Genomic DNA, 92,043 nt, shown 5'->3' with positions numbered 1-92,043 from the left:
AGAGCTACGGGCGGGCCCCGACGTTCCTGGCGATGACCGGCTACGAGCAGGTCCGCAGCATCGCCGCCGCCCTGGCCGGTGATCATGATGCCGCCGCCCGCGTCGAGCTGACCCTGCCCGAGACGGGAGTGTGCGGCGGCGCCGGAGTGTTCGACGACCCCGCCGCCGACACCGCCACCGAGGCCGCGGCCGGTGGGTGCTGCGGTGCGCCCGAGCCGGAGTTGGTCACTCTCTCCGCCCGCACCGGCGGATAACGCCGGTGACCGACACGTCGACCCGCCCGCAGCCCGGCGCTCTCACCGGCGCCGGGCTGCGGCGGGTGCTGGCGGTGCTGTGCCTGACCGAGATCACCAGCTGGGGCATCCTGTACTACGCGTTCCCGGTCCTGTCGGTCTCGATATCCGCCGATACCGGCTGGTCGCCCACGTCGATCACCGCGGCGTTCTCGCTCGGGCAGCTCGCCACCGCGGCCACCGGTATCCCGGTCGGGCGCATCCTCGACCGGGTCGGACCGCGCACGATCATGACCGCCGGCTCGGTCCTCGCGGTCCCCGCGCTGGTCCTGATCGCGCTCGCCCCCACGCTGCCGGTGTTCTACGCCGGGTGGCTGCTGGCCGGCACCGCGATGGGCGCGGTGCTCTACCCACCGGCGTTCGCAGCGCTGACCCGCTGGTACGGCGACCGCTCCGTCCACGCCCTGATGATCCTGACCCTCGCCGCGGGACTGGCCAGCACCGTCTTCGCCCCCTTGACCTCCGCAGTGGACCAGCAGTCGGACTGGCGCACCACCTACCTGATCCTCGCGGCGATCCTCGCCGCGATCACCATCCCCGGACACTGGTGGGGACTGCGCGGATCCTGGCCCGCCGCGACCCCACCGGCGAACGGCGCAGCCCTGGGTCACCGGGAGATCGCCCGCAGCCCCGCGTTCCTCGCACTGGTGGCCGCCTTGGCGTTGGGCGCGTTCACCGCCTTCGCCGGGGTGTTCAACCTGGTGCCGTTGCTGCTCGAACAGGGCTTCTCCCCGTCGGTGGCGGCGTGGACGCTCGGGCTCGGCGGCGCCGGACAGGTGCTCGGCCGCCTCGGCTACCTGCCCCTGGTCGCCCGCACCAGCGTCCGCAGCCGCATCGTGGTGATCCTGGCCGGGACTGCGGCGACCACCGCGATCCTCGGCGTCGTGACCACGGCCGCTGCGTTGATCGGCGCGGCGATCGGCGCGGGACTGGTGCGCGGATTGTTCACCTTGATCCAGGCCACCGCCATCACCGACCGGTGGGGCTCGACCCACTACGGCCGGCTCGGGGGGCTGATGTCCGCCCCGATCGTGGTGGTGATGGCGTTGGCGCCGTGGGCGGGAACCGCCCTGGCGTCGGCGACCGGCAGCTACGCCACCGCTTACCTCGTCCTCGCAGTCGTTGCCGTGATCGCCGCGCTCCTCGCGGTCGCGTCCGTGCCGCGCCTGACCACCACCGACACCCTCGAAGGAAAACCATGACCGACTATGACGCTCTCGTCGTCGGCGGTGGCCAGTCCGGCCTCGCCGCCGCCCACGCCCTGTCTGCTCGAGGCCTGCGCACCGGACTGCTCGAAGCCGGCGACGAGCCGGTCGGGGCGTGGCCGCACTACTACGACAGCCTGACCCTGTTCTCCCCGGCGAAATACAGCGCCCTACCGGGCGTGGCGTTTCCCGGCGATCCGGACCGCTATCCGCGGCGCGACGAGGTGATCGACTATCTGCGCCGCTACGCCGCCGGACTCGACGTCGACATCGTGACCGGTTCCCGCGTCGAGACCGTCACCTGCGAGCGGGGCGTCTACACCGCCCACACCGCCGCTGGCGATAGTGTCACCGCGCCGATCCTGATCGCGGCCACCGGCTACTTCGGGTCCCCGAATATCCCACCACTGCCGGGTCTGGACACCTTCGGCGGCACGGTGCTGCACACCAGCGACTACCGCGAGCCTGCTGCGCTGGCCGGTCAGAACATCATCGTGGTCGGTGCCGGTAACTCCGCTGTGCAGATCGCCACCGAACTCACCGAGGTCGCCTCCGTCACCCTCGCCAGCCGCCGACCTCCGAAGTTCATGCCGCAGCGACCTTTCGGACGTGATGTGCATTATTGGTTGACGGTCACCGGGTTCGATCGCGCTCCTCTCGGGCCACTGCTGCGCACCCCGCCGACCCAGCAGGTTCTCGACACCGGCCGTTACCGCCGCGCCCTGGCGAGCGGCAATCCGCAGCCGCGACCGTTGTTCACCGGTCTCGACGGCGACCGTGTCACCTGGCCCGACGGCACCACCACCGCTGACACGGTGCTGTTGGCCACCGGTTACCGCCCGCACCTGCCGTATCTGACCGGCCTCGACGGCACTGACCGGCCTCTCCACCGGCAGGGCATCTCGACCACCCACGCCGGTCTCGGGTATGTCGGCCTCGAATGGCAACGCAGCCTGTCGTCGGCGTCGCTGCGGGGTGTCGGCCGCGACGCCGGCCGGGTCGCCGATCGTGTGGTCGCCGCCGCCCGATCCCGCCGCACCCTGCCCACCGGCCTCTGACCGGCGCTGCGTCCATACGTGGCCGGGCAATGTCGACACCATGGAAGGCGCACCGCCCGTCCCCTCCGGGGGCGGGTTTACCTTTTCTCGTGCGATCCGTCGCCGATTCGAGACCGTGGGCGGCGTGTCTGCCGCCGCATGCCCGCATCCGCGTTTACCATCTGCCTCAATGAGAACCCGCGTCGTCGAACGGGTTCCGGCCGACACGACCGCGGGAGCGGCGCTGATGGACATGGACGAACAGTTGCACCAGCTGGCGTGGCAACTCCAGCACAACGGACACGACTGGAGTGAAGTCGCCGCCGAGCTCGGCTGCGACGAAACCGTCGCCCGGGCCATGGCCGACCGATACCTCGCCGACACCGAGAGTCGAGCACAGAAGGACCAATTCTCGCTGTTCGATCTCTGAGCGGCGCACGTCATCCCGCGCTGCTGCCGCTGCTACGCGGTCACGACACCGCGATCCGCACCACTGCGGCAGGTACGTCCGACGTGGCATCCGAGGGTCGACGGGGGCGCTATATCGATTCGCGACATGAGACTGAATTCGGCCGGCAGTTGTGGAGGCCGCCCGGAGGGGGAAGTCTGGTATCGACGGCCATCGAGTGCCGTGGCTCCCTGGACAGGTGGTGGATCATGGGCCGCGCCGAAGGGGTGGATAGAGCCGCCATCGCCGGCGAGCTCGAACGCACCCGTGTGCAACTGCACCGGCTCCTCGCCGATGCTTCCGACACCTCGTTGCGGAGTCGGTCGGCGGGGACGCGGTGGACCAACGAGCAACTGTTGTTCCACATGGTCTTCGGGTACATGGTGGTGGCGGCGCTGCTGCCCTTGGTGCGGATGGTCAGCCGGCTGCCCGCCGGAGTGGAGCGTCGATTCGCCCAGGTCCTCGATGCCGGTACGCGGCCTTTTGACGTGGTGAACTACTACGGTTCATGCGCTGCAGCCCTGGTGTTTGACCGGAACCGGATGGGCACGAAAGCCGACCGGGTCATCGGTGCGCTGAGCCGCCGACTGCAACGCGAATCGGAGCAGGCGTTGGGGCGGGGAATGTTCTTCCCGGTGCGCTGGGACCCGTTCTTCACCGATTACATGACCATTGGTGAGCTGTACCGGTATCCCATCAGGCACTTCGATTTCCACGAACGACAGCTCACTCTCGATTGTCCGCACTGAATCAGAACCCTCAGCCCTCGCGGCAGCACTTTCGGTGTGACGCCAATGCTCGCCGACAGGTCGACCTCGGTTCACGGTGAGCTCAGCCTGATGCACGGTGCAACTCTCTGACGGATAGCCCCGGCCCCGAACCCGTCGAACGAGGACATTCACGTGCATGCACAGCAAGCCCAAGTGCAGCAAGGTCATTCAGTGTGGCGCCGCCTCGATATCACACGCGCGGGTATGTAGGCAACCGCGGATATGCCTCGATGGTGTCCGGAGCGTGAGTCACCCGACCGGAGTCGAGTCCGCTGTCCATGTCACGCACAGTTCGCCGTCCGCGTCCGATCGCTCACGACGTTCGACGTGGTCAGCGCCGCGGCCCGCATCTTCGGTGCGATACAGGTCGTAGCACCCGACCGCGGTATGCGCCTCGCTCACCTCGAGCGCGTTGACTTGCGTGACAGATCGGCCGTGCAGCGGCAGATGATCAGGTTCGCGGAACTCGGTGAACAGCGCATCGACCGCGGTGGCCGGCACCCATCGACCACCGAGTCGAGCAGGAGGGTCGGCGGGATCACCCAATGCCCCCAGTAATCCGTGGCGCCATCTGGTCACGATCCGCTCCGCGGCCACGTGCTGGGGCGCTTCGACATCGACAACGTGGATCGTGTACCCGGCCTGCTGCAAATGGGTGAGCAGCCGCTCGGCGTGACCCTTCCACGCGAGGGTGCCATCGATGATGAGGTTCTCGCCGTCGGCCACGGCATCGCGCTGCGCGGCCGCGAACAGAAAGTCGGTCGACTCACGATGGACCAGCGCCGACAACTCGAAAGGATAGAACCTGCTGCCCTCCCCCGGCGCTGCGCGCAACTCCGGCGGCACCAACTCCTCGAATGTGCCGTCAGCGAGGGCTGCTTCGAGGAGGTAGCGCTTGAACACGTCAGCATCGAGTTCGCGCCATCGGCGCGGATCACGGCCACGGAAGAGATGCTCGTGGGTCGAGGACTTGCCGGCACCGGGTGGTCCTGCCATCACAATGGCCGAACGTTCACGGGCAACGTGCGGGTTCGCTGCGCGCCACTGTTCGAGGATCTGCTCGTGCAACCGTCGGCGCGCGCTGGTGGGCACCGGGGCGCCGTCGATGCGCCGGAACCAGCGGCGATTGTTCACCGTGGCATGGGGCGCATCGGGCTGGAGTGGACCGTCTCCGGTCGACAGGGACGCCAGGTAGATACGGCGGTCTTCGATCTCGTCGGGAGTGAGCACAGGTCAGTGATCTGCCAGCGCCTCGAGCAGAGCGTCGTAGTCCTCGTCGGTGAGGAACCCGTCGCGCAAGGCACGTCCGACCTGCATGGTGAAACTTCCTTCTGTGGCAGGGTTTCCGTCGTCGGCCCATTCGAACGGATTTGCTTCCGCGGGGCGTTCGTACTCCCAGTCGGTCAGTTCGCGCATCATCGCGGCGCGTGTGATCTCGCCGGCAGCGTAGCGTGCGGCGATCTCGTATGCGGTTCCCCCATGCGTGCCCCGCCGCAGATCGGGAGCATCGATACGGGCGCGGCGCAGCATGTCGCTGATCGTCGGCTGACTCACGCCGACGATCTTGGCCAGGCGCATTTGGGTGAAACCCCGCTCATGGAGCTGGCGCAGATGCCGCAGGTAGGCGATGTGCGCAGCGGTTTCGCGGGCCTTCTCCCGGCCCAGATCGGCGACGAGTTGCTCATCAGGGTTCATCATCGTCGTCATGCCGCACCTCCTGCTGGCGTCACACTGTCTACTATCCCACCCACCAGTGTATAGGAAAACTTATAACCGCTGTTCACGTAGTGCGTCGCCCCTCGATCGTGGACGTGCATAGGACAACGTCCGCCGGGGAGGTGATGTGTACACAGGGTCAGCGGCAGTCGACATGCACCGAGACCTGCACCCGGCCGCTGTGCTCGGCGTTCCACCCGTCCGGGCCTTCGACAGCCGCGGCGATATCGAGCTGATCAGGCTCGGACCAATCCACCGGCACGGGAGCAGCGACCACCGGGTCGGTGGTGTCGATCTCGGCGGCCGCGAGCTGCTGATCGGTGTTGCTCACCGTCAGCACCGGCGAGCCGTACACAGCGCGGATAGTCCAGCCGTGTGGAGCAGTGATCTCGACGGTCAGGTCATCGCCCCGGCCGGTGCACCGCGCGGCAACAGCCTCGGGCTGCGGGGTGGTGATCTCGCTGTCGGAGTGCGCATCTCCCCAACCGATGACGATGCTGCCCAGATCGGTGCTGGTACCGGTGACCACCTGGCCGCTGAACGAGGTGGACACTGCCGCGGCATCACGCGGCTGGTCGCCGCATGCGGTCAGCGCGGCGAGCCCGCACGCGAGAGCCGGCACGGCGAGCGCCGCGCGGCGCAGCGGTGAGGTGGCAGACATGTCCCGGTGGTCCTTTCGGTGGAGCGCAGAGTGTTCGGGGGCGCGGGGAGGTGCGGTTACTTGAAGACGTCGACGTACCAGCGGCCGTCGATCTTCGCGGTGGTCACGGTCTGTGTGCCGCGCTCGACCGGGACATCGGGGCGCATGACCGACAGATCGACCAGAAACACCCCGTCGGACAGCTCGACGGTGCGCAGGCAGTAGTTCGTGCCCTGCGGGAGCGTGTCGATGAACGTCTGCAACTCCGGAGCGGACGTGACCGTCGACGTCGGGGTGGCCAACGCCCGCGCAGCCTCTGCGTCACGGCGGTTGTAGTACGCGTAGTTGAACGCGGCGATCACACCCGGCCCGCTGCGCTGGTCACCGCGATCGGCGCGGCATTCGCCGGCCGCCTCCGGATCGGCGGTGGCGGCTGCCGGTTCGGGTTCGGTGTCGTCCGACAGATTCAGTACCGGCAGTCCGTTGTCGTCGACCGGGCCGGATGCCGTGTCCGCGGTGTCCGCCGACGGGGCCGGCTCGGCGGCACTGCCGTGGTCGGCAGTGAGCTGTCCGACGGCGACGGTCCCGGCCACCACCACGACCACGGCCGCTGCGGCAACGGCGGTGGTGCGGCCGGGTCGCCACCGGCCGCGGCCGCCGCGCGGCGACGCCGCCGGCCCCGATGCCGCCGGGGCGGTCAGGGTCGACGGCATCGCCGCAGGTGCGGTGGGTGCGCCACCGAGAAGGTCGACCACCGCGGGATGGCGAGGGGTCCGCCGCTTGAGGTTCGGCTTCTTCATGACGCTGCCCACTTTCTTTCTGGCTCAGATACCGAACTGGGCGATTCCGTCGCCGATGGCGTTGGTGATGAGGTTTCCGGCCAGTCCCGGGGTGGCGTCGGTGAAGAACGACTCGAGGCCCTGGTCGACCTGCTCGATGAGCTGCTCACCGCCCGGCTGGACCGCCACGAAATCGCGAACCTGCGTGTCGATCGTCGGGGCGGTGTCGGTGGTGAACGTCTGCACCGCCTCGACGACGGTGGCACCAACCGGGTCCTGCGACCACTGGGCCAGTGTGGTGTCGACCTGCTCGGTGATCTGCTCGGACTCGACCTCGGGCACCTCGACCTCGATCGGGGTGGCATCTTCCCCCGCACCGTAGGCGGTACCGAGGCCGTACCCGGCCAGGCCACCACCGAGCGCGCCGAGACCACCGCCGACGGCGCATCCCACACCGAAACCGACAGCCGCCCCGAGGCCGGTGCCCGCCACCCCGGAGGTGACCGGCGCAACCCCGGGGACCGGCAGCGGAACCATCGTGCCCAGCCCGGCACCGCCGATACCACCGACCGTGGCCAACGCCAGAGCGGTGGGCACGCCCGCCGCGGTGCATCCGGTCACGAAACCGACGCCCGTGCCGACCGCTGTTCCGGCGACCTGCGCGGAGGCGAGCTTCTCGGCCTCGTCGGAGTCCATGGTGCCGGTCGACTTGTGGAGGTCGGTCACCATCGCCTCGATGACCGCGGTGGTGCGGTTGGTGCGTTCGGCGTCGATGTCGGAGACCCAGGCCGGCTGATCGAAGATCACGCGGCCGAAACGCATCTTGTCGGCCGGAGCTTCGATGGGCAGGGTCGGCCCGGCGACCACAGCCGGGGCCGGGGCCTGCGGAGTCGGCTCCGCGTTCCAGGTGCCACCGCCGGAGTAGTCGGTCGAGTAGCCGCCGGTGTAGTCGGTGTAGTCGGTGTAGTCCGTGGAGTAGTCCACGACGGTGACACCGCCACCGGTCTGCGGATCATAGGCACGCGTGCCCTGGTTGTACTGCGCCGGCGGCGCCACCCAGAAACTGCTCTCGGCTTTCGGCTCCGAGACGGTCGGTGCCGGGGTCGTAGTGGTGGTGCCGCCGGTCTGCGCCCCGCTGGTCACACCCTCCTGGGTGGTACCTCCGGTCACGCCGCCCTGGATCGGCTCGGCCGCCGCCGGGCCCGCCACCATCGTGGACATCCCGAACGCGGCGGTGGCCACCGCCAGCGCCGTCGCGGTGGTCTTCGCCGACCGGCGGCGACGGCGACCCTGTGCGCGGCGCGCGGCGCGGTTTCCGGAATAGGTTTCGATGCTCATCTGTACCCCTCGGTGAAAGTCGGTGAAGAAATGAAGACGGGGCCCACCGCGCAGCGGGGGCAACAACTCAGCCAGCAGCACCACGACCGATCCGGGTGACGGTCGCCGCGAGCACCGTCAACGCGTCGCGGGTCTCACGACGCAACTGCGAGAGCACGATCCGCTCCCCCGAGGCGAAGACCGGCTCGAACGGCATCCGGCACACCGACACCCCGAGCGCGGTGAACGCCTCCACGGCCTCGGTCTCGACCATCGGCGCATCCCCGGGACCGTCCGTGATGACCACGACGGTGCGAGCGAGCACATCGGGGCGGACCGCGGAGATCGCGGAGAGGGTGCGCTGGGCGACCACGGCGGCGTCGCGGCGCAGCGGGACCGGAACAACGACCGTGTGCGCGGCGGTGATCGCCCACTGCCAACTACCGGCGTGGCTGGCGTTGCCGGTGTCGGCGAGCAGCAGATCGTAGTGGCGTTCGAGGATCGCCCCGAGCGTGGCAGCGTCCTGAAAGCTCAGCGGCGCCGCGGACTCCGCCTTTCCGGCGATGACGTACGAGCCGCTGGGCTGGCGGGTCAGGTAGCGGCTGAGGGTGGACGGGCGCACCTGCTGCGGCGCCGCGCCGAGGTCAGCGAGCAGCGCCGCCGCGTCCTGACCGCCGGCCGGGGGGACCGCGACGCGGTCGGCGAAGCTGCCGCCGATCTCTCCGAGGTCGATGCACGCGGTCGTGGCGGGGCCACGGTATTCGGCGATCGTTTCGGCCAGGGCGATCGACATCGGGGTTTTGCCGACGCCGCCTTTGAGGTTGACGAAGGTGATCACCGCGCTCTCCGGCAGCGGCCCGGCGATCGTGGCCTGCGCATCGCGCAGCCGCATCTCGAGCGAGTCCGCTTTCGGGGCGAGGGTCAGGCCGAGCATCGCGTTGAGGCGGCCCCGCATCCCGATCCGGGCCGGTTTCCCCGCAGCGGGGTTCACACCCGGCGCGGACAACACCGGCAGCGGACCACGGAGCGGCCCTGTGGCCGCGTCTGCGGACCGAACCGGCGCCGCGGTGGGTGTGGGGGACGGTGCGGGCCGTGCGGCTGTCCGGACGGGCTGGGCGGGCACCTCGTAGGTGATCGGTTCGGCGGGCACCATCACCGGCCCGGCCGGCGCCGCGGAGACAGGCTCCGCGGCCACCGGGACGGGCTCGGTCGCCACGACCGGAATGGGCACGCTCGGGGCGCTCTCGGTGAGCTTGCCGTCGGTGCCGACCGTGAGGAACCGGGTGTCTTTACCCGTCCGGTAGACGACCTCGACAGCGGACTGCTGCTCGACCGCGATACTGCGCACGAACTCGTGCACGACAGCAGCCAGTGCCTTGTCCTCGGTCGCGGTCAGTTCCATCGGCGGCACGTCCGCACCGGCGAGCGTCGCGCGCGCGGTCGTCGCGGAGGTCGCCTCGATGTCCACGGTCGGCGCCATCGTCAGTTCCCGCCGAAGGCACCGGCGCCGGCCAGTGCGGTGTCCATGTCCTCGACGACGGCCTCGGTCTGCTCCAGCTCGGCCAGGGCCTTCTCGCGGGCCTTACCGTCGGGCAGTGCTTCGATGACCGCGCGGCGCTTGGCCCCGGCCTCGCGGATCTCGGCGAGGCGTTCGCGGGTGAGTTCCTGCTTCTCGTCGAGCTTGGGCAACCATGTCGGCACCGACGCCTTGAAGTACTCGCGTAGCGCGGCGATGACCGGATCGTTGGCGCCCTTGGCGACGAACGGGCCACGCAGCGCGGCGACGTCCTCGGTGGTGGGGGTGATCGACTGGGAGATACGGCGGGTCATGGATTTTCCTTTCGGTGGTGACTACGTGTGCGGATCAGGGGCGAGGGAACATCGGATCGACAACCCTCGGAACGGGCTGCCAGGCACGGATTCGGGCGGCGACGATCGCGCGCACGCGTTCGGGCACGGCCGTGGACCGGAACTGTGCGTCGGCCACATCACCCGCGGCGGTCGCAACCGCAGCAGGCGCGCCGTCGCGGTGGTCCGAGGTCGTCATGCGCAGGCTCCTACGAGATCGGGATCGGGCAGGGCAACGACGCCGGTCGCGTCGAAGACGATGCGGGTTTTCACCCGGCCGGTGCCCACGATCAGGACCGTTTCGATCACCTCGCCCTTGCGGCCGCGGCGGACCTCGACGTCGTCGACGGTGACCGGCACCAGCTCGCCGTCCTCGTCGTCGATCAGCACGGTCTGTCCCGCGGTCACACTCGACGCCGGAATGGCATCGGCGAAGTCGTCGTCGAGCTCCGGTTCCGGCTCGGGTTCGGGGACGCGCTTGGCCATCGACACCGCGGCCTCGTCGCCGCGGCCCGCCCCGATGACGATCGGTTCGGGCACGCTGCCGTGGCTGCGAGCCCGCTTCGCCAGCGCGCGTTCGGATTCGATGAACTCGGCCAGCTCCGGCGAGTAGCACGTGAACTGCGGCGCCTCGACCGGAAGCAGGCCCTCGATGATCGCCTTCTCGCTGCCGGACAGCTGGTTCCACTTGTTCGGATGCTTGTCGACGTTCGGGGTCCACCACATCTGCGCATCGACCGGATTGCCGTCGTCACCGAGCGCGATCCCGCGGCCCTTGACCGACGTGTCGACCTCACGCCCGACAGTGGAATCGCCCCACATCATCAGCGCGCCGTCCTGCGAGAGGTTGCCGAGCGAAATACGGGTGCCGAAGTTGTCACGCGCGTTACCCGAGGCGCCGCCGAACAGGGACGCATCCGGACGCTGCACCCCGAGCAACAAGCGGATACCGGCCGACCGTGCGAGCACCGCCAGATCCGCCCACGCACCGAGCGGATCGAGCTCTTTGAGCAACGCCTTCGTCTCGTCGTCGCCGGTCTTGGCCAGGCGCTGCCACTTGCCCGAGAGGATGAAGAATTCGTCGAGCACCGCGATCATCAGCGGCAGCTGCGAGCCTTCGATCTTCATCTGGTGGATGTAGGCGTTGCGGGCCATCATCTCGGTGTGCAGGGCGCGCACGAACATCGCTGCGCGCAGCGCGTCGTAGATGATCGCCCCGCACCCCGGATACCCTTCGAGTCCGTCGAGTTCGATCATCTTCGGATCGACCCCCACGAACGGGATACCGCGGCGTGCGGCTTCGGTGAGCAGTGTGCGGATCACCGAGGTCTTACCGCCGCCGGTGGGGCCGACGATCAGGCAGTGCGGCTTGTTGGAACTGGTGGACACATCCCAGAACATGATCCGGTCGGCGCTGCCGGTCGCATAGGGCAGGTGCCGCAGGTTCTCGTCGACCAGTTCCAGCGGATGGTCCACCCGGGTGGGCATGGCGGTGACCAGACGCATCACCAGGTAGCCCCGTTCCGGGTACCAGTCGGTGGTCCAGTTCCGGCCGGACTCGTGCGGGCCGGCCAACGACGCGAGCGCTTCGTCGACTTTCATCTGGAAACCCGGGGATCCGGCGTTCATCGACTTCTCGAACCCGACCCGGTACCCGGTCTCGATACCGCTGTCGTCGATGCTGTCGACGGTGACCTTCGGGCCGGAGAAGATCGACGCGCCGTCGAGCGCCGCTTGCAGAGATTTCTGTCGTTCGCTGCGGGTGTCGGGGGCTATCGGGGTGCGGGTGATGACCAGGCGGTCGCGGCGCGCGTCGTGGCGCACCGTCATCGCCCACGACTCGCTGCCACCGAACGCGGATTCGACCGAGCGGGAGAACTCCTCGAGCTGCTTGGGCCGGATCACCGCGCCGCGCGGCATCGTGATCCTCGCGCGGCGCATCGTGCGACCGCCGGCCGTCGGCGTAGCGGTGATTTTCGTGGGCAGGTGGCCGGTGCTCTGCCGGACCATCGAGTCGAGCATCTGCCTCCAGCGGCGAGCGCGGTAGCGGGAGATGTCGGCGGCGATCAGTGGGACGGTCACCACTGCCAGCGGCCACCGGTAGTCGTGCAACTGAGTCAGCGCGTCGAGCGCCGTGGCGTTGCCGGTAGCGGAGGCAACGAGGTTCGGGCTGTAGAACGCTACTGCGGCAGGCACGGCCGTCAGCGGTGAGGCGGGTACGAAGCGTCGGACACCAGTAGGCCGGTCGTCGCGGACCTGACCGCCGCGAGGGCCGGTGGTGTCGCCGAACATATCGCGCCACGCCGCGACTGCCCAGTCTTTGAGTGGGTCTGGAGTTCCGCTCACTGCCTGCGCCTTTCGCTCGTGTCGGTCTCGTTCGGGGCGAGGTTCTGTTCGTGCCCGCGAGAAGAGTTGCAGAGGGTCCCCGTTTTCACCAAGCAGGTGAACACCTTCTGCGCGCTCGGGCGGGACGATTCTGGGTGCGGGTCGTGCCCGGCCGATTGTTGTGCCGTCCAACATGTTCGAAGCGTGTCGGGAGCGAGGCGTGTTCGGCGCTCGATTTCACCGTCGCTCGAGCGCTGACCGCAGCGGTGTGCACAGTGCTCACGCATCGCTGCGGTGAGCGCTCGGCGCAGCGGTCGAGAACGCACTCACATCACGCTGCGATGAGCGCTCATTCGAGCGGTGCACACAGCAGTCGCACACCACTGAGTCGAGCGCTCATTCGAGCGGTCCACACAGCGTTCGCGTACCACTGCGGTGAGCGCTCGACCGAGCGCGTGCACTCGCTCTCGCGAGCGGTGTCTCGAACGCTCATCACGGCGCTGACGCACACGATCATCGAGCGTGTGCTCAACCGGTGAATCGAGCGCTCCGGAGAGCGTCCGACGTGGGCGGTTGCGAATAGCGTTGGCTCCCGGCGGAATTCTGAGTTACACTCCCCCCCAAGGAACGCCGGGGGGGAGTGACCCCGGAGGGGTGGCCCCCGCGAACGCTTTTTCGAGCGGTCGAATCCACCGCTGAAATCCGCCCCCGAATCCATCGCTGTTTTCGAGCGCTCATTCGAGCGCCCTTCCCTGAGCTCATTCGACGCGCTCCGCGCTGTCCTTCTCCCCGGTCCGATCACCGCTCGTCGAACCCCGCTCTCGCACTGTGTGCGCACGGCGCCGGTATATGCGTACTGAGCACCCCTATGTGGGCATAGAGCTTCTACCACCCCATAGGCATCCGAAATGCACCGACGAACGCAACACTTCGTGTGCGCTGAGATCGCGCGTGTGAACACCGCTGCGGCGCACCGTCAGCCGCGTCATATCTGCACCGGTTTCCGGTTTCGTGTGTCGATGCGTGTTTTTCGCGTTCGATCTGCCCGTCGACCTCGGCGGATGCGGACGGTGGGCGTGTTCACCTGGTTGGGGGAATTCGCGTTGCCGTTTTACGGTCTCGGCCATCCCATCTCGGGTGTACCGACCGAACCACCACTGGAGTGTTCATGTCTCTCGCATCGAGCTTTGCCGAACTGGTGACCGCGAACGTCCCGCGCGGCGACGCGCTCGCCCAGACCACTGAGGTCAGCACCACCGGTGTCCGGGCGTGGATCGAAGACAACATCGTCTTCACGATTCTCGTGCTGATCGCATGTGTGGTGTTGATGGGTGGTCTGCGCGGCAACTTCTCGAAGGTGGTCACCGTCGGCGGTCTCTCGCTCATCGGCATGGCGTACATGGGCATCGCCACCAATCCGGACGCGGCGACCGGAATCGGCAACTGGGTGCTCGGTCTGATCGGCATCCAGGTCGCGTGAGCACCATGCGCGAGCACCGACCGACCAGCGAAGGGCACCGACCGTGATCGACAACGACGACATGCTGCACCGCGTGGATCGGCACTATCTCGGCCCGACCGGTTTCACGCTGCCGTTCCGGCTGCGCTACGCCGCGGTCGGACTCGGCGCGGTCATCTTGGTGACCGTCTTCGTCATTGCTCGCGCACTCGTGCAGGTGCCGCTGAGCTACACCTCGCTCGTGGTGATCGTCGGGGTCAGCGCGGTGCTGACCTCGAAGGTGACGAAGTACGTCAATGCCGACCGCCCGGTCCGGTCGGTGGTCAAGGCCGCGTGGAACGACCTGACCGCACCGCGCCCACCCAAACAGGGTCAGACCGTCACGGTCCGCATCCCCGCCGCTTTCCGTACCTCGCGTAGCGCACAGGACCACGACAGCGGGTTGCACTCCGGCGACCTCGTCACCCGCGACACCGACACCTCGTCGAACGAAGGGAACCTCTCCCGATGACCATGCAGTCCGACAACGACATCGCCGCGCTGTTCGATCCGAACTTCGACGAGCCCGAACCCGCGGTCGTTCCCCCGGGCGCGCTCCCCCCGTCATGGGCGGCCGCAATGGCGGCAGGACGCGGCCCCACACCCGCTGCGTCCGCTCCGATGCCGGCGCCGGAACTGGCGTGGTCCCGGATGCCCGACAGCAGCATGGCGCCGCCCGCTCCGGCGGCCCCGCTCGACGCCGAACCACCGACCGGCACACGCTCGCGCAGGCGCACAAAGCGTGGCAAAAACACCGACGCAGACAAAGACTTCATCCGGCAGGCCACAGCGGCGCGCACGCGCGCCGACCGCGACCGCAAAGCGGTGCGCCTCGGGCTGGTCGGGGTCGAAGGCAACGTCACCCGCACCCGCACGCAGTCCACCGCGTGGTTCGTCCAGCCGCCCGGCCCGTGGAACATGCGCCCGGTGGGCCGGCAGCGCCGCTACATCCAGAACGAAGCACTCGTGCTGGCGAACCTCGCCGAAGCCGGCGTGACCGGTCTGCATCGCCGTCTGGTGCGCACCCCCTGGCCGGTGCGCCAATGGGCACAGGCGCACGACACATGGGCCGAACCGATCCCCGACGTCCCCGGAGCACTGTCGTGGGCGGACTACCTGCGCGGCCAGCAGCACGCACTGCTGTGGGGCAACCCGACACAGAAAGGCCGCTACTGGGGCGTGGAGCTGCCGCCACGCTCAGCGCTGGCGATCGGGCTCGACACCGTCTCCGCGTGGTTGCTTCCCGTCGTCGACGCCCCGTTGGTGGGGCGTGTAGCGAAGATGGTGCGCAGCTGGGCGCGCACGGCGTTCCTGGGCGAGCAGAAGGCCATTGCCGATCACCTCGCGACGGTCGAGCGCGTCCTGTCGGGCCAAGGTGCGGCTGCTCGGCCTGCCACCGCCGCGCAGATGGACTATCTGTTGCTGCGCTCGGCCTCGCTCGGATTGCCGCTCGATGCCGAGGGTGTGATCTCCGGCGGCGGGGATTGGGAGCAGTCCGATGTGGCTGCGCTCGAAGACCTCACCGACCTCGCACTGACCCCCGGCGACGGCTACACCACCGTCCGCGGTCAGGTCGGGGGCCGCGACTACACCGGCTACGCGATCGTGCTCACGGTCGGGCGCATGGCGCCGCTGCCGATCCCGGAGCGGATGCTGCCGTGGCAGGTCATCGGCGACCAGTCCGGTGAACCGCTCGAATGGTCCGAACGCATCCGCCTGAAGACCAAGAGCCAGACCGTCAACAAGTTGCGCCGGTTGACCTCGAGCATCGAGGCCCAATTCGACCACTACACCGTCGAACACGATCAGGTGCCGCCGCAGGAACTCGCCGAGCAGCACGCGCTCGCGCAGCGGGTGATCTCCGACATCGAAGAAGACCACTCGGGTCTGTCGGTGCGCACCGAAGGCTGGTATCGGGTCGTCGTGGTGGGTTCGACACCGGCTGAGGCCAAGGAGAAGGTCTCGATGCTCCAGGAGATGTACGCCCCGCACATCCGCCTCGAACAGGAACACGGCCAATACCAACTGTTGCGCGAATTCATGCCCGGCGAACCACTGGCGAACATCGCGCACTGCCGACGCATGAACGTCGAATCGCTCTCCGCCGGCATGGCCGCGGTCGGCGACCGCATCGGGGACCGCACCGGCGTGGTAATCGGGGAAACCGCGTCGATCGCACCGCGGCCCGCGGTGTGGGATCTGTTCGCAGCACACGAGACCAAGGACAAGTCCGGTCTGACACCGATCGTCGCGGTCCCCGGCTCGGGCAAGACGTTCCTCGCGGGCGTGCTGCTCTACCAAGCCGTGCGGGCCGGCGCCTACGGTGTGGTGCTCGACCCGTCCGGACCACTCAAGAAACTCGCGCAGCTACCCGAGTTCCGCGGCATCGCCGAAGTCCAGGCACTGACCGGCCGCACCTCGCGCCCGGGTTCGCTCAACCCGTATCGGGTGATCGTCGATCCGCGCCGCGACGACCCCGACTACAACCCCGCGAACCCGGATTACGCCGACGATCTCGACCGAGCGGCGGCAGCGCAGTCGCAGTACGAAGCCGATGTGCGGGCCGCGGCCGCAGAGCGGATCTCCGTGGCGGTATCGGTCCTGAAGATGATGCTTACCCCTGCGCGGCTCGATCACGAGTGGACCGAGACGGTGCTTCAGACGGCGGCGAACACGGTCGGCGGCGAGCGGCACCACAATTTGCGTGAAGTCCTCGAGGCCATCGCCACACTCGCCGGCGAGGACGAGAACGTCGACCTGCGGACCTGCGCGAAGAGCGTGTACCAGGACTTGACGATGATGTCCGATCTCGCCGAGGCCCGAGTGCTCTTCCCCGAGCGCGGGACCACCGCAGACGCGGACGACGTCGCAGGCGATCGCATTCGTCTCACGGTGTTGACGATGCCCGGTCTGCAACTGCCGCCCGAGGGCACCGACCCGTCGCAGTGGACACCGCAGCAGCGGATGGCCGGCCCGTTGATGCACATGGCCGCATGGCTCGCCAACCGGCTCGTCTACGAGCTACCGCGCTACGAGCGCAAAGTACTGTTCCTCGACGAGAACAAGTACCTCGAACAGACCGGCGCCGGCCGCACCCTGAACCTGCGCATCGCGCGTGATTCGCGCAAGTACAAGGTCCGCGCACTGGTCTGCTCACAGCTACCGGACGACTACCTCGGTGTCGACGGCACCGACGACAAGTCCGCGCTGACGTACGAGGTGATCATCGGCGATCTCGGCGGCAACGCCCACGCCATCGCGGGCGCCCTGAAGCTGCTGAACCTGCCGGCCGGTGAAGGCTACGAAGCGCTGTTGGCCGATCTCGGTGGCGGCGGCGAGGACACCTTCGATCCGGACACCAATACCGATCGTGTGGATCAGGCACGGCGGTTCATCGTGAAGATGGCCGACGACATCGAGTTGATCCGCTCGGACTGGACGCACTTCGTGCACCTGGCGCATGTATTCGAGGCGTTGGATTCGCGGGCGACCCGCGCCGCGATGGGTAGCGCGTCATGAGCCGGCAGCAGGCGCAAGCAGCCCTGGACAGGCCTTGCCCTGCCCCGCGCCGTTCCGGGCGGCGTACGGGACTGGTGGCGCGTGTTCTGACCGTGCTGATGCTCGCAGCGATCCCACTGATCGGCGGAGGCGCCGGGGTCGCGGCCGCGAGCGGATTCGACTGCAAGGAAGTCCCCACGCCGGAGTTCCCCAACGAGGTCATCGAAACAACCTTCGACTCGTCCAGCGCCAGCCGGTCACCCCGTGACGGTGGTGGTGGCACCGGGTATGAGAGTTACGGGTGGGCGGGCCTGAAATGGCACACCTACGACCTCGGCTGCGGTGAGGATCTGGTCAAGGCACCCGGCGCGGTCGGTGACACCACCCTGGGCAACACCTTCTTGACGATCGGCAAATCGCTCGCGGCCGCGGCGTTCTGGCTCGACGATCAGACCAAGACCGGACAGGACGCCGCCGAAGCCGGTGTCACGCCCGCGTTGTCCCAAGCCGGTGTCACGCCCGCGTTGTCCCAGTTCGACCGCATCGTCTATTCGATCTCCGAGGGCATGAGCGGGGTCTACACGCAGTGGCTGGGAATCGCCCTGATCATCGTCGCCTCGATCGTGCTGTGGAAAGCATTGAAGGCCGACGCCGCCGGCGTCACGAGAACCTCCGCGATCGCAGCGGCCGGCCTCATGCTCGGAGCACTGTTCGTCGGCGCACCGCAGAAGGCGGTGCAGGTCGCCGACGAGACGTTCGGCTCGCTGATCACCGAGACCCAGGACCAGATTTTCTCGGTGCAGTTCGGGGACGGGCCGGGCGGCGGCACACTCACCGGTGGGCCCACCGACCCGAAGAACGTGCTGATCGACCGGATCTTCCTGCCGGACTGGCGCACAGGCTGGTTCGGCACCAACTATGACGCAGCGGACTCCGCCCGGCTCGGTCCGAAGCTGCGCGATGCGCTGGCCTTCTCGTACGAGGAGCAGGAGCGAGTCAAGAACGATCCGCAGGCCCAGGCCGAGCTGGCCGAGCAGAAGGCCGACAAGTTCCGCGAGATCGTCGATGCCCTCGAATCCGACTACCAGTTGTCCTATTACCAGTTCCAGGGCAAGGACTCCGGTCGCACCTCCACCGGGTTCCTCGGCATGCTCAAGCTGGCCCTGCCGTCGATGTTGTGGATCGGTGCCTCGCTGCTCAAGATCACTGCGCTGCTCGCGATCCGGTTCGCGATCCTGTTCGCGCCGTTGTGGGTGCCGCTCGCGATGGTCGCCGGTGGTTGGCTGGCTCGTATCCTGCGCATGCTCGCCACCGCCTACATGTGGGGTGTGGCCGGCGCGGTCATCGTCGCGCTCTACCTGATGGCGCTCGTGCAGCTGTATGTCCACGACGACGCGCAGGTCGACGGGACATGGCGGCTGTGGTTCATGATCCTGCTGACCGTCGTGTGCTGGGCGATCATGCGCCCGTTCAAACGCATGAGCCAGACCTTCACCCAGAACAGCGCGAGCATGGTCAACCGCAAGGCCCGCGGTATGAAGCAGTCCCTCAAGACCAAGGCGTTCGCCGCCGCAGGGGCAGCACTCGGCGGCCCCGGCGGGGCGATCGCAGCCAGGGCCGGTGAACGCTTCGCGAGTAGGGGCCGCGGCGCCGACGACGCCAGCGATACCCAGGTCGAGGGCAAAGCCACCACTGTGAGCAGGCCCGAAGGGCGCGGCCTGAGCAACCGCCGGCAGCAGGCACTGACGCAGGCACGAGCAGACGCGCGCAAGGGCAGCACCGAACGACTCGGCCAGACAGCAGATCCGGTTGCCGAACGGGACGCGCGCATCGCCGGGATCGCCGCCCTCGCCAGCCGCGACCTCGCCCGTGGCGCCACCCCAGTCGAGGGCACGGCCGCAGAACGGGCCGCCGCGACCGGTGTCTCCGCGTGGCGGCGGCTGGACAAGGACGAGGCCGAGAGTCGCCGTCAGGAACGACAGGCGCGCAAGGAGCTGCTGACCGCGAGTGTCGGGCAGCGGTGGGACGGTGGGGATCGCTCGGCGATCGCGCCGATGAAGGTCTACACCCCGGCCCGCCGCCGCGAGTCCGCACGCACCACCACCAGCGGCAGCACCAGCTCTCGGCCGCCGCGCCAGGCCGCCCTGAGCGGTGAGCGTTCGGCCGCGGCCCCCCGGTCGCGAGTCTGGAACGCGCCCGCCCCGTCCGAGCCCACCCCGAGAGACAGGTACCTCTGATGACTCGGTCCGGACCCAATCCCGTGCTCGCGCCGATCCGCCGGTGGGTGCTTTATTCGCGCATCAACCTGGTTATCTCGGTGGTCGGTGCGATCACGGTGTTGTCGCTTGTCGGCATGGTGTTCGGCGAAGACCCACAACCACCGACCGTGGGGAACACTGCTGCGGACTCGACCGCAGCAACCGCCGACACAGCCGGGGCTGCGGCATCCGGGGACGTGATCAGCCACGACCTCGACGAGGTCAGCGAGTCCGCGGTGGTCACCAAGACCGCGTCCTGGACCGCAGCCAGTGCACCGGCCACCGCGATGGCCTACGCCCACGCCTTCGTCGACACCACACTCTCGGACACCGAGTGGACCCGCGCACTGGGCCGCTACACCGCGGACACCCCCGCCGACACCACGGTGGCGGCAAGGCCGCAGACCCCGGTGGTCATCACCGGCCCCACGCTGAGCACGGCGGTCACCGGCGCCGCAGGAGCACCGAGCGCACGGGTGAGGGTCCCGACGCAAGCCGGGGATCTGTCGGTCTCCGTCGTGGTCGACGAGCGGCCGGACGGCTCCCAGCGGTGGGTGGTCGACACTCCCCTGCCGACACTGGATCTGTCCGAGGTCGAGAAGCTCGCAGTGGCCCCGGCGCCCACGCAGGTCACGACCGCACCCCGGCCGACGTCGACGCCAACCTCGACCTCGGCACCGGCACCGACGACCTCGCCGTCTTCGTCCGAACCCGACACGCCCGAGTCCGAGCCGAGTCGCACGGTCGACCCCGCCCCGGTGCCGGTACCGGGCCCGATCCCCATTCCGGAACTCGACACCCCGATCCCAGGACAGCTGTGAACCTCGGCCGCGCCGGCAAGGCGCTCCTACTCAGCGGTGCCGCTTCGGTCGTCATCGGCACGGCCGCATGCTCGACCGGCGCCCCGGTGATTCCGCGCGATCCGTGCAGGACCATCCCGACCGACACCGAGACCGGCAGCTCCGCGGCGGCCTCACCAGACACAGCATTGTCGGTCTCCGGACCGATCCAGCTACCTGTACGCCCGGGAACGGCCACCCACACATCCGGATTCGGTGCCCGCTGGGGCACGCAACATCAGGGCGACGACCTCGCCGGGCCGGTCGGCACACCGATCCTGGCCGCGCTCGACGGAATCGTGGTCGCCGCAGGATCCTCGGGCGAAGGGCCCGGGGTCGGGTTCGAGAATTGGGTGATCATCGACTCGAACGTCGACGGCTCTCCGGTGAGCACGGTCTACGGGCACATGTTCGCCGACGGCATCCATGTCACCGCCGGACAGCAGGTCACCGCCGGCGAGCACATCGCCGACATCGGCAACGCCGGCGCCAGCACCGGACCGCACCTGCACTTCGAGTACTGGCAGGGCGGCCGGTTGCAGGGTGGCACCCCGCTCGACCCGGTGACCGTCCTGCCCGAGATCGCGCAGCAGAACGGCGGGGCATCGGTGTCTGTCGATGACCACCACGACAGCGCTGGCGATCAGGACGCCGCCATCAGGCTCGTCTCCGCGTCCCGTTCGACCGCCGACTGTTCCGGATTCGGTATGGCCGGCGGGGGCGAGCTGGCCTTCGGGACCGTGCCGGCCGAGTTCGAGCCGTGGCTGCGCCGCGCGGGCGGGGTCTGCCCGGAGGTCGACTCGCCGCTGCTGGCCGCGCAGCTCCAGCAGGAGAACAACTTCCGCTACGGCCCGAACGCACCCGTCTCCCCTTCCGGTGCGATGGGACCGGCCCAGTTCATGCCCGGCACCTGGGCCACCTGGGGCAAAGACCATGACGGCGACGGCACCATCGATCCGAACTCCATCGGGGATGCCGTGATGTCGCAGGCGCACTTCATGTGCGCGCTCCACCAGGACGTCTCCGAAGTCTCGGGTGATCCGATCGAATTGGTGCTGGCGGCCTACAACGCCGGCCCCGGCGCGGTGCTGATGCACCGCGGCATCCCGCCGTATGCCGAAACACAGAACTACGTCGCCAAGATCACCGCAGCCCGCGCGGCGTTCACCAACCCGAACTCGCGGGGCCGATTCCTACCGAATACCTCTGGTGACAACGGTCAGGTCGTCGCCGCTGCGCGCGAGTACCTCGGCACCCCGTACGTCTGGGGCGGTGGGGGCACCGGCGGCCCCAGCGGTGGAGGGTTCGATTGTTCGGGTCTGACCTCGTTCGCCGTCCACGCGGCCAGTGCCGGGACGGTCTCGCTCCCCCGCACCTCCGAGCAGCAGTGGACGGTCGGGGCCGAGATCCCGATCGAGCAGGTACAACCGGGTGATCTCGTCTTCGGTAGCTGGGGTCCGAACGGGCCCGGCCATGTGGGGATCTACTCCGGCAACGGTCAGATGGTCCACGCGCCGACAACGGGTGATGTGGTCAAAGAAGCTCCCCTGCAAGCAGGGATGAAAGCCCGCCGGGTGATGTGAGGGGACATGTCGTTATTCCAGGTCACAGCGATTTTCCGACGGATGGCGAACTCATGACCACCACCGAGGTCGAAATGCCATTTCCGAAGCAGCGGCATCTCCGTTGTTCGCATCGCTCGGGAGGTGCGAACCTCCCCGGGACTACCGGCGGGAATACGGGGGTCATGGGCGACGGGTCCACCTGTTCGGCGCTGAGGGACATGTCGTTTACGCTGGTCAACTTCTGTGTGATACGAATCGGAGGGACTTGTGAGGGCGAAGAAGCTTGCCGTGGGGGTGCTGACTGTCGTGGTCGTCGGCCTCGTCGCCTATTCGTGCGTGTCCCGCCAGGATGAGGTCGAGGGATCGGCGACAGCCGGCTCGACGACGACCAGCTCGACGACGACCGCACCCACCACGACGGCCGGCTCCCCTCCTTCGGCTGCGGAGATCACGACACCGTCGCCGGCAGCACAAGCAGCCGAGGACATCGCGAGGCAAGCACTGACCGTGGCCTTCACCTGGTACCCCGCCACCGATGCCACCCAGAACGACGCCTACGGACGCGCCCGCGGTTGGCTGACCGAGCCACTCGCCGAACGGATGGTCATCGACGCCCGCACCGAACGCGGGCCCGGTGTGCAGTGGGCGCAGTGGGCCGAGCAGCAGGCGAAGGTCATCGCCGACGTCAGTATCGAGTGCTCCGGCTGTCCCGAGGACACCGACACCGTCGTCCGGCGTGTGGCCACCATCAAGCAGACCGTGGTGTCCGGCAGCGGCACCGATACCGTCGAGCCCGACACCACGGTGTGGGTCACGATCGTGCGCGAAGGCGACCGCTGGCTCATCGACGAGATCCGCTACTGACCGGAGGACCTGTGAAGCCGAAGAACCTTGCCGTCGCCCTGATCATCGCAGCGTGCGCTGTTGGTCTCGTGTCGTGCGGTAGCGACGAGCCCGCCGGCCCTGCAACGACTGCGGCCCCGACCACGACGGCAGCGCCGGCGGAAGTATCAGTCTTCGGTGAGGACAGCACCGACATCGGATTCAAAATCAACAAGCAGAATGCGACCGCCATCGTCGAGGCCGTGGAAGAGCGTGGGGGCACACCGGAGCAGGCGGTCGCGGCCCTTCTCGCCGGCCAGGCCGAGACGGGCTGGACCTCCGGGTTGTCTCTACCGGCGCCAGCGAAGGACATTTCAGACATTTACGGGTGGCGGTTCGCGTACAACATCGGTGCCGATTCCACCGATGCTGTGCGCGCCGCGACGTACACGTTCATGGACAACGCCGCAGCCGTGAACGTCGACCCGTCCGATCCGGTGGCGTATGCGTTGGCGGTGCAGCACGCTGACGAGCGCGAGTATGTCGAGGACGAGCGCTACTACAAGAACGGCGAGACCGCCGCCTCGGAGTACGCCAAGGCCCAGCCCATCGCCGAGGCCGCGTACGCGGAACTGCGCGACGCGCAGTAATTCCAGCTAGGGGACATGCCATTATCACTGGTTGAAGAAATTTCAGGCCGGTGATGTAGGCGGCAGCAGCGGGGCTGCCTCCCAATGCACTCCCCCCATCACCAAATGCATAAAGGGCATCGCTTCCTAATTGGCTTGGAGTCGACAGCTATCCACGCCCCCGAAATTGCCTGCGCACACATTATTGGAGGCGCACATATTGGCTATATGCCCCCATATATCCCATATATCAACGTTACCGTGATTTGCGACACATGCTTTGGTGCCGCATATCCACCCTGGGTAAGTTTCATTCTGCTCGGGGGAGTGTCTCCTTCGCGCGCGCGCCAGTCGGTTGAGTGATTCCCGGCTGGAAGCAGAAGGCCCCACGAAAATCGTGAGGTCTGCTTCCAGCTACCCGGAATCGGAGGACGACATGCACAGCGCGAGGAACCCCAACGAGGGACACACCACACCTGGCCAGGTAGAGAAACTACGAAGGCTCGCCGAGCGGCCTATTCCGCGCGCGTTCATGTGCCGCCCGCAGTTCACTCTCCGGAATCCCCAGCGCAGCAGACAGCTTCTCGGCAGCGTTGTCGGAGAGCGAGATCACTCCGCGCTCCACACTGCTCACAATCTGAGTGGTGATGCCGGCCTTGGCGCCGAGTTGAGGCTGCGTGAGCCCGAGCAGCACCCTCCAGTCACCCGGGTAGCGCTCATCCACGGGCACCTGCACCACATCGGCGATCGTCACGCCCAGCACTTCGACGACACGCGCAAGCAGGTCCACCTGCGGAGACGAGTCGTCCTGCTCCCAACGGCGGATCGTTCCCGTACCCACCTTTGCGACCCGCGCGACCTCGGTCTGCGAGTACCCAGCATTGAGACGCGCCTGGCGCAACGCATCGGGGTTGAACCCACGCATGATTCGTCGGCTCACCGCACGAATCCTCCTCGTGAAGTCGTCATCGCTAGACACTGTGCCGTCCTCTCGATACGATGCGCGCATATGGATTTGAATACAACGAGCTGTATAGATGGATGATAGGGGAGCATGAAGACAACCACAGAAAGCGAACGGTCCCCCAGCTGTTAGCGCAGCTGAGGGACCGTCAGACAAGCGAGCCGACTGTTAGCGCAGTCGAACAAGCCAGAGGCACGCGGGTTCGCCGCCCACGACCTCGATTTGCAGAATGGAGACCTGCAATGAACACGTTAGTTGGTACTGGGCGTACACGCCTAGTTCCGGACAGTCCCGCCCCTCTCGTAAGAGAGATTCGCGACACACCTTCTGCCAGCAAAGATCCTCGACACACTCTTGCTGAGCATCTGCCGAAGCTGGACGGCACCGCATGCTCGACCTGCGGGTTCGCCTATTCCAAAGACCGGCCATTGTGCCCGCCCGTCGCCCGGGCCCTGCGCACGATGGCCACGCGCACACAAACCAGATCCTTCAGCTCCTACTCGACCGACCAGCTCCGCGCGATGGAACGAGAGCACTGCGGCACCGGCCGGTGCCGCCGGTGCGGATTCACCTATACCCCCAGCGCGCGCCTCTGCCCCACCTCCCGCCGTATCGCTCTCGAACTCGAGTCCCGCTTCAAAGCACCGATGAGCGAGCCCCGAGTGGGTCAGGGCATGTGCGCCGGTAAAGGACTTGCCTGGACTGTCACCGGGAACGAGTCCTCGGCGTGGCGACAGGCCGCGGCGGCGTGCACCCAGTGCCCACTGCTCGCCCAGTGCACCGCGGATCTGGAGCGTCGGCTGGCCGGCGGGGAGAAGATCACCAATCAGATCCTGGCCGGGCGGCTGTTTTCCACCCAGGGTGTCGAGGTCAAGGTCGAGAAGATAGAGCAGTACGCAGACCGATGTGGAATGAAGACCCGGGACCGGAACCACCGTGCACCAGCTCGGCGGTCGACCCGGTGCACGGTGATGGCCCGGACCGCACCAGAACCGGAAAAGACGCTCACAACAGACACAGGCGACCAGCTGGCTCTCTTCGAGTCGGTGGCCGCATGAGCCACGCAATCGCATCGGACCGTGAGGGTCGCAGCTGGGCTGTGATCTCCGTGGGCGCCACCCTCAAGGCCCGTCTCGTCAGCGGCACTGCCACTCCTGCGGTCATGGACCTCGCCGAGCTGATCGACGCGTACGGACCGCTGATCATGGCCCCTGCCCGTTCCGCTGTCACTGGCGGGTTCGCGGCGATCGCCGACACTGTCGGACTCGTTGCATCCGATCCGGAAACTGCCTCGATCGAGCAGATCGAGCAGATTGCCGCCTTCGCAATGTCGATCGTCCGGCCACAAGGTCGACAGGGCATATCCAACCCCGCACCCCCGCATTTGTGCATGCGAGCCTCCGCAATCGAAGGGCCTGCGCATGGTGAGATGTGGGGTGCTGAAGTGGGCCAAAAAGACAGGAGGTGCATCGATGACCGAGTGACCCACCCCGAACAATCCAGCAACTAAACAGTGCAGTGATATAGCCCAAAAAAGAGAAAACCCCCAGGTGGGGGTGGGTTTTCAAGAGAAGATCCACGGAAGGATTTGGAAGATCCTTCCCCTCTGAGGGAGATCGTCTGGCCGGACGATCACACTCTGGGTGAGTCTCCGAAGTTGTCGCTTCGAAAGACTCAGTTACTGCTTCCCCGAAGGGACTTACCTTGCCAGGTACGTCTCAGGGTAGCGCACACCCTGAAAACAGCTCAACCGTTCAGATTTCTACAACCCCCGGCGTGTCGTCCGAGGTCAGCGTTATTGACCCTGCTCTGCCCCAGCCTTTCGCGGTCGGCGAGTGGGAAGCGATCGTCGCGGCTGCCGTGGCGAACGTCGCCGAGATCGAGGCCGCGCAAGCACAGGACGACCCCGCTGAGGCCGCGGTATATGACCTGCTCGAGGCCCAGCCCGCTGGCGCACGCGCCGCACTGTCGCTGCCCGTCCCCGCCGGCGCCTGTGCCCGAGTCCCGACCTGGCACAGCCGCCGGCATTGGCTAACGCTCTGTGAGTGGATCGTCACCCACACCGACCGTGGCTGTGCCGCTCTCAAGCGCCATGGCATCGCCGCGGCCACGTTCCTTCAGGTCTGTGCCGCTCACGCCGAGTACGCCGAGTCCACGACCGGCCGCCGGGTGTCGGCAAGCCTGGACACCCTCGCCAGCCAGTGGGGGCTCTCGATCGACAAACTCAAGCGTGGTCGACGGGTACTCAAGGCACTCGAGCTCGGCGTCGAGCTGGCCCGCGGTAAAAAGCTCAACGCCATCGAGCGTGAGGCCGCAGCCCGACTCTACGCGCAGGCCCACGACCAGCAGGCCCCCGCGCGGCTCCAGATCGGCGCTGCGAGCGTATGGGCGCTGTCCGCACCGCTCTGGGCAGTCGAGGCCATGCCCGCTCCGGAGAAGCCACAGCGTCGGTCACGACGTCGCCGCGCACGCTCCCACCGGGGGACGGCCGCCCACCCTGGTTCGCGAGCAAAGCGCAGTTCGGGCCGTTCCGCACCCCAATCCCCTGGTGGTTCATTTTCAGTGAATCTTTCCGCTAGGAAAGATCACCAAGCGCGCGAGCGCGCAGGCAAAGAGAACTCAAATTCGACAATGATTCGACCGTTGACGCTTCAGCGAGCAGCCGCTGAGCTGGTCGACCGCATCCCGGCACTGCGCACTGCCGTCGGCATCGACGATTCCACCGGACACCGTCGGGGCCACATCGGATCGGTCTGTGACCTGCTGATCGACGCCGGTATCGACACCGATCGCTGGACAGGATCCGACATCGCGCAGGCCCTGAACCACGACGGTGCCACTCGCGGGTGGACGTGGCCGACCACTGAGGCGATGACCTCCCCGCTGCGTCTGGTGGCATTCAGGCTGTCCCAGCTCGACTGGACAGGCCCCTCGCTGACCGAGCGCAAGGTCCGCGGCCGTGATTTGCCCGGGGAGGCCCCCGCTGCGACGGCACATCGGCTGGTCAAGGCCCGTCGCAGCGTTCTCGCCGATGAGTCGGCCACGCAGGCGCCCCGGGCATCTGCCGAGCATCGCCGGGCGCTTCGTGCGCAGCTGGCAGCGGACCTAGCGGCAAAGAAAGAGGCCGCTGCGTGAACCGCATACTCGAAGAAGGGACGTGTCGTCGATGCAGGTAAGAGCAACTTTCCTGCTCGGCCAACCACACCGGCGACACGCCAAATGCACTGCCCGAAGACAACGAGTGCATAGGCTACGAAACGAGTCGCACGAGCCCGGAACGCGCAGAGGACGGAAGTGACCATGAGCAACAGGAAGACACACCGCTCGCATCCGCGCGTCCTGGTCAGCCGGTCTGTCGAGGAGCGGAAGAAGGTCTCCCACAACGCAGACTCGGTCAGGGAACGGCTCCGGAACGGAACGCGGTTGGTTGTCGTCGACAGTGGCGACCAGGTCATCGAACTGTCCGACAAGGAACTGGCTCCGGCCACACACGACTGGACACTGCGGATTGTCGGTGCGTCGAGGGTCCGTATCCACCTCGCCACTCCCCTGCCGGCCACCGCACAGATCGTCGCGACCGGCCGGTCGTTCGTAGAGGCCACCGGCCACGCGACCGTCCACGCCTACACCCATGCCACCGTGCACGCGTTCGACCAGTGCACCGTCCATGCGCGGAACTTCGCGTCCGTCAGTGCCTGTGATTCGGCCGCGGTCGTCGCTGTGGATGACGCAGAGGTCTCCGCCTACGACGACGCACGTGTGTATGCGAGCGATCGCACTCGAGTCACGGCGGTCGACTCCTCATCGGTGCATCTTTCTGGTGACGCCCACGCCTCCGTGGTGCGTGGCGTGCGAGTCACCGGACCGGCACGCTCGAACTTTCACGTGTCCCTCCCCTCGCGCTCTGCGTGAGTACCACCTAGTAGCCCCTATATCCCATATGGGGACTGCTTGGTGGTACTCACTGGGCGCTGGCGTTTGCGGCAGCATTGTGCCGTCTGCATCCCGAAATCCCTCGGTATCTGAGGTAGCCCGAGGAGGATGAAAGCGCAGCTCATTGCATGTAAATGCAGCATAGATCAGCTTCTGTATCGCTAGTGCATATCTGGGTATAACAGCTGACGGTAGCTATCCCAATATGTGCTCAGTAGAGATACCCTTATCGAAGATATGGTGTACTGAACATATATAAGCTAATATAAGTACCCATATGGGAACGAGAGGAGGGGTTATGACGATCACCGCGATCGCCAACCTCAAAGGCGGGGTCGGCAAAACCACCGTCGCCAACGGGTTGATCCATGCTGCGGCAGCCAGCGGTAAATCCTGCTTGCTTGTCGATGCCGACATGCAGGGCAACTCCACCAAACATCTGACCGGGTATTCGTCGAAGGAGCCCGCACCGAACTCGCTCGCTGATGTCCTCGACCGCAGCATCGACCTGCCTGCCCGTGAGGCGATCATTGCTGCACGTCGTGAAGCGATCCACGTGATCCCCAGCGGCTTCGGTGAGTTGCAGGCCGTCAGCGACCAGCTCGGATCCAAGCCCGGGGGAGAGATGGCGTTCGCGAGGGCGCTCAAGCCGATTTCCGGCGACTACGAGCACATCCTGATCGATTGCCGTCCCGCGATCGATCTCGTCTCACGCAGTGCTCTGTACGCCGCCGACAATGTCCTGATCGTGGTGCAGCCTGAGCAGGACGCCCTGGACGGACTCGACGCGATCCGTGATGCCATCGAAGACATCGCCGAGTACATGGACAAGGTGCTCCCGATCGCCGGTGTTGTCGTCAACCGTGTCGACGGCCGCCGCAGCGACCACGCCAAGACTCTCGGCTATCTCAGGGAGTACGCAGCCGAGGACGGAATCGACCTACTCGGCGATCCCATTCCTCAGCTCACCGACATCTCCAAACTCACAACTGTCGGCATGGGATTCGACCAGCACCCCAACTCCCCGGCCTGGGCGCGCAACCTCCATAAGACATTCACCGAGATCCTGGAGAAGGTGGCTCACTGATGAGTGGGATTCCCGAACCCGTACGACCGGCACCGCGCCGTTCCCGCAATACCTTCGCGCAAGCCGCGGAGTCCATGAAGGGCGAAGACGCAACCTCCGCAACACCTGCACCCGTTGCGCAACAGTCCGCCGCAACATCAACGCCCGTTGCGCAACAGTCCGCCGCAACGCCTGCCCCCGTTGCGCAACAGCCTGCACCGGCCCCGAAGAAGCGCAAGGTCGCAACAACCGACATCTTGCTCTCAGTCTCCGAAGAGCTGAAGGAGCGCATGGTGGCCACACTCGAGCACACCCGTCCGCGCACCGGCATCACCAGCCAGCAGCAGTTCATTCGCATTGCAATCGACCAGCTGTGCAAGCGTCTGGAAGCCGATTTCAACGACGGGGAGGCATTCCCTCAGCCTGCGCAGCGCATCGATCTGTAATCCATATGGGCTATAGGGGGTATGAGTGTGGATATGGGTATTGCGTTTGATTGCAACGTCCCTACCAGCGCGATTGCGCGATTGCGCAACATCACACCCTCCGACGGCCAAGATGCAATGAGACCCCGCCGGCTGGTATCCGGCAGGGCCTCTACGACCGGGACCACCCTGGAAGGAAACCCCGATCAATGACTGACCTTAATCTCCGCGCCGCACGCATTCAGCTCTACGGACTGATCGCCGCGCTCGTGTTCGCGATCCTCATCGCTGCCGGCATCACCGCCGGTGCCTTCGTGCTCTCGTTCCACGTGCTGCGCGACCTGGGACTCCAGGGCATGCTGCCGGAACCGCTCACCTGGATCTTTCCCGCCATCGTCGACGGAGCCATCCTGGCGGCAACGATCTCCTCGGTCGTCCTCAACAAGGTCACCGGCCCGAGCCCGGGCCGTACCTTCTTCCTGTGCCTGCTGGTCTCCGTCGTAGTAGCCAGCGTCGCAGGAAACGGGTACCACGCCTGGCGCGCGGCGGAGGAAGCGCGGGCACTGATCACGGCGGGTGCCGACCTCGGTTTCACTCCGTTGCATCCGATCGGTGCCGCGCTCATCACGGTCATCCCGCCGCTTCTGGTGCTGGCGTTCACCCACGGCATCGGCATCCTCATCAAGGCGATCGGCACTGCCTACAGTGAGTACAACGAGCTGGTGAACACTACTGACGCAACATACGACGCAACGTCGACGGCTGTTGCGCAGCAGCCCGCAATCGTTGCAGAGGACACCGCACCGACTGTTGCAACCTCGCGCTTCGCGACCACCGAACCCATCGCAACAACTGCGACCGCAGTGACTCGGACCCTCACAGAACCCGCCATCGACGCCGCCGCTGCGCCGGCCGAGCCGATGCTCACTTCTGACGACTCGGCGCCTGTTGCGCCCGTTGCGCCGCCTGTTGCGCCTGTTGCGCGCACCGTTGCGCATGATGTTGCGCAGTCCGACAGCATTGCGTCCGGCGTTGCGCTGCGCCATGCAACGCCGGAACCCGCACGCACCGCGCCGGATGCAACGATCGCGCCGGAGCAGACCACCGCTGCGCTCCTGGAGTTCATCGACACCGTTCCGGGACTTTCGGACAGCGTCCGTACGACCGCTCGCCTGAAGGTCACTGACCCGACAATGTCGTTTGCGGCCATCGCCGAGGAGACAGGCGGTGTCGCAGCCAGTACCGCGATGCGGCGCTACAAGAAGGCCGAGGAGGCTGCCCTCATTGCCGGGTTCGAGATGCCCCCGCTGCCCGATCTCGGAGAGAACACCCTCACCACAGACCTCGATCGTGAACTGGGCGAGTTCCACGAGCTGGTGACCTCCTGATGGCGCGGGACGACAACGGCGCAGAGCAGTTCTCACTCTTCGACGTCGGCGCCGACAACGAGTCAGATCCGACGCCTGAACCTGACCAGCCTCAACCGCCCACACCTGACACCGACACTTCCGTCGATGCGGACATAACCGGGCCGGACTCCACTGAGATCGCTGAGTCTGACGGCGAGGACGTGGGGGAGGCACCCCCACAGGCACTGCGACCGTGGGAATCACTGCCCATCACCGGGGACGCCGACGGCCACGCACTCATCGTCACCGCCGACGCCACATACACCCCCTCGGGGACACGGCTGACCGGACCGGTCGACTCGATCGAGAAGCTGGACAAACTCCTCCACTGGGCCGCGCTGACCCCCCACGGCCTCACCGCACAGGTGTGGTTCGTCGGCATCGACTCCTGCGCGAGGCTCGGCTGGACGATCGACCCGGGCAGCGAAGACGACACCGACGACCTCGAACAACTGCGCCAACACGCAGCCTCCGAATTGACCGAAGCGATCACGACGACACTTCCCACGCTGATCTCCGCCGGGTGGGAACTGCGCGGTAACCCCGGGTTCGTTGTGCACCTGACCCGCAAGGTCGGCAAAGCCACCCAGATGGTCGACCTGATCCTTGAGCCTTACGTGTGGACCTACTGGAACAAAGACTTCGGGTGGGGCAACCGTGTCGGGGACATGGGCATCCTCGGTAACCCGACCGCAGGCACCTACCTGCCCGACGACGACCTGCCTGCCGCCCGCGAACTCGGCCGCCGCCTGGCCTGGTCAGTCGCCCACCTCGGCACCCTGCCCGGCCCCACACCGGCCCGCACCGGGGCGGCGATCCTGGACAAGATCCGCCGCGAACGCCTCCGCACCAGCAAAGGCATCGTCGTCACCACCGCCGGCCCGATGCCCCCCATCGACGGCGCGCCCCGCGGCGACTTCGAGCCGGCCGCCGGCTGGTCGCGGGTACCCGACACCGACGACCTCGACGACGCCACCGCTCTGGTCACCATCGACCAGCGCGCGGCTTATCTCGCCTCGGCGGGGATGCTCTCGTTCGGCTACGGCCGGGTCCGCAACCTGGTCGGCGCCGACGCGGCATCCGCAGCATTCGCCGACAAGCCTGCCTTCGGGATCTGGCGGGTTACCCTTCCTGCCGCAGCGCAATACGCGTTGCCGGAGAAACTTCCGCTTCCTCACCCGGCGATGCTCGATGATCAGCCGGTGCGGACCTGGGTCACCACCGTCAGTCTGGAAGGGCTGTGCGCCCCGATTGCCGACGGCGGGATGGGCGTGGATGTCGACGACCTCGACGTCACCGAAGCATGGGTCTACGAGGAACAGGGGCGTGCGCTGGACAAGTGGGCCAAGGTGCTGCGCGAGGCTCGCGCGGTGGCCGTCGAGAGCGATGACGTGGCGATGAAGCGGTTCCTCGGCGCCTGCTACAAGGGCTACGTGGGCCGGATGGTCAACCCGGACCTGTGGACCGCAACTCGCATGCAGCACCACCACCAGCCGCTGTGGCGCGCGGCGATCATGGCGCACTGCCGGTGGCGAGGCCGTCGCGTGGCGATGCGCATCGCCCGAGAGACCGGCCGGTGGCCGATCCGCACGATGACCGACTCGTGGGTGTACCTGGTGGGGGAGGGGCAGCACATCGCCGACGACAGCGACGCACTGGGCAAGATGACGCTGGAGAAGCAGGTGGAGCTGACCGACGAGATGATCCTGTCGTTCGCGGCCGCCGAGACCACCCACGAGGTCCGCCTCGCGATCGCTGCGGCCTACGGCTCGCAGGACGAGGAGGATTAGATGGCGCTGCATCTGCCCAAGCCCCGCTCGAAGTCCGTGGTGCAGAAAGCTGTCGGTCTCGACGGCATGAAGGTCAAAGTCGCCGCGGCCGCCGCGGCGGGAATCGCCAAGGCCCAGGAATCCAGCAGTGGTCTAGCTGGCCTGACCGCGAAGGTGTCGGTCAAAGAGCTGCGTCAGGAGATCGGTAATGACGGTCTCCGCCAGGCAGCCATTGATGCCGGCGCCAAGCCTCCTTCGGACCGGACGCTGCGTCGCTGGGCACAGCAGGACCGCATCCCCCACGCGGTGCTCTCCGAACTCGCTCAGCGCCGCGCGGCAATCGAGCGGCTCGGCGGTGTGAACGAGGTCGCGAAGAAGATCGGCCGCAGCCCGTCGTCGGTGCGCAAGTACGTCTCCGGCAAGACCAACGAGTTGCGCAACGACGCAAAATCCAAGCTCAAAGCTGCGAAGGCACAGGTCACCATGCACAAGGCCGGTGTCCTCAAGCCGGACGGAACACCGAAGGTAGCCACCATCCGCGTCACCGGCCGTGTGCACGTGCGCAACGGCGACGAGGCCGGCTACGACTTCCGCACCCGCACGCTGGACTTCGGTAATTCCGATGTTCCCTTCAGCGCGGAGGAATCACAGGCGATCGCTGCGGCGCTGGCCAACGACGACCAGGCCCGTGTCGTGGCGATCCTCGAACGGCACGCCACGCTCGACTATCCGGAGAGCAAGGGCTTCGACGTCTACGGTGACCAGTTCGGATTCCACTTCGATGCCATCGACAAGCTCGACGTCACCTGGCACTGAGACAGCACCGTCGAGGGCCGCTTCCACTACGCGCGGAGGCGGCCCTCGACGTAGGTCGTGCGTGCATCTGAATAATGTTTGTTTGCGCAGATCAGAGTAGGAAAACCTGGGCAAAAAGGTGGTTCACCGTGTTGGGGAAAACCGAGGGTTCGGGTGAACGTATGCGGGCACATTCCCTTCCGGTCATGAGGTGCCCATGCCTGTCAGACGTTCGAGGTCCCGCCGCACAGTCGCGTTGATCGCTACCGCGACCGTCGCGAGCGGCGGCGCACTGCTCACTGCTCCGGCGCTCGCTCATGCTGCGCCGGCCGGCTGCACATCGACGTTCAACCTGTTCATCCCCGGAACGTGGGAGACCGACGAAAACGCTGACCCCAACCAGCCGGTGGGCATGCTCAAGCCGATCGCGGACGCGCTCGAAAGCACCCACGGAAGCCAGGCGCAGGTCTACACCCTGCCCTACATGGCCAGCGCATTCGACAACGGCCACACCTACGCCGACAGCAAGGCCGACGCGGTGGTCAAGGCCAGCCAGGTGCTCGCGGACGTCGCGAACTCGTGCCCCAGTACGAAATTCACGATGGTTGGCTACTCACAAGGTGCTGATGCTGCCGGTGATATCGCCTCGGACATCGGCAACGGAAAGGGCCCCATCGATGCGAGCCGTGTACTCGCGGTCGGGCTGTTGGCCGACCCGGGAGCCGGTACGAAAGGGGCAGCGACCGTGGGCCCGCGCACGTCAGGGCAGGGCATCGCCGATCCGCGCCCGCAAGGAATGGGAGCCCTGTCCGGGCGCGTTGCCTCGATCTGTGACCCGGGGGATCTGTACTGCTCGATCGAGAAGGGATCGAGTCCGCTGCTCGGCTCGCTCGGCTCGATCCTGAGCAAGGGCGCCGGCGCCGGTGACGCCACTGCGGCGCCCGGCGGCAACACACAGCTCGCTTCGGCCTTGACCTCGGATTTTTCGGACGCGGATCTGCCGGCGCTGGGGACCGACGTGGCTACGCTCGGGCAGCAGCTCACCGCACCGACTGTCGACATCGGCCAGGTCGCGTCCACTGCACGGTCGATCGCGTCGACTCTCGCTCCGCTGACCGACCTTCTCAGCTCCGGCGCGGCGAACCCAGCAGCGAACGGCCAGCTCATAGCTGCGCCGGTCGGTTCGGCCGAGCACAATGCCGGCGAAGTCCTCACCCGGGCAGGGCAATCCGATCTCGCTGGTGCCTTCACTGCGGTGGTCGAGATCGCGGATACGGCGAACGCCCTCGCCGGTGGTGATTCGCTCAGCCTGCCGGCCTCTGCGCCCGAGGTGCAGACACTCGCCGCGAACGCGAGTGCGCTCACCGGTCAGATCGCGCCGCTGGCCTCCACACCCGCGGATGCGTTCAGCTCGGCCGCCAGTGTGCTCTCGGTGCTCAAACCGACTGTGGTGGTCGACCAAGTCTTGAATGTCGCTACCGGCGTGACCTCGCTGGACATGCCCGGCATCCTCAATAACCTGACGTTGCTGCCGCAGAAGGTCGCCGCACTCGATGCGCAAGGCGCACACCAGATCGCAGGCGAGCTGAACAACCAGTTTGCGCCGCTGGTGACGATGGCCGCCGCCGTCGACATGCGATGGGTCTCGCAGATACTCGCGGTCATCCCGGACCCGTCCGGCGCAGCACAGATCGCGGCGCTCGTGGCGTCGATCCTGTCGAACGTCGATGTGATCAGGCTGGCCAACATCGTCGGGCAGATTCAGGAGATCGCCTGGTCCGCGCTCGAAAAGCTGTTCCCCCCACCCGGGGTCGCTCCTGATCCTCTCGGAGCTGGAGCAGCGATGACCGGCTTGGTTCCTGTGGGTCTGGATCTGGCGTCGGTGGCGGTCGACATGCTCTCGGGCAAGGTCACCAAGACTGCTCCTGAGCTGCTGGGTAAGCAGACGAATGCCGTCTCGACGAGCATCACCACACAGACGGCGAGCCTGGACCTTCCGCAGCTGTCGGACTCGCTGGTCACGCTGTCGCAGTCCCAGGGCGCCGACGACCTCGCCTCATTGGTCAGTGAAGGGCTCAATGCTGCAAGTTTCTTCACCTCTGGCGCTCACACCAACTACAACGCTCTCGTTGTCGACAATGCCGGTCGTGACGCCATCGCGTGGCTCTCGGACTGGCTCAACCTCCAGATCGGACGTGCCGTATGAGTCCCCGTGCCCACAACCCATCTGCCCGCTGGACGTGGTGCGGCCGTTGCGAACACCGGGGATATCTCACCCGAGGTGACGCGAAGGCGGTTCGGAAGCGTCACCATGGGGAGAAGGGGATGGCGGTGTTTCCATGCCCGCACACTGAGGGCTTGTTCCACGTCGGACACCGGCCCGATGCGTTGAGCAGTGGGGAAATAGACCGGGGTCTGCTGCGCCACCAAGCCGTGCAGGCCGCCGCGGGGCGCTGGTTGTCGTGAACAGGGCCGAGAGGGCTGTGCTTGTGGCCATTGGTGCCGCTCGCCCTCGTCGGGACGTACACCATCATCCGATAGACCTTGATTGACGGGAGAGATCCATGACCACTGCCTCGACCATTTTGACCAAAGTCGAGCGTCGCTCCGAACAGCGACGCAGGACGGCCCAGAGTAGACGGATCCACAAGGGCGAGAAGGGTCTTCGCGCAACATATGCAGGCGTGGACGACCTCGATGTGCCGTCGGTGCGGGAGGTCGTTGGTCGCTACCAAAACCTGCGTGATTCCGGACGTCTGCCGGTCGATGGGGACGAGCTCGAAGGTGCGGTCTGGACGGTGCGCCGGCAACATTCTCAGTTGTCTTCGGAGGCCCTGCTCCGCGGGATGTTCGTAGGGCTCTTGGTGATGCTGGCGCATGCGAAGTTCTCCTCCTGGGCTGTCGATGATGCATTGGCAAGCGTCGTTTTCGGGGCGCTTGCAGTGGTAGTGGTGTGGGCGATTGTGCGAAGGTCCGAGCAGAAGCGGCTTGTCGTGTTTCGTGCGCACGCCGATGCTCTGCTTTCGCGGGCCGAGACAGTTGAGGTGGCAGCCCCTTCTTAAGGCTCGGCCTCAGAGGAAGGACCGTTGGTGCTGTGATCTCGCAGGAATCTGCGTGTTCGGCACCGAATTGGAACAACACAATGCATAATTGTAATGTTGATGGGGAGGGAGGCGTCGGAAGGTCCGGCGCCGTGCGATTGAGCGAGACGGAGGTGAGCGATATGGCCTGCTACCTGCATGCCGATGCGCGCCCCCGCCTCCTTCCCGGAAAACGACCCGCCGTCCGTGCTCGAAAGTGCGGATGGGTCTCCTGGGGGGACGTGTCGTCTTCCCAGTACAATCCGCCTATGTGCCGTTCTAAAGCTCACGGATCCGGCCGCCGGTGCCCGGGCTGTGGGAGCTACAAAGCCGCTGCCAAGGCCAACGGAAACCGCCGCCTCTCCCGCGAGGCTCGCAAGAAGGTCGTCGACCACCTGAAGGAACAGGGACTGATCGAGTCCGCAGCCGCAATTCAGGCTGCGCCACCGAGCGTCCTCAAAGAGTTCATGGAAGGTCTCGGGATCGACCCGGAGATTCTGGGCAAGACCCCCATGCCGAGCACCCACGCGACCCCACCCAGCGCGAAACTGCTGATCGCGCAGGCGAAAGCCGAGCAAGAAGAACTCGCCGCACCGAAGATCACACCGGCGCAGGCAGCACTCGATGAGGCCGAGGCGAACGTCGCCGCGGCCGACCACGAGGCCAACGAGGCACGAAAATCGGTCAACCGCTATCGCTCCCGGCTTCGTAAAGCGAACAAGGAGCTGGAAGAGGGGACAGGCACCGCAGAAGCCGTCGCTGAACAGCAGAAGTTGCTCGATGAGGCCAAGGCTGCGCACATCGACGCCATAAGCCGCCAAGGGGAAACACGCGACGACCTCGCTGCCGCGAAGTTCGGGCTGCGGGACGATATGGGCAGCGACGACGAACGTGACGCCTACTACGCGAGCCTGACCGACGACGAGGTCGCGGCAATCGGGCGGTCCTACAACCGCAAGTACGGCGCCGAAGCGACCGCGGCCATCGCCGAAGGACCGGTCCTGGCACCGGCCGGTATCGAGCGGGACACCACCGTCTACAAATCCGGCATGATTCCGATGGAAACCGGATCGGGTGTCGAGCAGGTCGAAGGCCGGTATCTCGATGGCGGCACCGCCATCGTCCGCCGCGGCTACAGCGACTTCGTCGTCCTTCAACGCAAAGGCGACGCGTACTACCCCGTGGCCATCGCCAACGGTAAACAAGAAGCCCTGGCCAAAGCCAACCGCATCCCGATCCTCGTCGACCCCGGAGCGCTACCCGAGGGCGCGACCGACATGCAGCGACAGGCCCACGCAATCCGGGGCGACGTGCTGCTCGACGTCGCACGCCAGTCGGCCGCAGGCAAGGCACCCACCGCCGAGATTCAGCGGAAGATCATCAACGACGGCTACAGCGGTGCAGTCGAGAAACTGACCGACTCGGTCGGAGCCGGCCCGGTCCGCGCCGACATCTACGACGGCGTCAAACGACACAACAAACGGCTCCGGGAGCAGGCCGCGGTCGCGGCAGGGGAAAAGGCCCGCACGGAGGCACTCGCCGCCGGCAAGTCCACGACGCAGGCCGAGCAGGCATACGTTCGCGCCCATCGTCGTGCGCTCGGCACCGAAACCCGCGGCGGCGGTGTGATCCCGCACTTCGAGCACAAGATCCCACCGGAGAGCCTGGGACCGGAGAAGCACAAGAGCCTGTACCGCAGCGGAATCCGAGCCTTCGGCAAGGAAACTGCTGATGACTACGCGGTGATCCACCAACGTGCAGGTGATCTGAATGCGTGGGGGTTCTCGGTTAGTGGCAACAAGGTGCACACCTCCGACCTGTCCGCACTGACAGCGCACAACTCCGCATTCGTGAAGAAGGTGCTCGACAAGTCCGAGCGCAGCGCGCTGACGACCTACACCGGCGGCAGCTACCACGCGATCAACGCGGCGGTGACCGGTCGTGATCCGAATCCGTCCTCGTCGACGAAGACCACGGTGTCTGGGATCGAGTCGGCATTCGACAAGTTCAACGAGCACAACCCGAACCTCGAACCGATGACTGTCATGCGGGGCACCCGGGTGCCGAGCGGATGGAAGGGGTCGGCCGCCGAGTACATCGACGCTACGTTCACGGTGGGCTCGAAGATGCAGATCGGCAAGGTCACCAGCACCACGACCAAGCAGGCGACCGCGAAGGGATTCGCCGGCCAGCCGCCGTACATGATGGTCATCCGCACCCGCTCCGGACTTCCGGTCAAGTCGATCTCGCTGCACAGCGGCGAAGACGAGGTCATCGTGCCCACCGGAACCGACCTGCGCTGCGTGCGCGTCGACCACAACGGCCCCCATGGCATGCCGACCGTGTGGCTCGTCGCCGAAGACCTGGTGGCAGAAGCAGACGGAAGCTCGCACCCACCACTCAAGGCAGTAGCGTAAAACACCCATCTACATGGGAAAACGACACGTCCCCTTACCGAGAAAGAAGCCCACCATGAACTCGAAACTGACCGACGAACAACTCGATGACATCCGCGGATACCTCGAACAAGGTATGAGCCCGGATGACATCGCCAACTACATCGGCCGCGTCGCCGACCTCGATCTCATCGAGATCGAGTACGTCCGCGCCGCAGCCAACGAGCTCGAGCAACAACACCAGCAACAGGGGGAGAATCCGTGACCGCACCCACCACCACCAACCGTGCCGCGCAGCTCGCGCGCTACGGCAACGCGCTGACCGGCCTCGCCGCCGGCGACGCCTGGGGCTACCAGGTCGAGTTCCGTACGTACGCCGCGATGCCCGCCTACCCGGTGCCCGCGCCTGCGGGGGAGTGGATCATCAGTGACGACACCCAGATGACCCTCGCCCTGCACGACGCACTCGTCGAGGTCACCGACTTCGACGACATCGCTGCGGTCACCGAGACGATCGTCCGGCACTTCACCCTGTGGCAGCTCGACCCCGACAACAACCGCGCCCCGGGCCGGGCCTGCATGGGGTCGCTGTCGAACCTGCGCGCCGGCGCCCGCTGGTACGACTCCGACGGCGCGCTCGAATCCGCCGGCTGCGGTGCCGTGATGCGCCTGGTGCCGGCCGCATTCGCCCCCGAGCCCTACTGGCGAGGACTGACCGCGCTTCAGGCCGTGATCACCCACAAGCACCCGCGGGCGATCGTGCCGGCGCTGCTGCTCGCCGACGCGATTCGGCATGCCCCCGAACGCCGCGGCCGATTCCTCGAGCACGCCCTCGCCGAAGCCGAGCGGATCTTCGACGGCGTGAGCGATTGGTTGACCGACCCCTATCTCGCCGCTGTCCTGACCCCCTACCGTAGGGACGTGTCATCTGTCCTGGTAGACGGGCTGAATGATGATGTCGTGGACATCCTTGTCGCCGCCGCGGAGACCATGGACCGACTGTCTGGGATGGACTCCGCCGAGTACGGCGACCCGTGTGCAGGCATCGGCGAAGGCTGGGAGTCGGCCAGCGCGATTGCCCTCGGCCTTCTCACTGCCGATCTCGCGACCTCTTCGGAAGATCAGAAGGACACCTCCGGTGATGTCTGGGAAGGTCCGCAGGCCCTGGCCTGGGCGGCGACCAGCAACGGGGACTCGGACTCGATTGCCTGCATCGCCGGCGCTCTCATCGGTGCGGCACAGAGCGCACCGGACTACTGGCGCAGCGCCGGGTTGACACCGCGGTTCGAGCCTCGCTACACCGCCGCGATCGCCGCGGCATCGAGCAGGCTTCCAGGAGATGGCGTCGAGCGCTGACCTGTAGTCACCTGGTAGGTGAAATGCGCTGTGAACTGTGAAGATGGCACGTCCCCTCTTGCTCGTATGCGTGAGTAGGAAGGGCGGACTCCAACCAGTACAGCGAAGGAGAGAAGATGCAGCTCGCAGCAATGGCCCTTGGTGCCGTGATGATCGTCGCCGGAGTCTGCGCGTTCGTCTGGCCACCGCGAAGCCTTCACCGTCACGGCCGTGCCGCGGGGTCCTATGTGCGAGCCTCATCGGCCGGCGTGATCTCGTTCGGGGCTCTTCCGATCGTGGCGGGGCTGGGCTTGTCTGCGCGGTCACAGGATGCGGTTTCCGCGGTCGTGGTGACGGCCGGTTTCGCTGCCGCCGTGTGGTTCGTCGTTGAGGGTATGAGGGTTCGTCGAGCCGAGTTCCGGGAACGTCAGCGTCAGTGTGTCGAGAAGGGCGCGGTTCCGCCGCGGTACTTCTGGTCACCGTGGGCGATCTTCGGGTGGACTCTCGCGCTCGGATTCCCGGTGGTCCTCTTCGGGGGCCTTGCGGTGGCCTCCGGGATCGGTGCCCTGATCGACTTCGAGACCGCAGCAGAGGTCGAGAGGGCCTCGCAGGCGTTCGCGAATGTCATTGCTGCCGGCATCTTCGCTCTCGTACCGGTTTCCGCGGCAGCCGGCCTGTGGCGGTGGTGGCGCTCCCGCAGCGAGCGGCGGGGCGCACTGAGCCTTGCTGCCTGACCCTCATCGAAAATTACCTTTCAACTGGTAAAACGGAATGTCCCCCATCTTGTGTGAAGCTGCGGTCTGACGCCGTGTGCTTCCGAGTCGGGGGAGCGGCAAGGAGGAAGCTGTGAATCCGTCTCGTACCGCGTATGGACGTTGGGTCGTGCAGTCCGGCCGCATGATGGCCGTCATTCCCTACGCGCACGTCAGTGAGAACTCGGTCATTCGCCGACTGTTTCTCGGCCCAGGCACTCGTCGCCGCGCGGAACGCTGGATAGGGGCGGCCGCACTGGAGGCGCATCGCTGATATGCAGGAAATGCGCTGTGAGCTGTGGTGATGGCATGTCCCGCTGATGTGATGCGGAAATGCGCAGTGGATATGGGGTGCCAGTGCCCATAGGGGAGCAGGGCTCGCCCTCGGCCTGCTGTTGGTGACCCTTCACCGCCGGTTCGGCGTGCAGCGGATCGCTCCTCACATCTCCCATGTCGAACGTATGTTCTAATTGGGTGGTAGGTAGGAGTTGAGATGAGCAGTCCAGTGGAGTCGAAGGCCGATACGATCGCGCACCTGCGCCGCCGAATGGCTGAGATTCCTGCTCGGACAGATGGCCCAACTCGGCCGTCATCGGCTGCGTTCACGCCCACACGCATCGACGACGCCGCGAAGCGCGACCCCATATCGCCCCTGAGAATCCTCTCCGCGCCCGATCCGATCGCTCGGTTGCTTCCGCACCGCGGCCCCGTTCGCGGATCGACTGTGCACCTCTCCGGCGCAGCCGCTCTCCGAGTCGGGCTGGTGGCCTCGGTGACGGGCTCGGGGAACTGGGCTGCGGTGATCGGAAGCCCCGATTTCGGCCTGTTGGCTGCCACGGAAATGGGAGCGGACCTCGCACGATGCGCGCTCGTGCCCGATCCGGGGCCAGACCCGATTGCCGTGGCAGCAGTGCTCCTCGACGGAATCGATTTGGTCGTCCTTTCACTCGCTGGCGCCAACGTCCCGCCGAGCCGCGCCCGGGCCGTCACCGCCAGAGTTCGCAGTAGCGGCGCGGTCCTCGTCGTCACTGACGGCAGCTGGCCGACCGTTGACCTGCACCTCAACGCCCAGGTGGCCGGCTACCGCGGCATCGACACTGCCCGCGGCCGCGTCGCAGGGTTCGACCTGGCCGTGGAAGCTCGAACGCCGGGCCGGCAGCCGCATCGCGGCGTCGTCACGCTCACCGGCCATTCCGGTGGCGTCACCTGGGAGTCCGGCCCGGCCGTGCCGGCGGGGCTGAAGGTTGCCCAGTGACCGGGCCCGGTCTTGACGGTTGGGTCGAGTCGTTCCCCGATGCGCCGATCCTGCGGCGACTTCGCGAACCTGTCGAGGTTGTTGTCGACGTCGCGCGTGTCCTGCCAGGAAGTCTCGGATTCGCTCGCGTCGACCAGCTTCCGCTACGTGTGCGTGCTGGAGGCGTTCAGCTCGAATCCGCTATGCCGGCGACCTTGTGGGCCTGGCTGCGAGTCGCTGACGGTCGGTGGCTCGCCCAGCTGTGCCTTCCGGTGCGCTCTGCGAATGGCTTCAGCGGTGCGGATCTGTGGCTGTGGGTGGAGTCGTCGTGCGTCGTTCCGGCCGATGAAAAGTGTGGACCTTCACGCGATCAAAAGCAGTGAGCGCAGTGATTCCCTGCATAGATGCCGCGTCCCCGGTGTTGGGTGGCGCTCCTGCCTCTCGGTAGACCGCGCGGTTCTGGAGTAGGTCGAAACAGCGAGGTGCAAGCAACTGACGCTCGGCGGCAACGGAACCCGGTTGCGACAATGCAATGACATATTGTAATGTTGGGAATGTTGATGAGCGACCGCGCATCACCCGAACGACGAAAGCAGCGCGCAACACAATGCCGCCGATCTACACCCCGACCTACCGCTACAACGACCCCACGCTGACCGCACCGACACCCGGTCGCGCCCTGATCGAAGACATCGGACTCGTCGAATCCCTGCCCGGGATCGGACCGAAGACCGGCGGCGGACACATCGGCGTCCCCACCGCCATCGGCCCCCTCCACACACGATTCCTCCGCCCCCACGACGGCATCGAAACCACGTTGCCCAACACCGACCTCCGGCCTTGGTGCACCCCGTTCCTCGTCGCAGGCCACGCACAGAACTGCTTCGACCTGCCCGCACGTCCCGGCTGGAATTGGCTGTGCTGGACCGTCGCCGACCACCTCGCACACGACACCGCCACTACCCGCGCGGACACGCCGCTGGTGATCGTCCCCTGCGGCGCCACGAAAGATCCGACCCCCTCGAAAATCCCGGCGCGACATCGCTACACCGGCACCTACCACCGGCTCGGATTGCGTGCGGCCGCCGCGCTCACCGGCCTGAACACCACACGCATCCTCTCCGCTCGCTTCGGCCTGATGCCTCTGCATCAGCTGGTCGAGCCCTACAACCTGCGCCTCGGTCAGCCCGGAGCGATTACCGCCGACCAGCTCCGCGAACAGGCCGCTGACCAGGGCCTCCTCGGCCACCACAACGTCGTGCTGCTCGGCGGCCGCGACTACACCGCACTCGCACAACAGGTCTGGCCGCACGCACACACCCCGCTCGCCGGAACGAAAGGCATCGGCGAACAGCAGCAGCGCCTCGCCGCAATGGCCGCGACCGGCCGACCGCACTGAGGGCACGCTCACTCACCCAATGGAAGGCACCATGACCGATCTTCTGACCGACACCCGCACGGCTGCGGCGACCCGTGCCGAGGCCATTGCCCGCGGATCCCTGCGCGACGTCACCACGGACGCTCGCCACTTCGGAATCCTTCTGCCCACCGCGATCACCCATCGGGCCTGGAAACAGGCCATCGCCTGGCCGGACCGCGGCACTGCTGCTCGCTGGGAGGCAGGCCGTACCGGGACTGTCTTGGCTCACGCCGCCCGCGCCCTCCTGCGCGCTCAGGCCCGCGGCCGCGAAGGTCTCCAGCTGTTCAACTTCATCCCGACGCCGTCGCCCGACGGAGAAGACCTGCTTACCCTCGCCGTCGAAATCGGCCCCGGTGACGCAGGGGAGCCCGTCGTGACCATCACCGCGGCCACTGACCACTGACCACACGCCCCGGAAACGACCCCGCGAAAGGACACATAGTGCCTGCTGACGCGATCGAACCGTCGACCAGCTACTTCCCGCCGAACTGGGACAACCGCCCCCGGGTGAAGCAGTGGAACGGCCACATCCTCCGCGAAGACTGGCTCACACGAGACAAGGCAGACCTTGTCGGCATCATCGAACTGCTCAACCACCAGGTCACCACAGCGAACCAAAACGCCCTCGACGCGAGCTTCCTCGCCGAATGGCGCATGCATCGCCTGCTCGTCCAGGCCGGCATCGGCGCGCGAATCTACCTGCACCTCACTCGCGCCCGCCGCCGCGGACGTAAAACGGAACGGATCGACACCCTCCTCACGCTCGGCACAGCCACACAGAATCCCTGAAAACATACAGTGAGCAGGGGAAATAACATGTCCCCTTCGTGGAATCGAATCCCTCAGTCGGCGCGCGACAGACCACGGTCCGCGCTCGAACCCTGAGCAAGAAAAATGACCCCGCTTCCGGGTAGCGTCGACATTGATCAACTTTCCAGTCCTCTTCTCTCAGAAAGAGATACGTATGCTTTCTAGCTCGTCGGGCGCTGCGGTCAGCCACTACTCGGACTGGTCGGCCATCAATTGGGCGATCGGGTATTTTTGGCTGGGGGTCGCAGCGGTATTGGCGACATACGCCGTATCGATGTGGATTTTCGCCGCGCGTGATTCGGCAGGAGGCTTGTCTACGTGGGCTTTCGCGCTCGGCAGCGTCGCCGCCGGTATCCAGGCGTACGCGCTGTGGGCGGTCGTGCGGCACATCGAGCAGTTCAGGTGGGCGATAGCTCTGGCGCTGCTCGTCGTCGGCGTCGTTGCGTGGCTGACCTATCAGACCGCCCGCGCAGAGCGGGATGGACAGGACGATAACTACTACACCCCGCCGGTTCCGGCCAGGTCCTGGGGCGTCCCGACCGGTGTCTCTGCGGTCCTGGCGTTCGGTGTGCTCGTTGTGGACGGTGTCCATCGCGCGCCCGCTGCGCTGTTGATTGGAGCTGGCCTGTTTGTGGTGATCGCCCTCGGCTTATGGGTGCGGGCAATCCTGTATAGGGCTACATCTTCTTTGCGGTGATGCCGCAGGTCAGGCCCACCTAGTTGGTCGATTGCCGCCTCGTGTGGTGCTATATCGCCGCGCGTGGTGACCCCCCGGCCACGCGGGTAAGTCGCCCCTGTCGCCCGTCCTCCCCCCTCGGCCGGCAGGGGCGCGGCCATTTCTACGATCTGATGCTCGTCCGTGGCGTGCCATTGCGAGATCGAAGATTCGAGTGAACCGCAACTGTGCCGACTGCCGACTGCCGACTGCCGGCGACTCGACGCTCTCGACCGCAGCCTCCAATGCGTGCCCACTCCGTTGCAGAGCGTGCACAGTGCCCTGCCGGGAGGAAGACGCGATAAGATGAAAGAAGATGGAGGATGACATGTCAGCGTCAATTGCAGAACTCGCCGAACTGATCGCCGCGGAAGCCCATGCCGGACAGGTCGACAAAGCCGGCCAGTCCTACATCACCCACCCCGCTCGGGTGGCAGCTCGTGTGGCAGGCGACGAACACGCGGTCGCGGCCGCGTGGCTGCACGACGTCGTCGAAGACACCGCGGTCACCCTCTCCGACCTTGAGCAGGCTTTTCCGCCGGACGTGACCGCTGCTGTCGACGCACTCACCCGCCGGCGCGACGAGGCTCCGGCCGACTACTACGCCCGCGTGCGCAGGGTGCCATTGGCGCTGACGGTCAAACTCGCCGACATGGCCGACAACAGTGACCCCGAACGTCTGGCCAAGCTCGACGCCGCCACCAGGGAACGCCTGATCGCCAAGTACGCCCGTGCGCGGGCCGAGCTGACCGCCGGTGTGTAGATCCGACAAGGAGGGCGGCCACAGATGTGCCGATCACCTACGACACCGGGAGGCGTCGATCGACGACATACGCCCCGACCCGGCACCGGGCCGGCCCGACATCGACTGGGCAACCGACACCGCCAGCACCCCGGAGCAGCTATACCGCGACTATCCGGACCACGTCGCGGCTCTGGTCGTCGACACGATGACCGCCGCGAAGCAACAGGAGGCAGCAATGACCTCTGACGTGCTCGCTGCGCTCCCTTCCGGTGCGAGGATGCACGGCCTTGTATTCCGGATGAAAAGTCCCGACTCCCTGGCGCGCAAGCTCGACCAGCGCTGCAAGAAGGCGCCGTTCACCCCGCCGGAGCAGCATGCAGCCGACATCACCGACGTCGTGCGCTACACGGCGATCTCACGTCCGGACCAGGTCGTGGCCACTGCCCGCTCGATGGCCGATGGGCTGGCCGCGTGTGGCTGGACCGTGGTCGAGGCCGAGCAGTCCTATCTGGAGGGCAATCAGTACAAGGGCTTACACATGCTGGCCCGTCACTCCAGCGGCCACATCGCCGAGTTCCAGTTCCACACCGACGCCTCGCAGCAGCTCAAAGACGAGACTCATGTCGACTACGAAAAGGCACGCGACACGCGTGTTCCAGCCGCCGAACGGGCCGCGTTGACAGAGAAGATGACCGCTCGCTGGGCGAAGCTCTCTACTCCTGCCGGTCTCGCCGCGCTGGCCGAACTCGGCGGATGTGCGGTCACACCGAAGCGCTACGCGCAACGCACGATGAATCGAGGAAGGGACGCGCAATGAGCCTCTACACCGTCAGTTACCGCGGCCAGGACCAGTGGCTCGCCTACGAGGACACCGAGGCCGCCAGGATCTATGCCTACGTGCCGAACCTGCACCGGTTCGTCTTCCACAATCAGCTCGGCCAGGACTTCTACTGGGACAACGAACTGGAATGGACCCCGGTCACCGCTGCCGCCGGCCGCGCGATCGTCGAGGCCGCGATCGTCGGCAAGCTCGACGGTCGCCGGCATGGCGACCTGCTGAGCGAGCTGGCCGCCGAACCTGATTGCCGCACCGTCGAGGAGGTGTTCGGCGCCCAGCCGTTGCCTGAGCGGACACCGACCCGTCAGGAGTTCGCCGCGGCCAAGGTGAAGGCCGTGGCTGGCGCAGCGCCGGGACAGTGGGTCACCTACAAGGTGTACGGGCGCGATAGCGCTCAGCGTGCGCGTGTCGCTGCCCGGGACCTGCGTACCGGCAAGATCGCGGCGGTCCGCAAGTCCGGTCTGGATATCGCTTCCCGGATCATGCCGACAGCGGATGGCCGTTTGATCGTCGAGATCACTCGGACTGCATAAAGGTCATATGACCTGCTGAAATGGCATGTCCCCTTCATGGGTATCGAGGCTGGGCCGGCGAGGGCGCCGGCCTGTTCTGGGATCATGACTTGGCGCAAGCGCTAGGCAAGGAGGACTCATGAAGCCCGGCGACCTGGTCAAGGTCCACAAGGACGGTTTTTCCGTCTTCACCGTCCTGCGCATCGACGAGGAAGACGGCACCGCACTCGTCGAGTCGGCCGTCGACGCTCCGGGAAAGTACCCGTGGCCGACTCCCCTCGGCAGTCTCGTTCCGGTTGAGCAGTAGACAACCCGTTTCCCAGGTCCCGCTGAGGTACCCCTAGCTGGGACAATGACCTTTCTGCTCGAACGCTGCACGGCGTCGACCCGCTTCCATCGTTAACACCCCAAGCCCCCTACCGACAGTCATGATCGGCAGTTCGACGCGCTCGTCACCCCAGCGCTGAACTTGGCTCCGATGTCCTCATAAAAGGGGCGCTGAACAGGTTAAATGACACGTCCCCTCGGTATGTTCTTCTGGGGTCGGGTGGCGTGCTCGCGCAGCTCGCTGCCGAGCGATCGTCACGTCGACGAGATCCGGGGATCTTCCGGTGAGATGGGGTTCTGCGATCGCCTGCACGGTGAGGCAGACTCACGGGCATGACTTCTGTGGGGAACACCGATTCCGACGAGATCACCTCGTCCGACGGCACGGAGGGAAGCAACGGGCCCGACAGGAAGATGCCGCATCCAGCATGGCGTCTTCCGCTCATTGGGGATGTGTTGCGCCTCGACCCGCAACGCCCGGTGCAGCGCGAAGTACAGTTCGTGCGCGAACTGGGAGACGTACTCGAGATCAGCATCATCGGCCGCAAGGTCGTAGTCGTCGGAGGTGGAGACGCCGCAGCCGAGGTCTTCGACGAATCCCGCTTCGCCAAAGCTGTGGTGCCGCCGGTAAGTAACCTGCGAGAACTGGCCGGCGACGGGCTGTTCACCGCCTTCAACAGCGAACCGGCTTGGGCGCAGGCACACAACGTGCTGATGCCGGCGTTCAGCCAAGCATCGATGCGCAGCTACCACGACGCGATGGTCGAGTGCGTCGACCAGCTGTGCGATTACTGGACAGACCGTGCAGAGCGGGGAACAGTCGACGTCTCGTCGGACATGAACCGCCTGACCTTGGAAGTTATCGGCCGCACAGGATTTGGGCACAGCTTCGACTCGTTCGCGTCCGACCGGAACCCATTCGTCGAATCCATGACACGGGCGTTGTCGTTCGTCTCGCAGACAGCGAACGATCTTCCGGTGATCCGGGAAATCCTCGGATGGAAGGCGCTGCGCCAGAACCCGAAAGACATCGCCCTGATGAAGCGCACGGTCGACGACGTCATTACAGCCCGTCGCAGCGGCCAATCGCCTCGTCAGGATGACCTGTTGCAGCGGATGCTCGAGAACCCCGATCCCGACACCGGCGAGCTGCTGTCCGATCAGAGTATCCGCAACCAGGTACTCACATTCCTGATCGCAGGTCACGAAACCACTGCCGGACTGCTGTCGTTCGCTCTGCACTACCTATCCCTGAACCCGGACATGATCGAGCGGGCCCGCGCCGAAATCGACGAGGTCATCGGCGCCGAAGGTGCACCGGTGCGCTTCGAGCAGATCGCCAAACTCCGCTACGTCCGGCGCATCATCGACGAGACCTTGCGCCTGTGGCCGTCCGGCCCGGCGTTCTTCCGGAAAACCCGAGAGGCCACGACGCTGGCCGGCTACCCGATCGGCAAGAGCGAGACGATCCTGGTCGTGCTGCTGGCGCTGCACCGCGACCCGAAACTCTGGGGCGACAACGCCGAAGACTTCGATCCGGACCGGTTCCTTCCGGCGGCAGTTCGCGCTCGTCCCGCGCACGCCTACAAGCCGTTCGGAGTGGGCGCCCGAGCCTGTATCGGCCGGCAGTTCGCGCTGCACGAAGCAGTATTGACACTGGCGCAGATCCTGACCCGGTTCGACATCGCCCCGGTACCCGGTTACGAACTGTCGGTCGCCGAGTTGCTGACGGTTCGGCCCGAGAACCTTCGATTGCAGATCCGCCCACGTCCCTGACCTCAAATCGGCTCTCGATCGCGCACGGACTCAATCCGTTACACTCCCCACGGATTTGAGACCAAAAAGAAATAGGCGGGGGCCGAAAAAATTGGGAAAGTGGCATGTGATCGAAACTTTGGTGGAGGGCGCTGCGACTCTGGTCGCATCGGGGGACGAAGCCAAAGAACTGACCTCCATCCGCAGTAGGAATGTGTCACCGGCAGCGGACATCCTGGTCGAACCGATCGTGGAGCACGTCCGACGCACACGCGAACCGTTCGACCGAGTGCTTCGCTCCAAGAAACAGGGCCGCTCCTGGCGGTACTATGCGTGGCCGATTATGGGGCCATTCGGCGATGTGCACGGCATCCAGCTATGGATCGGAAATCCCGACGAGGAAATCCCTCCACGGCGCCTGACATCAGGAGTGTTCTGGTCGACGACCGAATGGCTGATCTACCAGACCTGGGAGTCCGGGGAGATGTCGGGAACGCTCCTCGAAGACTGGGTCCCGACGGCCTTGTCGTCGGACTACATCAGTCGCGCGATCCACTTCGAGAAGGAACGAGAGTTCCTGGAAATCACCCTGACTCCGAAACCGGGTATGGCACTCAGCACCTGGTTTGCCGTCAGGCACGATCACGGTCATGCCATGCAGTGGCAGGCGGTTCTGCGCCCCGCACCCGATGGCTCCGGCGTGATGGTGCTCTACCACGACTTTTCCGACGTGTACTCCCCGTCCGTGCCGACTCTTGCCGAACTCGGGCTCCAGGAAGGGTTAGACGGCTCCAATGTGCACGTCGCAGTGTTCGAAGTGCAGCGCTGTTCCGTCGTGCTGTGGATTGGTCGGGCTCCGCAGTGGTTGGAATGGCAATATGCGCACCTGACCGGGCCGGTCGTGCATCCGGACGATCTGCCTCAGCTGCACGCTAGCGCCCGCCGAATCAGCGCAGGAGAGGTGCCTCATACCGTGGATCTCGTGCAGCTGCACCGCGGCGACGACGAATGGGTGAAGTCCTCGGTGACCATGCGCCCGTTCCAGCTGAAAGATCGTCCCGCTCATGCGGAACTGATGCTCATCCAAGTCGCTCCCGCTGGCGACCTGCACTGATCCCGGACCAGGCGCGACCGGCCTGCGGTCGCGCCTGCGCGGACTAGGAGCGCCCCCATGCACGTGTGGCATGCACCGTGAAGGTGCATGCCACACGGAGTGTGCGGGCGCTGCGCTTCAGTTGTTACCGACGTGCTCGTTGCCCGGTGACGGAAACGCAGGGCCCTCAACGAGTGGCGACTCAGTAGCTTCTTCGGCGACCGGCTCGCACGACAGGATCACCAGCACAGGAAGCCGCATCCTCGGCCGGATCTCATAGTGACGAGGTTCGATGAAGCGCGAACGCGAACGTCGAGGATTCAGGACAGGGCGCGGCTTGGCCCCAACGGGGATACTCCACATCAGCTATCGTGTTGTGCATGGTAGCTGAACGGCGCAGTCTGATCCTTCGCGGAGCGCTCGACATCTGTCTGCTCGCACTGCTCGACAACGAAGACCCGATCTACGGCTACGAACTCACTGAACGACTCTCCGCCCGCGACCTACTCGTCTCCGGCGGATCGTCCTACCCCCTGCTCGCACGGCTCGAAAAGGCCGGCCTGGTGCACTCCGAACAACGCCCCTCACCGACTGGGCCGCCCCGAAAGTACTACTCGCTCACCGACGACGGGCGCGCCGCCCTGGCTCAGGGCCGGGACGAATGGAACACCGTCGCCACATCCGTGACCGCACTGCTGAACACTCCGGCCGCACCGGCCGGAGGGAAGGATCACCGATGACCACCGCGAACCCGGCACCCGGATCGGCCCTCGATCCATCGATTGTGGCTCGGGCAGAGAGGGTCTGGTGCAAAGCTGGGGTACGACGATCCGACCGCCGCGAGATGGCCCAGGAACTGGCCGGTGAACTCGCCGCGGCCACCGACGCCGGGCACCCACCCACCACGGTCACCGGCGACGACCTCGACGCGACGATGCGGGCCTGGGCCGACGAGCGGGGCGTGAGCGCCCGCGCCGGCCGGTACGTGGTGCTGGTTCCCGCGGTCCTCGTCGGGATCACCGCCGGGATGGGGTTTCTCCTCGGGGTCTTGTACCTGGCGTTCGCCAACAACTTCGTGATCAAGCCGTACTCGCTGATCTTCGGCATCTACCTCGTCAGCGGCGCCCTGGCCTACGTGACAGCTTTGGCCTCGGCATGGATCACGCTGGCTGCACTCGGCGACCCGCGCCGGAAGCGCACGATGTCCAGCCTCGCGGTGGTGCTCCCTGTCGGTGCCGCCGGCGCTGTGGCTGCCGGTGTTGCGATCGCGTGGCTGTGTGGGTTCTCGACCTCGATAGCTACTGTCGTCGCGGTCGTTGCCGGAGTCTGCGTGGTGTTGGCCGCAGCGATCGCCTTCGCGCGGTTCCGCAGCATCGACCGTCGAGACCGGGACGGCGGCGCGCACGACGTCGTCGGATGCACGTAGCGAGACGGATCGAATCGGGGAACAGCATCGGATGGCAGCAGCCGTGACGGGAGATCTGATCGTGTGTGGACGCATTACGAGCAATCGACCAAGGTTCTCGGCAGGAGACGGGAGTCTGTGCTGACGTGCAATTCAGGCGCGTCCGTCCAGGTTCTTCCACCTGCGGAGGGACACGATCAGGAAAGGATCTCTAGGGGGATACCTGATATGGCTTGGCATGTCCTACCTGAATAATTTTCTATATGGCTCGGCGTGTCCTACCCGAATAGCTGATCTTGATGAGGCACAGTACTCGGCATGGATACCGCGAAGGCGCTGCTTCTCAGTGACGAGCAGTGGGGAAGCGACGTGCTGCTACCGCACCGTCCTTTCGCGACGAACCACCTCGAGCACGGCCAGTACCGAATGAGCCGCGACGATGCGCTGACGATGCGCTACATCCAGCACTCCCCGCACGCCCTGCTCGGATCGATCGTCATCGACTGCGACCACCCCGATGCCGCGATGCGAGCCTTCGAGAAACCGTCTGATCACCCGGAGCCGAACTGGGTCTCCCAGTCACCCTCGGGGCGGGCGCACCTGGGCTGGTGGCTCGGCGACCATCGTGTCTGCCGCACCGATTCCGCACGCTTGAGCCCGTTGCGCTTGGCACACCGCATTGAGCGAGGTCTGTGCATCTCCGTCGGCGGAGACTTCTCCTACGGCGGGCAGCTGACCAAGAATCCGATCCATCCTGAGTGGGAGACCCTCTACGGGCCTGCGGACCCGTACACACTGCGGGATCTGGCCACCATCCACACGCCCCGTCAGGCCCCGCGCCGACCCGACCGGTCGGCAGGCCTGGGTCGCAATGTCACGATGTTCGACACCGCCCGCACGTGGGCCTATCCGCAGTGGTGGAGCCACCGCGACGGCACCGCCGACCAGTGGCTCCAGCTTGTGCTGCAGCGGTGTCACGCGGTCAACACCGAGTTCGCCGACCCGCTACCGTTCGTCGAGGTCCGCGCCACCGCATACTCCATCGGCAAGTGGATCTGGCGCAACTTCGACGAGGCCACCTTCCGGGCTCGTCAGGCCGCGCGTGGCAGCAAGGGCGGCAAGGTCATGACCCCTGCGAAACGAGAAGCCAACCGCACACGAGCCACTAAGTTCGACCTGGCTACAGCCTTGGAGTACGCGCTGTGAGCGGCGCAGCCCGGGCGCAGCAACGCCGAGCTGTCACCGCGAAGGAACTGGCCCGCAGGCTCGGCTCATCCGAGCGGACCGCGCGTCGGCTGGTCGCCGAGCCCCGAGAAGAATTCCTCGCGCGGGCGCAGGCCCGCCGCGATCAGGTGGTGGGACTGCGTGAACAGGGGTTGAAGTACCGCGAGATCGCCGAGGAAATGGGGATCTCGACCGGGGCGGTGGGCCGGATTCTGCACGATGTCCGCAAGTCCGAGAATCTGAGGTAGTTACTCCACAGGGACGCCGAGATCGACGAGCATCTTCGCGACGTCCTGTCCCCCGGAGTGGGTCGATTCGGGTGGCGCAGTGGGTAAGCGATCGCGTGACAGGTGGAACCGATCGGCAGGCAGCTGCGTCCAACCAGATATGACCGAAGACGAACGTGACCGCATCGCCGAACTGCACTTCGACAATGACCCCGCGGTGATCGCCGAGCTCCGCCGAGATCCCGAGGTCGCGGAGTATCTGGACCGACTCGATCTCGTGGTTCGAGTGCTGAACACGATGCCAGCCGCGAGTTTCCGCGGCGAAAGGTAGTGATGCCGAGAACAATCTCAGCGGAGGACGGGGCGGTGTGGAACGAATCGATCCGCACCGCGTAGATACGGGGAACAGCGCGTTGCTCGTACACCCCCCTACTAGCTCCTCGGTGGCGGGCCGGTACGGTCTGGACCGTTCACGAGCAGGGGGGATCGCGAACTACCGATCTGTGCCCCCTGCCGAAAAAAGGGGGGACCATGAATAGACACTGCCGCCACCACACCCGCACCGCCGTCGCGGTACTCGCCGCAACCGCAGCCGTGATGACCGGGTGCGCGCCGAACACCACACCCGAAGCGACAGCGGCGGACACGGCCACAGAGACCACCCGGGACCCGGTGCTGATCGCGGCCGCACCCGGCGAACTCGACCCCGGCCCATACACCACCGTCCCCCACGATGCGCTGCCGAAGACCGCCGAGGACGACATCCTGGGGCAGTTCGTCGAAAGCCAGAGAATGGCCGAGTTCCTGGTACTACCCGCCGAGATCGACCCCGAGTTGACCGGATCGCAGTCAGCAGCCACCCGCACTATCTTCGATTCGTCCGCGCTCGAATTCTTGATCGACGACGGCAACAACGCCGTCCGTGCGATCGGCGACGACCACGGCTTCTACGCCGGCTACTCCACCGCCCGCTACGATCCTGCGGACCACGCGAGTATCACCCATGCGGTACTCGAATTTCCGGATAGCGCTACCGCCGCAGCCGCAGCAGCAGAGCTGCACCAGGTGCAGTTCCTCCCGGATATGTCCGGCTTCAGCGAGATGACACCGCCGCCGATCCCGGTGGCATATCCGCAGGAAAACATGCCGGACAGTCTCATCAGCGCGGAGTTCATCAGCAGCAAGTACAGCAATGAGGTCTGGATCGAATCGTTCACCCCGCACGGGCGCTACGTCATCTACACCCGGGCGAACGGGCCTTCCGACCGAGAGGACTGGGCTCGCCGGTCGATCGCGCGCGCCCTCGAAGTGCAGCGCCCGATGATCGACGAGTTCCCGTTCACCGAGCCCGCCGATCTCCCCGAACTGGAAGTCGACGTCGACGGGGTGATGCGCCTGGCCGTGCCGCCGCCGTCGGACGATGAGAACATGCCTGTCCCTGCCGTCTACGGCCCGCGCGGAGCTGCGCACCAGGAAGATCAGCTCAACACCCTCGACCTGTTCGCCGATACCGGCACCACGAACCTGGGCATCCACGGGACCTTCGTGTACTCCACTATGGGTGAGGATCAGGCCGCGACACTGTTCGACCGTCTCATCGGGAACATCCGCGCCCAGACCGAGGGGATCACGTACGTGCCGGCGTCCGGCCCGCCCGGGGTGCCGGATGCCCGGTGCTTCGATGTGGTCACGACGTCCGGCAGTTTCGGTACCTGTCTCGTGCTGTACGACACGTATGTGGGGGAAGGTCGAACCAGCACGTTGGAAGCCTCACACGAGCTCGCGACGGCGCAGTACATGATTTTCGAGGCGAACGCGTCTCAAGGATGATCGGACACCCCACCATGGCCGGACCTCACGAAGTCGACTTCCAGCACATCGGCACCGGCGGCTGGTTCGGTGAGTGCGTGCAGCCGTCGCGGGCTGCGGCCGAGGCATTCGTGGTGAACAAACTCGTCGAACTCGGCGAAGACAGACAGGAATCACAGCAGGTCGCGGCGGTAGCGGGATACACCGCTGCCGACGCGATTCGCTATGCGGTCAGAATCCATCCTGTCGCGCCCTGAGTCCTCGGCGCAGGTGGGTTTCGCGTGCCCTGCCCGCCTTTCGAAAAGGATCCCGAGTGTCCTGCAATCTCCACTGGCGGAGTCGAAATCACAACCTGGGGGAAGAGCGAAGACGCACACTGCAACGTGGGTAAAGCCGCAGTCGTCGGGACGGGGATCCTGCTGCTGTCAGCGCTCGGGGCATGTCCAGCCTCCGCAGCCACCTGGACAGGGACGAATCGGCGGCGAGGGCACCGGCGAAACAGGTGTCCTCGTCGCTGTGTTCGTCGATCGTGAAGACAGGGAGCATCGGGGCAACTGGCACCCTCGTGTATCGGCAGAGGGTGGTGGCCGCGTACTGTGGCGGCTGGCCACCTCAGAGATCCCCCCGATCGACGGGTGGCCCCGCTGCCCCGGCGCCGCCCCCGGCTCCGGGGCATTTCAGTTGCTATGAAGATCGCCCGCGGTCGTGCGGTGTCCAACACCTCTTCGTATGGGCGGTGAGCACCATACCGACCCACCCACCGAGCATCTGCCGGGAGGTGCGACCCACCCGATAGACGCGGTGCGGCATGATGACCTGGCACGTGGGGGATCAACTGGTGGGGGAATTGTGGTGGCTGGCTGGGCACTGTCGATCGACTTCGGCACCTCGAATACGGCGACCGCGCACACCAGCGCGATCTCCGGTCGCATCGAGACACTGCCGCTCACCCATCAGAGCAACCTGCTGCCCTCCGGCGTGTATGCCGAAAGTCCGGAGCGGATCCTGACCGGCTCGGCCGCACTCGCCGCCGCCGACCGTGACCCCACCCGATACGTGCCGTCCCCGAAACGCCTGGTCGGACACGTGCCCGCCGCCCTGCTCGGCGGCGACGAGTACGCCCTCGGCACACTGATCGCCCCGGTGCTGGCCGCGGCGTACGAACGCGCCCTGGCCGCACACAACGGCGACGCACCCGCCCTGGTGGTGCTCACGCACCCGGAAGCGTGGTCACCGCAGCAGATCGCGACGCTCACCGCCGCGGCCACTCGGGCCGGCGCCGACCCGGCCGCAGTGGTCACGGTGCCTGAACCTCGGGCGGCGGCGCATCATTACAGCCGCGCTACCCCCGCAGAACCGGGTACGACGATCGCGGTGTTCGACTTCGGCGGCGGCACCCTCGACGTTGCGGTCCTCACCGCGACCGGTGCGGGCCGCTTCGAGGTTTCCGCGGCCAGGGGTGACAACACATTGGGCGGCAAGGATTTCGATGCGCGGCTTCGCAGGTGGATCGAGGAGCAGCTCGGCGCGGACGAACCCACGGTCGCCGGCGCATTGCGCACGGCACCGCTGCATCTGCAGCGCAGTATCGACGAGCAGATCCGGGCCGCGAAAGAGCTGCTGTCCGAGTCGCCGTCGGCGACGGTCACCCTCGACACCGGCACCAGCCGCCACACGGTGTCGATCACCCGCGGCGAGTTCGATGAGCTGATCGGCCCCGATCTCGACCGGGCGGTGGCACTGGCCCGGGCCACCCTCGCCGACGCCGGGATCACCGGTCCCGATGATCTGGCCGCCCTGTATCTCACGGGCGGGTCCGCCCGGATCCCGCTGGTGCACACCCGGCTCGGGGAGCTCGGGCCGGTCGCCACACTCGACGACCCGAAGACGGTCGTCGCGCAGGGTGCGTTGCTGGCGGTGGAGGACGTCCCCGTGCCGGGTGGTCTCGACACGGTGCCGCTGACCCGCCGCCCGGTCGTCTCACCGCTGGCCGGCGCGTCACCGGCGGCGACGTCGGACCGGGCAACACGCCGCTGGTCGCGGGTCGCGGCTGCCGCCGTCGCGGTCACACTCATCGCAGTCGCCGCCGTCGCGATAGTGGCCGTACGTGCCCTGAACGGGGACAGTATGGCCTCGGCCGACGCGTCTCCGCCGACGCAGGGCGCTACCGCACCGTTGTCGCTGGAGCCAGGTGGTGGTCGCGACAGCGCCGATCCACGCAACGTGACCGACCACCTGCCCGAACCCGTGTCACGTCACGTGGTGAACTGCAGGGCCGTTGGATTCTCCTTCGACGGTGGTGACCTCGAGGTGGACTGTGATCTCCCGGCAGGCTCGTCGCTGGTGGCGGGTCGTGTGACGGAGAATCGGCTGTACGACACGTTGTCGATGAAGATCACCGCGGTCGACAAGAACACAGCGTTGCAGAATGTTCTGTCGATCCGCAGCTACACCGACCCGGTCGACGTACGCGAAAACGACACCCGCACTGCCGCGTTGGACGTATCGAGCTTGCACACGGGATCGACCATGGTGGTCGTGGCCAATACCGACCTCGGTCTGCTCGTCAACATCCACGGGGTGCGGGACTCAGAATCGGCGGAGGCATTCGTTCGGGAATCCGGTCTCTTCGGCTGACTGTGAGGATTGGATTTACCACCAACCGCGTGAATGTCGGCTCTTTCGGCAGTTGTCGGTGGTGGGCTGTAGCCGATGGACTGCGGGTGTGACTCTTCGGCTGACTGGCTTGGTGCCTTTCTCTGGACTTGTCCGCTCGTGGTCTGTCGGCCCCGGCCCGGTGGAGCGACTGGCCTGATCAGGAGCTTGACCGGTGGTGTTCACAGCACCGCCGTGTCCCGTCACAGTCCTGCCGAGACTCCCCTCCGGACCGGATCCTTCGTCCCACCGGAGCCAGTGGAGGAACGCATGACCATTCTGACTGATGTCGTCGACGTCGTCATCGGTGTCGACACGCACGTCGACACCCATACCGCTGCGGCGGTCGCCGCCCGAACCGGGGCCGTCCTCGGACAGATCACCGTCGCGACCACCGTCGACGGATACCAGGAGCTGGTCGACTTCGCCGACGAGTACGGCGCACTGCGGGTGTGGGCGATCGAGGGCACCGGCGGGCACGGTGCCGGTCTGACCCGACAGCTCCAACACCGCGAGGAACTCGTCGTCGAACTCGACCGACCCGAGCGGGCCCAGCGTCGCCACGGCGCCAAGTCCGATCCCCTCGACGCGGTTCGTGCTGCACGAGAAGCATTGTCCCGCAAGGATGTCGGAACACCTCGATCGGGTGGTGACCGCCAAGCACTGTCGGTTCTTCTGGCTGCGCGCCGGTCCGCGGTGGAGGCCTCGATGGTCGCCGGGCGGCAGTTGTTCAGCCTCGTCATCGCCGCCCCCGAGGTGCTGCGCGACACGCTTCGCGGACACAAGCTACCCGAGATGATCCGTCGGGCCGCCACCGTGCGCCTACGCAAGGACTGGGACACCGAAACCACCACCACGGCGACCGTGTTGAAGACACTCGCCCGTCGTGCCCGCACTCTGCAGGCCGAGGCGGACGACTTCGAAAAGCAGATCCTGGTCATCGTGCGGCGGTGGCGGCCGGACCTGCTCGCCCAGCTCGGCGTCGGGCCGATCGTGGCCGCCACCGTACTGTGCGCATGGTCGCACCCCGGCCGGATCCGGTCCGAAGCGGCGTTCGCGATGCTCGCCGGCGTCGCGCCGATTCCGGCGAACAGTGGTCAGGTCACCACCCGTTATCGGCTGAACCGGCACGGCGACCGGCAGCTCAACCGGGCCCTGCACACCGTCGTGCTGTCCCGGCAACGATACGACGACGCGACCAAGGCATACACCGCCCGACGAACCGCCGAAGGAAAGACATCCCGCGAGATCAAACGTTGCCTCAAGCGCTACATCGCCCGCGACTTCTACCGGCTACTCGAACACCATCAGACCACTTGACATCCATAGGAGCGTCCGGTACCTGACGCAGTACGGACTTCACATCGACGAGGTGCACCACGGTGCAGCAGGGTGGAGGAGATGGCACCCTCGCGCACGGAACGGCCACCCGCATCAGGTGCCGAAACTCCGTGGAGGCGGCAGCGGGTCATGCGGGCCTCCGGGCTGCTCGGCGCAAGCACAGGGACCCGGCGCACAGCGGACCGCTCCACTCGCCGGCTCGGAATGTGTCAAGGGGTTTGAGTCCAGTGGGTGTCAGGCGGCTATCGTGGCGTCCTCCACGGTGGCCTCGGGATCATCGCCTGGCCGGTTGATGTAGACGGTGTCGGGCAGGTCGAGGATCTTCGGCGCTGCCGTGGTGCCGAAGCGATGCGGATGCCGGGCACGAGCAGTATCGAGTACCTCTCGGCGTTCGGCCGCCTTGCCGGCGGCCAGACCGAAGTGGACATCGGCGGGTGTGTGCAACCCGATTCCGGTGTGGCGATGTTCGTGGTTGTACCATTCGGTGAACTCGATCATGAACCCCCTTGCCTGACTGAGGGATCCGAAACGTTCAGGAAACCCGGGCCCGTACTTGAGGGTCTTGAACACCGATTCGGAGTACGGATTGTCGTTCGACACCCGCGGCCGCGAATGCGAACGGGTGACCTCGAGATCAGCCAGCAACGTGGCGACGGACTTGCTGGTCATCGACGTGCCACGGTCGGCGTGCACGACCTGCGGAATGCCGTGTACGTCGAAGATCTGCTCCATCAACTCCCGCGCCAGCAGACCCGATTCGTGCGCGTGAACATGGACTCCGACGATGTACCGCGAGTAGATGTCGATCATCACGTACGCATCGAAGTAGCGGCCCTTCTCCGGCCCGGCGAGTTTGGTGATGTCCCACGAGTACACCTGCCGCGGCGCGGTGGCGACCAGCTCCGGGCAGGTCCTCGCCGGATGCCGCGCAAGTCGGCGACGCTCGCTGACCTGCGCGTTCTCACGCAGCACGCGATACATCGTGGACACCGAACACAGGTAGATACCCTCGTCGAGCAGTTGCGCATAGATCTCGAGCGGTGCCCGATCGACAAACCGATCGCTGTTGAGCACCTCGAGGATGCGACGGCGTTCGAGGGCGGTGAGCTTGTTCGCCGGCGGGGTCGGCGGCGCCGACACCACCGGCGGTGTCGGTGCGGTCGCTGCGGTGCGCCGCCGGACTGCGGTCGAACGCACCACACCGGTCAACGCACTCGCGGTTCTCGTCGACACCCCGGCCGCGGTCAAGTCGCACCACACGGCGGTCAGCGCTTGTTCGGCTTGCCGTCGACATCCGCTCTCTCGGAGAGAGATTCCAAGAGAGCGTGAGCTTTTCCCATGATGTCCAGGGCGGCCTCGGTGGTGGTCAGTCTCTTGTTCGCGCGGGCGAGCTCTTGCTTGAGGCGGGCGATCTCGGCCTGCTCGGCGGTGAGTTTGCCGATTTTTGTGCCGGGTTGTTTGCCGTCGAGCACACCGGCGTCACGTTGTTTGCGCCACTCGCTGATCAGCGACGAGTAGAGGCCTTCACGGCGTAGGTACGCGCCGCCTTCATTCGTCGCGCAGGCCTGCTCGTACGCGACCAGGTGGGCGAGCTTGTCGGCGGGGCTGAACACGCGTCGGCGGGGTCCGTCGGCTCGGGGGTGAGTGGAGGCCATGCGGTCATTGTCCTCGACCGCCGTAGGGGTGGGCATCGTCATCGTTGGGTTGATCCGTATCTCGCCCTGCAGGCGGAGTTGCTGTGAACCGCTGGCCTCAACTCAGCCTGACACGCAGGGGCTTGTCGGCATGCTGTGTCATTGTGTGCGGCATGACGCAGTGGAGAGTGCTTCCGGAACGAGGCATCGGGACAGGGACCTGCGCGATGATTGCACTGCTCTGGACGGCACTGACCATCTGGTTCGTCGCCTCGGGGCCGCTGCTCGGGGCGGTCGCGGCCTGCGTACTTTCCGTGATCTGGGTGGCGTTGACCGCGCGGGAGCACACAGGGCGGAATCCTGATCCTGTGAGCCCCACGGAAGCGTCTCCGCGCGCGTGACCGACCGCCCCCACCGTCACGGTCCTCGTCGGCCCCGGCGCGAGGTAGTTCATCGCCGGCCGCTTCACTGACGTAAAGGGACGTGTCATATGCACAGGTAGAACCCGATGCCGGAATCCAATGTACGAGAGCGTGCGGACATTTATGGCCGCAAGATTATGGGGAGGGAGATCGGATGTGGCCTTTCACAAGGCGCGCTGAGCAGAGTGGGCAAGCGGGCAACCCGCAGCAGGAGCCAGCTCGCTGGCCTCGACTAGCGACCGAGGAAACGTATGGCCAGGTCCTCGAAGCGAGTGCGAACCTGAACCTGGTCGTGTCGACCTTCAGTTTGGGAATTATGCGGCCGCCTGACGATTCTTACGCGGTTCCAGGCCTGTCGCTGCTGCTCCCTCCGGGTGCGACCATCGACTTCGCGGACCCGGAGTACGGGTTCCCCGGTTGGGAAGACCCTCCCGAGGAGCGCGTGCTCGAGTTGTGGGCGGACGATCTGCTGACGGTCTCTCATGGCACGGCATGGCGGTTTCTGATCGACAGTGCAGAACCGTTCGATCGCGAGTGGGTCGAGGCGATGTTCCCGAGCAACCCTTCAGAACGGGACTTCATCCCGGCGCGCGCGCTCGTCCTCGCGCATTTTGATGGTCTTCGGGAAGGCGAGTTCGCTATGGCTGAACTCGATTCGGTACCAATGACATTGACCTATCTGAAAGATCGACGCGTCCTCTGAAGGTCGGGGCAGGATGCGAATTGGTCGACGGTGATCGGCCGGTGCCCCACACCTCTGGGCGGAGAGCTTTGCGTTGTGTGACCTGGGGTGATGGCAGGTCCCTCTCTATCTCGCTGCCGCCTGGCTAATCAGCTGACCGCAGCCTAGCGGCGGGATCTTCGCGGTGGAAGTTCCGGCAGGGACGTGTTATCACTGCTGGTCAAATCGGATCTCTGTCAATTCGGTTTGCGTTCCGCTGGCGCGGTCCGTCTCGATCAGCACCATCCCTATAACCCCTATGGGGGCTATGGGTGTGTCGCTCCGATGTGTCCTCTGCCCGGAGATGATGGCCGCCGCCGGTCACAGCTTCCACAGCTTCAGCAGGGCCGTGCGCAGGCCCGGGGAGATGACGCGGTGGTCGTGGTGCAGGCGCGGGTGGGGGTGACCGTGTTCGGCGAGGGTGCGTGCGGCGTCCGCCACGGGTAGGGGGTCGAGGTCTGTGCGGGAGCGTAGCCGGTAGGCCACGGCATTGCGAGTATGGGGAATGTGGACCGGCCCGGTGTCGACGACCGCCGGCGGGTGGAGCCAGGTGTCGTCGTCGCTGATGCGGATCACGACGTCGCCAAGTTCGAGGCGACTGCGGCGGTCGGTGCCAGGAGTGTCGTCGCGCAGCCACTGGGTGCGGTACCGCGGGCTCGGGCCACTGGTGTCCGGTGCGGGCGTGGTCCAGGTGTTTTCATCCTCGGCGGTCGGCGTGTAGTCGCCGAGATGCCGCAGGAACATCCGGCGCACCGGAGTGGGGAGGAAATCGTGGCCTGTGCGGGTGCTGCTGCCGATCCCGGCCAGCGGCACGACACGGCCGATCCGCCAGATCTCGGTGGCGCTGTCGAGAAACACCTCGTCGACCTCGGTGGTGTCGTCGAGACCGTCGAGGAAGACGCGGGCCGCGGCGCGGGCGTCGGGATCGTCGGTGGCCAGGGCGGTTTCGTCGGCCACCGTGGAGCTGTGCGAGGCGCTGGCGGGGCCGACGATCACCTTCTCGGGGGTGACGATCAGTCCGGTGTGCAGGTTCGGGGCCGACAGCACCCGCACCCCGGCCTCGAGGAATCGGGCGAGGGCGGTGGGGGAGGTGGCGTGCGCACGTACGGCGGGCCGGGCGGCGTTGACGATCAACTGGTCTCCGGCGCGCAGCGGAAGCAACTCGGGTGCGGTGTGGTCGAGGTAGGCGATGGCGACGCGGCGGGGGCCGGGGCCACGCAGGGCTGCGGTGATGTGCGGCCAGGGATGGGGTGCGTACAGGGTAGTGCCCACGATGGGTCACCTTAACGGCAACACGGTCTCCGGAAACCCCGTATGAGAGCAACGCTGACCGCGCGTGCGATCCCTCCGCCGGCGGAGATGTCCCCGGCCGGGACATGTCATAACTCCAGCTCAAATGGCTGCGTACGCCGCCGTGGCCGAGGACTCGTCGGACTCGGATGAGCACGGTGCCGGCACCCCCGACTGGCAATCGCGAAATGAGTGCATCGATCAGGAAGCACGGCACGTCCCTCTCATCTGGTGGGGTCGCCGACCTATGTCCCGCCGATCGCCACCGCGTCACGGTTCACCCACCCACCAACCCGTGCGGGCAGGGCTCCGCGTGAGCCGATGCGAACTGCACGACCCGATCGACACACTGACCGCGCTCTGCGGCGTCCGCTGATGCGGTCAGGATCTATCCGGCCTCACCGTGAGCCACGGAGTCGACAGAGACGTCCCCCGGCCACCGCCCGTGGGATGTGCTCTGCTGGAGGCCGTGACATCCCCACGAAGAACCGAAGCCGAAGCGCGCGCGGCCGTGTCTGCGATGGAGCCGATCATGGCGATCGAGGGCCGGCAGATGAGTGCTCGGGACAAGGACCTGCTCGTCGACCTGATCCGAGGTGTGATCACCACCGAGGACGTCGCGGCCGTCATCGCGCGTGAGGAAGGCTACGAGATCGACTGAACCACCCCTGGCGGGAATGTCGGTGGTCTCGTCTATGGTCTCGGGCGCGGACAACGCGAGCAGGCACCGACACGTCGGGCCTGGCCGGATACGACCGGGGGAGGGCGAGATAGATGCTGGACGACGAGGAACGCGGTTATCGGGCCGGACGCAGGGCAGGGGCACGGTTCGCGAGGAACCCGCAGCGTGAACCTCAGGACCCGAAGATCCCGTCGGCCGTGGCGGATTCGCAGGTCTACCTGCGGTACTGGCGTGAGGGATGGGTCGAGGGCATGACCGATCCGAATGGAACAGGTGTGCTGAAGAACCCGTGGCCGCGTACCGGCACACCGGGCGCCGGTGCCTCGCGCGGGGGCTCGTCTCCGACCGGGGACACCGTCCTCGGTGGCGAGCAGTAGCGAGATGCGGCGCAGTGTGATCGAAGACCGGTTGATCACGGTGGTGGCCGCGGCGATGCCTCTGCCGGACATGGCTCTCGAAGCCGTGGTGGCCGGGATTCCGTTGTTCGAGGGGAGCGGCAGGTCGACGGGTGAGCCGGCCGTCGACCTCGTCTGGATCGAGCAGGACCCGGGCCTGCTGTAGCTGCTGTGCCCGATCCGGAGATCGGGCACAGTGCAGGCGGGCACGGCCGGTGGCCCACGCTGGACCGTCGGGGTCATCGCCGTCTGTGGTGGCCCCGACGGGAGTGTTCAATTGATGACGCCCTGGATCGTGCTGTTGCGGCGGTCCCGACGTCGATGCCTGCTCTCGTCGCTCTCTGCGCCTCTCGGGGTGGGAGTCGTGTGGTCTCCGCGACGTCGAATCGAAGCCCCTCCGCGGGTGCCGGTGTCTGTTCCAGGCCCGAGCCCGGTACGGCGTCGCAGATCAGTCGACGAGGTAGTGGGCTTCGATGTACGCGACGGTCGAGTCATACGGCTCACCGACCGGTTTGATCCTGTACCGGCGGAACACCGCGGCCGTCGCGCGGCGAGCGCCTCGGTTGCGTGCGTCGGCGTTGTCCCACGATTGAGCAAGGGTGCGGGTGACCACTTGGTCGATCTCCTCCGCGAGGTTCTTTTCGGTCACGGTCAGCCCGGACGGCGCGTGGTCTTCGATGATCCGCGACAGGACACCGATGTGGTCGTTGTCGACCACCACGACCGTCTCGTCGGGGTGTTTTTCGGCGTTGACGATGGCGCGGGCGACCCGCAGTGCTTCGGCCAGGAACTCGAGGGCGTCCTGGGAGTTCTGGATGATCCGGTCCCGCAGTAGTTTGATGCGTTCGGCGAGGGCGGTGTACTTCGCCGAGCCCGGTTCGATGCCTTTGTCGAGGGCAGCTTTGATGTGGTCGAGGATCTCCGCCGCCGACGGCGGTGCCTGATCCTCGCCGTCGTTCTTTGCCTTGGGCCGGACGAGCGCGAGGAGTTCCTTCAAGACGGCGATGCCTTGCGCGTCCAGCACCAGCGGCTCTTCTTGCCCGGCGACCACCGCAAAGGAATGGACATGGGCGTTGATGATCTCGAGCACCATCGGCCCCAGCTCCCCGAGGCGTTCCTTGCGGTCCTCGTCGGAGGACTTCTTGAACAAGGTCGTGTACACGGACCCGAACAACCCGAACCCACTCTGGTACTTCGTGATCCGCTTATCGGTGTTGATCAGCGGATACAACCGCGCCAACAGCCGGTAGTCCTTGGAGAACACCTCGGCCGCACCAGGATGGGTGTCGAGGAAACTGTTGATCGCGCGCACAGATTCGTACCCGTGCACACTCAGATCCAGATCCTCGATGTCGGCGAGGAGATCTTCGATGCGGGCGAAGGTGGTACGGAACTCGGCGACCAGCTCGGTCAGGTCGGTGACGAACCCACCACCTTTGCTGGTCTCTTCTGCGGTGGGATCGGTGACGGCTCGCTGGACTTCCTCGGCCAGGCCGATGTAGTCCACCACCACCCCGGAGGTTTTGACGAACCCGGTGGGGGAGACCCAGGTGCGGTTGGGGCGGGTGATGGTCTGGAACAGGTTGTGGGCCTTGAGCGGCTTGTCCAGATACAGCACGCCCTCGTTGGGGGCATCGAACCCGGTCAGCAGCTTCGCGGTCACCACCAGGAAACACAGCGGATCATTCGGGGTCAGGAACCGCCGCTTCTGCTCTTCTTCCTCGGTCTCCGACAACGCGAACACCCGCAGAGTAGGGTCTTCGTCCTTGGACTCAGAGACCGAGATGTTCACCTCGGCAGTGATCTTCTCGTGCACGCCGACCTCCGCGAGCACCTGCGTGGCCTCGAAGCCGGCCAGCAGCTCGTTGAGCTTGTCCGTGTACGCCACGGCCATCTCACGGTTGTACGCGACGACCTGCGCCTTGAGACCGTTGCGGTAGGCACCGGCCAGATAGTGATCCACGATGTCCTGACACACCGCCTCGATCCGCTCCGGGTTCGCGAACACCGACGTCAAACGCCCGAACTTGCGCGAGAGGGTCTCCCGGTCGGGGTCATCGAGGTCGAAGTCGTCGGCGAACTGATCGAACTCGGCCTGCAACGCCTGATCGTCGAGCTCGAACGCGACCGGATGCGGATCCAGCATCACCGGCACGGTCGCCCCGTCCCGCAACGACCGGGACACCGAGTACCGGTGCAGTACTCGACCCGGATCGCTCTCCTCACCGAATAACGCGAAGGTGTCGGTGGCCAAGTTCTTGACGGGGGTGCCGGTCATGCCGAAGAACTTCGCGTGCGGCAACGCTGCGCGCATCTGCCCGGCCAACGACTTCGACCGGGCGGACTGGGTACGGTGCGCCTCGTCGACCAACACGATGATGCTGCCTCGGGTCGACAGGCTCTTCCCGGCGTCGGCGAACTTGTGCACCGTCGTCGAAATCACCCCGCGCACATCATCAGCCAACAACGAGCGCAACTCCGCGCTGGTGGCCGGCTGGTGAAAATAGGCATCGCCCATCGCGGACGTGAACACCCCCGAGGTCTGCCGCACCAGCTGGGTCCGGTCCGAGAGCAGAATGATCGTCGGCGACTCGGTCCGGGTGTCGGCCAGCAGCAGCGACGCGGCGAACACCATCAACAGCGTCTTCCCACTGCCCTGGTGATGCCAGATCAAGCCTTTCGATCCGCCCGCGACGACCCGCTCATGGATCAGGCGCGCGGCCTCCATCTGCGGGTAACGGGGCAGATACTTCTTATCGACCCCACCGCCGGAGGTGTCGAAGAGCGCGAAGTCGGCGAGCATGTCCAACACGGTGGCCGGATTGAGCAGCAGTTCGACGGAGCGTTGCACGTCGGCCTGCCCGGCCAGGTCTTCGTCGTCGGCGGTGGACCGGAACGGCTGCCACAGATTCGTGGGCGCGCCAGCGGCCCCGAACCGCAGCTTGAGCCCATCGGAGGCGACCGCGAAGACGTTGGAGGTGAAGAACCACGGATATTCGGCGGCGTACACGTCGTTGATCTCGCGGGCGGCATCGGCCCATCCGGATTTCGCGGTCGGGGACTTCACCTCGACGACGACCACGGGTAGCCCGTTGATCCAGTAGACGAGGTCGAACCGGCGTGAAGTTTTGCCGGGGACGGTGATGGCCACCTCGTCGGACACGACCAGCGTATTGGCGCTGGGATTCTCGAAGTCGATGAGCTTGAGGGGGTGCCACACACCGTCGGCACCTCGGAATTCCTGATGCCCGCGCAGAAGGTGCAGTACCTGTTCGTTGGCGCGTACCAGCCCGCCTTCGACGGCGTTGACGGTGGCGACGATTTCCTCGACGACGGCGTCCACGTCGAACCCGGCGATCACCTCCGGGTTGAGCCGGACGAGGGCGTCCCGCAGCTGGGTAGCGAGCACCGTCTGGGTTGTCTCCCGCGGCAGTTTCCGCCCTGCGATAAAGCTCCAGTCCATCGGGATGGACCATTGGATCATCAGGTTCTGGAACTCGCGCTCGCGAATGCCTTTGGCCACGGCTCAGACCTCCAATTCGGCGGACTCGATGTCGATGGTTCGGTCCAGCAGACCTGACAGCAGCCCCGCTCTAACGTGACGGAGACTGGCGATCTCTGCGCGCAGTGCGGTGACGAGTGCGTCCACCGCTTCAACGCTCTCAATGAGTCCCGCCTGTTCTTCCATCGAAGGCACGGGAATCTCGCGGGCGATGTAGTCCTTTACCGACAGGTTTGTGATGCCGGTGGTGCGGCGGGAGTAGTTGCGGGTCAGTCCAGATGCCCAGTCGTGTCGGAGCCGCCAGAACACGTACCTGGGGAGAGCCTTCTCCGGGTTTACTCTCATCAACCGCTGGAAGTCTGTGGGCACGCACGGCTCAAGTTCGGGGCCTGCGATAGCGACTCGCCCGACGGGCTGTTGTGGCGAACCGCCGGAACGTTCGAGGATGATGTCTTGTTCTCGCACCGTCCGTGTGTCCGCCTGCTTGATCGTGAACGACCGGACCGGCGAGCCGTCTGTAACGAACTCTGAAGTGCCCGGCGCGTAGATGCGAGGTCCAAGCGCAAGCCGATCCACTTCGTTCTTCCCGGCGGGCTGTCCCCAGACTCCTCCGACTACGTGGGAGCACAGGTCCACGATCCGGTGACGTGTCCCCTCGGCCGACGTGAAGTGTTCCGAGAGCACAATATTGAGGAGTCTCTCAGCAGTCCTCATCTCGGCCACGAGAGTGGTGATTTTGTCGTCGACCGCGCCGATTACCTCGACGATTCGCTCCTGCACTGCGAACGGCGGGATGAAGATCGGAGCCTCTTTGAAGACTGGCATGGTCGTACGACGGCGTCGAGCGATGGAGCCGATCGCACGACTGTCGAAGTACGGATTGAGCACCCCGCTCTCGAGAAGGCATTGTCACGTTAACTGAGAGAGTCTGCAGGGCATCGGATTCGGGTGCGGCATTGTCCGAGTCGGATGTTGCTGTGAGTGGTTCAGGCGGCGACCGCGGTGTCGGTGATCTCACGCCAGATGGTGAACCGGGCGACCATCACCTGCCGGTACTCACCCGCCGACAATCGGTGTCGGTGTGGCCGGAAGTGTGGTGAGATCGACGAGAACGCCGACAGAAATCGCTGCGCGTGCCTCATCGATTTGAAGCGCTTCATCGCCCGCTCGCGCTGCCGGGTCGGCTGATGCGAGTTCTCGGCTCGATTGTTCAGGTACTTGGATCGTCGATGCTCGACGGAGCCGAGCAGGTCGCGATGCGCGACGGTGTAACTGGACAGCTTGTCGGTGACCAGCACCCGCGGCACGTATCGCACGCCCTTGAGCAGCTTACGAAAGAATCGCTTGGCAGCCTTGGCATTGCGGCGGGACTGCACCAGCACGTCGAGCACGTTGCCGTGCTGGTCGACCGCCCGCCACAAGTAGCGTTGTTCGCCATCGATCCGCACAAAGACCTCGTCGAGGTGCCACTTATCGCCCGGTCGTGCCCGGCGGTACCGCAGCTGGCTCGCCCAGTCCTGCCCGAACTTCGCGCACCAGCGCCGGATCGTCTCGTAAGACACCACGACACCGCGTTCGAGCATCATCTCCTCCACATCGCGGAAGCTGAGGCTGAAGCGGAAGTACAACCACACGCAGCGCTGGATGATGTCGACCGGGAAGCGGTGACGCTTGTACGACGGCGCTGCGGTGTTCACCAAACCGATCCTGCCAGCCGGACCCCACTACCGTTAACGTGACAATGCCGTGCTCGACCACCACTACGCGGCCTCGGCAGCCGCACACGGCGTCACCCCGGTGGCGGGCGGAGTAGTCGTTGCCACCGGTGGTGGTGATTTTCTTGACTTCGAACGCGGCCGGGGATCGGGGCGGTTCCGGCCGGTGCCCTCTACCGCGGCACCTTCCATCGGCGATGTCAGCAGGCTGCCCGCCCGCTCGCCCCGCTCGAGAACATTCGCGTTCTGTCCGGGCTGCACGGTTGCTCGACTGCGCCGTACGAGATGCGGTTGGGAACCGGGTTCGGTCACACCGTCTACGAGCCGGCCGCCTGGCCTGTTCGGTGACGGGCGTCGATGGTGTGGGCGAGGGCTACCAGTCCGTCGGTGTAGATGCCGTTGAAGAGGGTGACGACTTCGTCGTCGGAGACGTCGACGGGGGTGAATTCGCCGGACCATTCCACTCGGGAGGTGCCGTCGGTGTTCGGGTGGACGGCGAGGGTCGATCGGTAGCCGGTGACGGGGAACGGTGCCTCGATGATCGAGTAGCTGTAGGACCGTTGGGCGTTGTCGAAGGCCTCGAGGCGTTCGATGACGGTGCCGCCGTCCTCGGTGGTCAGGGTGCGGACGCGGGCGCCCTCGCTGAGGTTGCTGAACGGGATGAACGGCAGCCAGTCCGGTAGGGAGTCGAATCCGCCGATCAGGTCCCAGACCTGATCGGCGGGTGCTGGCAGGTCGATGCATGCGGATGTGCGGGCCATGATGAATCCTTCGTATCGCTCGGTGGGATGTTGGTCGTGGGGGTCAGGACGCCGGGGTCGGTGCGTCAGTGGCGATGAGACCCTGTTCGCGAAGATCGGACCAAAACTCCTGCGGCACAGGATCGGTGGTGGCGGCGATGTCTTCGGCGATGCGGCTGGGTTTAGTTGCGCCGGGAATGACGGCGGCCACGGCGGGGTGCGCGAGGGAGAACTGCAGGGCCGCGGACTTGATGCTTGTGCCGTACTGGTCGGCGAGTTTCTTGATGCGGGTGACCTTTTCGACGATCTCCGTGGGGGCCTCCTGGTACTCGAAGTGGGTGCCGCCGGCGAGGATCCCGGAACTGTAGGGGCCGCCGACGACGATGTCGGCGCCCTGCGCCGCGGCAGCGGGCAGCAGGCGCTGCAGGGCCCGGTCGTGATCGAGGAGGGTGTAGCGGCCGGCGAGCAGGAACCCGTCCGGCTGTGGCTCGTCGAGGTCGAGGGTGATCTCGAGCGGCTCGACCCGATTGACACCCAGACCCCAGGCCTTGATGACGCCCTCCTCACGGAGGCGGGTCAATACCCGGAAGGCCCCGGTGCGGGCGCTGTCGTACATCTGTAACCACTCGTCGCCGTAGAAGTCCTGGGCGACGTCGTGGACCCACACGATGTCGAGGCGATCGGTCTTCAACCGCTCGAGGCTGTTCTCGATCGAGCGCATCGTCGCATCGGCCGTGTAGTCGTTGATCATCTTGTTGGGGCGGCCGTGCTCGAACAGGTTGCCCTTCTCGCCGAGCTGACGAGCGGACGGGTCCTCGACCTCGTCCGAGATTGCCACCGTGGAACCACAGGCCTTGCTGCTGGGTCGGTTTCCACATATTGCGCTGCTCGCCCTCCCACGGTCCGGGGTCCTTGGTGGTGTCGGAGCCGAGGCCCCAGCACTTTCCGACCTTGTCAGCGGCGGTTTCGTCGAGTAGGGCCCGGACTTGGGGATCGTTTGTCATGGTGAACCTTCACTTCACATCGTGTAAGTTGATAGCTGCGGGAAAAAACCTGTCGGCGAAGATTCTCGACTCGGGTACGCCTTTTGCCTCCAGCAGGCCCGTGACGGTGTCGCACATTCCGGGTGCACCACAGATGTAGGCATCGAGATGCGATCCGCTGGCAATGTCGCGCGCCATGTTTTCGACAACTCTTCCGGATCGGTAAAGATCCGAATCCGACGGAGTCTCTTCCTGCGAAATGCAGAAATAGCATTCGAACCAGTCGCGATCTCTGCTCAGCGCCGTCAACTCGTCCACATAGCCAAGTTCAATCATCGATCGTGCGCCGTAGTAGAGGGTGATCTTCGGCCGAGCATCCCCCTCGCCGAGATCGCGAAGTATCGATAGCAACGGAGCGATGCCCGAACCGGTAGCAGCCATGACAACTTCACGACCGTCACCCTTGTAGGACATCGTCCCGAACGGCCCTTGCAATTCAACCTTGTCGCCGGGGGTCAAGTTCTTCAACAATGTGCCGAAGAAGCCCCTTTCGACAACCTTGATGCAAAATTCTAGTTTGCTCCCGGCGGCAGGGGACGACGCAATGGAGTAGCATCTGCGGACTTGTTCCCCACTCGCGTGATCGTCGAGTATGAATTCGCAAAACTGTCCGGATCGGAAACTCAGTGGCTCGTCTAGTTCTACGACGAGCCGAGTCATGTGCCCACCAGCCACTGCCTCGATCTCGTTCACGACCGCACAACGCCGCTCCGGTTTTATCAGCTCCGGAAGGGGCTGTGTGATATCGCTTTCGATCTCGATCACAACATCACTCGTCGGGTATGCACAGCACAGCAGGATAGCGTCATTCTCACGATCGTCATGTGAGATGGCATCCGCAGACGCTTTCGAGTTGTCGACGTCGCCCTCGATCAGCCAATGCTTGCAGGTCGAGCAGTTGCCGTGACGACACCCGTATTTCAGGTTCACGCCGGCATAGAGGGCGGCGGTCAGGATGTCCTGATCTGGTTCCACCGTAATCTCTACATCGTCGGGAAGGAATCTTGTGCGGTACAAAGTGTTACTCCTATAGTTCACGGAATCATCGGGGCGCCGATGATTCCGAAAGCGCCGGGCAGGCGAATCGCGGATATTCTGGCCTGCGCAGTTGCGACTACCGCTAAGCGTTCCTGCGCGATGGCCGCCTCAGGGACGAATCCGCGTGGGTCGTATCCTCCGCTAGACTGTGCCAGCCAAACGTGTGGTGCGAACGATTCGGATTCGCGGTTCGCCTGCCGTCCTTGAGTCAGACTGTGTTCGGCAATTCGGCGCTTGCAGTCACGACAAACTCATTGTCGTCGACTTCCGTACGACCAAAATACGCTGACATGCTTACCATGAACCCGCCAAGTGACAGCTCGCGTCCGAGAAATTCCGACACCTCGCCGAAGGGCACACGTATTTCGGACTCCGATTCCAGGAGGTAGTACGTGCCGCGATCCTGAATGGTGACGTGGGGAACATCGGACGCCATGTATTCAATGGTGGCGGTCGTCTCCTCGCTCTTCGCCAGTGCGAGACCGACGGATTTGTGCGGAGTAGCTTCGCTAGAAAAGTTGTTTCTCATTGCTACTGCTCCAACCGCTCGAGATTCAATCCGTACTGCGACAGCAGCGCAGAGGTCTTCTCGTATGCACGACATACGATGTCGTCTGCTGCCTCGTCGTCTGGTGACCGGATTAGGTCGTATACCACTGAGAAACCTGCCAGTGCATCCATCACCATCGGTTCCCAGTGGTCGATTAATTCCTGGATGACACCGCGGTTCTGTTCGGCCGGGACCGGCAAGCCTGAGCGCGACTTCTCACCGGTGAGCATTGACAGAAGTTCGAGCGTCGAATCCAGAGCGCGTGCCCTGTCTTGCTCCGACATGGTCTCGATGACGGCCGTCGCGACGTCACCGTGCCGTGCCGCCTGACTCTGGAACAAGGCCCGGCTGATGAAGTTTGTCAGCAGGGGGTCGATGAGTAGGTGAGTAACAAGGACGACTTCACACCAATCGTCGACGGTGCACAGTTTCTCGATCAGCTTCCGAGCGCCCTGGCACTTCTCATCGTTGAGCCAGGTCTTCTTTCCGATCCCCTCGCTGTATCCGGTGAGATGGTCTGACAGTTCCAGGCTGAACAGTGCGATGTCCTGCTGGTGTGCCAGCCGATCGGCGCAACTGAACGTCGCCGTCATCGTCAGGGTATCGGACAGCGCTTCTCGCCCGACAAAGGCGTAGGCCTTGAAGAGTCCCCATTCGAAGCAGGCGAACGCCTCGTAGTACTGCGCGATGAGACCCAGCCAGGCTTCTGAGATGTTGTCGAGGGATCCGTTTTGCTTGACGGTCTCGACTGCCGCCTCTATTGCCCTCTCGTGCTGGGCCTTGTTCTTCGTGTACGGACGCTGCCATGCACTACTTGGGTCGCGAAATTCGAACCAGTCGGGATGCACCAGTCTGGTGCTCGACGAGTCATAGGTTCCCTCGCCATTCGGGCGGAGATAGTACCAGCCGCCGGTCTCGTACTGGTTCATATCTGGCTGAACCGCACAGATTACGGCCTCATACTCGCTGATCCGTCGTCGTCGCGGTTTCAGGTAGGTGAGATCTCTCGGCGAGGCAAATCCCGGCGCCTCCGGGATCTCCTGTTCAATAGCGATCATTCTTGGATGCCTTTACTCGAAGCTTACGGGTGGGAATCGCTCTATACCGATACCGGATCGAGCCCGGGGACGAAGATGGGCCGCAGGTCCTCGGCCGGCACGTCCGGAAGCGGATCGTGGATGACGAATCCGTTCCGTCGGATGTCATCGATCGTCCATAGCCACCGTTCGTCGGTCAGAAGGTGGGGCTGACCTATGAGGGTTTTGCCGTCCGAACGCAGCAGGCCATTACGCTCGATGTACTCGGCTAGCGAGAGTCCGTCGTTGATCTCGAACCACGTCTCACCCTGGTACCGATGCGGTTCGTCGATGAAGATACGTTCACACGGACCCGAGCAGATTGCGTGACGCCGCCCGGTCTGGTCCACGAAGTACCGGGGCTCAGTGATATCGATCCGGGGGAACACGCACGGCATCTGGCATACTCGGCAGATGTTGGGCATCTGTTCGAACTGGTCGAGCGGCAGGTACGCGTTCTTCGGATCACCCATCTCGCGGAAGTCGCGCCAGAACTGGCCGAAGTGCTCTTCCCAGTTGGGATCGCTGTTCGCCAAGAACTCGACGTCGGCGTCATCCATGAAGTCGCTGCGCCACGGGTGGACCGGCCACAATGCCGCCGAGAGCATTCCTGCGGTGTGCCCGGCGCCGCTTTCCACGTCATGTTTGACGTTTGTAGCGCAGCTCGGGACCTCAAGTCCGAATGGAGCAAGCTTTTCGACGTAGTTCCCGACGAAGTCCTCCCACACCCACTGCTGCCAGTAGTGCTGGTAGGGCTTCAGACGCACCTTGCCGTAGTAGTCGTAGAAGATTCCGAGGAAGTTGTCGAAGAACTGGTGCATTCGCCAGAAAGCCTTGTCGAAGTCGTCCTGTGCCATCTCGATGTTGTCCGGGTTCGACAGTGCCGCCGACAGCGTCGTGTAGCCGTTGGCGATGTGGCGTGATTCGTCGGACTGGATGGATAGGAAGATCGATGGGGTCGTCTGGTCGCCGTTCGCGGCGGCTAGTTCGGTCGCCGCAACGAAAAGGGAGTTGGTGTATGCGGATTCGCCCACAAGTAGATGAATGGCGTTGGTGATCGGGTCGCCGTTGGTGAATGTCTCGAAGGTCGCGCGTCCTGCACGCCCGAATGGATTCTGTGATCGGATCCTGAATCCGTGGTTGAAGCCAGCCGGGTCAGGCGCGTTCTTCGCGAAGTAGCGCTGGAGATATGCCTGCTGATTCGTATGGCGCACTTCGTCGATCATTTGCGCAAAGTAGCCCTGGCGCAGTTCAGGATTTTCGAAGGTATCCACCAGCATTGAGCACAGCTTTACGCCGGAGTATTCGGCATAGGGCGCGATGGACATCAGCGGCTTCATGACCTCCATGAACCGCGGTTGGGCTTGTGCGCTGTTGTTCAGGCGCGACAGCAACCCCTCGAACGATCCGTAGGCCCGATCGTCCTTCTCCTCCTCCATCTTCACGTAATCGCTGATGAGCGTACGGAACGGGTCCTTCGTCTTGGGTGGGATCTTGTATTTTGTTCCGTACTTGGCGTCCTTCGGGAAATAGTTCGGCTCCCAATCGAACGATTTGATCTTTTCATGCCGGTCGGTCAGGTTCAGTGCCATTCCGGTCGTTCCTTTCGTTGGGGCTATGTCGTGGGCTGTAATGTAAAGGGGAATTAGTTGACTCGATGGAGGTCAGCGACGAGGCCGCGGAATCTGTGCCTCTCCAAGCGTGCTAAATCGTGCAGTAATTGTTGCGTCGAGTGGATATGTGACAGGCGGGGTCAATGGGCCGATCAGGGCCACCCAACCGCCGTCGAGCGACTGATTTCGTCTGGCGAAGATGTTTGCAGCGCTCACCAGGATCTCGGCCGGATGACTACCCAGCGATCCACCGACGCCGCGGGACAATGTTTCCCCGTTCCCCTCGATCTTGACCGCTTCCGTCATCAGGTCAATGCCGTTGGGTGGGAGACCCTGGACGCCAAGCTGCACGTTGGTGATCGAAAGGTTTGCCGCGATTTCGTCGTCAACACCGGTGCTCGGTTCGAGCTCACGCACGACAACCGCGCCGTGCACGGTCCGTATCGCAGACATCGCCTGTGTGGGGGTGGTCTCGTGCCCGACCAAGGTGTGTTCGAGGACCACTGCAAGGTAGCCCTGCACCGTGGTGCCGATCAGCTGTGCCGTACTCGGAGGCACCGTGGCCCCGGGTATGATCATCGAGCTCATTACCCAGCCAGTTGCGACTTCCTCCCCTCCCACACCGGCTCTCGCTTCTGCCACTACACCCACGATGTGATCGCCGGCCTCGATCAGGTTGCAGATCGCTTCGTCCTGCACTCCGTAGGCGTGCGCTGAAACGCTCGAGTAGGGATGACTACGACCGCCATTTTCCCGGCTCGCCATCGCGGAAGCATCGAGTAGACTCACGTTCAATCCGTTCGCATCTTTCGGCATAATATTGCTCGAATTTCTCTCAGGGACCGGCGAAGAAGGCTGAGACGGCGCCGAACCAGGAGAAGGACGCTTCGACGTAATCTCCGGGAACCGCATTTGCTGCGCCTGTAAACGGGCCGATCACGTTATACGGCGTTAGTTCTTCGCGCAGCAAAACCTCTCTCATAGTGATCAGAGTTTCCGTGGCGTTGCAATGGATCTCGGCCGAGGGTCCGCAGTCTACGACGGCGCCGTTCAAGCGAAGGACGCAACCAATAAGTTCCGCATCGACGGCGCGACTCGGCGCTAACGGCTCTCCCACGATTAGGTTTACTGATACACCGCCGACCTCCTGACAGCGCAATGCGGGTGAGATGGAAACTATTTCGCTGTCCGTAAAGGTCAACCGCTTCCATACGTCGGATGGACTGAAAGGGAGGCGGGCTTCCACCAATAGCGCTGGTGCCACTTCGAACACCGAGAGCTCACTGACAGCTTGGCAAATTCCTGTCGAAGTGATCTTCGACTGTTCACGATGAACCCCACCATTCCATCCCACCGATACACGGCGGTCCTGTGGTTTTAGTGCGGCGCCCATTTGTCTACTCCGAATCCAACAGCTCTATGCGCTCTGTGATGCAGACAAGTTTATGACCCAGCCCACACACGTCCGAGACATTTTGCGCACTGTTTTGGACAGATAACGAAGGTGGAGACTGCGGACGCAGTGAGTTAGTATCTGCTTGGCGCACAGCAGGACTCGGCGACCTTCCCGCGAATCCTCTCAACACAGACCGCCGTGCGCCTATAAAGTCGCCAGTGCGCACGGAGCGCAAACGGGTGTCGACGTCGCGGAGTTCGGCTGGTATTGGCCACCAACGCTTTTCAGTAACCGAAGGGGAATTGCCTTGACGAGTGCATCGTACGGTGCGCAGATCGCTCGCTCCGCTGCCGGGCGCGTAGGTGTTGTGTGTGAGTCGCAAGAAAATGAGCGCCGCGTCGCTCTGGTACCAAAGATCGTGGCGTTGCTGACTTAGCAAGGCGTCGACGTGGTGGTCGAGTCGGGTGCCGGGTTGGGCGCGCTGATCCCGGACGAGTTGTACACCGAGGTGGGGGCGAAGATCGCCGATCCGTGGTCGGCGGACGTGGTCGTGAAGGTCGCGCCGCCGTCGGACGAGGAAGTGGGCCGGTTGCATGCCGGGCAGACTCTGATCGGGTTCCTTGCCCCCCGCAACCAGGACAATCAGGTCGGTGCGCTGAAGGCGGCCGGGGTGCAGGCGTTCGCGGTGGAGGCGATCCCGCGGATCTCCCGCGCCCAGGTGATGGACGCGCTGTCGTCGCAGGCGAACGTGTCCGGATACAAGTCGGTGCTGCTCGCGGCGTCGGAGTCGACCCGGTTCTTCCCGATGCTCACCACCGCCGCCGGCACCGTCAAGCCGGCGACGGTGCTGGTGCTCGGTGTCGGTGTCGCCGGCCTGCAGGCGTTGGCGACGGCGAAGCGTCTCGGTGGCCGGGCCACCGGTTACGACGTGCGCCCGGAGGTCGCCGACCAGGTCCGCTCGGTCGGTGCGCAGTGGCTCGATCTGGGGATCGACGCCGCCGGTGAGGGCGGCTACGCCCGCGACCTGACTTGCACAGGTCGATGGGCATTTCCGGCTTCGGCTGGCGTTTGTGCTGGTAGTGGATTCGCGGGTCGGGGATATGGGGCACTAATCGGTCGGTAGGATCGCCGGTTGTGGCTGCCTATATCCGCAAGGTTCGGACCGCGTCGGGGGCGACGGCGGTGCAGATCGCCGCGAAGGACGGGGGCCGCCACAAGATCCTTGAGCACCTCGGTTCCGCCCACACCGAGGGCGAGTTGGCGGCACTGTTGCAGGCGGCCCGGGAAAAGCTGCAGGCCGGCCAGCAGGAACTCGACCTCGACCTCGGCGGTGGTGGGGAACGCGGATCGGTGATCGCGACGAAACGGTCCCGCTGGCTGATCGAGGCGATCGAGACCGGATGGCGACGCCTGGGTCTCGATGCTGTCGACGACGACGCGTTCTTCCAGCTGGTCCTCGGTCGGCTCGTCGAGCCGACATCGATGAGCGACACCAGCCGGGTCGTCGCCGAGATCGGACTGACCCCGGCCCACCGCAACACCTACGCCAACGCATTGAAGCGTTGCGCCACAAGCGATTACCGAGACCGGGTCGCGAAGAAATGTTTCGAGCATGCCGCCGCGACCGGCGGATTGAGCTTGGTGCTCTACGACGTCACCACGCTGTACTTCGAGGCAGAGAAGGAAGACGACCTGCGCAAGGTCGGATATTCGAAGGAACGCAGGGTGGATCCGCAGATCGTGGTAGGCCTGCTCGTCGACCGTACCGGGTTCCCCCTCGAGATCGGCTGCTTCGAAGGGAACAAGGCAGAAACCCATACCATCGTCCCGATCGTCCGGCAGTTCCAGGCCCGCCACGACATCGAGGGCGTCGAGATGGTTGTCGCCGCCGACGCAGGCATGCTCTCCGCCGGCAATCTCAAGGACCTCGACGAGGCCGGACTCAAGTTCATCGTCGGGTCCCGCGTCACCAAAGCCCCCGCCGATCTCGCAAACCATTTCCATTGGAACGGAAATAGTTTCGCTGACGGACAGATAATCGATACGGTCACTCCCCGGCACGCGAAGAGCACCGTCAACAACGTCAACAAGCGCACCGAACCGGTCTGGGGCGCGGCCGGACATCCGAAGTCCTGGCGGGCGGTCTGGCAGTACTCGAAACGACGGGCGGTCCGCGACAATCAGACACTCAACGCCCAGGAGGCCCGGGCCAGGGAGGTCGTCGACGGCGGCACAGCTCCGAAGTCGACGCGGTTCGTCAAGACCACCGCGGGCGGCCGCACCCTCGACACCGCATCTCTCGATCGGGCCCGATCATTGGTCGGGTTGAAGGGTTATGACGATGTCGGGGTTATGCCGACCCGGTCCGCATCGTTGCTGGTGGCGGCCTCGTCGCCGGTGGATTGTTCGGCATAGTCACCGACTGTCGAGTCAGGCGTGATGCTGGTCTTCCCTGGTGACGAAGGGAAGGAAACCCAGTCATGTCCACCACCAATGACCACGCCCGCTGGATCACGATCGACAACGCGATCGAGGACTTCGACCGATACCTGATCACGGACAAGAATGCATCCGCGATGACCCGTCAGTGCTACCTCCGGCACGCTCGGGCATTTCTCGACACCGTCACGCCGGCGTCGGGCACGCTCGACCTCGACGCAGTGTCGGGTCCGCAGGTCCGGTCCTATGTCACGGATCTGAGCGGGCGATACGCCCCACAATCGTGCAAACTCAAAGCCACTGTGCTGCGCTGCTTTCTGCGGTTCGCGTGGATGTCCGGGCGGATGAGCTCGGATCTGGCGGGTGCGGTCGGTACGGTGATCACTCATCGGTCCGGCAAGATCCCGAAGGCGCTGCACCCGGACGAACTGGCACGCTTGTTGGCGACGCCGGATCGGCGGACGCTGGGCGGAGCCCGCGACTACGCGCTGCTGATCCTGATGTCCCGACTCGGGTTACGTGCCGGCGAAGCCGGCGGACTACGTCTCGACGACATCGACTGGGCACACGCCCACCTGAGAGTGCGGGTCAAAGGCGGCAACGTCCTCGTGTTGCCCCTCCCCGGTGATGTCGGTTCTGCTTTGGTGGAGTACCTGCATCGACGTCCCAGTCCGACACCTCTCCGTGAAGTGTTCCTCACGAACTACGGCACTCCGGTGCCGATGACCCGCGGCGCGGTCACTGCCGCGGTCGCCCGCAACGCCCGCACGGCAGGACTGGGAACGATCTACGCACATCGGTTGCGGCACAGCGCCGCTCGGGCCGTTCTGGCCAGTGGTGGCACGTTCGAGGAGGTCGGTGAGCTGCTCGGTCACGCCACCCGGCAGGTCACCATGGCGTACTCGTCGTTCGACCTCACGTCGATGCGTCCCCTGGCCCGCCCGTGGCCGGTCAGGGGGCAGTGATGCGCGACTGGGCTGCTCTCATCGACGAGTACCTCGCCTTCCGCATCGCACGAGGATTCCAACCGAGCCGCAAGATAGAACGATTGCTCCCGCAGTTCGTGGCCTCGCTGCCTCACAGTCGCGACGACAGTCTGCTGTTCAGCAACTCCGACGCGCTGACCTGGACGAACGCCCCTGATCAGGCGGCACCGTCCTGGGTCTCGGCCCGCTTGTCGATCGTGCGGGGCTTCGCGCTCTATCTCGCCGGATCCGGCCTACCCGTCGTCGTGCCGGCCTGTCGGCAGGCACCGACCTCGTCTCGTCGAGCCACCCCGTATCTGTATTCGACCTCGCAAATCGTCGACCTCATGGATGCTGCCGACGTGGTGTTCACGCCCTTGCGTGCCGCGACCATGCGCACGCTCATCGGGCTGCTCTTCGTCACCGGAATGCGCATCGGTGAGACGCTGCAGCTGAATGTCGGTGATCTCGATACCGAACAGAACACCCTGATGATCCGGCACGCGAAGTTGGGTCGCGAACGCATCGTCTGCCTCGAACCCAGCACCACCGAGATGCTCCGGGTCTACCTCGACGGCCCGCCACGGCACGGTCTGGGCACCGGCGCCGATCGGCCGCTGTTCGTCACCGGCAGAGGCACCGCGGTGTCCTACTCCGAGGTCTGCGGCGGTTTCCATCAGATGGTGCGTCGTGTCGGACTGGTCCGTCGTGTCGGCGCCCGCCCCCGCTTGCACGATCTGCGCCACAGTTTTGCTACGTGGACGATGATCGATGCCTACCACAGCGGACGCGATCCCGGGCACACGTTCTCCGTATTGTCCTTCTGGCTAGGGCATTCCAATCCGGTCGACACCTATTGGTACCTGCAGGCCGCACCGGAAGTCGCGGCGATCGCCGCCGGGCGCCTCGACCGTGACCAGGAGGGGTGATGAACCACCGTCTCGCCCCGATCCTCCAGCGGTACTTCACCAGCTACGCGCCCACCCAGCGGGCGTTGAGCCCGGCCACGATCCGGACCTACCGTGACAGTTGGGCGCTGCTGCTCACGTTCGTCGCCGAACGCGCGCAGTTGCCGCCCTACGCACTCGAACTGGCACATATTGACCACCGTTGCGTCACCGAGTTCCTCGACTACCTCGAGAACGATCGCGGCAACAGCATCGCCACCCGGAACCTGCGGTTGGCTGCGATCAAGGCGGTGCTGACCTTCGAGTGCGCGATCATGCCCGAGTTTCTCGACACCATCGCGGCAGTTCAGGCGATCCCCGTCAAGAAATACCCGCGACCGCAGTTAAGTTATCTCACCGCCACCCAGGTGCAGGCCCTGCTCGACGCGATCGACACCACAACCTGGACCGGGCGACGGGATCAGGCCATGTTCACGCTCGCCGCCCACACCGGCCTGCGTGTCAGCGAGTTGATCTCCTTGACCGTCGACAGTGTTCATCTCGGCACCGCCGCGCATGTTGCCTGCACCGGGAAGGGCCGCAAACGCCGCACCACACCGCTGACAGCCGGCACCGCTATGCTTCTGAAAGCCTATCTGCGCGAACGTCACACACATCCGGGTCACGCGTTGTTCCCCAACCCGCGGGGCGAACCGTTGTCCGCCGATGCGATCGCGCAACGGCTACGCACCCACCTGCACCGCGCAGCACCGGCTTGTCCGGAACTGGCGGAGACCCGCATTACCGTCCACACCCTCCGGCACACCGCGGCGATGCGGTTCCTCGCCGCCGGCATCGACACCGCGGTCATCGCGCTCTGGCTCGGCCACGAATCCACCGCGACCACCGCCATCTATCTTCACGCCGACATGGACATCAAACGACGCGCTCTCGAACGGACACGTCCACCGGACGTCGTGGCAGGTGACTACACACCGCCGGACTCGCTCCTGGCTTGGCTGCAAGGCTTGTGATTATGCCGAACAATCCACCGACGACGAGGCCGCCACCAGCAACGATGCGGACCGGGTCGGCATAACCCCGACATCGTCATAACCCTTCTTAGGCCGAACTCGGCCTAACAAGGGCTACGTCACCAACATCCCCGCCACACTGATGGACCCGGGCGAGGTGATCGGCAAGTATCACGACCTTTGGCATGTCGAGCAGTCGTTCCGCATGTCGAAAACCGACCTACGGGCGCGGCCGATGTTCCACCACACCCGCGACGCGATCGAAGCCCACCTCACGGTCGTGTTCACCGCGCTCGCGGTCGCCCGCTACCTGCAGGCCGAGACCGGGGTCTCGATCGGGCGCATCGTGAAAACCCTGCGCCCGCTACAAGAAATCAGCCTGACCATCGCCGGCCACCCCCACACCGCCGCGACCCGCTCACCGTCGAAGCCGCAGCCATCCTCACCTCGCTGGAACTACCGACACGTTGACCGGGGTACTAAAACTGTGCAAGTCAGGTGAGGGCGGCTACGCCCGCGAGCTGACCGAGGCGGAGCAGGCGCAGCAGCAGCAGGCGCTCGAGGACGCGATCAAGGGCTTCGACGTGGTCATTACCACCGCGCTGGTGCCGGGCCGTCCGGCACCGCGGTTGGTGACCGCGGCCGCGGTGGAGGGCATGAAACCGGGCAGCGTCGTGGTGGATCTGGCCGGGGAGACTGGCGGCAACTGCGAGCTCACCGAACCCGGTCAGACGGTGGTCAAGCACGGGGTGACGATCTGCTCGCCGCTGAACCTGCCCGCGTCGATGCCCGAGCACGCCTCGGAGCTGTATTCGAAGAACATCTCCGCGCTGCTCGAGTTGATGCTCGTCGACGGGAAGCTGGCCCCCGATTTCTCGGACGAGGTCCTCGCCGCGTCCTGCGTCACCCGTGAAACCAAGGAACCCTCATGATCACAACGCTTTTCAGAATGCTCGCCACGCCGCTCGTCGGGTTCCTCGACCACGTGATGGTGCCCCGGCGGATGTATGAGTTCTTCGAGTACATCGACGAATACGGTGACGACCTCGATGCCACCGGCAACCGGGAGGTGCCCTAGATGTATACCGAATTGTTGGCGAACATCGCGATCCTGGTGTTGTCCGGGTTCGTGGGGTTCGCGGTGATCTCGAAGGTCCCGAACACGTTGCATACCCCGCTGATGTCGGGCACCAACGCCATCCACGGCATCGTCGTGCTCGGTGCGCTGGTGGTGTTGGGCAAGGTCGAGAACCCGCCGTGGGGGCTGCAGGTGCTCCTGTTCGTGGCCCTGGTGTTCGGAACGATCAATGTGGTCGGTGGTTTCGTGGTCACCGACCGGATGTTGGCGATGTTCAAGTCCAAGCCCACCCCCACCGCTGTTGCTGCTGAGAAGGGTGGGGACCGGTAATGGAATACCTCGTCAACGTGCTGTACATCGTGGCGTTCTCGATGTTCATCTACGGTCTGATGGGTCTGACCGGCCCGAAGACCGCGGTCCGCGGCAACCAGATCGCCGCCGCCGGCATGGTCGTCGCCGTCGTCGCGACGTTGATCGCGATCCGGGACACCTCCAACTGGGTGCTGATCGTCACCGGCCTGGTCATCGGTGTGGTCCTCGGGGTGCCGCCGGCGTTGCGGACGAAGATGACCGCGATGCCGCAGCTGGTGGCGTTGTTCAACGGTGTCGGTGGCGGCACCGTCGCCCTGATCGCCTACGCGGAGTTCCTGGACTCGGACGGGTTCACCGCCTTCGCCCATGGTGAGTCGCCGACGGTGCACATCGTCATCGCGTCGCTGTTCGCGGCGATCATCGGGTCGATCTCGTTCTGGGGTTCGGTGATCGCGTTCCTGAAGTTGCAGGAAACGTTGCCCGGCCGCCCGATCGGCATCGGGAAACTGCAGCAGCCGCTCAATGCGGTGCTGCTGATCGGGGCCGTCGCGTTGGCGGTGGCCATCGGGGTCAAGGCCATCGACCCGGCCGGCCCCACCAGCCAGTGGTGGATCGTGGGTGTGCTGGTGCTGGCGGCGGTGCTCGGGTTGATGGTGGTGCTGCCGATCGGCGGTGCCGACATGCCCGTCGTGATCTCGCTGCTCAACGCTTTGACCGGGCTGTCCGCGGCGGCCGCCGGTCTGGCTTTGAATAATCAGGCGATGATCGTGGCCGGGATGATCGTCGGTGCGTCGGGTTCGATCCTGACCAACCTGATGGCGAAGGCGATGAACCGGTCCATTCCGGCGATCGTGGCCGGCGGGTTCGGCGGCGGTGGCGGTGCGGCCGCGGTCGGCGAGGGCACCGTGAAGACGGCGAAGTCCACCTCGGCGGCGGATGCGGCGATCCAGATGGCGTACGCGAATCAGGTGATCGTGGTTCCCGGGTACGGGTTGGCGGTGGCGCAGGCCCAGCATGCGGTCAAGGACATGGCGAAGATGCTCGAGTCGAAGGGGGTGGAGGTCAAGTACGCCATCCACCCGGTCGCGGGCCGGATGCCCGGGCACATGAACGTGCTCCTCGCGGAGGCGGACGTCGAGTACGACGCGATGAAGGAAATGGACGACATCAACGACGAGTTCGCCCGCACCGATGTCACCCTGGTGATCGGTGCGAACGATGTCACCAACCCGGCGGCCCGCAACGATCCGTCGTCGCCGATCCACGGGATGCCCATTTTGAATGTGGATCAGTCGAAGTCGGTGATCGTGCTGAAGCGGTCGATGAATTCCGGGTTCGCCGGCATCGACAACCCGTTGTTCTTCGCCGACACCACCTCGATGCTGTTCGGGGATGCGAAGAAGTCGGTCGCCGAGGTCACCGAGGAACTCAAGGCCCTTTGACGTCGGATGACCCAGGTTCGCCCTGCGAACTTGGGTCTCGACGGTCGGCGCAGCCGGCACCTACGGCTGGCCCGAAGGTTGCGAATGATCAGTCGCAACAAACTAGATACCGCGTAGTGTCTCTGAGGGCATTTCGCCGAACTTCTCTCGATACAACGCTGCGAATCTGCCTGGATTCAGAAAACCCCAGTCATGCGCCACTCGCGTCACAGTCATGGATCCACTAGGTGCCCGCAGAAGTTGCTCGCGAGCTCTCGACAACCGGACGTCCCGTAAGTACGTCATCGGCGACATACCCAGACTTCGCTGAAACGACAGCTGCAACGCCCGCACGCTTTGACCTGAAACCTTGGCCAAATCTCGTACCCCAACAGGCTCCGCCGGGTGACTTTCGATGTAGTCGATGGCATGTTGGACAGCCTTCGATCGACCTTCTGATTGGGAGTTGTACAGCTCATCCGAATAGTTATGTCGATGGCCGAACAACAACCCGTCGATGACAAGACATTCCAGTCGCTTCGAGAGGACCGGATGATCCAGGAGTTCAACAGATCGGTCGAGTAGCGTGATCGTACGGAGCCATCGTATTCCGTCAGGCGACCCAACGTTTACTCCCGGTTCGAACTCGATACGTTTGCCAATCGGTCGATTGAGCAGAGTCTCGAGTTCCCTTTCGAGCGCCTTAATAGGGTACTTTACGCAGATCTGCGAGCAACTCTGGTCCCATCGGATTGTTGCAGGTTGACCTGGACCGTAGAAAGCACCGAGAGTCGTTGTTCCACTAACCGATCCGCCTCGATAGATCGTCTCCGCCTGACCAGCGACAGGGATATTTACGTGGTACGCCGTCAATGCACCAGGCGGAATCTCCAGGCAAACTGTTTGCCCGTACGTGAGGTACCCGACAGTGACATCCCCCAACTCGATCGTGTTTAAACGAGAATCAACCCGGAGAAGGCCAGGGGCCACTTCCAGTCTGTGCGGTGCATATACGCGAGAAACGGCATCTTGTATCTCGTCGGGGTCTTCGCTCGCGAGAGTAGTTCCATCTCGAAAGTAGCCGATATTGGACGGTCGGGACGCATCATCAAGAGACTCCGTTGAGGGTGCGTCGCTGCGAGGCTTCAATTCACCTCGATATTTAAGCTCCTCAACCATGCTTGAAACTCCGATGTTTCATCTATCCGCGAAGCGCGCCGCAATTACCTCACCAGGATAATACGCGCGATCGACGAGCACGGATAGGACACTCAACGCAGGATCAGGCCGGATTGCGCAACGCGCGCACGCACACTGCCGCCTATGCGTGGCGGGTTGTGGCGCGCGCTGATCGGGCTGCACAGACAGCCGGCGCACTCACTTCCCGAGTCGGGAGCAGCATCCGCGAGCAGACGCACGAGTGGCGGGAAGGCGGGCTCGACGGCCGTCGCGAACTCGGCGGAGGTGCGCCGAGCGAGGTGCTCTGCCTCCAGCGCCAGCGCGATGGCATGGTCGACGGCGGGTCGCAGGGACTCCCCAACGGCGGTGCGGAGGTCGTGCAACCGGGTCAGAGGGTCCGGCTGGCGGCCAGGCGGCGGTGACTGCTGCACGACGTCGTCGCTCAATCGGGACTGGATGTGGTCATCTTGGCCGTCGTTTGTGCGGGTCATGGCTGGCTCCCCTTCATGCGGAGCGGCGGCAGGACACCGGGAAAAGGCGCCTGCCGCCGCGTGGTGGGTACTCGGGTCAGAACGGTGGTTCGTCGCTGCCGCCGGCGTGGGCGCCGGCAAAGTTGCCGTTCTGTGGGGAGCTGCCCCACGGGTCGTCGGACGGTGCGCCGCCGGAGTTGCCCTTTCCACCACCGAAACCGCCACCGGTGCCACCGGTGCCGCCGCTGCGGTTGGCCTTGGTGACCTTCGCGGAGGCGTACCGCAGCGAGGGACCGATCTCGTCGACCTCGAGTTCGACAACGGTCCGCTTCTCGCCCTCACGGGTCTCGTACGAGCGTTGCTTGAGGCGGCCCTGCACGATCACTCGGGAGCCGCGGGTAAGCGTCTCGGCGACGTTCTCGGCGGCCTCCCGCCAGATGTTGCAGCGCATGAACAGCGCCTCGCCGTCCTTCCATTCGTTCGACTGCCGGTCGAAGTTGCGCGGGGTGGATGCGACAGTGAAGTTCGCGACCGCCGCACCCGCAGGGGTGAATCTCAACTCCGGGTCGGCCGTAAGGTTTCCGATGATCGTGATGACGGTGTCGCCTGCCATGGCGGTGCCTTTCGTTCGGTGGTGCGGTGGTATTGGGGTCGAAAGTGGGTGTGTCAGCTGGCTTTGCGGTTCTCGGGGTCGTTGTTGAAGGCGTGCCCGGCCTGCTCGCGGAAGTCGGTCGGGTTGGCGGCCCACTGGGCGACCTGACGGGTGAAGGCGGTGGCTTCGATCTCGCCGAGCAGGCCCTGGGAGACCCCGAAGGTGGCCTTGAGGATGAATCTCAGCTGGTCGATGTACTCACCCATCCCGCAGGCGTCGGCGAGTTTCTTCCACGCGGTGACCGCGTCCGGGTCCTCACCGGCGGTCAGGGGACGTGGACTCCGCTGCTCCGGTGGGAGGTGCTGCTGTGCAGATGCTGTGCCGCGAACCTGGTCTTGCCGCTGCTGTGCAGTCGGCTGTGAGGTGGTGGCCTCACCTCGACCGGCTGACTGCTGCTCCTGCTGCTGCTGGGGTCGCGTTTCCGCTGCAGGCTGCAGGTCGATCCCGAGGTAATCGGCCATCATCCGTTGCGTTCGCGAGAAGTCCTCCGCAGCAGCCTTTCCGACGAGCAGTGACCATTCCCGGCGTGCGTCGTCGTCGGTGATGTGTTCGACCGCGTACGGGTAGCGGGTGCTGATGATCTGCTGCACCCACTGGCCCGCTTCCTTGTGCGACGCCTCGTTCCGGTTGATCGCACCGACGACGGTCTTCTGGACCTGGTCTGCCAGCCACAACAGCAGCTCGGTCAGCTGCCATACGTGCTCGAGTGATGTCTCCTCGGTCAGTTCCGGTTGCTCGGACTCCTCGACCGCGGTCAGGGCATCCTGGAACAGGTACACCGCCGACTGGTGGGTGGCCCGCAGCTTCGCCGCAAGGTACGAGCCCATGTTCGGGCGACCGTCGCTGTTGACCGATTCCCAGGCTTTCGCCTCCGCGACCAGGCCAGGTCGACCGCGCAAGCCGCTGTTGGCCGCGGGCTGCCCCGAGCGGGCCGGAGCGCCCTTTGTCCCTGCGATCTTCCCGGCGACAGCCTCGGCAATCGCATCGACATCCGCGGAGCCGGACTTCGGTGCGTCAGGGGTGATGCCGCCGGTGCGCTTGCCGTCGGTTACAAGGCAACGCCACCCCTCCGGCGGCAGATCACCGAGCTTGTTGCCGCGCAGTTGAGTCCACTCGCTGATGTCAGAGCGCAGGTCCTTATCCGATGCGATCGCGGTGTCGGTGGGGTCGTCGACAGAACCGGCGACGACGATGACCTTGACGCAGTTCGCCTTGGTTGCCTGGGGCTGCCCCGACAGCGACTCGCCGCTCGCGCCGCGCAACGTGTGGATCGGCATCCGCGGGTCGATCGGCTCGTCACGCTTGTTCTCGACGTGCTTACGGCGTCGGGTCTCAATTGCCACGTACACCGGCGTGCCGGTCTCGTACGCCTTGCGCAGGCGTTCGGCGAGCGCGCCGCCGGGCTCTGCGGAGGCACCGAAGTCGTGCTTCATGCCCTGCGCACCGGTCGAGGCGGCATCGAATTTCACGTACACGGTGTCGAAGTCGCCGTTCGACTTCTCGGCGAACTCCTTGATGGCGATCGATGCGTACTCCTCGACGAACGTCTCCGCGCGGACCGAGATCGCGGTGCCATCCTCCGGGTTACCGATCCGGACCGGGTTGCGGTCGTAAGCAACGAAGCGAGCGACGCCGTTGGCGGGGCGGGACGCGGTGGTGGGCATTGAGCTCTCCTGGTGGCTCGTCGTGAACTGGTGACTGCAACGCTAGAGACGATCACCGACAGTGTTTCAGTCGTTGCATCGCTGGTTCCCTGCATCGGTACCCGGCATTTTGGCGGAGACGTTCTCTACGACGGGCGAGTGTCAGACCGGTGCATGACCAGTCGGCCATCAAGTGGGCTGAGGAAGGGCGTGTGTTCGATGCTCCGATAACTCCAGAACTGCGGAGAAGCGCGCACGTACGGTGCCGCCCATGACCCAGTTCTCCGCGCAGGAACTCCTCGATACCGGGGCTCGTGTGATCTGCCCAGGCTGCAACTGGCTCGTCGCGAACGGTGCGGAATGCCGTAAGTGCGGCCGCAGCCTGAGCACGGCCGCACCAACGTGGCGGTCCTCGTCGCGGACTCCGAATCGCCGGCGTCCCCCCGCGAGTAGGACCACGAGCGCCGACGACCACCGCGGCGACGCTGTCCTCACCGACCTCGCGCTCGGAGGCATGGCCGCGCGAGCCGATCGCACCATCTGGCTTGTCGTACACGGTGACCCGAAATCGCAAGGCTCGATGGTCGCCGTCGCCCCCGGCCGGGAGAAGGCCTCCGACCCGACCATGTACGCCTGGCGCGACAACATCACCGGTGAAGCGCTCCGCGAACTCGGCGTGCAATGGCGCCCGATCGACGGCCCAGCACTGATCGACGTCGCGTTCACGATGCCGTTCCCCCGCAGCTTCGAAGACCAGACCACCCGCATCGCGCCGGCCGCGGAAGGCCAGCTGCCACGGATCCCTGCGATGCAACCGCCGGACCGCGACAAACTGCTCCGCGCCGTGCAGGACGCGCTGTCCCCGAACGACCGAGCCAACAAGGGCGGAAAGGCCACTCAGGCGTTCGACAAGCGGTTCAAGCTCACCGTCGACGACTCCCGATTCGTGTACGGCGCCGAAGCGAAGTCCTACGCCCGACCCGGCCACACCCACGCCTGGGCGCTCGACCGCCCCGGCGCCGTCATCCGCGTCCGCATGATCGACGCCCCCGGAACGCACTTCCCCGAACCGACCCTGCGCGACCCCGGCCCACTACCCGCGCAGATCCAGACCATGCACGAGCAGCTGCTGCGCCGCACCGGTCAGAGTCCGCGATGAGTACCGGAATGGTGCTGTCCGAGCGGATCGTCCTCGGCACGATGCTGCGCGGTGACGACCCGGGGTTCACCACAGACACCCTCGGCCTCCTCACCCCCGCAGCCTTCACCGTCCCCGCCCACCGCACAGTCTTCACCGCGATCGCGCGCACCGCCGACACCGGTGCCGTGGACCTCTCGACGGTCATGGTCACCCTCGACGCTGCCGACAGCCTCACCGCAGTCGGCGGGTTCAACGAGCTCTCCGCCGCAGTGCAGGAGTCGTTCACATCCACCGCGCCAACCGATCACGTTGCCCGCATCGCCGACCGGGCCGCGGTCGAAGCCCGCCGCAGGGCGCTGCAGCAGGCCGCGGTTGCGCTCGACGACGGCCAGGACCTCGACACCAACCGGGCGTTCCTGATGGACGCGCTCGCCTCGACCTCGACGACAGCCCAGCTGTTGCCGTCGATCAGCGACCAGGTCTACGAGTACTTCGCGCTGCTCGACCAGCGATTGCACGGCGAGGTCCCCGCTGGCCTGCGCACGGGCTGGTCCCGCTTCGATGAGATCACCCTCGGCCTGCAGCCGGGCAGTCTCGTCACCGTCGCCGGCCGCGCCGGGACCGGCAAGACCGTCGTGATGATGGACTGGGCGCGTCAGGCGTGCCGAGACGACAACGGGGTTTTGTTCATTCCGCTGGAGATGTCCGCTCAGCAGATGATCGAAAGAGCAATCTCTGCGGAGGCATGCGTCGAACTCAACAAGCTCCGCGAGCCCGGGTGCCTCGACGACGACCAGTGGGACCGTATCTCCGGAGCGATCTCGGCAATCTCGCAGTGGCCGCTCTACATCGACACCCATGCAAGCAGCGTCTCCGACATCCGCCGTACAGCCACTGCCGCCAAAGCGGCGCTCGCCGAGTCCGGGCGTGAGCTACGCCTGATCGTCGTGGACTACCTGCAGTTGATGAAGGCTGACAGCGGGGGTCGCGGCGCGATCACCCGTGCCGAGGAGATCGGTCGGTTCACTCGGGGCCTCAAGTTGCTGGCCAGGGAGCTTGAACTCGTGGTCGTCGTGGGTTCGCAGTTCAACCGATCCGCGGCCGACCCGAACAAACTGCCGCGACTCGACGAACTCAAGGAATCCGGATCGATCGAGGAGGACTCGGATATCGTTCTGGCCCTGCATCGTCCGCACGCGATCGACGGACAGATTGGGATGGCCACCGCCGATGAGATCACCGGGTTGATTTTGAAGAATCGGCACGGCGCCGCACAAGCCCAGTTTGAGCGCTCATGGCATGGGCACCTTGCAAGTACAGACGAGCCTATGCGACGTAATTAGCAGGAGCTAATAAGCTACAGAGGTTTCGGTAATTGAGTTAGTGGTGGTCACAGGGAAAGCCCGGTGTGATCGAGGAAGCCGTGGCACAGGTCGTAGTTCGACCCGATCCGGACCAGCCCGGCTTCGGTCGCCACGCGAACT

Annotated in this window: 88 protein-coding genes and 5 pseudogenes; 66 read left to right on the top strand and 27 right to left on the bottom strand. The window is 65.4% G+C overall.

All coding sequences use genetic code 11. The features are described from left to right. From Q7514_RS29220 to Q7514_RS29200, 5 genes and pseudogenes are all read left to right on the top strand, one after another. Window positions 1–254: pseudogene (locus Q7514_RS29220) on the top strand (flavoprotein); the annotation flags it as partial. A gap of 5 nt (window positions 255–259) precedes the next feature. Further along, window positions 260–1,495 carry an MFS transporter gene (locus tag Q7514_RS29215; RefSeq protein ID WP_330136758.1) on the top strand — a complete coding sequence of 412 codons (1,236 nt, stop codon included), beginning with the start codon at window positions 260–262 and terminating at the stop codon, window positions 1,493–1,495. Then, window positions 1,492–2,556 (top strand): flavin-containing monooxygenase, encoded by a 1,065-nt coding sequence (locus Q7514_RS29210; protein WP_330136757.1) that lies wholly within the window; start codon window positions 1,492–1,494, stop codon window positions 2,554–2,556. Before Q7514_RS29215 ends, Q7514_RS29210 begins: the two co-directional genes overlap by 4 nt. A gap of 169 nt (window positions 2,557–2,725) precedes the next feature. Beyond that, window positions 2,726–2,965 (top strand): hypothetical protein, encoded by a 240-nt coding sequence (locus Q7514_RS29205; protein WP_330136756.1) that lies wholly within the window; start codon window positions 2,726–2,728, stop codon window positions 2,963–2,965. Window positions 2,966–3,192: 227 nt separating this feature from the next. Beyond that, complete coding sequence (locus Q7514_RS29200) at window positions 3,193–3,732, top strand: DinB family protein (RefSeq protein ID WP_054810809.1); 540 nt, start codon at window positions 3,193–3,195, stop codon at window positions 3,730–3,732. A gap of 270 nt (window positions 3,733–4,002) precedes the next feature. Here the strand turns inward: Q7514_RS29200 and Q7514_RS29195 are convergent, their stop codons facing one another. From Q7514_RS29195 to Q7514_RS29155, 9 genes are all read right to left on the bottom strand, one after another. Then, complete coding sequence (locus tag Q7514_RS29195) at window positions 4,003–4,983, bottom strand: zeta toxin family protein (RefSeq protein WP_054807688.1); 981 nt, start codon at window positions 4,981–4,983, stop codon at window positions 4,003–4,005. 3 nt (window positions 4,984–4,986) lie between these two features. Continuing rightward, complete coding sequence (locus tag Q7514_RS29190; protein ID WP_330136755.1) at window positions 4,987–5,460, bottom strand: helix-turn-helix transcriptional regulator; 474 nt, start codon at window positions 5,458–5,460, stop codon at window positions 4,987–4,989. Window positions 5,461–5,608: 148 nt separating this feature from the next. Next, the gene (locus Q7514_RS29185) at window positions 5,609–6,130 is read right to left on the bottom strand and encodes a hypothetical protein (protein WP_330136754.1); all 522 of its coding nucleotides are present in this window, start codon (window positions 6,128–6,130) and stop codon (window positions 5,609–5,611) included. Between the two features lie 56 nt (window positions 6,131–6,186). After that, window positions 6,187–6,909 (bottom strand): hypothetical protein, encoded by a 723-nt coding sequence (locus tag Q7514_RS29180; RefSeq protein ID WP_330136753.1) that lies wholly within the window; start codon window positions 6,907–6,909, stop codon window positions 6,187–6,189. 24 nt (window positions 6,910–6,933) lie between these two features. Next, window positions 6,934–8,226: an insoluble domain protein gene (locus Q7514_RS29175; protein WP_330136752.1), complete on the bottom strand. Its 1,293-nt coding sequence runs from the start codon at window positions 8,224–8,226 to the stop codon at window positions 6,934–6,936. A 67-nt stretch (window positions 8,227–8,293) separates the two neighbouring features. Beyond that, window positions 8,294–9,685 (bottom strand): ParA family protein, encoded by a 1,392-nt coding sequence (locus Q7514_RS29170; RefSeq protein WP_330136751.1) that lies wholly within the window; start codon window positions 9,683–9,685, stop codon window positions 8,294–8,296. 2 nt (window positions 9,686–9,687) lie between these two features. Continuing rightward, on the bottom strand, window positions 9,688–10,035 hold the full coding sequence (locus Q7514_RS29165) for a hypothetical protein (RefSeq protein WP_330136750.1): 348 nt from the start codon (window positions 10,033–10,035) through the stop codon (window positions 9,688–9,690). Between the two features lie 34 nt (window positions 10,036–10,069). Beyond that, window positions 10,070–10,252 (bottom strand): hypothetical protein, encoded by a 183-nt coding sequence (locus tag Q7514_RS29160; protein ID WP_054808043.1) that lies wholly within the window; start codon window positions 10,250–10,252, stop codon window positions 10,070–10,072. Further along, on the bottom strand, window positions 10,249–12,399 hold the full coding sequence (locus Q7514_RS29155) for a type IV secretory system conjugative DNA transfer family protein (RefSeq protein ID WP_330136749.1): 2,151 nt from the start codon (window positions 12,397–12,399) through the stop codon (window positions 10,249–10,251). The genes Q7514_RS29160 and Q7514_RS29155 overlap by 4 nt, the downstream gene beginning before the upstream one ends. A 1,147-nt stretch (window positions 12,400–13,546) precedes the next feature. Between Q7514_RS29155 and Q7514_RS29150 the strand changes: the two genes are divergently transcribed. The 8 genes from Q7514_RS29150 (at window position 13,547) to Q7514_RS29115 (ending at window position 23,508) form a co-directional block, all read left to right on the top strand. Beyond that, the gene (locus Q7514_RS29150; protein ID WP_054807647.1) at window positions 13,547–13,858 is read left to right on the top strand and encodes a hypothetical protein; all 312 of its coding nucleotides are present in this window, start codon (window positions 13,547–13,549) and stop codon (window positions 13,856–13,858) included. Between the two features lie 43 nt (window positions 13,859–13,901). Next, entirely contained in the window at window positions 13,902–14,348 is a 447-nt protein-coding gene (locus tag Q7514_RS29145; protein ID WP_330136748.1) for a hypothetical protein, read from the top strand. After that, the gene (locus Q7514_RS29140) at window positions 14,345–17,395 is read left to right on the top strand and encodes an ATP-binding protein (RefSeq protein WP_330136747.1); all 3,051 of its coding nucleotides are present in this window, start codon (window positions 14,345–14,347) and stop codon (window positions 17,393–17,395) included. The genes Q7514_RS29145 and Q7514_RS29140 overlap by 4 nt, the downstream gene beginning before the upstream one ends. Beyond that, on the top strand, window positions 17,392–19,611 hold the full coding sequence (locus Q7514_RS29135; RefSeq protein ID WP_330136746.1) for a hypothetical protein: 2,220 nt from the start codon (window positions 17,392–17,394) through the stop codon (window positions 19,609–19,611). Before Q7514_RS29140 ends, Q7514_RS29135 begins: the two co-directional genes overlap by 4 nt. Then, the gene (locus Q7514_RS29130; protein ID WP_330136745.1) at window positions 19,611–20,453 is read left to right on the top strand and encodes a hypothetical protein; all 843 of its coding nucleotides are present in this window, start codon (window positions 19,611–19,613) and stop codon (window positions 20,451–20,453) included. Before Q7514_RS29135 ends, Q7514_RS29130 begins: the two co-directional genes overlap by 1 nt. Beyond that, window positions 20,450–22,054: a peptidoglycan DD-metalloendopeptidase family protein gene (locus tag Q7514_RS29125; protein WP_330136744.1), complete on the top strand. Its 1,605-nt coding sequence runs from the start codon at window positions 20,450–20,452 to the stop codon at window positions 22,052–22,054. The genes Q7514_RS29130 and Q7514_RS29125 overlap by 4 nt, the downstream gene beginning before the upstream one ends. Window positions 22,055–22,303: 249 nt before the next feature. Beyond that, window positions 22,304–22,900, top strand: coding sequence for a hypothetical protein (locus Q7514_RS29120; protein ID WP_330136743.1), 597 nt, complete (start codon window positions 22,304–22,306; stop codon window positions 22,898–22,900). Window positions 22,901–22,911: 11 nt separating this feature from the next. Continuing rightward, window positions 22,912–23,508 (top strand): hypothetical protein, encoded by a 597-nt coding sequence (locus Q7514_RS29115; protein ID WP_330136742.1) that lies wholly within the window; start codon window positions 22,912–22,914, stop codon window positions 23,506–23,508. A 472-nt stretch (window positions 23,509–23,980) separates the two neighbouring features. On the opposite strand, the gene Q7514_RS29110 is transcribed toward Q7514_RS29115, so the two are convergent. Beyond that, window positions 23,981–24,412 (bottom strand): helix-turn-helix transcriptional regulator, encoded by a 432-nt coding sequence (locus Q7514_RS29110; RefSeq protein WP_330136760.1) that lies wholly within the window; start codon window positions 24,410–24,412, stop codon window positions 23,981–23,983. A 500-nt stretch (window positions 24,413–24,912) separates the two neighbouring features. Between Q7514_RS29110 and Q7514_RS29105 the strand changes: the two genes are divergently transcribed. The 36 genes from Q7514_RS29105 to Q7514_RS28930 all read left to right on the top strand — a co-directional run bounded on the left by Q7514_RS29105 (window position 24,913) and on the right by Q7514_RS28930 (window position 59,500). Next, entirely contained in the window at window positions 24,913–25,509 is a 597-nt protein-coding gene (locus Q7514_RS29105; RefSeq protein WP_330136741.1) for a hypothetical protein, read from the top strand. Further along, entirely contained in the window at window positions 25,506–25,961 is a 456-nt protein-coding gene (locus Q7514_RS29100) for a hypothetical protein (protein WP_330136740.1), read from the top strand. Before Q7514_RS29105 ends, Q7514_RS29100 begins: the two co-directional genes overlap by 4 nt. Before the next feature lie 266 nt (window positions 25,962–26,227). Further along, on the top strand, window positions 26,228–27,586 hold the full coding sequence (locus tag Q7514_RS29095; protein WP_330136739.1) for a hypothetical protein: 1,359 nt from the start codon (window positions 26,228–26,230) through the stop codon (window positions 27,584–27,586). A gap of 165 nt (window positions 27,587–27,751) precedes the next feature. Continuing rightward, window positions 27,752–28,363: a hypothetical protein gene (locus Q7514_RS29090; RefSeq protein ID WP_330136738.1), complete on the top strand. Its 612-nt coding sequence runs from the start codon at window positions 27,752–27,754 to the stop codon at window positions 28,361–28,363. A gap of 319 nt (window positions 28,364–28,682) precedes the next feature. After that, the gene (locus tag Q7514_RS29085) at window positions 28,683–29,471 is read left to right on the top strand and encodes a ParA family protein (RefSeq protein WP_330136737.1); all 789 of its coding nucleotides are present in this window, start codon (window positions 28,683–28,685) and stop codon (window positions 29,469–29,471) included. Further along, on the top strand, window positions 29,471–29,896 hold the full coding sequence (locus Q7514_RS29080) for a hypothetical protein (RefSeq protein WP_330136736.1): 426 nt from the start codon (window positions 29,471–29,473) through the stop codon (window positions 29,894–29,896). The genes Q7514_RS29085 and Q7514_RS29080 overlap by 1 nt, the downstream gene beginning before the upstream one ends. Before the next feature lie 188 nt (window positions 29,897–30,084). After that, window positions 30,085–31,263, top strand: a complete 1,179-nt coding sequence (locus Q7514_RS29075; RefSeq protein ID WP_330136735.1) for a DUF2637 domain-containing protein — start codon at window positions 30,085–30,087, stop codon at window positions 31,261–31,263. Then, window positions 31,263–33,074: a hypothetical protein gene (locus Q7514_RS29070; protein ID WP_330136734.1), complete on the top strand. Its 1,812-nt coding sequence runs from the start codon at window positions 31,263–31,265 to the stop codon at window positions 33,072–33,074. Before Q7514_RS29075 ends, Q7514_RS29070 begins: the two co-directional genes overlap by 1 nt. Then, the gene (locus Q7514_RS29065; RefSeq protein ID WP_330136733.1) at window positions 33,075–33,869 is read left to right on the top strand and encodes a hypothetical protein; all 795 of its coding nucleotides are present in this window, start codon (window positions 33,075–33,077) and stop codon (window positions 33,867–33,869) included. It begins immediately after the preceding gene. Between the two features lie 196 nt (window positions 33,870–34,065). Next, window positions 34,066–36,054: a cutinase family protein gene (locus tag Q7514_RS29060; protein WP_330136732.1), complete on the top strand. Its 1,989-nt coding sequence runs from the start codon at window positions 34,066–34,068 to the stop codon at window positions 36,052–36,054. 478 nt (window positions 36,055–36,532) lie between these two features. After that, window positions 36,533–36,910, top strand: coding sequence for a hypothetical protein (locus tag Q7514_RS29055; RefSeq protein WP_330136731.1), 378 nt, complete (start codon window positions 36,533–36,535; stop codon window positions 36,908–36,910). Window positions 36,911–37,197: 287 nt separating this feature from the next. Continuing rightward, window positions 37,198–39,345: an ADP-ribosyltransferase gene (locus Q7514_RS29050; protein WP_330136730.1), complete on the top strand. Its 2,148-nt coding sequence runs from the start codon at window positions 37,198–37,200 to the stop codon at window positions 39,343–39,345. A 55-nt stretch (window positions 39,346–39,400) separates the two neighbouring features. Next, complete coding sequence (locus Q7514_RS29045) at window positions 39,401–39,589, top strand: hypothetical protein (RefSeq protein WP_054806352.1); 189 nt, start codon at window positions 39,401–39,403, stop codon at window positions 39,587–39,589. Continuing rightward, window positions 39,586–40,680 carry an ADP-ribosylglycohydrolase family protein gene (locus Q7514_RS29040; protein WP_330136729.1) on the top strand — a complete coding sequence of 365 codons (1,095 nt, stop codon included), beginning with the start codon at window positions 39,586–39,588 and terminating at the stop codon, window positions 40,678–40,680. Before Q7514_RS29045 ends, Q7514_RS29040 begins: the two co-directional genes overlap by 4 nt. 116 nt (window positions 40,681–40,796) lie before the next feature. Beyond that, window positions 40,797–41,393: a hypothetical protein gene (locus tag Q7514_RS29035; RefSeq protein WP_330136728.1), complete on the top strand. Its 597-nt coding sequence runs from the start codon at window positions 40,797–40,799 to the stop codon at window positions 41,391–41,393. Between the two features lie 112 nt (window positions 41,394–41,505). Next, complete coding sequence (locus Q7514_RS29030) at window positions 41,506–41,685, top strand: hypothetical protein (RefSeq protein WP_330136727.1); 180 nt, start codon at window positions 41,506–41,508, stop codon at window positions 41,683–41,685. A gap of 219 nt (window positions 41,686–41,904) precedes the next feature. Then, window positions 41,905–42,666 (top strand): hypothetical protein, encoded by a 762-nt coding sequence (locus Q7514_RS29025; RefSeq protein WP_330136726.1) that lies wholly within the window; start codon window positions 41,905–41,907, stop codon window positions 42,664–42,666. A gap of 586 nt (window positions 42,667–43,252) precedes the next feature. Then, window positions 43,253–44,044 carry a DUF6884 domain-containing protein gene (locus Q7514_RS29020; protein ID WP_330136725.1) on the top strand — a complete coding sequence of 264 codons (792 nt, stop codon included), beginning with the start codon at window positions 43,253–43,255 and terminating at the stop codon, window positions 44,042–44,044. 31 nt (window positions 44,045–44,075) lie between these two features. Beyond that, window positions 44,076–44,468 carry a DUF6573 family protein gene (locus Q7514_RS29015; RefSeq protein WP_330136724.1) on the top strand — a complete coding sequence of 131 codons (393 nt, stop codon included), beginning with the start codon at window positions 44,076–44,078 and terminating at the stop codon, window positions 44,466–44,468. A gap of 38 nt (window positions 44,469–44,506) precedes the next feature. Further along, entirely contained in the window at window positions 44,507–44,854 is a 348-nt protein-coding gene (locus Q7514_RS29010) for a hypothetical protein (protein WP_330136723.1), read from the top strand. Window positions 44,855–45,029: 175 nt separating this feature from the next. Continuing rightward, window positions 45,030–45,572, top strand: a complete 543-nt coding sequence (locus tag Q7514_RS29005) for a hypothetical protein (protein ID WP_330136722.1) — start codon at window positions 45,030–45,032, stop codon at window positions 45,570–45,572. A 346-nt stretch (window positions 45,573–45,918) separates the two neighbouring features. Continuing rightward, window positions 45,919–46,353, top strand: coding sequence for an HD domain-containing protein (locus tag Q7514_RS29000; RefSeq protein ID WP_330136721.1), 435 nt, complete (start codon window positions 45,919–45,921; stop codon window positions 46,351–46,353). Then, complete coding sequence (locus tag Q7514_RS28995) at window positions 46,346–47,152, top strand: hypothetical protein (RefSeq protein WP_330136720.1); 807 nt, start codon at window positions 46,346–46,348, stop codon at window positions 47,150–47,152. Before Q7514_RS29000 ends, Q7514_RS28995 begins: the two co-directional genes overlap by 8 nt. Next, window positions 47,149–47,706 carry a hypothetical protein gene (locus Q7514_RS28990; RefSeq protein WP_330136719.1) on the top strand — a complete coding sequence of 186 codons (558 nt, stop codon included), beginning with the start codon at window positions 47,149–47,151 and terminating at the stop codon, window positions 47,704–47,706. The genes Q7514_RS28995 and Q7514_RS28990 overlap by 4 nt, the downstream gene beginning before the upstream one ends. Before the next feature lie 118 nt (window positions 47,707–47,824). Next, entirely contained in the window at window positions 47,825–47,992 is a 168-nt protein-coding gene (locus Q7514_RS28985) for a hypothetical protein (protein WP_330136718.1), read from the top strand. A 434-nt stretch (window positions 47,993–48,426) separates the two neighbouring features. Continuing rightward, window positions 48,427–49,788, top strand: a complete 1,362-nt coding sequence (locus Q7514_RS28980; RefSeq protein ID WP_330136759.1) for a cytochrome P450 — start codon at window positions 48,427–48,429, stop codon at window positions 49,786–49,788. Between the two features lie 106 nt (window positions 49,789–49,894). Beyond that, complete coding sequence (locus Q7514_RS28975; protein WP_330136717.1) at window positions 49,895–50,881, top strand: GAF domain-containing protein; 987 nt, start codon at window positions 49,895–49,897, stop codon at window positions 50,879–50,881. 359 nt (window positions 50,882–51,240) lie between these two features. Next, window positions 51,241–51,600, top strand: a complete 360-nt coding sequence (locus tag Q7514_RS28970) for a PadR family transcriptional regulator (protein ID WP_330136716.1) — start codon at window positions 51,241–51,243, stop codon at window positions 51,598–51,600. Then, the gene (locus Q7514_RS28965; RefSeq protein WP_330136715.1) at window positions 51,597–52,286 is read left to right on the top strand and encodes a hypothetical protein; all 690 of its coding nucleotides are present in this window, start codon (window positions 51,597–51,599) and stop codon (window positions 52,284–52,286) included. The genes Q7514_RS28970 and Q7514_RS28965 overlap by 4 nt, the downstream gene beginning before the upstream one ends. Before the next feature lie 297 nt (window positions 52,287–52,583). After that, window positions 52,584–53,471: a replication initiation protein gene (locus Q7514_RS28960; protein ID WP_330136714.1), complete on the top strand. Its 888-nt coding sequence runs from the start codon at window positions 52,584–52,586 to the stop codon at window positions 53,469–53,471. Beyond that, window positions 53,468–53,737 carry a helix-turn-helix domain-containing protein gene (locus Q7514_RS28955; RefSeq protein WP_330136713.1) on the top strand — a complete coding sequence of 90 codons (270 nt, stop codon included), beginning with the start codon at window positions 53,468–53,470 and terminating at the stop codon, window positions 53,735–53,737. The genes Q7514_RS28960 and Q7514_RS28955 overlap by 4 nt, the downstream gene beginning before the upstream one ends. Window positions 53,738–53,876: 139 nt before the next feature. Beyond that, entirely contained in the window at window positions 53,877–54,047 is a 171-nt protein-coding gene (locus tag Q7514_RS28950; protein ID WP_330136712.1) for a hypothetical protein, read from the top strand. A 200-nt stretch (window positions 54,048–54,247) separates the two neighbouring features. After that, window positions 54,248–55,546 carry a DUF7373 family lipoprotein gene (locus tag Q7514_RS28945; protein WP_330136711.1) on the top strand — a complete coding sequence of 433 codons (1,299 nt, stop codon included), beginning with the start codon at window positions 54,248–54,250 and terminating at the stop codon, window positions 55,544–55,546. Between the two features lie 14 nt (window positions 55,547–55,560). Continuing rightward, window positions 55,561–55,782, top strand: coding sequence for a hypothetical protein (locus Q7514_RS28940; protein ID WP_330136710.1), 222 nt, complete (start codon window positions 55,561–55,563; stop codon window positions 55,780–55,782). Window positions 55,783–56,377: 595 nt separating this feature from the next. Continuing rightward, window positions 56,378–58,162: an Hsp70 family protein gene (locus Q7514_RS28935; protein ID WP_330136709.1), complete on the top strand. Its 1,785-nt coding sequence runs from the start codon at window positions 56,378–56,380 to the stop codon at window positions 58,160–58,162. A 288-nt stretch (window positions 58,163–58,450) separates the two neighbouring features. Next, window positions 58,451–59,500: an IS110 family RNA-guided transposase gene (locus Q7514_RS28930; protein WP_330136708.1), complete on the top strand. Its 1,050-nt coding sequence runs from the start codon at window positions 58,451–58,453 to the stop codon at window positions 59,498–59,500. Between the two features lie 255 nt (window positions 59,501–59,755). Here the strand turns inward: Q7514_RS28930 and Q7514_RS28925 are convergent. Further along, window positions 59,756–61,176 (bottom strand): IS3 family transposase gene (locus Q7514_RS28925; RefSeq protein WP_152641004.1). Its coding sequence is split into 2 segments (ribosomal slippage): window positions 59,756–60,813 and window positions 60,813–61,176, totalling 1,422 coding nucleotides; the frame shifts between segments, so codons are not numbered across the junction. 152 nt (window positions 61,177–61,328) lie between these two features. Here Q7514_RS28925 and Q7514_RS28920 point away from each other — a divergent pair. Together Q7514_RS28920 and Q7514_RS28915 are read left to right on the top strand one after the other, a co-directional pair. Continuing rightward, on the top strand, window positions 61,329–61,556 hold the full coding sequence (locus Q7514_RS28920) for a hypothetical protein (protein WP_330136707.1): 228 nt from the start codon (window positions 61,329–61,331) through the stop codon (window positions 61,554–61,556). A gap of 175 nt (window positions 61,557–61,731) precedes the next feature. Next, window positions 61,732–62,280 carry a hypothetical protein gene (locus tag Q7514_RS28915; protein WP_330136706.1) on the top strand — a complete coding sequence of 183 codons (549 nt, stop codon included), beginning with the start codon at window positions 61,732–61,734 and terminating at the stop codon, window positions 62,278–62,280. 339 nt (window positions 62,281–62,619) lie between these two features. On the opposite strand, the gene Q7514_RS28910 is transcribed toward Q7514_RS28915, so the two are convergent. Continuing rightward, the gene (locus Q7514_RS28910) at window positions 62,620–63,570 is read right to left on the bottom strand and encodes a phosphatidylserine/phosphatidylglycerophosphate/cardiolipin synthase family protein (RefSeq protein ID WP_330136705.1); all 951 of its coding nucleotides are present in this window, start codon (window positions 63,568–63,570) and stop codon (window positions 62,620–62,622) included. Between the two features lie 487 nt (window positions 63,571–64,057). Between Q7514_RS28910 and Q7514_RS28905 the strand changes: the two genes are divergently transcribed. From Q7514_RS28905 to Q7514_RS28895, 3 genes are all read left to right on the top strand, one after another. After that, window positions 64,058–64,249, top strand: a complete 192-nt coding sequence (locus Q7514_RS28905) for a hypothetical protein (protein ID WP_330136704.1) — start codon at window positions 64,058–64,060, stop codon at window positions 64,247–64,249. Between the two features lie 113 nt (window positions 64,250–64,362). After that, window positions 64,363–64,647, top strand: a complete 285-nt coding sequence (locus Q7514_RS28900) for a hypothetical protein (RefSeq protein ID WP_330136703.1) — start codon at window positions 64,363–64,365, stop codon at window positions 64,645–64,647. Continuing rightward, a complete protein-coding gene (locus tag Q7514_RS28895; protein WP_330136702.1) occupies window positions 64,634–64,831 on the top strand; it encodes a hypothetical protein in 198 nt (65 codons plus the stop codon). Before Q7514_RS28900 ends, Q7514_RS28895 begins: the two co-directional genes overlap by 14 nt. Before the next feature lie 282 nt (window positions 64,832–65,113). Here Q7514_RS28895 and Q7514_RS28890 read toward each other — a convergent pair whose 3' ends face one another. From Q7514_RS28890 to Q7514_RS28840, 11 genes are all read right to left on the bottom strand, one after another. After that, the gene (locus Q7514_RS28890) at window positions 65,114–68,188 is read right to left on the bottom strand and encodes a type I restriction endonuclease subunit R (protein WP_330136701.1); all 3,075 of its coding nucleotides are present in this window, start codon (window positions 68,186–68,188) and stop codon (window positions 65,114–65,116) included. Window positions 68,189–68,191: 3 nt separating this feature from the next. Continuing rightward, complete coding sequence (locus Q7514_RS28885; protein WP_330136700.1) at window positions 68,192–68,992, bottom strand: restriction endonuclease subunit S; 801 nt, start codon at window positions 68,990–68,992, stop codon at window positions 68,192–68,194. Between the two features lie 161 nt (window positions 68,993–69,153). After that, window positions 69,154–69,867, bottom strand: coding sequence for an IS6 family transposase (locus tag Q7514_RS28880; protein ID WP_330136699.1), 714 nt, complete (start codon window positions 69,865–69,867; stop codon window positions 69,154–69,156). 332 nt (window positions 69,868–70,199) lie between these two features. Next, entirely contained in the window at window positions 70,200–70,643 is a 444-nt protein-coding gene (locus Q7514_RS28875) for an SRPBCC family protein (protein ID WP_330136698.1), read from the bottom strand. Window positions 70,644–70,686: 43 nt separating this feature from the next. Further along, the gene (locus Q7514_RS28870) at window positions 70,687–71,460 is read right to left on the bottom strand and encodes an aldo/keto reductase (RefSeq protein WP_330136697.1); all 774 of its coding nucleotides are present in this window, start codon (window positions 71,458–71,460) and stop codon (window positions 70,687–70,689) included. Between the two features lie 175 nt (window positions 71,461–71,635). Then, complete coding sequence (locus Q7514_RS28865; protein ID WP_330136696.1) at window positions 71,636–72,703, bottom strand: 2Fe-2S iron-sulfur cluster-binding protein; 1,068 nt, start codon at window positions 72,701–72,703, stop codon at window positions 71,636–71,638. 208 nt (window positions 72,704–72,911) lie between these two features. Then, on the bottom strand, window positions 72,912–73,232 hold the full coding sequence (locus Q7514_RS28860) for an MmoB/DmpM family protein (protein WP_330136695.1): 321 nt from the start codon (window positions 73,230–73,232) through the stop codon (window positions 72,912–72,914). A gap of 2 nt (window positions 73,233–73,234) precedes the next feature. After that, on the bottom strand, window positions 73,235–74,311 hold the full coding sequence (locus Q7514_RS28855; RefSeq protein ID WP_330136694.1) for a ferritin family protein: 1,077 nt from the start codon (window positions 74,309–74,311) through the stop codon (window positions 73,235–73,237). Between the two features lie 41 nt (window positions 74,312–74,352). Next, window positions 74,353–75,921 carry a ferritin family protein gene (locus Q7514_RS28850; protein ID WP_330136693.1) on the bottom strand — a complete coding sequence of 523 codons (1,569 nt, stop codon included), beginning with the start codon at window positions 75,919–75,921 and terminating at the stop codon, window positions 74,353–74,355. A 72-nt stretch (window positions 75,922–75,993) separates the two neighbouring features. Beyond that, a complete protein-coding gene (locus Q7514_RS28845) occupies window positions 75,994–76,758 on the bottom strand; it encodes a hypothetical protein (protein WP_330136692.1) in 765 nt (254 codons plus the stop codon). A gap of 19 nt (window positions 76,759–76,777) precedes the next feature. Then, window positions 76,778–77,335 carry a hypothetical protein gene (locus tag Q7514_RS28840; RefSeq protein WP_330136691.1) on the bottom strand — a complete coding sequence of 186 codons (558 nt, stop codon included), beginning with the start codon at window positions 77,333–77,335 and terminating at the stop codon, window positions 76,778–76,780. Window positions 77,336–77,672: 337 nt separating this feature from the next. On the opposite strand from Q7514_RS28840, the pseudogene Q7514_RS28835 reads away from it, so the two are divergent. The 10 genes and pseudogenes from Q7514_RS28835 to Q7514_RS28790 form a co-directional block, all read left to right on the top strand. Then, a pseudogene (locus Q7514_RS28835) lies at window positions 77,673–78,368 on the top strand (NAD(P)(+) transhydrogenase (Re/Si-specific) subunit alpha); the annotation flags it as partial. A gap of 104 nt (window positions 78,369–78,472) precedes the next feature. Beyond that, window positions 78,473–79,675 (top strand): annotated as a pseudogene (locus Q7514_RS28830) (IS1634 family transposase); the annotation flags it as partial. Window positions 79,676–79,818: 143 nt separating this feature from the next. After that, window positions 79,819–80,742, top strand: a complete 924-nt coding sequence (locus tag Q7514_RS28825; RefSeq protein ID WP_330136690.1) for a tyrosine-type recombinase/integrase — start codon at window positions 79,819–79,821, stop codon at window positions 80,740–80,742. Beyond that, complete coding sequence (locus tag Q7514_RS28820; RefSeq protein WP_330136689.1) at window positions 80,742–81,671, top strand: tyrosine-type recombinase/integrase; 930 nt, start codon at window positions 80,742–80,744, stop codon at window positions 81,669–81,671. The genes Q7514_RS28825 and Q7514_RS28820 overlap by 1 nt, the downstream gene beginning before the upstream one ends. Next, complete coding sequence (locus Q7514_RS28815) at window positions 81,671–82,663, top strand: tyrosine-type recombinase/integrase (RefSeq protein ID WP_330136688.1); 993 nt, start codon at window positions 81,671–81,673, stop codon at window positions 82,661–82,663. The genes Q7514_RS28820 and Q7514_RS28815 overlap by 1 nt, the downstream gene beginning before the upstream one ends. 109 nt (window positions 82,664–82,772) lie before the next feature. After that, window positions 82,773–83,134 (top strand): annotated as a pseudogene (locus Q7514_RS28810) (IS1634 family transposase); the annotation flags it as partial. Window positions 83,135–83,157: 23 nt separating this feature from the next. Further along, window positions 83,158–83,595: pseudogene (locus Q7514_RS28805) on the top strand (NAD(P)(+) transhydrogenase (Re/Si-specific) subunit alpha); the annotation flags it as partial. Beyond that, window positions 83,592–83,741, top strand: coding sequence for a hypothetical protein (locus tag Q7514_RS28800; RefSeq protein ID WP_330136687.1), 150 nt, complete (start codon window positions 83,592–83,594; stop codon window positions 83,739–83,741). The pseudogene Q7514_RS28805 and the gene Q7514_RS28800, both read left to right, overlap by 4 nt. Further along, window positions 83,742–84,071 (top strand): NAD(P) transhydrogenase subunit alpha, encoded by a 330-nt coding sequence (locus Q7514_RS28795; RefSeq protein ID WP_330136686.1) that lies wholly within the window; start codon window positions 83,742–83,744, stop codon window positions 84,069–84,071. Then, entirely contained in the window at window positions 84,071–85,495 is a 1,425-nt protein-coding gene (locus Q7514_RS28790) for an NAD(P)(+) transhydrogenase (Re/Si-specific) subunit beta (protein WP_330136685.1), read from the top strand. Before Q7514_RS28795 ends, Q7514_RS28790 begins: the two co-directional genes overlap by 1 nt. 102 nt (window positions 85,496–85,597) lie before the next feature. On the opposite strand, the gene Q7514_RS33265 is transcribed toward Q7514_RS28790, so the two are convergent. The 4 genes from Q7514_RS33265 to Q7514_RS28775 all read right to left on the bottom strand — a co-directional run bounded on the left by Q7514_RS33265 (window position 85,598) and on the right by Q7514_RS28775 (window position 89,439). Continuing rightward, window positions 85,598–86,653, bottom strand: a complete 1,056-nt coding sequence (locus Q7514_RS33265; RefSeq protein WP_408016210.1) for an AraC family transcriptional regulator — start codon at window positions 86,651–86,653, stop codon at window positions 85,598–85,600. A gap of 92 nt (window positions 86,654–86,745) precedes the next feature. After that, the gene (locus tag Q7514_RS28785) at window positions 86,746–87,144 is read right to left on the bottom strand and encodes a hypothetical protein (protein ID WP_330136684.1); all 399 of its coding nucleotides are present in this window, start codon (window positions 87,142–87,144) and stop codon (window positions 86,746–86,748) included. A 76-nt stretch (window positions 87,145–87,220) separates the two neighbouring features. After that, window positions 87,221–87,736, bottom strand: a complete 516-nt coding sequence (locus tag Q7514_RS28780) for a single-stranded DNA-binding protein (protein WP_269593026.1) — start codon at window positions 87,734–87,736, stop codon at window positions 87,221–87,223. A gap of 53 nt (window positions 87,737–87,789) precedes the next feature. After that, entirely contained in the window at window positions 87,790–89,439 is a 1,650-nt protein-coding gene (locus Q7514_RS28775; protein ID WP_330136683.1) for a hypothetical protein, read from the bottom strand. A gap of 250 nt (window positions 89,440–89,689) precedes the next feature. On the opposite strand from Q7514_RS28775, the gene Q7514_RS28770 reads away from it, so the two are divergent. Together Q7514_RS28770 and Q7514_RS28765 are read left to right on the top strand one after the other, a co-directional pair. Then, window positions 89,690–90,577 (top strand): hypothetical protein, encoded by an 888-nt coding sequence (locus Q7514_RS28770; RefSeq protein ID WP_330136682.1) that lies wholly within the window; start codon window positions 89,690–89,692, stop codon window positions 90,575–90,577. After that, window positions 90,574–91,902 (top strand): replicative DNA helicase, encoded by a 1,329-nt coding sequence (locus Q7514_RS28765; protein WP_330136681.1) that lies wholly within the window; start codon window positions 90,574–90,576, stop codon window positions 91,900–91,902. Before Q7514_RS28770 ends, Q7514_RS28765 begins: the two co-directional genes overlap by 4 nt. The last annotated feature ends 141 nt before the right edge of the window (window positions 91,903–92,043 follow it).

Origin of the sequence: Rhodococcus artemisiae, assembly GCF_036327795.1 — a bacterium.
GTDB lineage: Bacteria > Actinomycetota > Actinomycetes > Mycobacteriales > Mycobacteriaceae > Rhodococcus > Rhodococcus artemisiae.
This window is presented reverse-complemented; position numbering and strand designations above follow the sequence as displayed.

Excerpts from the sequence above, each read along its gene's own strand:
- Q7514_RS29210 (WP_330136757.1), top strand. The coding sequence starts at position 1,492 with ATGACCGACTATGACGCTCTCGTCGTCGGCGGTGGCCAGTCCGGCCTC.
- Q7514_RS29205 (WP_330136756.1), top strand. The coding sequence starts at position 2,726 with ATGAGAACCCGCGTCGTCGAACGGGTTCCGGCCGACACGACCGCGGGA.
- Q7514_RS29200 (WP_054810809.1), top strand. The coding sequence starts at position 3,193 with ATGGGCCGCGCCGAAGGGGTGGATAGAGCCGCCATCGCCGGCGAGCTC.
- Q7514_RS29190 (WP_330136755.1), bottom strand. The coding sequence starts at position 5,460 with ATGACGACGATGATGAACCCTGATGAGCAACTCGTCGCCGATCTGGGC.
- Q7514_RS29185 (WP_330136754.1), bottom strand. The coding sequence starts at position 6,130 with ATGTCTGCCACCTCACCGCTGCGCCGCGCGGCGCTCGCCGTGCCGGCT.
- Q7514_RS29180 (WP_330136753.1), bottom strand. The coding sequence starts at position 6,909 with ATGAAGAAGCCGAACCTCAAGCGGCGGACCCCTCGCCATCCCGCGGTG.
- Q7514_RS29175 (WP_330136752.1), bottom strand. The coding sequence starts at position 8,226 with ATGAGCATCGAAACCTATTCCGGAAACCGCGCCGCGCGCCGCGCACAG.
- Q7514_RS29170 (WP_330136751.1), bottom strand. The coding sequence starts at position 9,685 with ATGGCGCCGACCGTGGACATCGAGGCGACCTCCGCGACGACCGCGCGC.
- Q7514_RS29165 (WP_330136750.1), bottom strand. The coding sequence starts at position 10,035 with ATGACCCGCCGTATCTCCCAGTCGATCACCCCCACCACCGAGGACGTC.
- Q7514_RS29160 (WP_054808043.1), bottom strand. The coding sequence starts at position 10,252 with ATGACGACCTCGGACCACCGCGACGGCGCGCCTGCTGCGGTTGCGACC.
- Q7514_RS29150 (WP_054807647.1), top strand. The coding sequence starts at position 13,547 with ATGTCTCTCGCATCGAGCTTTGCCGAACTGGTGACCGCGAACGTCCCG.
- Q7514_RS29140 (WP_330136747.1), top strand. The coding sequence starts at position 14,345 with ATGACCATGCAGTCCGACAACGACATCGCCGCGCTGTTCGATCCGAAC.
- Q7514_RS29135 (WP_330136746.1), top strand. The coding sequence starts at position 17,392 with ATGAGCCGGCAGCAGGCGCAAGCAGCCCTGGACAGGCCTTGCCCTGCC.
- Q7514_RS29130 (WP_330136745.1), top strand. The coding sequence starts at position 19,611 with ATGACTCGGTCCGGACCCAATCCCGTGCTCGCGCCGATCCGCCGGTGG.
- Q7514_RS29110 (WP_330136760.1), bottom strand. The coding sequence starts at position 24,412 with ATGCGTGGGTTCAACCCCGATGCGTTGCGCCAGGCGCGTCTCAATGCT.
- Q7514_RS29105 (WP_330136741.1), top strand. The coding sequence starts at position 24,913 with ATGGCCACGCGCACACAAACCAGATCCTTCAGCTCCTACTCGACCGAC.
- Q7514_RS29100 (WP_330136740.1), top strand. The coding sequence starts at position 25,506 with ATGAGCCACGCAATCGCATCGGACCGTGAGGGTCGCAGCTGGGCTGTG.
- Q7514_RS29090 (WP_330136738.1), top strand. The coding sequence starts at position 27,752 with ATGAGCAACAGGAAGACACACCGCTCGCATCCGCGCGTCCTGGTCAGC.
- Q7514_RS29085 (WP_330136737.1), top strand. The coding sequence starts at position 28,683 with ATGACGATCACCGCGATCGCCAACCTCAAAGGCGGGGTCGGCAAAACC.
- Q7514_RS29080 (WP_330136736.1), top strand. The coding sequence starts at position 29,471 with ATGAGTGGGATTCCCGAACCCGTACGACCGGCACCGCGCCGTTCCCGC.
- Q7514_RS29075 (WP_330136735.1), top strand. The coding sequence starts at position 30,085 with ATGACTGACCTTAATCTCCGCGCCGCACGCATTCAGCTCTACGGACTG.
- Q7514_RS29070 (WP_330136734.1), top strand. The coding sequence starts at position 31,263 with ATGGCGCGGGACGACAACGGCGCAGAGCAGTTCTCACTCTTCGACGTC.
- Q7514_RS29065 (WP_330136733.1), top strand. The coding sequence starts at position 33,075 with ATGGCGCTGCATCTGCCCAAGCCCCGCTCGAAGTCCGTGGTGCAGAAA.
- Q7514_RS29060 (WP_330136732.1), top strand. The coding sequence starts at position 34,066 with ATGCCTGTCAGACGTTCGAGGTCCCGCCGCACAGTCGCGTTGATCGCT.
- Q7514_RS29050 (WP_330136730.1), top strand. The coding sequence starts at position 37,198 with ATGTGCCGTTCTAAAGCTCACGGATCCGGCCGCCGGTGCCCGGGCTGT.
- Q7514_RS29045 (WP_054806352.1), top strand. The coding sequence starts at position 39,401 with ATGAACTCGAAACTGACCGACGAACAACTCGATGACATCCGCGGATAC.
- Q7514_RS29035 (WP_330136728.1), top strand. The coding sequence starts at position 40,797 with ATGCAGCTCGCAGCAATGGCCCTTGGTGCCGTGATGATCGTCGCCGGA.
- Q7514_RS29025 (WP_330136726.1), top strand. The coding sequence starts at position 41,905 with ATGAGCAGTCCAGTGGAGTCGAAGGCCGATACGATCGCGCACCTGCGC.
- Q7514_RS29020 (WP_330136725.1), top strand. The coding sequence starts at position 43,253 with ATGCCGCCGATCTACACCCCGACCTACCGCTACAACGACCCCACGCTG.
- Q7514_RS29015 (WP_330136724.1), top strand. The coding sequence starts at position 44,076 with ATGACCGATCTTCTGACCGACACCCGCACGGCTGCGGCGACCCGTGCC.
- Q7514_RS29005 (WP_330136722.1), top strand. The coding sequence starts at position 45,030 with ATGCTTTCTAGCTCGTCGGGCGCTGCGGTCAGCCACTACTCGGACTGG.
- Q7514_RS29000 (WP_330136721.1), top strand. The coding sequence starts at position 45,919 with ATGTCAGCGTCAATTGCAGAACTCGCCGAACTGATCGCCGCGGAAGCC.
- Q7514_RS28990 (WP_330136719.1), top strand. The coding sequence starts at position 47,149 with ATGAGCCTCTACACCGTCAGTTACCGCGGCCAGGACCAGTGGCTCGCC.
- Q7514_RS28985 (WP_330136718.1), top strand. The coding sequence starts at position 47,825 with ATGAAGCCCGGCGACCTGGTCAAGGTCCACAAGGACGGTTTTTCCGTC.
- Q7514_RS28980 (WP_330136759.1), top strand. The coding sequence starts at position 48,427 with ATGCCGCATCCAGCATGGCGTCTTCCGCTCATTGGGGATGTGTTGCGC.
- Q7514_RS28970 (WP_330136716.1), top strand. The coding sequence starts at position 51,241 with ATGGTAGCTGAACGGCGCAGTCTGATCCTTCGCGGAGCGCTCGACATC.
- Q7514_RS28965 (WP_330136715.1), top strand. The coding sequence starts at position 51,597 with ATGACCACCGCGAACCCGGCACCCGGATCGGCCCTCGATCCATCGATT.
- Q7514_RS28960 (WP_330136714.1), top strand. The coding sequence starts at position 52,584 with ATGGATACCGCGAAGGCGCTGCTTCTCAGTGACGAGCAGTGGGGAAGC.
- Q7514_RS28950 (WP_330136712.1), top strand. The coding sequence starts at position 53,877 with ATGACCGAAGACGAACGTGACCGCATCGCCGAACTGCACTTCGACAAT.
- Q7514_RS28945 (WP_330136711.1), top strand. The coding sequence starts at position 54,248 with ATGAATAGACACTGCCGCCACCACACCCGCACCGCCGTCGCGGTACTC.
- Q7514_RS28940 (WP_330136710.1), top strand. The coding sequence starts at position 55,561 with ATGGCCGGACCTCACGAAGTCGACTTCCAGCACATCGGCACCGGCGGC.
- Q7514_RS28930 (WP_330136708.1), top strand. The coding sequence starts at position 58,451 with ATGACCATTCTGACTGATGTCGTCGACGTCGTCATCGGTGTCGACACG.
- Q7514_RS28920 (WP_330136707.1), top strand. The coding sequence starts at position 61,329 with ATGACGCAGTGGAGAGTGCTTCCGGAACGAGGCATCGGGACAGGGACC.
- Q7514_RS28915 (WP_330136706.1), top strand. The coding sequence starts at position 61,732 with ATGTGGCCTTTCACAAGGCGCGCTGAGCAGAGTGGGCAAGCGGGCAAC.
- Q7514_RS28900 (WP_330136703.1), top strand. The coding sequence starts at position 64,363 with ATGCTGGACGACGAGGAACGCGGTTATCGGGCCGGACGCAGGGCAGGG.
- Q7514_RS28885 (WP_330136700.1), bottom strand. The coding sequence starts at position 68,992 with ATGCCAGTCTTCAAAGAGGCTCCGATCTTCATCCCGCCGTTCGCAGTG.
- Q7514_RS28875 (WP_330136698.1), bottom strand. The coding sequence starts at position 70,643 with ATGGCCCGCACATCCGCATGCATCGACCTGCCAGCACCCGCCGATCAG.
- Q7514_RS28860 (WP_330136695.1), bottom strand. The coding sequence starts at position 73,232 with ATGAGAAACAACTTTTCTAGCGAAGCTACTCCGCACAAATCCGTCGGT.
- Q7514_RS28855 (WP_330136694.1), bottom strand. The coding sequence starts at position 74,311 with ATGATCGCTATTGAACAGGAGATCCCGGAGGCGCCGGGATTTGCCTCG.
- Q7514_RS28850 (WP_330136693.1), bottom strand. The coding sequence starts at position 75,921 with ATGGCACTGAACCTGACCGACCGGCATGAAAAGATCAAATCGTTCGAT.
- Q7514_RS28845 (WP_330136692.1), bottom strand. The coding sequence starts at position 76,758 with ATGCCGAAAGATGCGAACGGATTGAACGTGAGTCTACTCGATGCTTCC.
- Q7514_RS28840 (WP_330136691.1), bottom strand. The coding sequence starts at position 77,335 with ATGGGCGCCGCACTAAAACCACAGGACCGCCGTGTATCGGTGGGATGG.
- Q7514_RS28825 (WP_330136690.1), top strand. The coding sequence starts at position 79,819 with ATGTCCACCACCAATGACCACGCCCGCTGGATCACGATCGACAACGCG.
- Q7514_RS28820 (WP_330136689.1), top strand. The coding sequence starts at position 80,742 with ATGCGCGACTGGGCTGCTCTCATCGACGAGTACCTCGCCTTCCGCATC.
- Q7514_RS28815 (WP_330136688.1), top strand. The coding sequence starts at position 81,671 with ATGAACCACCGTCTCGCCCCGATCCTCCAGCGGTACTTCACCAGCTAC.
- Q7514_RS28800 (WP_330136687.1), top strand. The coding sequence starts at position 83,592 with ATGATCACAACGCTTTTCAGAATGCTCGCCACGCCGCTCGTCGGGTTC.
- Q7514_RS28795 (WP_330136686.1), top strand. The coding sequence starts at position 83,742 with ATGTATACCGAATTGTTGGCGAACATCGCGATCCTGGTGTTGTCCGGG.
- Q7514_RS28790 (WP_330136685.1), top strand. The coding sequence starts at position 84,071 with ATGGAATACCTCGTCAACGTGCTGTACATCGTGGCGTTCTCGATGTTC.
- Q7514_RS33265 (WP_408016210.1), bottom strand. The coding sequence starts at position 86,653 with ATGGTTGAGGAGCTTAAATATCGAGGTGAATTGAAGCCTCGCAGCGAC.
- Q7514_RS28785 (WP_330136684.1), bottom strand. The coding sequence starts at position 87,144 with ATGACCCGCACAAACGACGGCCAAGATGACCACATCCAGTCCCGATTG.
- Q7514_RS28780 (WP_269593026.1), bottom strand. The coding sequence starts at position 87,736 with ATGGCAGGCGACACCGTCATCACGATCATCGGAAACCTTACGGCCGAC.
- Q7514_RS28775 (WP_330136683.1), bottom strand. The coding sequence starts at position 89,439 with ATGCCCACCACCGCGTCCCGCCCCGCCAACGGCGTCGCTCGCTTCGTT.
- Q7514_RS28770 (WP_330136682.1), top strand. The coding sequence starts at position 89,690 with ATGACCCAGTTCTCCGCGCAGGAACTCCTCGATACCGGGGCTCGTGTG.
- Q7514_RS28765 (WP_330136681.1), top strand. The coding sequence starts at position 90,574 with ATGAGTACCGGAATGGTGCTGTCCGAGCGGATCGTCCTCGGCACGATG.